We start from the raw sequence: 113,944 nt of genomic DNA on the forward strand, positions 1-113,944 counted from the left end.
TGTTGCCTCCACCCAATCAGGTTTATTGCCTGCGTTAAGCTGGCCGCCTTCGCGTACACGCTGCCAATCACCAGGACCCGTTATGCCCGAAACCCCCTCGCAGCCCGTCAAGCCCGCGCTTGGTCGGCCGCCAGTGCGCAGCCGCCAGGAGCAGATGAGCCTGCTGTTGGACGCCGCAGCGCAGATACTCGGCAATGGCAACTTCGCCAATGTCACCATGGACGCTATTGCCCGCGCCGCCGGTATCTCGAAGAAGACTTTGTACCTGCTGGTGGCGAGCAAGGAAGCCCTGCTTTCGCAGTTGGTCGCCCGTGACCTGTCCACCCTGGAGCTGCTGCTGGAAAGCGGCATCGACAACGCCGAGGACCTGCTCAGCGAACTGCGCATGTACCTGACGTTGTGGGCGCGGCTGACCTTGTCGCCGTTGGCGTTAGGGCTCTATTTGATGGCTGCCCAGGGACGCGAGACTGCGCCGGGCATCGCGAAAATCTGGTACCAGGAAGGCGCCGAACGCTGCCTGGGCCTGTTGCGTGGCTGGCTGGGCAAGGCGGCTGGCAAGGGATTGCTTGCCGGTGAAGATGTCGAACCGGCGATTGAGTTGATTGACGCACTGCTGATCTCGCAACCGCTCAAGCTGTTCACCTTGGGGGTGCAGCAGAGCTGGTCTGATGAGCAGATCGCACAGCGGGTCGAGGTGGCTCTGGACATGTGTGGTCGGTGTTTTATCCGGCGTTGAAACGTAGACCTGAGGGAGATCTATAGAAGCAACCTGTGGGAGCTGCCTGCAAATACCCATGCCTGCTCCCACATGTGTCCCCGCCAGGGCTCTACTCGCCCGCCGAACGCCGCGACAAGCGATACGACAATTGCGCCCGGGTCAGGCCGAGGCGGCGGGCCGCTTCGGAGACGTTGCCTTTCACCTCGTTCATGCAGTGATCGATCATCGTATCCTCGACTTCCTGCAGTGACAGTCGGCTCAGGTCCCTGCCGCCGAACAATTCCTGAATGGCTTCATTATTATTGCCGGTACTGGCAGGCGCAGGCGTGGCTGCTGCCTGATCGTTCGGTGCCGCCGCCAGTTGGCCGCGGGTACCGATGGAAAACATCGGCAGGGCCAGGCGCTCGCCACTGGTGAACAGGTGCGACAGATCGATCGCACCGCCGTCCGGGGCGCTGATCACACCGCGCTCCACCAGGTTCTGCAGCTCGCGGATGTTGCCCGGAAAGTCATAGGCCAGCAGGGTATCCGCCGTGCGCGGGGTGAAGCCGCTGATCTGGCGGCCATGGCGCTGGGTGAAGCGGTGCAGGAAGTGGGTCATCAGCAGCGGAATATCTTCCTTGCGTTCGCGCAGCGGCGGCAGGTGGATCGGGAAAACGTTCAGGCGAAAGAACAAGTCCTCACGGAACTCGCCACGCTGTGCGGCGGCGCGCAGGTCGACGTTGGTGGCCGCGACCACCCGCACATCGACCTTCAAGGTGCGACTGCCGCCCACCCGTTCGACTTCGCCTTCCTGCAAGGCGCGCAGCAGCTTGCCCTGGGCGACCAGGCTGAGGGTGGCGATCTCGTCGAGGAAGAGGGTGCCGCCGTCGGCGCGTTCAAAGCGCCCGGCACGCGACTGGGTGGCCCCGGTGTAGGCGCCGCGCTCGACGCCGAACAACTCCGCCTCCATCAGGTTTTCCGGGATGGCCGCGCAGTTGATGGCCACGAAGAGCTCGTCGTGGCGCGGGCTGATGCGGTGCAGCATCCGCGCGAACATCTCCTTGCCAACGCCGGACTCGCCGGTGAACAGCACCGTGGCCTGGGTCGGTGCCACCCGGCGCAACATATGGCAGGCAGCGTTGAAGGCTGAGGAGATGCCGACCATGTCAGTGTCTTGCGCCGGTGTCGGGTCCGCTTGCAGGTGAGCGGGCAGGGCGCCTTTGTCGAAACTGCCGTGTGCGGTTGCGCTGCGTCCGCCGGTGCTGACGAAAGGCTCGGCATTCAGGTCGGCCAGGTCCTCTTCGGCGTCGTCCCATTCTTCCGCCGGTTTACCCACCAGGCGGCAGATGCTCGAACCGGTGGAGCGGCATTCTACTTCGCGGTAGAGAATCAGTCGACCGACCATCGCCGAGGTGTAGCCAATCGCGTAGCCAGTCTGCATCCAGCAGGCCGGTTCGGTGCCGATGCCGTACTGGGCGATGTGCTCGTCGTCCTCGCTGGAGTGGTGCCAGAGGAACTCGCCGTAGTAGGTGCCCAGGTTCATGTCGAATTCGAAATGCACCGGCTCGACCTTCACCGCGCCTTCAAGCGCATGAATGATCGGGCCCGCCGCGAACAGCGCCAGGATGTCGGCCTCGGGGAAGCGTTCCTTGATCAGTGCCGCATCCCGGGAACCGCAATGGTAGCCGGTGCGCAGCATGATGCCGCGGGCGCGGGCCAGGCCCATGCTTTCGATCAGCTCGCGGCGCAGGGCGCCGATGCCGCTGTTGTGCATCAGCAGCATCCGTGCGCCGTTCAACCAGATGCGCCCGTCGCCAGGGCTGAACATCAGGCACTCGGTCAGGTCCTGCAAGGTCGGGGCAGCGCCAGGTGGCAACTGCTCGCTGGCACCACGCACCGGTTTCTTTTGCCCGCCGCGAGAAAGTTCGGCCAGGGAGATCAGCTTATCGACCATCGCAGTTCCCTAATTCGATTAATCATATTGCGCATAGTGCAGCACGAAATTGCTGAAATCATCACTTTTTTGAAGGGCTCACGTTCGCCCGTCTGAAGCCCGTTCCTGCTGAAATGCCTGGATGCCGCGTGCTTGAGCGTTTCGTTGCCAATTGCAGCGAGGTGGCATATGGCTTGCTACAACTAGTTACCGAGATTAACTAATTCGGCACAATAACAACTGGCCTGGCTGCCCACCGTCCTATGGGCAGCACAGGCATGAATCGGGAACCTGCTATGAAGCTGACCAACAAGACGATTGTGGTGACCGGCGTTTCCTCGGGCATCGGCGCCGAAACGGCCCGAACCCTGCGTGCCCACGGCGCCACCGTCATCGGCATGGATCGTAACGAGCCCAACCTGAGCCTGGATCAGTTCGTCCAGGCCGATCTCAGCCAACCCGATGCCATCGATTCGGCCGTGCAGCAGTTACCGGCGACGATCGACGGCCTGTGCAATATCGCCGGGGTCCCAGGCACTGCCGACCCGCAGTTGGTGGCCCGGGTCAATTATCTGGGGGTGCGGCACCTCTGCGCGGTGGCCCTGCCGCGCATCCGTGCCGGTGGCAGCATCGTTAACGTTGCGTCGATTCTCGGCGCGCAATGGCCGCAGCGGATTGAACTGCACAAGACCCTGGCCGGTATCGGCAGCTTCGCGAGGGCTCAGGCCTGGCTGGCCGAACACCCGGTGCCCCAGGAGAGTTGCTACCAGTATTTCAAAGAGGCGCTGATCGTCTGGAGCTATCAGCAGGCCCAGCCCTGGTTTTTGCAGAACTCGGTGCGCATGAACTGCGTGGCGCCGGGCCCGGTGTTCACCCCGATCCTCGGTGACTTCGTCAGCATGCTCGGTCAAGAGCGTGTGGAGGCCGACGCCCACCGTATGAAGCGACCGGCCTACGCCGATGAGGTGGCCGCCGCCATAGCCTTCCTCTGCGCCGACGAATCTCGCTGGATCAACGGCGTCAACCTGCCGGTCGATGGTGGCCTGGCGTCCACCTACATCTGAACGAGGCACTGCGCCCAACCCATTTCGTGCAAGCCGCTACCGGTCGTTCAAGCGAGCGGTCTGCGCCTGAAAACAGGCTTCCCACAACAAGAACAATGAGGAACACCATGCACAACTCTCGATGCTATCCAGGCTTCACGCGTAACACCCTGGCACTGTCGGTGTGTCTGGCCGGCTGGGTCACCCAGTCCCACGCCGCGCAAATCGACTTGGGTGACAGCGAATGGCGTCTGCGTTGGGACAATACCCTCAAGTACAGCCAGGCCTGGCGCCTGCAAGGTGCCGACGACCACCTGACCAACGCGCCGACGGCCGGGGGGCTGTACCCCTCGATCCAGAGCCAGGGCGACAAGAACTTCAGCCGTGGCCTGGTCTCCAACCGCCTCGACTTGTTCAGTGAAATGGACCTGAGCCGGGAGAACTATGGTCTGCGCGTCAGCGGGGCGGCCTGGTATGACGATGTCTATAACAAAGACACCGACGACAGCGCGAATCGGCATTTCCTCGACGATACCCGCGAATTGCACGGGCGCGATGCCGAGTTGCTCGATGCCTTCGTCTTTCTGCGCGGCGACGTCGGCGATGCGAGCCAGGGCACCTTGCGCCTGGGCCGGCATAGCCTGATCTATGGCGAAAGCCTGTTCTACGGCAGCAACGGCATCGCTGCAGCCCAGGGGCCTACCGACGTGGTCAAGCTGCTCAGCGTACCGGGGACCCAATTCAAGGAAATCCTGCGCCCGGTCAACCAGGTGTCGGGGCAGTTGCAGATCAACCCGCAGCTGTCCGTCGGTGCCTACTACCAGTTCGAATGGGAGCGCTCCAACGTGCCGGGGGCGGGCAGCTACCTGAGCGAGAACGACGGCATTGGCAAAGGCGCGGGCGATTGGACCGAGGTGTTCGGCAACACCACCGTGCATGCGTCCGATATCGAAGCCAGGAACTCGGGGCAGGGCGGCATGCAGTTGCGCTTCAAGCCGGAAGGCACCGAAGTGGAACTGGGCTTCTATGCCGCCAAGTACCACGACAAGACGCCGAGCGCGCTATATGCCTACCTGGACGGTGCCGCCGCGGCCGCCACCGGATTGCCAATCCTGAGTGCTTACCGCCAGGTCTACGCCGAAGACATCAAGACCGTCGGCGCCAGTTTCTCCACGGCCTATGGCCCGTTCAACTTCGCCGGGGAGACCTCGGTGCGTTGGGATGCACCGCTGGTCAGCAACCTGCAAGTGGTGACGCCGGGCACTGCGGCGGACAACAGCGGTGACGCGCTCTACGCCAAGGGCAAGACCGCGCACGTCAACCTCTCGACGATCTACCTGCTGTCGCCCGGTTCGCTTTGGGACGGCGGCTCGGTACTCGCCGAACTGGCCTGGAACCGCACCCTCAGCGTGACCGACAACCCTGGGGCACTGGACCCCAACACCACCCGCGATGCCACCGCACTGCGAGTGCTGGCTGAACCGGCGTACTTCCAGGTGGCGGACGGTCTGGACCTGAGTGTACCGGTGGGGTTTGGCGTCGGCCTCGACGGCCGCTCCTCGGCGGTCAGCAAAGGCGGTTTCGGCAACTCCCACGCCGGCGACTGGAGCGTAGGACTCAAGGCCACGTACTTGCAGCGTTGGGACTTCGGCATCAACTACGTGAACTTCTTCGGCAAGGCCGCGGCGGGGCTGCGCGAGGACGGCAACTTCAGCTATGCGCAATCGCTGGCCGACCGTGACTTCGTCTCCATGTACGTGAAAACCACATTCTAATAAGAGGTTTCATCCGCTATGCAAAGCAAATTTTCCTTGCGTATTCCGGCCCTGGCCATTGCCTTGTTGAGTGCGGGCGTGGTGCAAGCGGCGGTGTCCCCCGATCAGGCCGCACGGCTCAACACCGACCTTACGCCCATGGGCGCCGAGCGCGCGGGCAACAAGGACGGCAGCATTCCGGCGTGGACGGGCGGCTATACCACCGTGCCGGCGGGCTACAAGAACGGTGACAAACGCGCCGACCCATTCGCCGCCGACAAGCCATTGTTCTCAGTCACCGCAGCCAACATGGCCCAGTACGCCGACCAACTGGCCGATGGCACCAAGGCCCTGCTGCAGAAGTATCCGGGCTACCGCCTCGACGTCTACCCGACGCACCGCAGTGCCGCCGCGCCGCAGTGGGTGTATGACAACACCTTGAAGAACGCGACCCGTGCCAGTCTCGAAGTGGACTCCGAAAAAGTCAGCGGTGCCTATGGCGGGATTCCGTTCCCATTGCCGCAGAACGGTGCCGAGGTGCTGTGGAACTATCGGTTGTCCTGGCAGGGTGCCGACACTTTTTATTCGCCATTTGACACCTGGCTGATGACAGCGGGCGGCAAGAAGCTCCAGGCTACCCGCGCGCGGTTCTGGTACCAGTCCCCTTACTATTTCAAGGACGGCAGCCTCGAGACGTTCGGCGGCAAGTTCCTGATCGGCAAGCTGGCGACGGAGCTGCCATCGTCCAAGGCCGGCGAAGGCCTGATGACCCATTGGGACATGGACCCTGGCAAGCGCGCCGCCTGGCAGTACCTGGTCGGCCAGCGTCGGGTGCGGCGCGCACCGAACATCGCCTACGACACCCCCGACTTCGTGACCTCGGGTGTGGGTTTCTTCGATGAGGCGTTCATGATTTTCGGCCCGACCGACCGTCACGACCTCAAGCTGGTGGGCAAGAAAGAGTTGCTGGTGCCTTACAACAACAACCGAGCGGCCGCAGCGAAGAGCGACGACCTGGTCAAGCCGAACTTCCTCAACCCGGACCTGGTGCGCTGGGAGAAACACCGGGTCTGGGTGGTGAACGCCACGCTCAAGGACGGCAAGCGCCACGTGGTGCCCAAACGGACCTACTACGTGGATGAAGACTCCTGGCAAGTGCTGCTGGTGGACGGCTACGACGCGCAGGGCAAGCTGGGGCGCACCAACTACTCGCTGACGCTGCTGGCGCCGGAAATGCCGGCGCTGACGGCGCAGATGTCCTGGGGCAGCTACAACCTGGAAACGGGCGCCTACTTCCTGAACTCCTCGGCCAACGACCTGGATGTGCAGTACCAGAGCTACCCCCGTCCGCCGTCTTCGTTCTTCACTCCGGATGCCATGGCTAACGACAGCATGCGCTGAAGGTGTGCGCAGGGCGCCGAGCCCAGGTTTCGGTGCTCTGCGCGATGGCGGTTGACAACTTTTTTGGGCGGTTGGAGCGGACCATGATCGGTAAATTTTCACTCACGCGAACGCTGCCGGTGGCCCTGTTGCTGGCTGCGTTGCTGGTCCCGGGCCTGACGACGGCCAGTCCGCGGATTGCGTTGCTCGACCAGCCGGCGTTACAAAGCGCCAGGGCGGCGCGTGCCGTGTTGCTGGCGGTGACTCGGGCCGGCGAGCGCTTGGTGGCCGTCGGCGAACGCGGCATCGTCCTGCTTTCCGATGACTCCGGGATGAGCTGGCGCCAGGCCCGTGTGCCGGTCAGCGTCAGCCTGACCGCGGTGCAGTTCGTGGACGCCGAGCAGGGCTGGGCGGTGGGGCATATGGGCGTGATTCTGCACAGTACGGACGGTGGCGAAACCTGGGTCAAGCAACTCGATGGTATGGCGGCCGCGAAGCTGGCGCTGGTCCAGGCGCAACAGGGGGACGACCCCAAGCAATTGAAGGATGCCGAGCGGCTGGTGGCCGACGGTCCGGACAAGCCGTTTCTCGACCTGTATTTCCGTGATCGTCGCGACGGCTACGCGGTCGGGGCCTATGGGCTGATCCTGCGTACCGTCGACGGCGGCAACAGCTGGCAGCCGTGGATGGGGCAGGTGGAAAACCCCGATGACCTCAACCTGTACGGCATTCGTGCTGCCGGTAACGCGTTGTTCATCGTTGGCGAGCGGGGATTGCTGCTGCGCTCCAACGACAACGGCCGCAGTTTCCAGGCGCTCGAATCGCCCTATGACGGCAGCTTCTTTGGCCTGCTGGGCAGCTCGACGGGGGAGCTGGTGGCCTTCGGTTTGCGCGGCAACGCGTACTGGTCCGCAGACGAGGGGGCCAGTTGGCGACCCATCGAAACCGGCCTGGAGGTGGCCTTGTCGTCGGCGACCAAGTTGACGGACGGCACCTGGGTGCTCGCCAGCCAGGCCGGCGACGTGTTGCTCAGCCTCGACAAGGGCGGCCACTTCCGACACTCGCCCGGCCCGGCCGCGCCTTCAATCGCCGGCGTAGTGGCTGCGCCCGACGGCAACCTGATCGGCGTCGGCCTCAGCGGCCCGAGCCGCCTCGACCATGACCTTGGGGCGCTACGTTGAACCATTCGCCAGAGCGCTATATGTCACAACCCTATGCGGCCGAATTCGGAGTCCGACGTGAACGAGCATAATTCTGCCCTCGAACAGCAAGTGGTGATCGCCCGCCTGGAGGATTTCGATCCGCGTTCCGGCAACCTCGGCGAGCGGGCGATCTTCAATCACCGACCCTGGGTGATTCTGCTCTGCCTGCTGGTGACCCTGATGCTGGGCTACCAGGCCAGCAAGATCGGCCTTAATGCCAGTTTCGAAAAAACCATTCCGACCTCCCATCCCTATGTCGCCAACTTCCTCGAGCAGCGCAGCGAATTGAGCGGCCTTGGCAACTCGGTCCGTATCGCCGTGGCGGTCAAGGACGGCAACATCTTCGACAAGGACTACCTCGACACCCTGGCCAAGCTCAACGACGAGATCTATCTGCTGCCCGGCGTCGACAAACCCTACATGAAGTCGCTGTGGACGCCGACCACGCGCTGGACCTCGGTCACCGAGGAGGGGCTGGATGGCGGCACGGTGATCCCGGATACCTACAACGGTTCACCGGCCAGCCTCGAGCAGGTGCGCACCAACGTCGCCCGCTCCGGCGAGATCGGCCAACTGGTGGCGGGTAACTTCCAGTCCAGCGTGATCTTCGTGCCGCTGCTGGAAATCAACCCTGAAACCGGCAAGGCGCTGGATGCGGGAGCGTTCTCGCGACAGTTGGAGGCCTTGCGCGACAAGTACCAGAACGAGCGCATCCAGATCCACATCACCGGCTTCACCAAGATCATCGGGGACCTGATCGCCGGGCTGACGCAAGTCCTGCTGTTCTTCGCGGCAGCCGTGCTGGTGACCGTGGCGGTGCTCTACTGGTACACCCGTTGTGCCCGCAGCACCGCATTGGTGGTGCTGTGTTCGCTGGTGGCGGTGCTCTGGCAGATCGGTTTGCTCGCGACCCTTGGGTACGACCTGGATCCGTACTCGGCGCTGGTACCGTTCCTGGTGTTCGCGATCGGCATGAGCCATGGCGCGCAGAAGATGAACGGCATCATGCAGGACATCGGCCGTGGCACGCACCGGGTGGTCGCCGCGCGCTACACCTTCCGCCGTTTGTTCGCCGCGGGCATGACCGCGTTGCTCTGCGATGCGGTGGGCTTCGCCGTGCTGATCGTGATCAAGATCCAGGTGATCCAGGACCTGGCGATCACCGCCAGCATCGGCGTGGCGGTGCTGATCTTCACCAACCTGATCCTGCTGCCGATCCTGCTCAGCTACATCGGCGTCGGGGCCAAGGCCGCTGCCCGCAGCCTGCGGGCGGAGACTGCCGAGTTGACCGCGAACGTCAAGCACCCGCTGTGGAGTTTTCTCGATCTCTTTACCCGACGTTCCTGGGCCTTTGGCGCCTGCCTGGTCGGCTTGGCCCTGGCGGCCGGTGGCTTTGCCGTCAGCCTGCACCTGAAGATCGGCGACCTTGATCCCGGTGCCCCGGAGTTGCGCCCGGACTCGCGCTACAACCGCGACGCGGCATTCATGACCCAGAACTACGCGGCCAGCTCGGACATCTTCGTGGTCATGGTGAAAACCAAGGAAGACCAGTGCACGCACTATTCGACCCTGGCCGCCGTGGATGCCCTGGCCTGGCAACTGGAACAACTGCCCGGGGTGGAGTCAACCAACTCCATGGCCGCCCTGAGCAAGATCGCCGCCGCCGGTTATAACGAGGGCAACTTCAAGTGGTACGAGCTGATCCCCAACGACGGCGCCCTCGGTGCGGTGCAGACCCGGGCACCGCGCGAGCTGTTCAACCAGGGCTGTTCGCTGCTCTCGCTCTACGTCTACCTGGCCGACCATAAGGCCGACACGCTGGAGCGGGTGGTACAGACCAGCGAAGCCTTTATTGCCCAGCAGCAACTGCCGGAGGTGAAATTCATGCTCGCCGCGGGCAGTGCCGGGATCGAAGCAGCCACCAACATCGTGGTGAAAAAAGCCATGCGCGAGATGCTGTTCTGGGTCTATGGCGCGGTGATCCTGCTTTGCTGGGTGACCTTTCGCTCCTGGCGCGCCGTGCTTGCCGCCGTGCTGCCACTGATGCTCACGTCGATTCTTTGCGAGGCACTGATGGTCGGCCTGGGCATGGGGGTAAAGGTGGCGACTCTGCCGGTGATCGCCCTGGGGGTGGGCATTGGTGTCGACTACGCGCTTTATGTGCTGAGCGTGATCCTGACCCACATGCGCGCCGGCGCTTCGCTGTCCGAGGCTTATTACCGGGCGCTGCTGTTCACCGGCAAAGTGGTGCTGCTGACCGGCATCACCCTGGCCATCGCTGTAGCAACCTGGGCCTGGTCGCCAATCAAGTTCCAGGCCGACATGGGCATCCTGCTGGCGTTCATGTTCCTGGTGAACATGCTCGGTGCGCTGATCCTGCTACCGGCACTTGCGTACTTCCTGCTGCCGCAGAGGTCGTTCGCAAAAAAGCCTGAAGCGTTTGGTGCAGTGCGAGCGGTTGCAGAAGGGTAATACGTGCGCCATACGTGGTGTGGCCGCGCTGGGTGAGCGCCTGATTCCGGCCAATGCTTACCTTGGCGCGGACGACATCTTCAAGGCCCGGCAGGCCGATGCCGAGCCGTTGGAGCGGTCTTCAGGGCTGTCTCTTGGAATCGGTCGAGACCACGCGATCCAGGCCATCCGCGCCTGGCGCCGTGCTCGGCCCCCACGACCGCTCGCTGCGGCATTTGAACTTCACGCCTTTACGTGGCGCGATGTCCCTGGCCGTTTCCAGGCATAGTTCCTTGGTGACATAGGTCGGCTCGGGTTTTCGTACTTCCACGCACCCTTCGATGCCACTGCAGATGGTCATAACCATAACGTAGACGGTCATCATCCTGATGTTGCTCCCATCGAAGCGATGCGATTGATGCCCTTGCATTAGCCCGGAAAGGCTCAAGCGAGTAGCAATGACAGGCGGATGATGAGCCTTATTTCAAATCGCCAGCAATGGCACGGCTATGCCTTCCGTCGGAAAAACGTCACTATTTCAAATAATGCATATCAGGCCGAAATCGGCGCCATTATGTTGGCGTTTTCCCGAGAGTGAGCCGGTGAATGCTATGGAGAAACGCAGCTTGGACCGTGCCGATAATCCAGCAAACGGGGTGGGGTAGAACGACTGAAGAAACAGCCTCAGGGTGCCTCAAAGTTCTCGTAAGCCAAGGTGATCGAATCGCTCTCTGGATAGCTGACGTACACCATTTCTCCATAATTGCTGGCAACCAACACGTAGGGCCACTTGCCGTTTGCCTTTCGCAGTTGCTCATACAGGGGCAGGAAGAAGTCTTTGGTCTGACCCAGAGGGTCGTAGGGGACTTCACCCTGGAAGATTGGATAGCGCCCGCCGTTGCATAGCTGCACCCGCTCCAGCTTGATACCGTTTTTTTCCAGCACGGTGCGGGCAGGGTGCTGCCAGGTGGCGAGGTCGACATCCTGGCAGTCGGTGGTTTTCTGAGTATAGAGCTCGGTGTCCTGGAGGGCTGGATATGCCATGGCCTGGCCGGTCAAGAGCAACAAAGCCAGGGGGTAAAGACGCTGCATGATAGTGGTCCAGATAAGGGGAGCTGGATTGTAAGTATTTTTCGTCGATATCCAAGCGTTGCGAGACCGTTTCAGGCTGGCGTCACATCACTGCCTTCCACCAGCAACTCGATCCACTTATGGGATGTACGCAGCGCGGGGGCGGGCGGGAGAAACAGGGGGCGAGGGGAGCGGGGCGGCGGCGTAGATTATCAGCATGGTGGCCTTTTGATTTCAATCGAATCCCGCTAGAATTTGCGGCCCCTCTCTGTGAGCGGCCTGTAGAAACTACGCAAGGAAGTCGATATGCAATTTGGAAAAGCCCTGGGCCTCGCCCTGGCCCTGAGCCTCAGTGGATGCGCCAGTTTCACCAAAGATGAAGTGGCGCCCGTGAACCTGCCTTCAATGGCCACTTATTCGAACAAGCCGAACGTCTATGTCGACTTCGACTTCTATCAAGGCGAACCCGACAATGCCAAGGCCAGCGAAGTCCCGCAAGCTCGGGACATGCTCAAGCCAGAGCTTAAGCGCGCCTTCGATGAGTCGGGGCTCTTTGGTCGCGTGGTCTTCGACGAGTTCCAGAAGCAACCAGGCGACTACAACCTTCGCTTGAAGGTTTACAACCACCCACCAGGTGGCGGGCAAATGGTCATGGCATTCATCAGCGGCTTCACGTTCACGATCATTCCTGCGTTGGCAACCGACCAGTACACCATGAGCCTGGAGACGGTGGATGAACGCGGTCAGTCAGTCGGCAAGAGCACTAATCATGACGCGGTCAATACCTGGATCGGCATCTGGTTCCTGCCTCTGGCGGGAAACACGCCCAAGGCTGCGGTCAACGATACCTTCAATCGGCAGGTCAATGCGCTGTTGAAGAATTGGGTCGACAGCAATCGCATGAAGTATTCGGCTATCGATACCCGCACCCCACGGGGCTGACATCGATAAGAAAGAGCCGCAGTCGCGGCTCTTTTTTTGATCACTTCAATGCTTGGGCGAACTGCGGATCGCTGTACAAGCTCTTGAGCAGATCCTGCACCATCGGGTTGTAGTTGTTCGCCGCAGCCGGTATGGCAATCGCGCCCAGGAAACTGCTATTCCAGTCACGCTTCACGTCTTTGGTGGTCTCGTACAGCACGTGATCACCATTGCGCAGGGTAAAGCGTGCAGCCAGCTCGCCATGGCCGTTAGCCATGCCTGCGTCAAGCTGGCTCTTGACCAGTTGGACCTGCAGCTGACGATCAGCACGAGGATCGAGCAGGCCAGCCTGACGAAGCTCATCGTTTATCGCGGCTTGAATGTGCAGTGGGACGCTGCCGGCGGGCGAAGAAATCGGATTCATGCGCACCATCAGCGATCCCTGGCCAGGATCAGCGTTCACCTGCGCTTCGCGTACGGGTTGCAGAGGGGCGTTTTGCTTGAGCTGTTTAACATTCTGGAAGCTGGGTTCGTAACGGGTCATCGTCACACCGCAGCCTTGTATCAGCAGCGCGCAAAACGGTAGAGCGAGGTAAAGCTTCTTCACAGCAAATCCTTAGTGCTTGGTGGGGGCGCAATTATCGACAGATAGCCTTAAGCCATCAAGCGTAAAGATTGAGGGGGACGCCAACCACGCAGGCATGGGTAATCCTGAAACATCCGCGCCGGAACCCGGCAACGCCAGCCCAATATCAAGCCATGAAAATCTTGGAAATCCAGAGAGGATTTAACTGTTAAGCGTCTGCTGAAGCATGTTCGTCACGTGCGGCCTTCCACACCGATTTGGCAGCGTCTGCGTTCATGATTGCGATACCGATGCCAACGATAAGATCCGGCCAACCAGATACCCATTGAAGCGTTACCACCCCCGCGGTCATGATCGCAATATTCGCATAGGCGTCATTACGTGCAGACAGGAAAGCGGCTTTGCTTAAGCTACCGCTGTGATGGCGGAATTTGACCAGCAAGAAGGCGCAACTTACGTTGACGATTAGCGCGCCAAACCCTGTAGTACTCAGGAGCCAAGGGTCCGGAGGTGTAAGTGCATGGAATTTGCGCCATGCAGTCCAAAACAGAGCAAGCGCCGGAATCAACAGGATACCCGCCAACACCATCCCCATCCGCGCCCGATTTCTCGCTGACCACGCCAGTGCGCCGAAGATTAAGAAATTGACTGCTGCGTCTTCCAGGAAATCAACGCTGTCGGCGAACAATGAGACCGATCCTATTCGTTGCGCTACTGCGAACTCGATAAAAAAATAGGCCAGGTTTGCGAGCCCAACAATGGCTACAGCACGGCGCAAACCCGAGTTGGTACCAGGCAACGATGATGCATTCATTTTTCTGTCCCGATTTAGTAAAGAGGGTGTCTGTTACGCCATGAACAGATCTCCCTAATATTGGCTCGCAGGGTTCAGGCGTGAAGAGTGTGGCTGTCACGATGTGAAAACGGTGCAGTCATCTAATCACTCACTTCGGTTTTCACATACACAAAGCTGTCAAGGCGACGACTAACATCACTTTCATACGCAGTCTCATCGCTCGGGAAAACGACTTGATCTTCGCTCCCGCTTCATTCCATTCCTCCTCGGCCTCGGAGTCTGCGACGACTCCCGCCGCAGACTGCAATACATAGCGTCCGGCATTGTCGATTTTACGTGCTTGTCAGTTACGGGAGTGCGGCATTCCCGGTCGTAGCAAACAGCGGCAGCACAGCGAAAAAGCCTGCCCAGGGCGTCAACTGAGATAATCCTTTGGTTCGCATAATGTATATTATGTTAAACAAGATGTTTGGTCGTTTCGTTTATTGCTCAAAAGAAACCAAGCACCCACTTTTGAACCGCTGGCGCGTCATTGATGTCGCCATCGAAAACGTACTGCGGATCATAACTTTGATTATTCCCCCGCACTCGTCCTCTCCAGACCTTCAAGGGCAACCAGAACTGAGCCCCACTGGGTAAGACCTGATTGCCAATGTCGATATACAACGTGTCACCGCTCGTAGGTAAACCAAAATGCATCGCTCCAGGAACGGCTAGAACCGCATCGGCAAAATCCAGGCAGGCACTTGCACAGAATGAATCCGTCACCAGCACAAGCTGCCCGTTAAAAGTTTTTGGATTCGAATCTTTAGAGCGCTCCTGATTGATCGAAGCCGTATCTGGCTGTCGTAACCAGTCATTCCTCTCCACCAGCGCAGCGCTCATCGATTCACGCAAACCTGAAACAAACGTGTAGGCGTCGCTGCTTTTTCCGTAATCGCTTTCCATGGCGGCTACAGCGCTATCCAGTGTTGCAAGCGCTAGTGGCGAGACCCTCCACATTGCGTACGAACGCAAGGATTGATCCAGGCTTTCAACAAGCTTTCCACCCAATAAAGCGGACAGAATCCTGGCCCCAACCAAGCTGTTGCCACCCGATTGCCACGTGTATCAACCCACTCGGTAAAGCGTTTATTTTCTTGATCTATCGTGCCTGGATGAGAGGAAACGATCAGTTGGTGAATGGCAGAAAGGTCTCGCACAGTTATGTCGACTAATTCGTCCTTGGAAGACTCATCAGCTAACACAGAACAAACAACACCGACGCCGGCCAGGACAACAGTCAGAAATTTTTTAACAGCGTTAACGCCAAAACCACCAATCATTTAAAGCAGGGTTCTGCTAGACATCCAAGCGGACGTGCCCCGGCCATGCTCCGCGGATTTCCTACGATCTGATCCACGCTTCATCTCCCAGGCCGCTTCGAAGGCTTGGTGTGCCCGGCGAATGGCTTATCGTCTGCCCCTGAGGAAGCATCACTACCCTCCTCCAAGCCTGACGCTGCTATCTCTGCCTGCCGAAGCTGCTCATTCTCTTTCTGAAGCGACGCTACCAGCGCCATGGTCTCTTGCTCACGCAGATCGGCTACAGCGGCGGCCTTGTGGAGCGCCTTCACCTCTTCACGCAGGACCGAGATCTGCTCCACGAGATGCTCGGCTACTCCAGCGGACTTGGCCTCACCCTGGCGGAGCGCCTCTATTCGAGTGTGGAGAGACTGAACCAGGGCCTCCTGACTGTGCAGGGCTCTGGTTTGCTGCCTGGCTTCACCGAGCAGGCGTTCGTTATCGCGATTCAGCCGCGTCAAATCGTCCTGTTTCATGGCGATGGTCTCTCGCAGCTTGCGCTGTTCAACTTGCATCTCGTGCAGTTGGGATTCGTGCTTGCGTTGATCCTGATTGCGCTGCTCCTTCGCCGCTTCTCGATAGTGCTCGAGCGCCCCGCGAGCCTGAACGTGCTTTTCCTCCAGCGATTGGATGTGCTTGTCCTTCTCAGCAACCAGGGATTCCAGGTCGGTGCAGCGCTGGCTGATGCGAGCGTTGCGCGTCAACTCAGCCTGAAGCGAGGACAAGGTGGATGCAAGTTCAGCGCTTTGGGTCTCTATCGCGGCCTGCTGGGTGGCCAGATGACGTTGAGCGCTAGCCAGCTCCGATCTGAGCTCGACGAGCTGGTGTTCCAGCGCGCCACGCTGCTGCTCAAAAGCTGCAGTCGCCTGGGAGATGACTTCCTGGCCCTCCTCCATCAGCTGATCCAGCAGCGTTTGCACCATGCCATTGAGCGTTTCGCCCATGCGTTCACGTGAGGTCACAGGCTCTAGGTTGGAGGGCTCAAGCTCTTTCAAGTAACGAGAAATCGTTGTCTTGGAGCCCGTATTCCCGAGTTCTACACGCACGGCGTCGATGCTGGGGTTGGCTCCCCTGGCCAGGAGCGCCTGACGTGCTTTCTGCACTACAGCTTTGTTGATTCCGCCACGGGCCATGGGATCTCCTACGATTTCGTACTATGTTACATGTCATGTAGATACATAACGCGTTACAAAGATTCTACATGGTTTGATCTGGATGTTATAGGAACACATAATAGTAGTTTATGGCTTCTTGACCCCATAGCGGAGCCGGAAAACCTCCCAGCGGCGTATGCAGGCAGTAATGCTCCGATTTCGAAGGCGGCAAACGATGGAAAAGGCAGATCGGTACCTCAGCGCCGGCACCCGGGACAACACTCGAAAAAGCTACCGGGCGGCGATCGAGCACTTCGAGGTCACTTGGGGCGGATACCTGCCCACGACTGGCGCGGGCGTCGTTCGCTACCTGGCGGAGTACGCCGACAAGCTCTCCGTCAACACCCTGAAGCAGCGCCTGGCCGCCCTTGCGCAATGGCACATCACCCAGGGCTTCCCTGATCCGACCAAGACGCCTGACGTTCGCCAGATGATCAAAGGCATCAGGGTCGTGCACCCTGCACAAGTCAAACAGGCCGCCCCGCTGCTGCTGAAGCATCTGGAGCAGGCGGTTACATGGCTTGAAGGGGAAGCTGCAACTGCGCTTGAACGTGGCGATTACAAATCCCTGGTTCGACACCGTCGCGCGGTAGCGATGCTCTTGATTGGATTCTGGCGTGGCTTTCGAGGGGATGAGTTGGCCAGGCTGACGGTGGAAAACACCCAAGCCTCAAGCGGTGAAGGCATTACTTTCTTCCTGCCTTATACCAAGGGTGACCGCCAGCATGAAGGATCGACCTTCCAGACGCCGGCGCTCGCCATGCTCTGCCCCGTTGAGGCCTACATCAATTGGATAACCGTTGCCGGGATTGCGAAAGGCCCGGTGTTCCAGCGGATTGATCGCTGGGGAAATCTGTCAGGCGAAGCCATGCAGCCGCATAGCCTGATCCCGGTGCTGCGGCGCATTTTTAAAGAGGCAGGGTTGCCAGCGGACCTGTATAGCACCCACTCGATGCGGCGTGGCTTTGCGACCTGGGCGTCAGCGAACGGTTGGGATATCAAGGGACTGATGGGGTACGTGGGTTGGAAAGACATGAAGTCCGCGTTGCGCTATGTGGATGCCAGCGTGTCGTTTGGCGGAATGGCTTTGCGCCCGGCTCTCAGCCTTCGGGGCAGATAGCCATAGGCCAACCGATGCGCGCTGCACGGATGAGGCTGGCTTTGACCACCAAGCGGTGAAATGGGGCAATAACGAAGATATAGGCTCGGCCTAGACGGTTGTGGCACTGGACCACGGTTGAAAAAACGAGTTGACGACCGCCTTCTGATTCGTCCTCTTCAGAAAATAGGATCGATATCCGGAAATCGAGGTGTTTGTCGTCCTCCCCCAACACGATTTCAGTCTGGCTCTTGCTGTAGACCTTGAAGATTTGAATCCGATCAGCAAGTGATGCCAAATGCCTGGCTGTCTTGAGACCGAAACAGGCAACGACAGTGTCCCGGACTTGCATGAGCCATCCGACCCAGGATGGCTGGTGGGCAAGGATAAATCGAGCTAGCAATTCTGGATTGCTGGAGCTGCCCGCCGGGAGTCGGATCGCAAAAGCGTCGGCCAGGTTCATCGACTTATAAAGGTGGGTGATGCCGGACCGCAAGGGGACTGGTACGGATGTAATGAGCTCAAATTCTCGGGGCATCGGGGGATCTCTCCTGAGTTCTACCAATTAGAGGACATGCTATGTCGTGCTTCCAGGTGCGTTGGATTGTCGTATAACGCCCCTTGTCGGATACTGAGCCCGATCAAGGCATCAAATAGCTCTTGCTGCCCGGCTGGCAGAACAGGGAGCAACGTCGCACGGCGCTTGTCGACATCGAACCAGGATTCAACCAACCATCCGACCAGATAGAGCGCCGAAAGGCACCCCCCAGCGGTTGCAACGTTCCCCTGGCATACGAGAGGCTGGTCCACGGACTCAAGCCCCAGAGCTTGCAAGCTCGATCGTGCATCCGGATGCGTGGTTGCTTGGCCGCTGAGCAGCCCAAGCCGTTCGAGAATGAACGCTCCGGCGCATATGGAGCCGATTCGCTGGCGTCTGGAGTCAAGCTCAAACGACGGCAGGAAATCTGGGGCGGCAAGTGCAGCGGGTATCCCTTCCTTGCCACTGACGAACAATACCGCGTCGGCACTGTTGGCCTCGCAAAGTGGGCCGTGCACTGAAACAGGCAGGCCGTGCGCCGATCGGACGATAGAGCTGGCACCCACTATCCTGACGTGCCAGTCGTCAGTGTTGCGGCCTAAAATGTCCCACATCAGGAATAGGTCGATATCAGTGAATCGGTCGAAAGCAACCAGAACGATTTTCTTCAAGGCGAGCTCCATGAAAAGTGCTAGCGTGTAGAACGCAACGGCCAGCTTTGGCTGGTTTTCGCAGCGTATCAATCGGTTGCACGCCATACACAGTCTGTATGGCGCAAAATATGGAGCGAAATAACGGGTGGGAAAACTAACTCGCAACCATTGGATCGCGGCTGGTTTTGAGGCCCTCGACCAGGTAGGACATATTGGCGTTTCGGCCGAGAGTCTAGCGCGCCGATTGAATGTAACTCGCGGATCGTTCTATCACCATTTCCGTAATCGCGAAGACTTTGTCCGCACCTTGCTGGCCGCTTGGGAACAAGACTACACGGACCGTATGCTCACCTATGCGGCGCAAGGTCGCAGCGCGGGTGAAATCTTGAAACGTTACTTGAGTATTGCCACTGAGAAACAACCTGAGCGGGAAGTTTCCATCCGAGCCTGGTCGCTGCACGACCCGTTGGTAGCCGAATTTCAACAGCGTGTCGACACGAGGCGACTGGATTTCGCCATACGAACGTGCCGCCGCCTGGTCCATATGCCAGGCGAAGCAGAAGTGATTGGTCGGGTGGCCCATCTGTGCCTGATTGGTGGCCAACAGACTGGGCTGCGGCGTGATACCGCTCGCTTCAACAGTTTCCTGCATCGAGCCTTTTCACTTTTCGAAGGGGCTCTTCCACCGTGGCGGGCATAAATCATTAGCTAATTGCGAGCCGCTGCCCTCCGTTCATTCGTTCTCCGCTGGAAAGATACATCCGCCCTCGCGCAGAAGCGCTTTCACCTCTTTGCCCACTTGTGCGGGACTTGGCTCAACCGGTCAAAGAGCTTCGGGCCTGGACGCACGTAAGATTGTGAATCGTGCTTCTCACTCCGCGGCGGCTCCCTCCAAGCACCGTCTACTGCCCGACTGCCCCAACAATGCTCGGAGCAAGTTGTTCAGCCATATGCAATTTCCGCATGCGCGGATTTTCACAGGGGCGGCCCAAGGTTCGGATGCTCGCATGCCAGTTCAGGCCTTGGTTTGGTATGTCGTCCTACGCATTTACATCCTCGCGTCTTGTTGCAGCACTCAGCGCAATCAACACCGGGATCAAGCCGCTACTCGAACTGCTGGCGATTTTCCGGAGTGATGAGTTTGAAGGGAACCCAAAGCAGTTGCGAGTCCGGTTTCTCGCCACGGGCCAGGCGCAGCGCGACGTCTACTGAGCCGTTGGCCTGGCCGATGGCGTCCTGGAACACACTGACGGCCATCTTGCCGTCGGCCATCAGTTTCAAGCCGTCCGGCGTGCCGTCGATGCCGCCGACCCAGTAATCCTTCGGGTTTTTGCCAGCTTTCTCCAGGCCCATGATTGCGCCAATTGCCATTTCGTCGTTATTGGCGGCGACAATCGAAAAGTCCACGCCCTGCTTGACCCAGTCCACGAGGATGGTCGCCGCCTGGCTGCGTTCCCAGTTGGCGACCTCTTTCTTGACGATCTTCATGTTGGGGTATTTGGCGACGACCTTTTCCACGTCTTGGGTGCGCAACGCCGACGCTGCGTTGTTCGGGTCGCCGACCAGCACCGCCACGTTGCCTTTGTAGTTGGCTCGACGGGCCAGCTCTTCCATCTGCAAGGTGCCGGACTCCAGCTCGTCGGAGCCCACGTAGGCGCTCAGCGAAGGCCATTGGCCGGCTGGCGGATTTCGATTGACGAACACCAGCGGGATTTTCGCGGCATCCGCCAGTCGCATCATTTCCGGGGCACCTTTGTCACTGACCATTGCGACTATGATCGCGTCCACCTTGGAACTGATTAAGTTTCGCACCTGACGCATCTGCAACTCGGCATTGTCCTGGCCGTTCTCCATGAAGATGTCGGCTTCCAGTGCAGTGGCGTGCTTCTGTACGCCATTGCGCAGGATGGTCTGGAAGTTGTCGTCGTATTTGGCCATGGCGACGCCCAGTAGAAGCGGGTCGGCATGGATCAGGGTACTGACACAAAAACTGGCACTCAGGGCAAGCTTTAACCACTGTTTCATGTTCGGTCTCCTGAGCGTCATACGCTGAAATGATGAAGCAGCTCACGCTGTTCTTTGGCCATGACTGAGAGCCCCTGGCTGCTGCTGGCCGTCTGATCGGCACCGTCTGCGGCCTGCTGGGCCGAGTCGTTGAATCTGGGTGACCATGCGGCTGGTCTCCTGCACCGTCGAGCTCTGTTCCTCGGTGGCCGCCGCGATCTGGATGTTCATGTCGCGAATCGCGCCTACCGATTCGCCCATCGCCACCAATAACTCGTCGGCGCCCGACGCAAGCGTGACGCAGTGGTTGGATTGCACCTGGCTTTCGTTCATCACCTGCACCACCGAGTGAATCTTGCCCTGCATCTGGCCGATCATCTCCTGAATCTCGCTGGTCGACGACTGAGTGCGACTCGCCAGGGAGCGCACCTCGTCGGCTACCACCGCAAAGCCCCTGCCCTGTTCACCGGCACGGGCTGCCTCAATGGCGGCATTGAGGGCCAGCAGGTTGGTTTGCTCGGCAATCGTGCGGATTGCATCGACAATACCGTCGATCTTTTGCCCGTACTTTTGCAGTTCGTCGGTAACCGCTGCGGCTTTGTTAACCTGGTCTGCCTGCTGGCGGATGTTGCTGATCGTTTCGGCTACCCGTTGCTGCACTTTCTGGTTCAGGTCGCTGGTTTGATCCACTGCGCTGCGCGTGTCGTTCGCGCGGCGGGCGACTTCTTCCACGGTGCTCTCCATCTCGGTCATGGCCGAGGCCGCAGAATGCAGACGGTCCTTTTGTTCATCCACGGCCCTTGTGGTCTGTTCACTGACCAAGGCGTTATCGCTGGCGGACTGCGCCAAGGTGTCGGCTGAGCCGATCAGCTGGCGGAAGGTGGCCTGCAACGACTGAGTCAACTCGTTGAGGTAGCCGCCCAGCTCGCCGAACTCATCCTTGCGGCTGACATTGAAACGTACTCGCATGTCGCCACCGGTAAGCTGCTTGAGGACTTCGCGGAAGGCTGCCAACGGGCGACGCAGGCTGAAGGCGACCCAGGTGCCGATGATCACGGCGGCCAATACGGCCAGCACGCAGGCGATCAGTAGCAAACTGAGGCTGGTACTGATGGTGGCATCGGCATCGCTTTTGGCCGCGCTGGCCACTTCAAGAGACTGGCTGCCAAACTGACCGATCATGTCCAGGGTCGCCTGCAACCGGCTTTCTGCTGCCTGGCGTTGCTGGGCCACTTGTGCGGCGAGCGTTGCCTCCTGTTGGTAGGCGCGGTAAGTGCCGTCATCACCGGTCATGTCGTTGAGCAAACGATTGACCATCACGCCGACGATGCGGCCCACCCGGGGATCAACAGCCAAAAACGCCTGCATGCGCGTTTTGATGACTTCGTCCTGCAGGTTAAGCAGGCGCTGCAGGATGGCGATATCCGGCGTGGCGGCATGGGCGGCCAGTCCGTCGTAAGATTTATTGACTTCCAGAAGCAGCTTCTCCGCTGCGGCAGCATTTTCATCGACGCCGGCGCTGCGTTGGCGTGCGATGTAATCGCGAAGGTAGCCCGTCAATTGCGCCGCCTGGCTACTGCTGTACCGTTGCAATATCCTGGTTCGAGCCAGTTGTGCCACATGCTGGCGATGGGTGGCCATCAATGCCTGAGCCTGCTCGGCATAGGCCCCGCTAAGTTGGCGTTGCTGGGTCAGGTTGTCACGCAGAGCCGCACGATCACCTATATAAGCTGGCACGCTTTCGATCAATTGGTTGAAACGCGTCAGGCTGTCGGTGAAAGGCTGCTTGCCTTCATCTATCTGCTTGGGGTCATTGCTGATCAGAACCGCCAGCAGTGCCTGGTTGGCCCGCAGGATATGCACGTAGAGCTCGCTGGCGGCGCGGCTCAACGGCGCGGACTGGCCGGTGATGATCGTCAGCCGGTCGCTGATCGAATGAGTGCTCTGATAGCTGATCCCCGCCATGCCGAGCAGTAGCACCACCAACACAGCAAACCCGCCAATCACCCGCTGGAGAATGGTCATGGCTACCCTCTTTATTTTTTTTGTGGAGTCGATCGAAGGTCGCGTGCAAACCGCACAACCGGGAAATTTTTGTCTGTCTCAGAAACTATCGGCGTCTGCGGGGACAACTTTAGGCCAACCGGCGCCAGCAAGATACTGGACGAAACCGATCCTGTCGCTTTGCGTAGCCCTTGGGAAGCTTAGGTTTGAGGCGGCTGTATCTGTTCAGCAAACCACTGCATGGCTAGACTGGCGCTAGCCCAGTCGTCACGCCGATCAGCCAATGCCTCTCCTTCCACCCGATACCACCGAACAGACAACGCTGACCCTCGAAGTGGTGCTGCGTTACCACATGGCGTGGAAACACCGCGACTTGGAGGCGATTCTTGCGATTTATCACCCGCACGTGCAGTACAACGATTTTTTCCAGAACCGCAGCATGGGCCTGACCGAGTTGCGCGCTTACATCACTGGCACGTTGCCGCGTCATCCCGATGAGTATCTTGAACACAACGACCGTATCCGTGCGGATGGCTGTACCGCCTTCATCCAGTATCAGACGGCTCTGAAGGGCAGCGGCGAGCGAGTGGTGTTTCGCACCAGTGAAGCAATCACGGTATGTGATGGTCTGATCCTTCGCATAAACGAATACGCCTCACTGGTGCGCGACAACGAGCCCCGGACCGGGCGCCACGCTCCCGCCATCAGTAAACTGGGTCTCTCGGCTCGTCAATTGACGTTCATGGCGCGAGACCTGGACGACTATTTTACCCGCCAGCAGCCATTCCTCGACCCAGACCTGGACCTTGCACGGATTGCCAGCGACACCGGGTACAGTCGCAATCAGCTGTCCTACCTGCTGAACCAGGTGCTGGGACAAAGCTTCTATCGCTACGTGACCCAGGCGCGGTTGGCCTACCTGCTGGAACGTCTGGTCAATCACGATGAAAACGCGCCCATCGATGCCCTGGCCGTGAGCGCGGGATTCAATTCCACCTCGGCGTTCTACAAGGCGTTCCGTAGTCATACCGGCTGCACCCCCAAGGCGTGGTTGAAAGCCAATTGCGCGCGTGCCCGCAGATAACACAGCCCCCCTCGCAGCGCATTAATCTCCGTCGGCAATCAACCGATGGGGCATGTGATGGCTGGCTGGGGTGGAGTGAGTTTGTGGATGGAGCAACTGGGTGGGGCGCTAATGCCGCGCCCGGCGTTGCATCAGGATCTGCAAGCAGATGTTGTGATTATCGGCGCCGGTTACAGCGGCCTTTGGACGGCCTATTACCTTAAACAGCAAGCACCGCACCTGAACATCGTCATCGTTGAAGCGCACATTGCCGGCTTCGGCGCCTCGGGCCGCAATGGCGGCTGGTTGATGGGGAACCTGCTCGGCGAAGACCGGCTCCTGGGCCCCTTACCTGACGCTCAGCGCCACGGCGGCTACCAACTACTGCACGGGATCCCCGACGAGGTGGCGCGGGTATGCCAGCTCGAAGGCATCGATTGCGAACTGCGTAAAGGCGGCGTGCTGTACTGCGCGGCGCGTTATCCCGAGCAAGAACGGCGCCTGCGCGAACAACTCGATGCCGCCCGTGCGCAAGGCCTGGATGAAGACGACTACCGCTGGTTGAGCCCTCAGGCCTTGCGCGAACAATTAAATGTCGCCCAGGCATACGGCGCCCTGTATTCACCTCACTGCGCGACCATCCAACCTGCACGGTTGGTGCGCGGGCTGGCAGAAGCCGTCGAACGGATGGGTGTACGCATTTTCGAGCAAAGCGCGGTGCTCGACTGGAAGCCAGGCCAGGTTCGAACCGAGCACGGTCGGGTGAGCGCCGATTGGGTGGTGCCGGCGGTAGAGGGGTATGCCAGCACCCTGCCCCCGTTGAACAACCATCAACTGGCCGCGCAAAGCCTGATCGTCGCGACTGAGCCGCTCCCGGCCGATGTATGGGCCGAAATCGGCCTGACCCGTGGCCAGGCTTTCAGCGAGAACAGCCGACAAGTCACCTACGGTCAGCGCAGCCGAGATGATCGCCTGGTGTTTGGCGCCCGCGGTGGTTATCGCTTTGGCGGTCGCCTGCGCAGTGACTTCACCCTCACCCAGGCCGAACGAGAACTGCGGCAACACTTGTTTAGCGAACTGTTTCCGATCTTGCGCAATGTGCGCCTGACTCATGCCTGGGGCGGCAATCTGGGAATTGCTCGGCGCTTTCACCCCCATATGCTCGCCGACCGTCACCAGCGGATCGCATTGGCGGGTGGCTACGGAGGTGAAGGCGTAGGCGCCAGTAATCTGGGCGGTCGAACCCTGGCGGCGTTGATTCTTGGCCATGACAACGAGCTGATTCGCCAGCCCTGGGTATTGGATGATCGTCCCCTGGCCTCGTTGCCACGATGGGAGCCTGAGCCACTGCGCTGGCTGGGTTACAACGCCATTATCCAGAGCTTCGTCCACGAGGATCAGGTATTGGCCAACCTCCATGCGCCGCGCTGGCGCCGCCAGATGGCGGCAGGCCTGGCCGGTTGCATGGAACGTCTGATGAAGCACAAGGAACCGTTTGCATGAAGATCGATCATTTTCGCGATACCGCCCGTTTGCCGCTCGGTGAGCCGGGCGCTGTGGGTGTACCGCTGGACGAGTCGCTTTCACACGTTGCCACTGCTTGCGTCGAACGTGACGACGGTGTGGAGGCCGGCGTGTGGGAATGCACTCCCGGGCGCTGGCGACGCCAGATCCTGCAACAGGAGTTCTGCCATTTCATTCAGGGGCGTTGCACCTTCACCCCTGATGGTGGTGAGGCCCTTCATATCCAGGCCGGCGACGCGTTGATGTTCCCCGCGAACACGACGGGAATCTGGGATGTACAAGAAACCGTTCGCAAAAGCTACGTACTGATTTTCTGAACTGCCTTCATCCATAACGCCTGGAACAAAGGTTGAGGTCTCGCATGCTGAAGTCGATCTTTCCGTTACTGTTGATCGCGTCTACCGCTCAGGCGGCAGACACCGTCAGGATCTACAACTGGAGCAGTTACATCGCTCCGGATACCCTGCAAAACTTTACCACCCATACCGGTCACCCGACCCAATATGACCTGTACGACAGCAACGAAGTGCTCGACGCCAAACTGATGGCCGGCCGTTCAGGGTATGACGTGGTGTTCCCGTCCAACCATTTCATGGCCCGACAGATCACGGCTGGCGCACTCAAACCGCTGGACCGCAACAAACTCCCGAACTGGCACAACCTCAACCCGACCCTGATGAAAGTTCTTGAGGCCAATGACCCCGGCAACCGCTACGGTTTCCCCTACCTGTGGGGCAGCACCGGCATCGGCTACAACGTGGCCAAGGTCAAGGCGGTCCTGGGTGATGTACCGATAGACTCGTGGGACATCGTGTTCAAGCCGGAAAACATGAAGAAACTCGCCCGGTGCGGTGTGGCTATGCTCGACAACGGTCCCGAGATCCTTCCCATCGCCTTGAACTACCTTGGTCTGCCCCACCACAGCAAGGACAAGGCCGACTATGCGAAGGCGCAGGCCCTGCTGCTCAACGTGCGGCCTTATGTGAGTTACTTCCACAACTCCAAGTACACCAGCGACCTTGCAACGGGGGACGTGTGTCTGGTCGTGGGATTTTCCGGCGATGTGATGCAGGCCGCGGCGCGCGCTAATGAGGCCGGGAACGGCCAGCAGATTGCTTACGCCATCCCCAAGGAAGGCTCACCGATGTGGTTCGACATGGTCGCCATGCCCGCCGATGCACCGAATGAAGAGGCCGGGTACGAATTTCTCAACTACCTGCTGGACCCCAAGGTGATGGCTGGCATCAGCAATCACGTGCACTATGCCAACGGCAACAGCGCCGCCGAAGGGCTGGTCGACAAGGCCATTCTCAACGACCCGATGGTGTATCCGCCTGACAATGTGATGAAGAAACTCTTCGTTCTGGAGGCGGTGCCGTTAGAGAACGACCGGCTGCGCACGCGGGTCTGGAGCCGGGTTAAAAGCGGGCAATGAGGCCTGTCGCCGACCGGCGCTGGACGCAATACTGGCGCACAAGCTCGCACCAGCAGCTGCGACACCTACGAAACGCAATATGGCACCCTCACCTCCCTGACCTGCGTCCTGAAGTCAGCTGGCTTTACGATTTCGCCTGGAAAGTGGTGTAGAGGATTGATTCACCGGCTCGGCAGCAGATTCACTGCTGCCCGCCTTAGCGTCCGGATTCATTTCGCGGAAAAATGTACGCCGATACTCGGAAGGCGAGGTGCCGAGGTGAATGCCGAACTGTTGACGCAACGATAAGGGTGTTCCAAATCCTGCTTCGCCGGCAACACATTCGATCGGCAGGTCAGTCGTTTCCAACAGCGCTTGCGCCCTGACGACGCGCTGAGCATTCAGCCATTTCGAGACGGTACTGCCGGTCGCTTCTCTGAAGCGCCGAGTAAATGTGCGCCGGCTCATTTTCGCCCTGTCCGCCAGCACGTCGAGCGACAGATCACTGGCCAGGCTCTCCCGAGCCCACGCCAGTACATCGGACAGATGAGTCTCGCTGGAGAGTTGCGGCACGGGATGCTCGACGTATTGAGCTTGGCCGCCTTGTCTGTGTGGAGGCGTCACCAGCATCTTCGCGGTGCGGTTCGCCACGTCGGCGCCGAGCTTCTGGCGCACCAGGTGAAGGCAGCAGTCGATTGCCGCCACGGTTCCGGCCGAGGTCATGATATTGCTATCACTCACATAGAGCACTTCGGGCCTGAAGCGAACGGCGGGGAAACGTCGCGCAAACGCTTCTCGTGCTGCCCAGTGAGTGGTCGCTTCCTTGCCATTCAATAACCCGGCATCGCCGAGCACAAAGGCGCCCAGGCACAGCCCTACGATGAGCTTTCCCTGGCCACTGGCGACCTGTAGCGCTTTGATCAGCGGCAAAGATGCCGCGGTCATTTGATCGCCCCACGCCGGGATAACAATCACATCCGATGCCTCGAACAGCTCGAGGCCATGGGCGACCGCCAGGTCGAGACCTTGGTCGCTCGTCACCATGCCCGGCGTTTCTGCGCAGTAGCTGACCGTGTAGTGTGGTTCGCCGGGTGTGGACTGCGCCGCCCCCAGCACCATTCCCGGCACGGAAAGATGGAACAGGCTCACGCCGTCAAAAGCCAGAACTGCTACACGTATGGATTGCATCGGTCAGCCCTACATTCACGAATACCAAAGGTTGGGTGGCCCGATTATATCGAAATATGTCATTTCGCCCGAAGAAGTGATCTCTGGTGTCGACGCCGTCATCGTGACTCATACGCACCTCGACCACTGGGACGATGCCGCACAAAAAGCGCTGCCCAAAGACATCCCGCTGTACACGCAGCATGAGGATGATGCGAAGTTGATTCGTTCCCAGGGCTTCAAGAATGTACGCGTACTGACGGACACAGCTGAGTTCGGCGGCGTCAAAATCACCAAGACCGGTGGCCAGCACGGTACCGATGAGATGTATGCGGTACCGGCGCTCGCGAAGCCTCTGGGCGAAGCCATGGGCGTGGTTTTTCAAGCGCCTGGCTACAAGACGCTTTACCTGGCGGGTGACACGATCTGGCGTAAAGAGGTCGACCAGACCATCGAGAAGTATCATCCCGAAGTCATCGTGCTCAATGCGGGTAAAGCAAAAATGGCCGGGTTTGAAGGGTCGATCATCATGGGCGAGGAGGATGTGCTGCGGGCTTCTCAGACCGCTGCAAACGCCAGAATCGTCGCCGTGCACATGGATGCAATCAACCATATGTCCCTGAGCCGCAAGGAATTGCGCAGTTACGTCAAAGAGCACGGTATCGAGAGTCGCGTAGACATACCGGAAGACGGTGCTTCGCTGGAGTTCTGACTTAAACTTTTTGAGGTCGCAATGAAGGTAGGCGCTCTACCGCTCGACCTCGGCCTGTAACACCCCGTCCCATGCTCGGATAATCCGACCGGAGATCGCCCATGAAACGTGGCCTTGTAGTCATTGATCTGCAAAGCGAATACCTGCCCACCGGCCAATTACCGTCAATCGGCATCGAAGCGGCTGTCGCGAATGCTGTCCGGGTGATCAGCCACTCGCGACAGATCTCCAGCAGCAGTTGGAAGCCGCTGATATCCAGGAGCTCGTGGTAATAGGTGCCATAAACGAAAGCCGAAGGTGGTCAACGGGCTCAATCTGGTGGCAGGATTGACCTTCGTTGCTTCCGGACTTTCGATAGTAACCCTGAGCCAAAAATAATAGTGTGATGCTCCAGCTTGCCTATTCATTGAAGCTTGAGGGTCTTATTTCACTTTTATTAAATCCTTTGGAACCCCTTCTGTCGGCACGGCCACTCAAGTGCAAGGATGTCGCCGCTCATAGCATCCAGGTCGAGATGTGTCGGAGCGGGAAGTGACTGCTGGATAGGCCACGCAGGCCTCCAGGGTCATTGGCATTCTTCCATCTGCCAATCACTCAGAGGGTAGTGCCATGGATACGATCAATGTCAGTACAAGCCACGCCACTCATGTACCTGATGGGATGCAGCAGGAAGCCGCGCAACAGGTCTCTCATGCACCTAACCTCGGCTCTACCGGGTTAGCGATCAGCGTGCGGCTGCATAACCATTTCGAGCCTCACCTGGAAACAGACCCGGACTCCGGTCAACCCGCTGCGCCTACTTCAAGCGCCCGTAACGCGGAGCTGAACGCCATTCGCAATGACCGTGCCCAACGGCTGGAGGCGCAGGGCAATACCGTCCATGACATGGAAAAGGCGGAGAAAAACGCCTCCAGAGCCGACAGGCTGTTTGCGTCAATAAAGTCAGGGATGGGGGGGACGCCCTTTGCGGCGCTTACCGAGGCCGGCAATTTCCAGCCTTCCATCCTCCAGGTAGCGGGCGTGCATGCCAATACGGTCCGCGAAGCGGCGATAGAAAACGCCATGGCCTGCTTGTATGCCGGTATGGCGGATGCTGCGGGCAACAAGGCGATCGCTGGCTTCAAGCCTGGTTACTACCTTAAACCTGACAGCAACACACTGCACCCGGCGCTTCAAGCCTCTGTGGCGGAAAAGCTGCTGGCATTGGATAAGGGCCCATTGCGCAATGCCTTCGACGAAGCCAATAAGTGGCTGACCGGGTTTGCCGTACGCAATACCGCCATGTACGCCTCGACGCTTGCCATGACGGCTGCTGGCAAAGAGAACCTGGATGCGATCCTGCAACCGGCACTGCGACCGGTCACGGCGATCATCGTGGGCATGGCAATCGAGCATTACAACGTCAGTCGCGACCGCACCAATCACTTGGCTGACCCGGCAATGCTTTACGGTCGTCGAGATGCTGTAGCGGAGGGGCAGGCTCATAAGCCTATCGATCAAGACACTGAATGGCTGGATGACTTCAATACGTTGAAAGACCTCGATGCCACGGCGTTGGTCAAGATGGTTTCCGCGCGGCTGGGTGAAGGCGCGGCGACGGCGCTGAATGCGGTCATCAGCGGCGATGCCTTGAAAGAGATAGCTGACCCGGTCAGCGTTGTAGGGAATGGTCTGTTGATTGGCGGCTTTTCTGCAATGGGCGCGGGCACCACCGCCACGGCCAACCTGGCCCAGTCCAAGGCGCTGGGCAAAATGGCGACTACCGCAGTCAGGGAGGCTGTAAAAAACGTCTTGGGCACCCTTGCTTTCGGGTTGTGGGCAGCAGGGGCCTCGCTCGGTGGATCGTTGCCGAAAAAAGCCACCGCTGCTGTCGATGCGCATGTGCCCAAGGTCGTAGAAGGCAGCGCGGATGCAGTTGGCAGGGTCGCGGTCAAAGGCGGTGAAATTGCACTCAAGACATCGCTCACCAGCGCCAGATTTGCCAAGGAGACAGCTGTTTCAGGCGCCAACCACACCAAACATGCAGTTCAAGCCGCTGGGGGCGGGGTTGTCAGCGTCGCCAGTGCCATCGGCGACGCCTCCCAATCGGCCTGGACCAAAGGCGTTGGCGCCCTGAGGCAACGCGGCGGACGCACCGCTCAAGGCTCGGCTGTTCAAGGCCAGAACATGCCCCTGCAACCGCTCGCCGCTACGCAGACCCAAGCATCGTCTTCGGCGCCCGCGCGTCCCCTTGCTCAAGATGACGGCGATGTCGTATAGCGGTATGCATCCGGCCTTGGGTCATTAAAGCTGGCGCATCGGTGGACATGGGTTGAGCGATCCGGGGTCGGCTGCCCTTCGCTGACCATCATTGGTCTATTAAACCTCTGACCCAGAGGCTGTTTGCAACGTCGAGGCGATGAGTTCGCGTAGCCACATATGAGCGGGATCCCGGTGCAGCCGTTCGGGCCATAACAGGAGCATTTCAAAACCTGGAATGGCGAGTGGAGGCACTTGGACGTGAAGTGCCGGGTCATTTCGCACCAGCCGCTCCGGCACCACCGCAACCAGGTCGCTGTGGGCCAATGCCGAGACGAGCGAGTTGAAGTTAGGCACTGATAATACGACGCGTCGTTCCAGACCTTTGGCTGCCAGTGCCTGGTCGGTACTCCCAACGAACCCGGCGCCATTGGGTGACATAATGGCATGTTCAAGGCCGCAGAACGCTTTGAGCGAGAGCTTGCTTGCCAAGGCGGGATGGCCGCGCCGCCCTGCCAGCACGTAGCGTTCGTGAACCAAAGAGCGCTGGCGCAGTTTTGCCGACGCTTCATCGCGAGTGTGCAGCGCCAGATCGAGCTGGCCGTTTTCCAGATCATGGGCAAGGTTAACCGGATTTTTGCTCAACAGCGCCAGGCGCGTATTGGGGGCCCGGTGCCTGAGCACGGCGAGCGATGGCCAGACTAAAGCGGTTGTCGCGTAATCACTGGCAGCAACTCTCCAGGTCAAATCAGACAGTGCAGGCTCAAAGGTGACACTGGGCGTCAGTGCGCCTTCCAAAGCGACCAGCGCTTCCCGCAACGGCCCGCGCAGCTCACGAGCACGCTCGGTAGGCGACATGCCCCGGGGCCCGGGGAGCAATAATGGATCGTCCAGGATTTCTCTCAGCCGACCCAATTGCAGGCTGACGGTCGGTTGAGCGAGGTTCAGCAACCGCGCCGCCCGTGTCACGTTTTGCTCGGACAACAATGCATCCAGCGTGACCAGCAGATTGAGATCCAGACGGCGCAAGGTATTGTGCATGTAAATACCATATGTTTCGGAAATTCATTTCTATCATATCGGATCCGTCGTTACGGTGAGGCCTACATCCACTTGGAGCCCCTTATGAAACTGCTGCTGATCTACGCCCACCCCGAGCCCCGTTCGCTCAATGGTTCGCTCAAGGATTTTGCGATCGCTCACCTGACAACCGCAGGTCACGAGGTCAAGGTCTCGGACCTCTACGATATGCGTTGGAAGGCGCCTCTCGATCCAGACGACGCCCCAGGCTATGACGACGAAATCCCTTTCAATCCAGCCATGGAATCGCAGCGTGTATTGGCCGCTGGCAGCCAACCGGCAGACATCGAGCAGGAGCAGGCCAAGCTGATATGGGCAGACGCCGTGATCTTTCAATTTCCACTGTGGTGGTTCTCGATGCCAGCGATCCTCAAGGGTTGGGTCGAACGCGTTTACGCCTATGGATTTGCCTACGGTGTCGGCGAGCACAGCGAAAGCCACTGGGGCGACCGCTACGGCGAAGGTCGCATGGAGGGAAAGCGGGCAATGTTGGTGGTCACCATGGGGGGCTGGGAGTCCCATTACAGTGGTCGAGGGGTAAACGGTGCGCTCGATGACCTGCTATTCCCTATCCAGCATGGGGTACTGTTCTATCCTGGGTTCACGGTCATGCCACCCTTCCCTGTCTATAAAACCAGCAAAATGGACGCCGCTCGATTCGAACAGTTATGCGCCGCCTATGCTGCTCGGCTGGATAACCTGTTCGATGATCAGCCCTTGCCATTTCGTCGCCAGAATGCCGGTGACTATGAAATTCCGGCGTTGACGCTCAAAGCGCATCTTGTGCCCGGCCGCCACGACCTGGGCATCCATAGCCTTGAGAGTAAGACGCCTGAAGGCTAGAAATGTGCTGGCAAAGGGTGGGCATTTTCTGAAGGTTGAAGCGGGGGATCGCCGGACGAAGAGCAACCTGGATCGAGTGCGCTTGAAATTAGGCGCTCACCAAATCCTGGGGCTGCCGTCATTCTCAAAAAAACCACACACAGCTCACGGAATTTTCATCTGCTTTGGCCAATCCTGTGATGGCTGGCGAAGGGCCAGCCCCGGAAGGCGTCACGTCGCGCGCCGTCCTGACGCCACCGGAGCCAACCATGAACCTGAGATCTCTCAATATCGCGCGCAGAGCTGCACTTTGCTTTGGTGCAATCACGTTGCTTCTAATCGGGCTGGGAGGGTTCGCCTACGTTCAAATCGACCATTTGCGTACCGCAGAACAAGACATAGAATTAAATTCACTGCCTAGCATTCAAGTAATCGATGACATTCAGATTGCACTTCTGCATGCACGCCTCGAGAGCATCAGAATGCTCGCCAGCACCGACCCCTCCGTTAAAAGCGCATCGCAAGCCAAAGTACGACAAGCAATGGATACGCTGCAGTCTCGCAGCGACTTCTATCGGCATAACCTGATGGCAGGCGATCAGGACCGCGCGCTGCTCGATAATTCTCAAATCGCGATGAACACCTACCTCGATGGACTGAAGCAGGTTATTGCTATGGACACTTCTGACCATGACAAAGCCGTTGCCTTCGCCAACTCGGAGCAGGCTAACCGCGCCAGCGCTTATCAAGAAAAACTCACTGCCCTGCGCGAGCTGAATGCGAAAGATACGCAGCAGTCAGGCGCCACTGCCACGGCAGTCTATAACCACAGTGTCAACGTTCTGATGACTGTTGTACTCGTCGCGCTGACGCTTACCGTCTTCCTCGCTATCATCTTGACGCGCAGCATTGTCGAGCCAATCAATGCATCGTTGAAGCTGGCTGAAGACATTGCCGAAGGCGATCTGACGCGCCAGCTTGAGGTCACCGGCAGAGACGAAGCAGCCCGTTTGATGCAGGCGCTCAACATCATGTCCGAGAAGCTGCGGCGCACGGTTCTGGAAATCGCCGGTGCGTCTACACAATTGAGCACTGCCGCCGTCGAAATGACCTCCATCACTGAAGGCGCTGACCGAACATTGCAGCAACAGAACAGCGAAATCGAGCAAGCCGCTACAGCAGTCAACGAGATGAGCGCAGCCGTCGAAGAAGTTGCTCGCAATGCCACGTCAACCTCTCAGGCGGCCCAACAATCGAGCCTGTCGGCCGACCTGGGCAATAAACGTGTCACCGAGACCCTGGCAGCCATGCGTACGCTGACGAGCCTGGTGGAAGGCTCATCCGCACAAGTCCTGGCGCTGGCTGGCCAGGCCCAAGACATCAGCAAAGTACTGAGCGTCATCAGAGGCATTGCCGAACAGACCAACCTGCTGGCATTGAATGCCGCAATCGAAGCGGCGCGGGCAGGCGAACAAGGCCGAGGTTTTGCAGTGGTTGCAGACGAAGTGCGCGCCCTGGCGCATCGTACGCAAACGTCTACTCAGGAAATCGAACAGATGATCTCGGCGATACAGGCAGGCTCTTCTGCCACAGTAGAGTCGATGCACAAGAGCACCCAGGAAGTGCACAGCACTCGAAAAACGGCGGAGGACGCCGGGCAGTCCTTGCAACAAATCACCCAGGCCGTCCTGGAAATAAACGACCGTAACCTGCAGATCGCAACGGCGTCCGAGCAACAGGCCCATGTAGCCCGTGATGTTGATCGGAGTCTGGTCAGCATTCGCGACCTGGCAGTGCAAAGCAGCGAGGGAACGCGTCAAACGCTCATTGCCAGCAACGAGCTGTCGCAACTCGCGGTGAACTTGAACAATATGGTGCTGCGTTTCAAGACCTGACAGCCCAGCCATGACTCTGGAAGGTCCGCGCAGGACCTTCCAGAGGCTTTAGCCATGCTTGTTCCATAAATAATGGCGAGCGGCTAGTTTCCCACCGTCCTGTATTCGATCGTGAGATGAGTCACCTCATCTACCGCGGTCAACGCGGCACGCACATCATCGGCAGAAAGCGCCTGCGGCCCGTGCACACTGACGATGGCAGCACGGGCTTCTGGCCCCACACGCCACACATGCAGATCGGTTAGCCGGAACTGGCCGGCCTGATCAAGCAGCGCCCGGATCTCTTCGGCAACGTGCTCGTCCGTTTTATCAAGCAATACCGACGCGGTATCTTTCATCAGGGACCACGCCCAGCGGGCAATGACGACTGCCCCCACGATGCCCATGAGCGGATCGAGCCATACCCACCCCAGAAACCTGCCGGCCAACAATGCCACGATGGCCATGACCGAGGTGACTGCATCGGCAAGCACGTGGACATAAGCGGAGCGCAGGTTGTTGTCCTGGCCATGGGAATGACCGTGATGGTCATGGGCATGACCATGCCCACCTGCGCCCAGAAGCAAGGCACTGACGATGTTCACGATCAGTCCGATGACCGCGATCAGGGTCGCCATTGTGAATTGCACCTGGGACGGTTCGAGAAGCCGAAGGACCGATTCGACCCCGATGCCTAACGAGATCAGGCCGAGGATCAACGCTGAGGCGAACCCTCCCAGGTCACCCACCTTGCCGGTGCCGAAACTGTAGGCGGAACTTTCCGAATGCTTGCGTGCGTAAGCATACGCTGCCGCCGCGATTCCCAGTGCGCCGGCATGGGTTGCCATGTGGAAGCCATCAGCCAGCAGCGCCATCGAGCCGGTGATGTAGCCGGCGGATATTTCGCCCACCATCATCACCACCGTGAGCGCCACGACCCACAATGTGCGCTTGGCATTGGCGTCGTGGCCGGCGCCCAGGAAGTTGTGGCTATGAACGGAGTGAGTGCTCGACGTATCCCTCATTTTGAATACCGGCGGATGGCTTCGAGCAGTTCCTCCACGCCCTGCGCCCGCTCCTGATCGGTCAGGCCAGGCTTTGCGACATGCTCCCGGGCATGGTCCTCGATGATTTCGTCGAGCAGGCCGTTTATTGCCCCACGGGTCGCCGCCACCAGATGCAAGGTCTTCCCACAGTCGGCTTCGCCCTCCAGTGCGCGTTCGATTGCCTGTACCTGCCCGGCAATGCGCTTGACGCGCTTGAGCAGTTCTTCTTTTCCCGAGTGTGTATGCGCCATAGCCTACCCCCCTATCCTATATTGGTGGCAAGGATAACATGTGGGCGGGACTTCCAAATGACACGGGGTCTCTTAACGGCCTTTTTACTCAAACCGGATTGCTCCGCTGTCCTTGCTGACATGCAGCCTGGACGACCGCGAGAAGATCCAGGTTACGCATCAGAAATTTTGTCCACCTCATCCGATCGCAACGTCAGCACCGAGACACCCGGCGAAGTCACCGCAACGGTGTGCTCGAATTGCGCGCAGAGCGTCCCGTTCCGGGTAACGACCGTCCAGCCATCTGCCTCGGTCCGCACGTGGCAGGTGCCTTGGTTGAGCATGGGCTCGATGGTGAACACCATTCACCGAGCAGTTGAGTCCGAATCCATAGCCATGTTCATTGCGTCCTCTGCGGCGTCACAAAAGGCGTATCAAGGACGAAGGTTGCGCCCTGCCCTGTCCCATCGCTGTGTACGGTCAAGCGGCCGCCCATTTCCTGGGCGGCTAGCGCGCAGCTGTGCAGGCCGAATCCGTGACCGTCTTTGCGCGTGGTGAAGCCATGGGAAAAGATACGCTTCAGGTTCTCTGGCGCAATGCCCTTGCCGTTGTCCGTCACCGTAATACGGAGTATTGGCCCGTCAGCGAGGGCGGCACCTAGCGTGATGCTCGGGCTGCGATCATTCACCCCGTCCAACGCCTGCCTGGCATTACGAATCAGGTTCACCAGGATCAGCAGCACCCGGTGCCGGTCGAGCAGCAGCAGGGGCAAGTCGGTCATTTCCTTGACCACTGTCACCTCCTGGCGCCCCGGTGAACCTGCACTCATGCGCAAGGCATCCTCGACTAACTCGGGAAACGGTACTGCCTCGACGACACTGCCAGCAACGGCATAGGACTGCTGGGCCGCGACGACGGCTTTGATGTGGTCAATGCCCTTGGTCAGGCGCCCGAGTTCGTCGATGATGCGCTGCTGCTCTGCCGTCACCGCCTCCGCCAGCTTGAGCAGGTAGCCGGGGAGCAGCTTCCCCTTCTGGTCCGTGGTGAGAAAATCGCCCAAGTCATGGACGTGCTCGTTAAGCATCTGCGCCACTTTGCCCAGCCCTTGGGCTTTAGAGGCGCGCATCTGACTGTTCACCGTTTCTGCCGATACGTTGACACTGTTGAGTACGTTGCCGACATTGTGCAACACAGCTGCGGCGATTTCGGCCATGCCCGCCTGGCGGGATTTCGCGTGCAGTTCGGCTTGCACCTGGCTCATGCGCAGCGCCGCGCGAACGCGCGCCATGAGTTCCAATGGCGAGAAGGGTTTGGCGATATAGTCATCGGCGCCGCTCTCCAGCCCGGAGACGCAAGCCTCGCTGCCGCCACGGGCGGTCAACAGGATGACGGGTAAATGGGCGAAACCGGCGCTGGCCTTGATTCTGGCGGTCAGGCCAAAACCGTCGAGTTCCGGCATCATCACGTCCGAGACGACGACATCGATGGGCCGACGCTGCAGGAGTGCCCAGGCCTGCTCCCCATCAGTAGCGGTGACGACGATGTAGTCGTTTTGCAGAAGCTCGCTGAGGTAGCCAAGCATTTCCGGGCTGTCATCGACCACCAGCACCCTGGATGGCGAGGCGTGCCGCGGGTGTGGCTCGTCATCTGCGCCTGCCGCTGACGCTCGGTCGTTGCCAGCGCCATGGCGGCCGTCGTCGAACCGCAGGTGACGCTGTTCGGTTGTGCTCGGCGATGATCGCTCGCGCATATGAGGGGCTTCGGTCGGCAGGGTGTTTTGCCCGGCCCCCAGCGGGAGTCGGACAAAGAAGCAGGAGCCCTGCCCGGGTTCGCTGTTGACGCCCACCTCGCCCCCCATCAATTCGGCCAGGTTCTTGACCAGGGCCAGGCCGATGCCTGTGCCGCTGTAATGGCGCGTGGCGGAGTTGTCGATCTGGGAAAAACGCTGGAACAGCAGCGGCAGCTTGTCAGGCGCAATACCAATGCCCGAGTCCTGCACAGCGAACTCAAATCGCTCGCCATCCAGCGCAGTGACTGCGACGTGCACGGTGCCGCCAGCGGGCGTGAACTTGATGGCATTGCTCACCAGATTGAGAAGAATTTTCTCGAAGTGCCGGGGGTCGAGGAACACCGTGGCGAGCGCTGGATCGATGCTGCAAGTCAACGTGCAGCCTTTGCCCTTGGCCACCAGCGCAGCATCCTCGGCAAGCACCCCCACCGCCTCGTTCAAATCAACGGGCGCCGGACACAACTCGAACTTGCCCGCCTCGGCCTTGGAGAAATCGAGAATGTCGTTCACCCGGTTCATCAAGCGCAGCGCGTTGCGTTTGGCGCGGTCGATTTGTACATGCCAGTCCGTCGGCGCAGTGGCTGCCGCCGAGAGCTGCTCCAGAGGGGCAAGAATGAGGGTCAGGGGGGTGCGCAGTTCGTGGCTGACCGTGGCCACGAAATCGCTCTTTGCCCGATTAGCCGTCTCGGCCTGGTTGCGTGCCTGAATGAGTTCGACGGCCTGCGCCTCCAGCCTCTCGGTCTGCTGGTGCAGCGCCTCGGTCCGTTCGGCGACCATTCTTTCCAGAGAGTCCTGGACTTGCCGTCGTTCGGCCTCGGCCTCGGCCTCCAGTACCTGTATACGCAGGGCATTGTCCTGGAACACCCGTACGGCGCGGGTCATGATCCCGATCTCGTCGCCGCGTCCGGCGCTGGCGATCGCGGCGTTCAGGTCACCGGCCGCAAGCCGGCGCATGACGGAGGCCAGGGCCACGATGGGCTGTGCGACGAACCGCGACGTGCTCCAGGCGATGGCGCCGGCGAGCAAGATGGCAACGGTACCCGCAACCAGCGTCGCAAGCATACCGCGATCATTGTGGACCAGGGCGTCGGAACGCGCTTGGCCAGCGAAGTGCGCGACCAGTTGGCCGGCGCTGCGTGCCTCGTTGCGAACCTGGTCGCGCGCGCCGCTCAAGGCGTTGCTCGCTTGATGGAACCGGGCAAATGCCGCCCGATAACCGGCAATCTGATCGCTGACCGTCAGGGGTGCTGCCTGGGTTTGCAGCCCTACGGACGAAGGAAGAACGCGCGCCAGACGCGCGAGCTCGTCCAGGATGGCGCCGACAGAGCGGGCGACTTCGTCAGACGGGGCCAGGCGAAACGACAGGGTCTGTGCTTCCAGGGTGGCCACACGCTCGGCGAAACGCTTGGACAGCCCGGCTGCATTGTGCAGCAACCCGGTTGCCGCCTGAATGTCATTGGCGTCGTGGGTCACGTGCTCTCCTACTCCACCCAGCATGACCTCAAGGCGCTCGATCAGTTCCTCGGCGGCGGCGAGATGCCGCAAGGCCTCGCTCCCCCGGAGCTTGGGCGCCTCGCCGAGGTGCTGGACCGCCAGGCAGGCAGAAGCGATCGCCGGCACCAACGAATCCAGTGCATCTACCCCCTGGGGCGCCCCCATCATTTCGCGCAATTGCTCGACGACGGCCGGGAGCGCCGTGCACGCGTTGCGCGCCGCCGTGGCCGCTGTCTCATCATCGCTCACCAGCATTCTGGCCACATTGGCGATGATGACCCGTTCGCCATTGCGCAGGATGTCGAGGATGCGATGGGCACTTTCGACGTTGCTCACCCGCGTCTGGTGGTCATCGGCGCGGGCATCAAGTTCTTTCAGCCCATCGGTGATGCCCTGTTCGACGAGGATCGTCGCCTCTCGCATCCGGCCGTAGTGGGCTGTCATGTCCTCCGTTTCGCCATCCATGGTCAGGGTCGCCGCCCGCAAGGCTGCGATCGCCGCGGCGAGTCTCTCCAGGCTGCCCTTGAGCGATTGCGCCTCTGCCGCTGGAATGGCGGTGAGGCCGGCAATCGCCTTCGGCTTGACGCAGGCTTTCCTGATCACGGGTGGCGATGAAGTTTTCTACCCGCCCGGTGGCCCCGTTGACCGAGGCCAGGATCTGCGCAGAATGGCTGGCCGAATCCACCGCACGCACCATGCCCCGCAAGCATAGAGGTTCACGAGCGACACCGTCAGCATCAGGAACACCAAAGCGGCAACCGCCAGGCCAATCCTGACGGCAATGGGTGTGTCCCTCACTGATTTGAATATCGACATGGCGCCTCCCCGTTCGCCGCTACTGCTTCGTAACCTCCGGCAAAGGCGTCGGCGGTGCCGTAGGTTGGGTGGCCCCGTCGATCATCGCCGCCACGGTTGCCTGGCTGTAGAACGGATTGGCCGCGCCGCCCACCGGCATGGTGGCGAGCCAGGCGTCCAGGTCTTTCGCATCGATGCGTACCAGTGGCACCTCGACGAACTTCGGCACCTGCTTGCCCGCCAGAATCTGCTGGGCCACCCAGAACCCCACCTGGGAGACGCTCGGGGAAGCAGACACCGAGACGGTCTCATAGCCATTGGCATCGCGTTCCTGTTTCCACAGGGCGAGCTCGTCCTGGCGATTGCCCATCACGATGATCGGCAAAGGGCGTCCCGCCGCCTTGAACGCCATGGCCGCGCCATAGCCGTCGCCCCCTTGCGTGGCGACGGCATCGATGCCGGGCAGCGACGGTAGCGCCAGCGCCACCTCCTTGCGTGCGACGGACGCCGTCCAGTTTCCGTACACCGTCTTGGCGAACTTCAGGCCCGGATAGTCACCGGCCGCCTTGTGAATGCCGTCGCTGATGTTCTGGTCGGTGGCATCGCCGGCAATCCCGCGGATTTCCAGCAGCGTTCCGTTGCCCTTGAGTCGCCCGGCGATATAGTCCATCTGCACGCGGCCCATGGCCGACCAGTTGTAATCCACGGCATAGACGCAGCGCTCAGTGACCAGGCTGGCCATGACCACCACCACGATGCCAGCATTGCAAGCATCGCGGATCACCCCATTGAGGGCTGTGTCGGACGCCGCCAGAATGACGATAGCGTTGACGCCCTGGACGATCATGTCCTGGATATCGGCCGCTTGTTCCGACGCGGAGTTATTGGCACTGACCACCGGCGCCTCCCGGATCAAGCCATCCTTTTGCGCCTGGAGCGCGATCTCTTGCCAATTGCGCACCATCACCTTGCGGAAATCGCTGCCTGCATAGGAATTGCTGAAGGCAATGCTTTGGTCTGCGGTCGGGCCGCGGGCGATGTCACCGTCGGCCGCTTGGGCTGGACTGGCAACAACCATCACCAGCCCGCTCAGGCAGCCGGCGAAGCGCCACAGCATTTTTCGGATAGGTTTGGTGTTCATGCGGCTCTCCATCGCGCTTGGGTTTACCGGCAGCACTCCAGCTACCCGCCGACAGCGTAGACCGACTTCTCGCCCTGGTCGAAAATGTCGGTCGGCGGCTCGCGGATGTCCGTGAGTGTCATGGCGTAGGGCCGGCGGTGCCTGCAATAGCGATGAGCATAGTCTTAATTCAGGCTTCATCGTGTTAAAGCCCTTGCACACGCCCTGAAACTTGCCGGTACTGCTGGCGCTGTGGCGAACGTAAACAACAAAAGGACTGAAAGCGCCAGACTTCGACAAACCGGTTGATCGCCGTTGGGGCCTGATGTTTCAGAGCCTGAACTGAGAGACCTGCTTATCAAGCATTAAAGCCAGTTGCTCAATGGCGGTCGCGTTACGGGCAGCTTCCGAGATGCCATGACTGCTGCTCTGGGCCATCTGGGCGATACGCTCGACGCTGCGAGCAACGTCCTGACTGGCTGCACTTTGCTCATTCAGCGCGATTGATATTTGATCAACGACGCTGACAATCTGGCTCGCGCCTCCACGAATCTGGTTTATTGCTGTATTGGCCGAGTTCGCCAGCTCCAAGCCACTGTTGACCTGCTCAACGCCGACTTCCATCTGCTTGACTGCATCCTGAGCACTGATTTGAATTTTCTGAATCATTTCGCCGATTTCAGCCGTCGACTTGCCAGTGCGCTGTGCCAGTAGTCGTACTTCATCTGCCACGACTGCAAAACCACGCCCCTGATCGCCCGCACGCGCGGCTTCGATGGCGGCGTTCAGTGCCAGAAGGTTGGTCTGCTCGGCGATTGCACTGATGACGTTCACGATGGAGGTGATTTGATGAATATCTCGGCCCAAATCAGCGATCTGTTGAGCTGAGGCCTGCACCGTACCGGCAATGAGGTTCATGCTCTGCAGGGTGTTTTGAATAACCGCGCCGCCTTCAATCGAGTGCTTGCCGGACTCCGAGGAGATGCCATGGGCTTCGCTGGCGCTCGCCGCTACATGACTGATGCTGACGGTGAGTTCTTCAACGGTGGCAGCCATTGAAGAAGCTGACTGAGACTGATCGGATGCCGCAGACGACAAGTGACCAGAAGCATGTGATATCTCGGTGGCGGAGGCGAGCAACTTTTCAGCGCCGCCCTTTATCGCTGTAATCATGGTGCGCAGTCGAGTTTGCATTTCATTGAAAGCTTCGAGCAGTTTGCCGATTTCGTCCTGGCCGACGTTTTCAATTTTTCTGTCAAGACGTCCAGCAGCAATATTATTAGCCGCGTCTATGGCCAGATTCAGGCGCTTACGAATCGATGAGGACAAGCTTATAGCCACAGCCAGCGCCGCCAGGACTGCAAGCAGACCGCCGATGACCATGCTCAGGTTGGCAAATCGAGCCGCGTCCTCCAGCGCTTTGGTACGCCCATCGAGAAGTTTGCGTTCATCCGCTCGCAAGTCAGCAATCAGCTTGCGCATGTCATCCATCTTGGCCTTGTCCTGACGACCTTTGATGCGCTGGACGACGTCATCGATAGCTGCTTTTCCCGCGACCACCGACCTGCGTAGCGCTATCGAGCCTTCGATATCTTCGCCCAACCACTTCTGCTGTATCGTTTTGATCTGGGTCAACCGCTGCTGCTGGGTAGGGTTATCCGCTGTCAGTTTTACAAGTTCCACAAACGACTGGTCAAAGTCACTCCTGCCCGCTGTCAACGGTGCGAGAAAATCATCTTCACCCGTGAGCGCGAAGCCGCGCATCCCCGTTTCAATATTGGTAAGGCTGATGGCAAGCTTGTTACTGACGTCCAAAACTGTGTAGGTATGAATATTCCATCGAGTGGACTCCTCGATTTTACTGAAGGCATCGCGAACCAATGCAACCAGAATAAAAATAATTAGAATAATCAAGCCAAAACCCAAGCTTAATTTCTGAACAATCGTGAGTCTCGAAAACATGGTTTGGCCTGCATCATTAAATAAATGTCTATTGAGTTTATCGCCGAATTCATCGAAAGCTTGAGCCGCTTTTTTATTGATATTACGCATTCCACCCCTTCCAGCCGGCACTGGTACCCCTGCGCCGCAGTCATCAGGGCTGAGAATCAACGTACCGCTTTGCATCGCAGGGTAGCCCTGGCGGCCTGTTCCCCGCAGCCATCGTCTGGCTGCGTATATATTCCCCGGCCAGCTCGGTTTACCAAGCGCGACCATTGGCTTCGCGCAATGGTTTTTAGAACCAATGACATGGTCGCGCCACCCTTCATCGCCACCTGAAGATTCCCTGAATCGAAACAGTGTGAACACTTTGTCCGATAAGCCATTATTTCGAGTCGTCCATCAAATAAATAACGCTGGCAACTTTATTCAATAAAACAGGGCTCTTCACTGTTAGGGTTGTTTGATTTACGCGGGAATGGCCGAGAGGTAAGGCATAAAAGGAAGGGGTTTGCGCCGTATAGGCGCAAGGTAAGTCTGGAGGGACACATCCGCAGCCACACAAACCTGCGCCCTGACGAAACTGGCCTGCACCTTTTCCTGAAAGAAAAAGTCAACCCGCCGCCAGAACCCCCTCCAAAAACTCGATAAACACATTAATCCGCCTCGATCCGCGATGATTGGGCAAATACAACGCATTGATACAGGTGCTGGCATTGCCCGGGGTGGCGTCGTATTGCTCCAGCAGGCGCGTCAAGCGGCCCTGGGCGACATCGTCGCGCACCAGCCAGTCGGCCAGTAGCGTTATCCCTCCACCGGCGATGGCAGCTTCACGCAGGATGTCGGCGTTGTTGCTCTGCAGGCGTCCCTGCACGCTTAACTGGATGCTTTCATCGCCGGCCCGGAAGGTCCATTGCTGGTGGGTGGCGCCGTAGTCGAAACGCAGGCACTGGTGCTCCAGCAGGTCGTGGGGGTGACGCGGGGCGGGGTGTCGGCGCAGGTAGTCGGGGCTTGCGAGCACCCAGCGTTGGAAGTCCCCTACCCGCTTGCTGACAATGTCCTCGCTGACGACCGTGGAGCCCAGGCGCACCGACACGTCGATCTGCTCGCTCAATAAGTCGCTGACCTGATCGCTCAATGACAGGCTGATTTCCAGGCCAGGATGGCCTTCAAGCAAGCGGTTCAGGTGCGGAGCGATGATGCGCCGACCGAACTCCACCGGCACGCTGACTCGCAGTTTCCCCTGAGCCTCGTCCCCTCGGTCGGCGACGAAGGCGTCAGCTTCGTCGATGGCCTCGATGATTGCGACGGCTTTTTCAAAGTAGGCCTGCCCGGCAACGGTGACGCTGGTGTTGCGGGTCGTGCGGTTGAGCAGACTGGCGCCCAGTTCCTGCTCAAGCCCCGCAACCTGGCGAGTAACCGAAGAAGTGGAAATGCCGAGTTTGCGCGCCGCCGAGGAATAACCCCCGCAGCGCACGGTTTCGACAAACATCTTCAGGGCCAGCAACTTGTCCATAAGGGGTTTCCGATCAAGAACGAACGGTGCCGATTGTGCATCACCGTTCGCCTGCCGTCTTGCATGACGGCGTTCCATCGGACTATTCACTGTCTGCCGGAGCAACTGCAAGGACCTTGCGCACGAGAAACAACACCAGCGCCAAGGCCGGGATCACGGCCACGAACAGCGCCGACCGGCTCCAGCCGAAGTGCTCGTAGAGCGGGCTGGCGACCAGCGAGCCCAAGGCCCCGCCGACGAAGATGCTGGTCATGTACACCGCGTTGAGGCGTGCCCGGCTGTGTGGATCGAGGGCATAGACCTCGCGTTGACCGAGCACCATGCTCAGTTGCACGGCGAAATCCAACAGCACCGCACACACCACCAGCCAGACATAACCGCTGCCGGGCAACGCCGCGATCAACAAGGAAACCGGCGCCAGCACCAGCGCGACCAAGGTGCCGATGCGGCCGTGGCCGGCATCGGCCAGGCGTCCGGCAATCGGGGCGGCAATCGCACCGACTGCGCCGACCAGGGCAAAAATCGCGACTTGGGTCTGGCTGAAGCCGTGATTGCGCATCAGCTCAATGGGAGCGATGGTCCAGAACAGGCTGAAGCTGGCGAACAACAGCCCTTGGTAGAGCGAGCGTTCACGCAGCAGAGAATGGCGCCGCGCCAGCGCCCATACCGAGCCGATCAGCGCCGCATAACTGGCCCGATGAGCAGGCACTCGGCGTGGCAGGGCAACGGCGGTGATCAACGCAATCACTGCCATCAATGCCGCTGCGCTGAAAAATACCCCGCGCCAGCCGAATACCTCCACCAACAGGCTCGACAGCGGTCGCGACAACAGAATGCCCAGCAGCAGGCCGCTCATGATATTGCCCACCACACGACCACGTGTCGCCTCGGGCGCCAGATGCGCCGCCAACGGCACCAGGATCTGCACCGCCACAGAAGTCAGGCCGATCAACAACGAAAACACCAGGAACATTGACGGCGTCTGAGCCATCCCCGCGCACAGCAGGCTGACGCCGGCGGCGAGCGTGAACCCCACCACCAGGCGTCGATTTTCCAACAGGTCCGCCAGCGGCACCAGGAACAGCAACCCCAGGGCGTAGCCGAACTGCGTGAGCGAAACGATCAGGCTGGCATTGGCACTGGACAGGCCAATCTGCGGCGCGATCAGTTCGACGATGGGCTGCGCGTAGTAAAGGTTCGCGACGACCGCGCCGCAACAGAACGCCAGGAACGCGACCATCAGGCCGGAGAGTGAAGTGAGCGGTTTTACGTCGGCCGTGGCCGTTGGGTTGCCCGTGAGCATGATGACACCTCGTCAACTTGGGGAAAGTGTCAGCAAGGCTAAGGGCACCGCTGCCCTGGGAGAATCCGTGCTTCGGACAACTGAGTGATGCGCCGTGCGCAACGAACCCACTGTTGCTCGGGGCGCAACGGGCCATTGCGCGACCTGGTCATACTCTCCCGCCGACGCCTTCTCTACGCTGGGTCATCTGCATCACCCGACTGTTCAAGGAGCGTCCCATGAGTGCCCATCCACCCGCGTACCACGGCGTGACGTCAATGCCGCCCACCCTTGGCGAATCGGCATGAACGGCCGCTGGCTGAAATCCCGGCGGTTCTGGAGCGCGATGGCCGGCCTCGCCCTCCTCGGTTTGTTCGGCGCGGCGCTGTTGATGTGGCGTCCGGCACTGGCGCCCATCGAGCGCCCGCCCACATTCGACAATGCCCAACGGCAACGAGGCGCCCGGGTGGTCGAGGCTGGCGATTGTGCGGTATGCCACACCCGTCCCGGTGGCCAATACCTGGCCGGTGGGCTGCCGTTGGTGACCCCGTTCGGCACCCTCTACAGCACCAACATCACCCCCGACCCGCAAACGGGTATCGGCCAATGGTCGCTGCCGGCGTTCGAACGGGCGATGCGCGAGGGGATCGCCCGCGACGGTCACTTTCTCTATCCCGCCTTCCCTTACGTGCATTACCGGAGGATGGGCGACGACGACATTGCCGACGCCTACGCCTGGTTGATGAGTGGCCCCGCGGTGCATGCACCCGCCCGGGAAAACCGCATGAACTTCCCGATGAACATCCGGCCGCTGGTGTCGTTCTGGAACCTGCTGTTCTTGCACGGCGAGCCCTTGGCGCCGGTGGCGCAGCAGTCCGCGGCCTGGAACCGGGGACGTTACCTGGTCGAGGGGGCCGGTCACTGCGCGGGCTGCCATTCGCCGCTGAACCTGATCGGTGCCGAGAAGTCCGGCGAAAGCCTGGCCGGTGGTCTGGTGGACGGTTGGGAAGCGCCCTCCCTATTGGGTTTGGCCGGCCAAGCGGATGGCTGGAGCAGCGAGCAACTGGTGCGTTACCTGCGGGCGGAAGTGGTGGATGGCCATGGCACCGCCGCCGGCCCCATGCGCCCGGTCAGTCTCAGCCTGGCACGCTTGCCGGCCGGCGATGTGGAGGCGATTGCCGAGTATCTGCTGAGCCTGCAGAGCGAAACGTTGCCAAAGGCAATCGGCGCCGTGGCGCACACGACGGAGCCTGCCGGCGCGCTGCTCTTTGCCAGTGCCTGCGCCGGCTGCCACGGGGCCGCCGCACCGATGCGCACCGTCGACGGCCGTCCGACGCTGAATCACACCTCGGCGCTACGTGCCGCCAGCCCTCGCAACTTCCTGAAGACCGTACTTGAAGGCGTCCCGGCCGATCCCGGAGTGCCCGGTCCGGTGATGCCGCCCTTCGCTGCCAGTTTCGATAATGCCCAGCTCGTGGCATTGGCCGCTTATCTACGCCAGCAAGCCAGACCAGGCCAACCTTGGACCGATATTTCTTCCACGCTCGACGCCATACGCAAGGAGACGAAATGACCCACGTCACGCTCAACGTCAACGGATCAGCCCATGGCCTGGAGCTGGAGCCGGACATGCCGCTGCTCTACGCACTGCGCAACCACCTCGGCCTGAACGGCGCCAAGTACGGCTGTGGCTTGGGGCAATGCGGCGCCTGTACTGTCATCGTCGAGGACCAGCCGGTGTTCGCCTGCCTGACACCCTGCACCGGGTTGGAGGGTAAACAGATTCGTACGGTTGAGGGCCTTGGAACCGCCGAGCAGCCGGGCGCCTTGCAAAAAGCCTTTATCGACAAACAGGCTGCGCAGTGCGGTTACTGCATCGCCGGGATGTTGATGCGCGCCCAGGCACTGCTGGAGCGCAACCCCACCCCGGACGAGTCGACGATTCGTCAATACATGGCAGGTAACCTGTGCCGTTGCGGGACTCACCTGCGCATCATCGAAGCGATCAGCGTGGTCTCGAAGCAAAACGGGAGGGCCGCATGAACGCACGTGCAGAGGTGGATCATAGTCGTCGAGCGTTTCTGCGCGGGGGCGCCTTGCTGGTGGCTTTTACGCTGGTGCCTGCGGCACGCAAGGCCTGGGCGGATACCGAGGTCGACACGCTGGGCACCGTGGTGCTGGCGCCTGACCTTCCCGGCAGCCTGCGCACCAATCCTTACCTGGATGCCTGGATACGCGTCAGTGCCGAGGGCATCACCGTCTACACCGGCAAAGTCGAATTGGGCACCGGCGTAAGAACCGCGCTGCTGCAGATTGCCGCCGAACGCCTGGACGTCTCGCCATCGGCCATCAACCTGCTGACCGCCGACACCGCGCTGTCACCGAATGAAGGCTACACCGCTGGCAGCCACAGCATCTTCGACAGCGGTACCGCGCTGTTCAACGCGGCGGCGCAGGTGCGCCAGTTGCTGCTGGAATCGGCTGCCCGTAGCTGGAACACCACGCCCGCACTGCTGACCACCCGCGACGGGATGATCGAAGGGCCCGGCGATCGACACATGTCTTACGCCGACGCGGTGAAGAATGTCGACCTGCACCTTTATGCGAAGGCGGAGTCGCCGGTGCTTCCGCCTGCACAGTTCAAGCTGATCGGACAGTCGGTGCCACGCCTGGATATCCCGGCCAAGGTCAGTGGCGGCGCCGCTTTCGTCCAGGACATTCGTTTGCCCGGCATGCTCCATGCCCGTGTCATTCGCCCGCCACGCCCGGGTTGTCGCCTTGAGGCCTTTGATGAAGCAAAGGTGCAGTCGCTGCCGGGTGTGGTGCAGGTGATTCGTGACGGTCATTACCTGGCTGTCGTGGCACGCGATGAATGGCAAGCGATCAAGGCCATGCGCAGCGGCTACGAATCCGCGCAATGGAGTGCCGGCCAGGCAATCCCGGCCTCGAAAGACATGCACGCTCTGCTGAAAAAACTGCCGGCGCGGCGCTACCCGATCAGCGCCCAAGGCACGCCGGGCATCGCCACGGGCAAGCGCTACCAGGCGCGCGTGACCAAGCAATACCTGATGCACGGCTCCATTGGTCCGTCCTGTGCGGTGGCCTGGTTCAAGGACGGGACGCTCACCGTATGGACCCACACCCAAGGGGTCTATCCCCTGCGCGCCGGTATCGCCGAGATGCTGCACCTGCCCCTGGAACGGGTGCGCTGCATCCACGTGGAAGGCTCCGGCTGCTACGGTCACAACGGCGCGGACGACGCAGCGGCAGACGCGGCGCTGATCGCACTGCGCATGCCCGGCACGCCGATACGCGTGCAGTGGATGCGCGAGCAGGAAAATCTCTGGGAGCCCTACAGCTCGGCGATGGTGACTGAAGTCCAGGCCAACCTGGATGGGCAAAACCGTCTGCAGGACTGGGCTTATGAGCTGTGGACCACGCCGCATAACGAACGCATCGTCAACGCCGGCAGGTTGCTGCCCGCCCGCCTGCTGGCCCGGCCCTTTGTCAGCGCGCCGTCGGTGCCGATTGCGCAACCCGAAGGCGACGGTGATCGTAATGCCGTGCCGCTGTACGCGCTGGCCTCCACCCGCATCAACATGAACTTCGTCACCGAGATGCCGTTCCGCACCTCGGCGATGCGTTCGCTGGGTGCGCACATCAACATCTTCGCCATCGAGGCGTGTATCGACGAACTGGCTTCCCAGGCCGGGACCGATCCGGTTGCCATGCGTCTGGCGCACCTGACTGACCCGCGGGCCAGGGCGGTGGTGGAACGCGTCCGCGACGCCATCGGCTGGCCCCGCAAAAGCAGCGAGCCAGGCTCTGGCATTGGCTTCGCGTTTGCCCGTTATAAAAACATCATGGGCTATTGCGCCCTCGCCGTCCGCCTGCAGGTGCATCCGCAAACCGGCGAAGTGCAGATCGAACAGGTGGTCACGGCGGTGGATGTCGGGCAGATCGTCAACCCCGATGGCCTGCGCAACCAGGTCGAGGGCGGCATCCTGCAATCGACCAGTTGGACGCTGTACGAACAGGTCGCCTATGACGCCGGTGGCATCCGCAGCTATGACTGGAGCGGTTATCCGATTCTGCGCTTCTCGCAGGTGCCGAAGCAGGTCGACGTTCACCTGCTCGATCAGCCGGGCCAGCCGTTCCTCGGTGCTGCGGAAATTGTCCAGGGGCCCATGGTTGCGGCGATTGGCAATGCCGTGGCGAACGCCACCGGTCGACGCTGGTTGAACCTGCCGTTGATGCGTTCGCAACAGCCTTCCTGAAGGATCAGGTACTGACAGGCCGCTTTCGCGGGCAGGCTCGCTCTTCTCTTTGATTTGTGTCGGTTCACGAGAATTCTGTCCGCCATGTACACCTGTGGCAGCGAGCCTGCTCGCGATAGCAGAGTGTCAGTCGATGAATAAGCTGACTGATACCCCGCCTTCGCGAGCAAGCTTTGCTCCCACAGATCGAGTGGCCGTTACCGCGGCAAGGGATATGTACCCAATCAGCAAATCCCCTTCGTCTGTTGCGTCTGGCGCAACGCAGCGATGTGCCTTCTTCGGATTATCACCAAGCCCCAGGCCGATTAACTTAACGGTCAACCAAGGCAGCAACACCTGCGCGCCTACCCTGTCCGAAATTGGAGAACCCCCATGACCCAGCACTTGTTCCAGCCCATCGCCGTCGGCCCCTACATACTCCCCCACCGCGTGGCGATGGCGCCGCTGACGCGCTCTCGCGCCGGGCAACCGGGTGACGTGCCCACCGCCATGAACGCCGAGTATTACCACCAGCGCGCGAGTGCCGCGTTGTTGATCACCGAAGCGACGCAGATTTCTCGCCAAGGCCAAGGCTACGCCTGGACGCCGGGCATCTACAGCGCTGAGCAAGTGCAGGCATGGCGCCAGGTCAGCGAGCGTGTGCAAGCCGAAGGCGGCGTGATCTTCATGCAGCTGTGGCATGTGGGCCGCGTCTCGCACCCCAGCTTTCAGCCAGGCAATGCCCTGCCCGTGGCACCGAGCGCATTGCCGGTGCCTGGCAAGACGTTCATTGTCGATGAACAAGGCCAGGGTATCTGGGGTGACGTGCCAGTGCCCCGTGCACTGGAAACAGCGGAAATCACCGAGATCATCAACGACTACCGACGCGCCGCGCGCAATGCCATTCGCGCGGGGATGGACGGTGTGGAGATCCATGCGGGCAACGGCTATCTGCTCGACCAGTTCATCAACAGCAACAGCAACCACCGCGAGGACGGTTACGGTGGCAGCATGAAGAACCGTGCCCGGCTGTTACTGGAAGTGGTGGCCGCGGTCGCGGACGAGATAGGAGCCGACCGCGTGGGGGTGCGCCTGACGCCGATGGGCCGTTTCATGGGCATGGGTGACGAGAGCCCGGAAGCGACGTTTGGGCATATCGTTCGCTCGCTCAACCGCTGGAATCTGGCTTACCTGCACCTGGTGGAACCGGCGATGGTCGGCACGGTGAGGGACGAAAATTACGATCCGCGCTGGGACGCGATCATTGCTCAACTGCGCCAGCAATGGAGCGGTGTGCTCATCCTGGCCGGAGGCTACGACGCCGATACCGCCGAGCAGGCGCTGATTCAGGGCCGTGCGGACATCATCGCATTCGGCAGGCCCTTCCTGGCCAACCCTGACTTGCCGCGACGGATCCGTGAAGGGCTGCCGCTCAATACGCCAGACCCGCAAACCTTCTTTGGCGGGAACGAACGCGGGTATGTGGATTATCCCGTCCATCCGTAAGGGGTTTCAGAACACAAAGCCGTGCCCCAGTTCGCTCTCCATCCACTCCAGGAAACGCCTGACCCTCGCAAAGCCCGAGTGCGCCTTGGGAAACACCAGGTGATGCGCCGCTACAGGGGCGCTCAAGGTTTCCGGCGCCACCTCGATCAGCGCTCCAGAGGCCAGATATTTCTGCGCCAACAGTGTGCTTTCGAGGGCGAACCCCAGACCATGGCTCGCGGCTTCCAGCGTCATGTACGAGCGGTCGAAACTCAAGGCGTAAGGGTTTTGCGGGCGTGCCAGGCCGTGCTGCGCAAACCACTCCGGCCACTTGAGCAGCGTCGCCTCGGAGAGGATCAGGTCCCGTTCCAGCAAATCCGCCGCACTCGTGACGCGGTGTCGTGCGAGCAGGGCCGGGGAAGCCAGGACCGCGAAGGCCTCGTTGCGCACGGTTCGCACCTCATAGCTTGGCCAGTTCGGCAGCCCATGGCGGATGTCGACGTCGATCTTGTCCCGGCTGAAATGCAGCGACTCATACGAACATGACAGATTGATCTGGATGTCCGGATGACTCAGGCGAAAAGCTTCCAGGCGCGGCATCAACCAGAGCAAGCCGAAGCTGGGTGATGAGTGAAGTCGCAGGCAGTCGAGGCTGATGTCACTGGACGCGCGCTCTGTCGCGACTTCCAAGCTGTGCAACAGCCCCGAAATGTCTTTCAGGTACTGCTCGCCCACCGGCGTCAGCGTCACGCCACGTGCCGCGCGAACGAACAGTTGGCGGCCGATCATCGCTTCCAGTTTTGCCAATTGATGACTGATGGCCGAAGGCGTCAGGTCGAGGACTTCTGCTGCCCTGGCCAGATTGCCAAAACGAGCGGTTTGCTCGAAGGCTTGAATAGCTTTCAGCGGTGGCAGGTTCGCAGGCGTGTTTCCGTCATGGCGCATGGTAACTCCGTAGAGGTTTCTCAGGGCTTCCCGGGTTGTTGGATTCAATCACCTGCACCAGGGTTTGGCGAGTGGTGAATTTTTTTCACCTACCAGTGAAGTTTGCATTATTGCTCACGCCCTCTGCTCGGAACACTCTGAGTCATCGATCACGCATCGACCCATAAAAACAATCAGAGGAACCGCTCATGCTGCTTCAAGGCAAAATCGCAATCATCACCGGCGCTGCATCGGAACGCGGCATCGGCCGGGCCACTGCCGTGACCTTCGCCCAGAACGGTGCGCGCGTCGTGATCCTGGACCTGGATGAATCCGCTGCGCGCGATGCGGCCGCCGCCCTCGGCGAAGGCCATCTGGGCCTGGCTGCCAATGTCGCCGACGAAACCCAGGTCAAGCAGGCCGTCGCCCGGGTCATCGAACATTTCGGCCGTATTGACGTGCTGGTCAATAACGCCGGTGTCACCCAACCCATCAAGACACTGGACATCCGCCCTGGCGATTACGACAAGGTGCTCGACGTCAGCTTGCGTGGCACGCTGTTGATGTCCCAAGCCGTGATTCCCAGCATGCGCGCGCAATCGTCAGGCAGCATTGTTTGCATGTCGTCGGTGTCGGCCCAGCGCGGGGGTGGCATCTTCGGCGGCCCGCATTACAGCGCCGCCAAGGCCGGTGTGCTCGGCCTGGGCAAAGCCATGGCGCGAGAGTTTGGTCCGGACAAGATCCGGGTGAACTCCATCGCCCCGGGCCTGATCCACACCGACATCACCGGCGGCCTGATGCAGGATGAGCGACGCCACGCGATCATCGAGAGCATTCCCCTGGGTCGTCTGGGCGCCGCCCAGGATGTGGCCAACGCCGCGCTGTTCCTCGCCAGCGACCTCTCTTCCTACCTCACAGGCATTACGCTGGATGTAAACGGCGGCATGCTGATTCACTGATGACACGTGAGCGGGCCGGCGACGGCCTGTGCTGTTCTGGATCGATGATACGCCGGGCGACTGGGCCTGGCGGTCTATAAAAACAAGAGATCAGACCATCATGACCACCCTGACGCTCGACGCGGTTTCGACCGTGCGCTCCAATGCCTACCGCAAGACAGCCTGGCGGCTGATGCCCTTTCTGATGTTGTGCTATCTGTGTGCCTATCTGGACCGGGTCAATGTGGGGTTCGCCAAACTCCAGATGATGAACGATCTTGCCCTGAGTGAAACCGTCTATGGGCTGGGGGCCGGCATGTTCTTCCTCGGGTATTTCCTCTGCGAAGTGCCCAGCAACCTGATTCTCCACAAGGTCGGCGCTCGCCGCTGGATCGCCAGGATCATGATCTCCTGGGGAATCATCTCCGCCCTCTTCGCCTTCGTCGAAACCGCCTGGCAGTTCTACGCCTTGCGCTTTCTGCTGGGGATTGCCGAAGCCGGCCTGGCCCCAGGCCTGCTGCTGTACCTGACTTATTGGTTCCCGTCCTATCGGCGGGCCAGGATGACGGTCTTGTGGTTCATTGCTATCCCACTGTCCGGCATGATCGGCGGCCCACTGTCCGGCTGGATCATGAACCAGTTCGCAGGCTTTCATGGCTGGAGCGGCTGGCAGTGGATGTTCCTCATCGAAGCCGTTCCGACGGTGGTCGTAGGCCTGTTGGTACTGACCTACCTCAAGGACGGCGTGCATCAAGCCACCTGGCTGACCGATGACGAAAAGGCGCTGATCAACCAGGAGCTCGCTGAGGACAACAGTTGCAAGGTCACCCATGCCTCGCCACGGGAATTCATCCGTGATCGTCGCCTGTGGCTGCTGGCGTGCATCTACTTCTGCGTGGTCATGGGCCAGTACGCAATCACCTTCTGGCTGCCAACGCTGATTCGTAACGCGGGGGTTTCCGACCCCCTGCACATCGGTCTGCTCACCAGCCTGCCGTACATTTGTGCAATCGCCGCAATGCTCCTGATGGGCCGTAGCGGCGACAAGCACCGAGAACGCCGCTGGCACCTGGTTGCACCGATGATCGCCGGGGCGACCGGGCTGACGCTGGCGGCCCTTCTGGGCGGCAACCTGCTCTTCTCGGTGCTGAGCCTTTGCCTGGCAGCCGCCGGTGTGCTGTCCGCCTCTTCACTGTTCTGGATGTTGCCGACAACGCTGCTCGGCGGCGTGTCTGCTGCGGCGGGTATCGCCGGCATCAACAGCTTTGCCAACCTGGCCGGTTTCTGCTCGCCGTACCTGATCGGCTGGATCACTACCACAACGGGCTCAAGCGCTATCGGCATGTACCTGATCACCGGCGTGCTGTGCATCGGTGCTTGCCTGGTACTGCGGATTCCCGCTGCCTCGGTCAATCGTTAAGTCTCGGAGTCGTCATCATGACTGTTACCGCATCCACCACGCCGCCATCGGCTTTGGCAGATCGTGCCCACAACATTCGCCACCACGCATTGCGCATGGGTCAGGTCCAGGGCCAGGGCTATGTCGGCCAGGCCTTGGGCGCCGCCGATCTGCTTGCCGTATCCTATTTCCACGCACTGCGCTACCAGGCGCACGACCCGCAATGGGAGGAACGCGACCGTTTCTACCTGTCGATCGGGCACTACGCGATTGCACTGTACGCGGCACTGATCGAGGCTGGAATCATCCCCCTCGAAGAGCTGGAAACCTATGGCGCGGATGACAGCCGCCTGCCGATGTCGGGCATGGCGGCCTACACGCCGGGCATGGAAATCACCGGTGGGTCCCTCGGCCATGGCCTGGGCATCGCCGTGGGCGCCTGTCTTGGGCTCAAACGCAAAAAATCTGCCTCATTCGTCTACAACCTGCTGTCCGATGGCGAGCTGAACGAAGGCTCGACCTGGGAAGCCGCGATGTCGGCCTCGCACTGGAAGCTGGACAACTTGATCGCAGTCATCGACGTCAACAATCAGCAGGCTGACGGTCACTCTAGCGAGGTGCTGGCGTTCGAACCTATTGTCGACCGCTGGCAGGCCTTCGGCTGGTTCACCCAACGGGTGGATGGCAACGACATCGCCGCCCTGGTCGAGGCGTTCGACGCTGCGCGCAGTCATTCGGACGCACAACCTCGCGTGATCATTTGTGACACGAAGATGGGTAAAGGCGTGGACTTCCTTGAAGCACGTGAAAAGACCCACTTCATCCGCGTCGACGAAAACGAATGGGATCTGGCATTGAACAACCTGAAGGTCGGGAGAACCGTATGAGCAGTGTGAACACCCCCGCGAGCGGCAAGAAACGCCTGACAACGTCGGCCATGATCGCCTCGATTGCCGCTGAAGGCCAGGCGACCCGCTCCGCACCGTTCGGTCATGCGTTGGCCGCCCTCGCCGAGCAGCGTTCGGACATCGTCGGGCTGTCGGCCGACCTGTCCAAATACACCGACCTGCACATCTTCGCCAAGGCACACCCGGACCGCTTCTACCAGATGGGCATGGCCGAACAGCTGCTGATGAGCGCCGCCGCCGGTATGGCCCGCGAAGGTTGCGTGCCGTTTGCCACGACCTATGCGGTGTTCGCCTCACGCCGGGCCTATGACTTTATCTGCATGGCCATTGCCGAAGAAAACCTCAACGTCAAGATTGTATGCGGCTTGCCCGGGCTGACCACCGGTTACGGGCCGAGCCACCAGGCCACCGACGACCTGGCGATCTTCCGCGCCATGCCGAACCTGATGATCGTCGACCCCTGCGACGCCCTGGAAATCGAACAAGCCGTGCCGGCCATCGCGGCGCACAACGGGCCGGTCTACATGCGTCTGCTGCGCGGCAACGTGCCGTTGGTGCTCGACGAGTACGGCTATCAGTTCGAGATCGGCAAGGCCAAGACCCTGCGCACCGGCAGGGACGTGCTGATCATCGCCACCGGCCTGATGACCATGCGCTCGCTGGAAGCGGCGCAGAAACTCCAGGCCGATGGCATCGATGTCGCCGTTCTGCACGTCCCGACCATCAAACCCCTGGACGAGCAAACCATTCTCGCCGAGGCCCGCAAGTCCGGACGCCTGGTGGTTACGGCCGAAAACCACTCGATCATTGGCGGCCTGGGCGAAGCGGTCGCGACGGTACTGCTGCGCAACGGTGTCACGCCCACTTTCAGGCAGATCGCTTTGCCCGATGCCTTCCTGGATGCGGGTGCACTTCCGACGTTGCACGACCGCTACGGTATTTCGACCGAGGCTGTCTGCGCGCAAATCAAAAACTGGCTGTAAGCGCTGAAATCGCGGGGGCTGTCGGCCCCCGCTTCGCAAGGAGTGATCAATGGACGCTGAACAGCTGCTGGATCCGTCGTATCGGTTCTTTCTTGACGAACCCCCCAGTCGGTGGACGCTTACCACGCTTGCTGAAATCAGGCATCGAGTCAGCAGCGGCTATAAGCCAGCATCGTCCGCACGCTGTGAAGTCCTATGGACATCAGGCTCGCCGGCCATTTCGGGCGTTCGCGTGTGCCTGTACCGGCCCGAGGCGCCACCTGACGATCAGGCGCTGGCGACCGTTTTTTACATTCACGGAGGCGGTTTTGTCCTTGGTTGCCCGGAGATGGCTGACGATTACCTGGCCGATCTCGCCAATCAGTTGAAGGTGGCGGTTGTGGCGGTGGATTATCGGCTTGCTCCAGAGCATCCGTTCCCGACGCCTCTGGAGGACTGTTACACCGCGCTGGGCTGGATGGAGCGCAACAGCACAACTCTGGGACTGGACATGAGCCGAGTGGTCATCATGGGCCACAGCGCAGGTGGCGGCCTTGCGGCTGCGCTGGCGATCGCCGCGCGGGACAGAGGGTGGCATCCGATTGCCGGGCTCTTGCTCATTTACCCCATGCTCGATCATCGAACCGGCTCATCAACCGCCCCTGCCACTAATCCCACGACCGGGCGATTGGGTTGGGGGCCAGAGGCCAACCAGTTCTGCTGGCAGTGCATGCGAGGTTCATATGAACTCGACGACGAGCGATTGGCTCTGTTCTCTCCCGCCCTTGCACCCGACCTGAAGGGCCTGCCAACGACGTTCGTCTGCGTTGGAGCGCTGGACCTGTTCCTGGAAGAAGACGTGGACTTTGCGCTGAAGCTTTCGCGCTCCGGCGTGGCGGTGGAGCTTCATGTGTATCCCGGCGTGCCGCATATGTTCGATCAGTATCCAGGGGCGCTGACAGCGCGTTGCCGTGATGACGTTGCGGCGGCGATCAAGCGGCTCTGTTGACCGAAGGGCGACAGGACCAGCCTGAGGAACGTAACGATTAATCCGGCAGTCGGAGCAATCAGGCCCCTTCGCAAAGATATTCACGCCATGCCCCTACGATTCGCCGCCTTCATCGCACTCCTCACCCTGGCAATCCATCCAGCCAGCGCACAGGAACCGCTGCGCCTGGAAAGCCTAAAGCGTTGTGGCGACCTCCTGGAAAGCCGGCGCCAGGACTGGTGCCTGACCGTGCGTGGGCTGGGTGACGCCGTGCCAACGCTGCACCTGGGGGTAAAGACGCTACCAGCGGACGCTATCCAGCGCGAGGGGGGAAACCTGCGCTTGCGCCTGGACAGCGCCGATTACCAAAGCGGTGCGCTTTGGCTGGAGGACGGCCCGCGCGTCAGCAACGGGGCCTGGTTGACCCTGCGCAACAGTCACGTAGTGGCCGCCGGACCGGGGGAAGTGGCGACCAACATGGACGGCCTGACCACCTACGTCGATCTGGTCAGCCTGCTGATCGAAGAAGATCACGATGGTCGCCAGGAAGCCGAGCGTCTTGCCCGCAAGTATGGCGCGCAGGTGGTCGGTAGCATCGCCCCGCTGAACCTGTACCAGCTTCGCCTGCCCGCCCGGGATCTGGTCCAGCGTGACGCGTTGGTGCTACGCCTGGGCAGTGAAACCAGCGTGGACGCCGTGGTGGTCGAGGAATCTGGCGCCGAAGAAAACGAGCAGGCACCCGCCCGTCCTGAAGAACCGCAAAAACCGCCGCCGGACTCCGACGAATGGGCCGCCAACCGTTTTCTTGATGCGGTGAACTACTACCAGCGACGCATCCCCGGACGGCAGGCACCCATCCGCCCGCAACCCGTGCGCATCGGCCTGATCGAGCGCGATGTCGATTTCGACACGGCGGATTTTGCCGATTACCTGGGCGCCTGCTCGCCGCCCCGAACCTGCGTCTACGCGCGCGATGCGGGCAAGCCGGACAACCACGGCACCACCGTCGCCGGTATCCTGGCGGCGCGCTGGAACGATGGCGGCAACAGCGGTTTTCTTCGCGGCCTGGACAAAGCCAGCGGGGGTTTCGAGGTCATCGTCGAGCGGAACTCCGATGCCGGGATTACCGCCAACATCGCCGCCTCGGTCAACCTCGTGGAAGACGGCGTGCGTGTGCTCAACTGGAGCTGGGGCATCCACCGCGTTGGCGCCAAGGACGTCAAAGGCAATGACGTGGATTCGCTGTTGCGCTCGGGCATCGCCATGGGCGGCTACGAGGAACTGCTGGAGGAGTTCTTCCTCTGGTTGCGCAAGGAGCATCCGGACGTGGTGGTGGTGAACTCCGCCGGCAATGGCTCGTCGTTCTCGGGCAGCGATGAGTACCGCCTGCCCTCCTCCTTCATCACCGAGCAATTACTGGTGGTCGGCGGGCACCAGCGCAGCGAGCGCGATGGGCTTGCCGTCGACGACCCCGCCTATGCGGTCAAGCGCAGTTCCTCGAACATCGACATGCGCGTCGACATCACCGCTGCCGCTTGTGCCCACGCCTCTACAACCCAGACCGGCGAGGACGGTGCCGTGCATTGCGGCACGTCCTACGCCACGCCCATGGTTGCGGGCCTGGTGGCGGCGATGCTGTCCATCAACCCGCAACTCCAACCCGAGCAACTGCGCATGCTGCTGCGCCGCAGCGCCATGACCATTGGCGACAATCACGACTTCGAGCGCATGGACGCCGAGGACCTTACCGCGCCCATCCTGCCGTCGGAGCGCGGCTACCAGCTCAACAACCAGGACGTGGGCCGTTCGGCGCGGCTGGACATGCAAAAGGCGTTGGATCTGTCGGTGCAGAGTCGTGAGCGGGTGCGCTAATGGTGGCGCACCGGCTAATCACCAGACCGCAATATGCGAATCCGCCCGCGGCTCGGTTCCGCCACACAACACCCCACTGACCGGATCGCGCAGAATGATCTGTCCGCGACCGTAGTTCGTCAGGTCGCTGCTGACCTGCACCTGATGGCCGCGCCGCGCCAGGGCATTGACCAGGTCCGGTGAAGCGCCGTGCTCGATGCCGACCTTCATCCCGCCAAGCCATTGCCAGCGCGGCGCGTCCAGGGCCGCTTGCGGGTTGAGGCCGAAGTCCACCAGGTTCATCACCATCTGCACGTGCCCCTGGGGCTGCATGTAGCCGCCCATGACGCCGAAGGGGCCGAGGGCCTGGCCGTTCCGGGTGAGGAAACCGGGAATGATGGTGTGGAAGGTCTTCTTGCCCGGGGCCAGGCAGTTGGCGTGGGCAGGCTCCAGGCTGAATTCCTGCCCGCGATTCTGCAGGGCGATACCGCTGTCGGGCAGCACCACGCCGGAGCCGAACCCGTGGTAGTTGCTCTGGATGAACGACACCATGTTGCCTTGCGCATCGGCGGTTGCCAGGTACACGGTGCCGCTGGCGTGCGGGTCGCCAGGCGCGGGCGGCAGGGCCTGTTCGCTGATCTGCGCGCGACGACGGCTGCTGTAGGCGTCGCTGAGCAGGTCGGCCACGGCCACGCGCATGTGCAGCGGGTCGGTGATGTAGTGCAGGCCGTCGCTGTAGGCCAGCTTCATCGCTTCCAGTTGTCGATGCCAGGTCTGCTGGCTGTCACGGTGATCAAAATCGAAGCCTTCGAGCAGCTTCAACGCCATCAAGGCCACCAGGCCTTGCCCGCTCGGCGGGATTTCCCAGACATCGACACCTCGATAATTGACGTGGATCGGCTCGACCCACCGGGCGCGATAGTCCTTTAGGTCGGCGCTGCGCAAGTAACCGCCGCTGGCGCGGGAATGGGCATCCAGGCGTTCAGCCAATGCCCCGCGGTACAGACTTTCGCAGCGGGTAGCTGCGAGTTCTTCGAGGGTGCGGGCCTGGGCCGGGTTGCAGAACACCTCACCGGCTCGCGGCGCTCGGCCGTCGATCAGGAAGGTCTCGAACCATGCGTCCAACACCTGATCCCGATGGGGCGTGAATTCGTCCAGGGCGATCTGCCATTGATGGGCAATCACCGGCGACAGCGCAAACCCCTCCCGCGCAAGGCTGATCGCGGGCTGGAGCAATTCGGCAAAGGGTAATTTGCCGAAGCGCTGCGACAGCTCGGCCCAGGCCGAGGGGCAGCCCGGCACCGTCACCGGCGTCCAGCCATAGAGCGGCATCTGTTCATGGCCGGTGGCCCTGACTGCGTCGATGTTCAGTGTGGCTGGCGCCTGGCCGTTGCCATTGAGGCCGTGCAGCTGCCCCTTGCACCAGACCAAGGCAAAGGCGTCACCGCCAATGCCGCAACCCGTGGGTTCGACCACCGTCAGCGCCGCCGCCGTGGCGATGGCAGCATCGATGGCATTGCCCCCCTTGTGCAGGATCTCGATGCCTGCCTGGGCGGCCAGCGGCTGGGATGCGGCAACCATGCCCCGACGGGCAAAAACACTTTGGCGTTGCGAAGGATACGGATACTCGTGAGCGGAAAATTTCAACATGACGAGGTCTCTTCACAGACGAAATGAGTCAGAGCACGCGACTCAGGAAAGCCCGGGTACGCGGGTGATTGGGGTGGCTGAAGATCTGCTCCGGTGGGCCTTGCTCGATGAGTTCGCCCTGATCGAGGACCACTACGCGGTCAGCCACTTCACGGGCAAAGCCCATTTCGTGGGTGACCACCACCATGGTCATGCCCTCCTCCGCCAATTCCTTCATCACCTGCAACACCTCACCCACGGTTTCCGGGTCGAGGGCGCTGGTGGGTTCATCGAACAGCATCGCCTGGGGTTTCATCGCCAATGCCCGGGCAATTGCCACGCGCTGCTGCTGGCCGCCGGAAAGCATCGACGGATAATGGTCGGCCTTGTCCGCCAGCCCAACCCGCTCCAGCAAGCTGCGGGCCTGCTCCAGCGCAGCACTGCGAGACACGCCGAGCACCTGGATCGGCGCTTCGATGATGTTCTCCAGGGCCGTCATGTGCGGGAACAGGTTGAAGCGCTGGAACACCATGCCGATGTCCCGACGCTGGCGGGCAATGTTGCGTTCCGAATCCCGCACCAGGCTGCCATCGCCCCGCTCGCGGTAACCCATGGCCTGGCCGTTGACGCGGATGCGCCCGCCCTGGATGTCTTCCAGCAGGTTGATGCAACGGATGAAAGTGGTCTTGCCCGAGCCCGACGCGCCAATCAGCACCACCACCTCGCCACGGCGCACTTGCAGGGAGATGCCCTTGAGAATCTGCAGGTCGCCAAAGGACTTGTGCACGTCCAGCGCCTCGATGATCAGTTCTTCGCTTTTGTGCGCCATGGTTAACGCTCCCTCAGCATTTTCAGGGTGCTGCGACCGAACATCCGCGTAGCCGCCGGCGGCGGTGCCGAGGGCCGGTCCGACTGACCGAAACGGGTTTCCAGCCAACGTTGGAAAAAGCCCCACAGTGTCGTCAGCAACAGGAAATAGATCGCCACCACCAGGTACAGTTCGAACACCCGAAATGTCGCTGACGTTACCATTTGCGTGCTGAGCAACAACTCCTGCACACCGATCACGCTGACCAGCGTGGTGTTCTTGAGCATCACGTTGAACTCGTTGCCCAGCGGCGGAACGATGACCCGGAACGCCTGCGGCAGGATGATCCGGCGCATCAGCCTGGCGAAGGTCATGCCCAGGGAACGCCCGGCCTCGTACTGGCCCTTGTCGACCGCGCCGATGCCGGCGCGGATGATCTCGGCCATGTAGGCGCCTTCGTTGAGGCCCAGGGCAATGATCGCCGCCTGGATGTTGCCGGGGATCACCAGGCCGAACAGGTCGATGTCTTCGAAGCGGAAAATCCCGCCTGCGGCCAGTGCGGTGTAGAGAAAGACAATCTGCACCAGCAACGGTGTGCCGCGCATCAGCCACACGTAGAAGCGCACCGGCAAGTGCAGCAACGGGTTCTTCGACAGCCGCAACAACGCTGCCGCCAGCCCGAGCACGCAGCCCAGCAGCATCGCCAGCACGCTGATCACACAGGTCAGCCAGAGCCCGGTGAGGTAGACCCCGCTGGGCTGCAACAGGTATTGCCAGAACACATCCCAATTGAAATTCATCGACGCCTTACCTCAATCGAGGGTGTCACTGGCGACGTGCCAGTGATCAAGCAACTGGCGGTAGCTGCCGTCGCTGCGCATGTCACTGACCACCTGCTGCACGGCGGCGCTCAGTTGCGGGTCGTCCTTGCGAATGCCTATCCCCGTGAGAATCCGGCTGAAGGCCGGGACGCCTTCCTCGAACAGATCGGGCGCCATGGCGGCGTAGTAGCCGGCGGTTTCCACGGTGGTGCCGTAGGCATCGACCTGGCTGATGCGCAGCGCCTGGAAGGCATCGGTGTCGGTGTTGTAGACCACCAGCTTCATCGGCGGCTTGCCGAAGGTGGCGAGCTTTTCATTCTCGGCGTCGAGCAAGGTCTTGATGGTGGAACCGTTGAGCACCGCGACCTTGCGCGCGGACAGGTCGGCCAGGGTCTTGATTGCCTTCGGATTGCCCTTGGGCACCACCACCGCCTGGCTGGAGTACATGTAGTTGACGATGTCGATGACTTCGCGGCGCTCGGGTTTGTCGAACAGCTGGTCGACGATCATGTCGCACTGCTTGGCCAACAGCGCCGGGAGCAATCCGGAAAACGGAATGACCCGCCATTCCACCTTTTTGCCTCCCAGGCGCTTGGCGATCTCCAGGCCCAGGTCGACGGTCAGCCCCTTGGGCTTCTGCGCTTCATCAAAGGACACCAGCGGCGGGGAATCCATGCCCGAGCAGTAGACGAGTTTGTCGGCCTTGAGCAAGCGCTCCGGCACCACCGGGGCGGCGTGCGCCCACTGGGTACAGAATCCCAAGGTTAGTGCAGCGATCAACAGGCGAGGCTTATGCATGACCAGACACTCCAGTTCGGTGGGTAACGGGCAGTACTCAGCGTCAAAACACGGGCAGGTTCAGGCCTGCTCTGGTTATTGTTTCGATTGCAGGAAATGGATCAGTTGCGGGACGGTGCCTTCGATGTGCGTACGCACGACCGCTTCGGCCTTTTCGGCGTCGCCGGCCCGCAGCGCCTCGAGGATGACCACGTGTTCCTGACGTGCGCTCAGGGGTTTGTCGACGTGCTGCAGCCACAGGCGCATGGGCGCCTCCACCAGCGCGTAGAGCGCGCTGATCTGCTTCAACAGTCGGGGGCGGCCGCTGAGGCTGCACAGGTATTCGTGAAAGGCCCGATGTCGGCTGACCCACTCGGCGCTCTCGTCGCGGTAGTCGTCCATTTCGTCCAGCAGGCGCTCCAGGGCGGCCAATTGTCGGGCGCCGATCCGGCCTGTCGCGACACGCACCGCCAGGCCTTCGAGGGCGCTGCGCATCTCGAAGACTTCCTGCAGTTCCTCGATGTCCAGGCCACTGACGACCGCCCCGCGATTGGGTCGAAGCGTCACCAGGCCCTGGGCGTCCAGGCGGCGAAAGGCCTCGCGTACCGGCATCCGGCTCATTCCGATCTCGCTGGCGATGTCTTCGGCGATCAGCCGGTCGCCCTTGCGAAACCGTCCGCCGCAAATGGCGTCCAGCAGGAAGTTATAGGCCTCTTCCTCGGCTGTCATGGGTGGGCGTTCAGTGTAGGTCGGCGCGAATTGCATGGCAGCACCCTCTGTAGTTTTGTATCCAATTATCCATGAATTCAAAAATGCAGAAGGCGTGCCAGTTTCACCGGATAACGTGCAAGTGATTGATCTGTAGGAAAAGGTCATCGATTGTCGAAACAGTGCGTCCAGCGTTTGCCTTTCAGCGTGCTACCAAATGGCTCACCGGCCCGTCCATGTCTGTGCAGCGTGGTAGCCAGGTAACACCGCCACGGGCATCACTTGCGCGGGGTGAATGTGACCAAAGGTGCACCCATGATTCGTCCACTACACTGGGATGAATTTGCGTTGCTCACCGCTATAGGGGCGCTCCAGATGCCGTCTTTGCCAGGTTCCAACTCCACGTGGTCCCGCAGCATGCTCGATGTGTTGATTCGTGCCGGCCTGCTGGCCGTCATGCTGTTTTTCTGCTATCGGATCTTCAGTCCCTTTCTTGATCTGATGCTGTGGGCGGTGATTCTGGCGATCACCCTCTACCCGTTGCAGATCAGCCTGAAAAACAAACTGGGCTTGAGGGATGGCTACACTGCGGCGCTGCTGGTGCTCATCACCCTCGGCATCCTGACGATTCCGACCCTGCTGCTGGGCAATTCCCTGGTGACCTCGATCCAGGGCGTCATGGGCGACATCAAGGCCGACAACCTGCAAATTCCGTTGCCGCCCGATACGGTCGGTACCTGGCCATTGGTGGGCAAGCCGCTGCAACAGCTATGGATGCGTGCCGCCACCGACCTGCCCGCGCTGGTGCAGAGCTATATCCCCCAGATCAAACATTTCAGCCTGTCGATGCTGAGCAAGATCGCCGGCTTTGGCCTGGGCTTTCTCATTTTCGTCTGCTCGCTGATCGTCGCGGGCTTCTTCATGGCGTATGGCGAACGCGGGCATCTCAGTGCCATCCAGATCGTCTCGCGTATCTGCGGGGCGACCAAGGGCCCCAGGATCACCCAGTTGTGCACTTCGACCATCCGCGCCGTGGCGCTGGGCGTCATTGGTATCGCCTTCATCCAGATGTTGCTGGTGGGCCTGGGTTTCGTGTTCATGGGCGTGCCCGGCGCCGGCCTGCTGGCCCTTGCCGTACTGCTGATCGGCATCATGCAACTGCCAGCCACGCTGATTACCATCCCTGTGATCATTTTTGTATTTTCAACCGAGGGCGCGAACACCGCGACCATCGTCTTTGCCGTGTACGTGTTTGTCGCCGGCCTGGTGGATAACGTGCTCAAGCCGTTGCTGCTCGGTCGCGGGGTGAACGTGCCCATGCCGGTGATATTGATTGGCGCCCTGGGCGGCATGGTCACCGGCGGCGTCATCGGCCTGTTCGTCGGCCCGGTGGTGCTGGCCGTCGCCTATCAATTGTTCTGGCAATGGGTCGCCGCCCAGCCCCCGGACATCACCGTCGAGGATGAGCTGCCGCCCGGCGCGCAGTGACTGCGCTCATGCCGGCCTTGTTGCGTGGTGCTGTGCTGCTGGTGGGCATTCTGGTGCAGGGTGCTTGTACCCGCCTCGGACCGGATTTCCAGCCGCCCGGTCAACCCTGGGCAAAGACCTGGAACAGCCCGGCCATCGAACGCGTCAGCCAGCGCCAACTCCACCCGGACCTGCGCCAATGGTGGCAGGTGTTCAACGACCCGACGCTGGACCGCTTGATGGCCGAGTCGGACGCGCACAATGCCAGCCTGAAGATCGCCGGCTTGCGGGTGATGGAGGCCCGCGCCCAACTGGGTATCGCGCAAAGCCAACGCTATCCGCAACTGCAGCAGGCCAGCGCCGGCACGCTGTACGCCAAGCGTTATCAGTCCGGGGGCAGCAATCCCCAGGACAGCGGCTTCTGGCAATACAGTGCCGGCTACGATATCGGCTGGGAGCTGGATTTCTGGGGCCGTTTCGCCCGGGCCATCGAATCCGCGGACGCCGGTTATTTTGCAGCCCAGGCCAACTATGAGGACGCGCTGGTGCTGTTGCGCGCCCAGGTCGCCAACACCTACTTCACCTTGCGCACCACTGAGGCCCGGCTGCGGGTGGCTCGGGAAAACGCGACACAACAGCAACGCAACGTCGAGATCACCGAGAAGCTCTTCGCCAGCGGTCAGACTGCCGAACTCGACGTGCAACAGGCCAAGACCCAGTACCTGGGCACCCTGAGCAGCATCCCGAGCCTGGAAGACCAGGCCGCACGCACGCGCAACGCCTTGGCGGTGCTGATCGGCCAACCGCCCGGCGCCCTGCCCCTGCGGGTTGACAGCACCGGGTTGATTCCGCTGGTGAACCAGGCGGTGTTGCAGGACGTGCCTGCCGATCTTTTGCTGCGCCGCCCGGACGTGCGCGCCGCCGAGCTCAACGTCGCGGCGCAGTCGGCTCTGATTGGCGTGGCCGAGTCCGATCTCTACCCGTCGCTGACGCTGCTGGGCAGTATCGTCTGGTCAGCCAACTCCCTGAGCGGCACCGCCAGCAACCTGGACCTGGTCGGTGGGCCCAGCTTGCGCTGGAACCTGTTCGACCATGGGCAGATTCGCAATAACGTGCGGGTCCAGGACGCCCGCCTGCAACAGTTGATCGAAGCCTACCGCGACCAGGTCCGCCAGGCGGCGCGGGAAGCCGACGACGCCGCCACCGGCCTGACCAAGGCCCTTGAACGCGAGCGCATCCTGCGCGAGGCGTCGTTGGCGGCCGAGCGTTCGCTGGTGCTGGCCAACACTTGGTATCGAGAGGGTTACTCGGACTTCCAACGGGTACTCGATGCCCAGAGCGCCCTGTTGCAGCAGCAAGACAACTACCTGATCAGCCGCAGCGATGCGGTGAACAACCTGATCGCGTTGTACAAGGCCTTGGGCGGTGGCTGGCAGACCACCCAGCCGTTAGTGGACGGACCCACCCGCCAGCAAATGGAGCAGCGCACCGACTGGGGCGACCTGCTCCGCCACCCGGCAGCGTCGCTGCCGTTTCCTGCCGCCCCGATCAAGGTATCAAACCATGACTGACGCGCCACCCGTCAAGGCAACAGAGCCCGAGGTCGACCCGGTGAACAAGGCCATCAAATGGGTGCTGCTGGTGATCGTGCTGAGCCTGGCCTGGTACCTGTTGTCGGACCGTTTCACGCCCTATACGCAACAGGCGCGCGTTGGCGCCTTTGTCATTCCGGTGGCACCTGAAGTGGCCGGCCGAGTCATCCGGGTTCATGTGCGCAACAACCAGGACGTTCAGGCCGGCGACCTGTTGTTTGAGGTGGACCCGCTGCCCTATCGGATCGCTGTCGACCGGGCGCGCTCCGATCTGGAAACCACCCGCAGGCAGATCGGTGCCAGTACCGCCGGCATCGCCTCGGCCCAGGCGTCGTTGCGGGCGGCGCAGGCCAATGAGCTCAAGGCCCGGCAGGACAATCAACGCCTGGAAGGCCTGTACCGCGCCGACCCGGGGACCATTTCCGTGCGCGTACTGGAAATCTCCCGCGCGACCCGCGAACAGGCCATCAGTCAGGTCGCCGCCGCTCGCGCCGAAGTGCAACGGGCCCAGGAGCAGGAAGGTGGCGCCGACGAAAACAATGCCTTGCTGCGCAGCGCCGCCAGTACCTTGGAGAAGGCCCAATTGGATCTGGCCAACACTCAGGTTCGCGCACGTTCCGCCGGGCTGATCACCGACCTGCGCACCGACGTGGGGCTGTATGCGACGGCCGGGGCGGCGGTCATGACCCTGATCGCCATTCACGATGTCTGGGTGAGCGCGGACATGACCGAGAACAACCTCGCGCTGGTGACCGTCGACACACCGGTCGCCATCGTGCTCGATGCCTTGCCCGGCGAGGTGTTGCAAGGCCGCGTGCGCAGCCTCGGGTATGGTGTCGACATCGGCCAGGGCACCGCGCCCGGCACCCTGCCCACGGTGCGCAACAGCCGTGATTGGCTGCGCCCGGCCCAGCGATTCCCGGTGATCATCGAGTTCTCTGCCGAGGCCCGGGAACGGCTGCGCAACCTGGGGGTGGTGCGCGCCGGTGGGCAGGCCGAGGTGATGGCATTTCCCCGCGAAGGCAACCTGCTGAACCCGCTGGGGCGAGCCTTCCTCTGGTTCATGAGCTGGTTGTCCTATGCCTATTAGGCGTTCCGTCCAGGCCCAGCGCACGTTGCGCCTGGCGTTCGGCACTGCGCTGTGCCTGGGAATCAGTTTCGGCCTGGACTTGCCCATTCCCTTTTTGGCGCCGGTGCTCGCATTGATCCTGGCGATGACTCACCGCCCTTTGTCCGCCAAGGACTGTCTGAAGTTGGTGCTGGTGGCGATCCTGACCACGGGTGGTGGGTTGTTGTTGATTCCGGTGCTGCGTTATTACCCGGTGTGCGGCGTGCTGCTGGTCGGCCTGGGTTTGTTCGTGGCCTTCCGCTATGGCCTGCAAGGCGGGAACCCTCTCGTCATGACGTTCCTGGTGATGGGCCTGACCATGATCTCTTCCGCCGGCACGGCCGATTTCGGCGTCGCGGTGATGGTCATTGCTGCCCTGGTACAAGGACTGCTGCTGGCGGCCCTGGTGCTGTCCTTCAGTCATTGGCTCTTTCCGGAGCCGGCCGGGTTCTCGCCCCCCGCGCCGCCTCCCCGTCGCTCAGCGGTGGAGATCGGCCAGGCGGCGCTGCGGGCGACGATGATCGTGCTGCCGACCTTCCTGCTGGCCCTGATCGACCCCGCCCAATACCTGCCGATCATCCTCAAGGCCGTCAGCCTCGGCCAGCAGAGTTCCACCCCGGCCACCCGCCTGGCTGCTCGTGAATTGCTGGGCTCGACGTTATTGGGCGGCCTGCTGGCGGTGCTGTTCTGGTGCGCCTTGAGCCTGTTCGTCCACCTCTGGATGTTCTTTCTCTGGATGCTGCTGTTCGGCCTGCTCCTCGGGCGCAGGCTCTATGCAATGGCCCCCTCGCGACAGGGCCCCGGATTCTGGCTGAACACCGTGATCACGATGATCATCCTGCTCGGCCAATCGGTCCAGGACAGCGCGGCCGGCAAGGATGTCTACACTGCTTTTGCCGTGCGCATGAGCTTGTTCATCCTTGTGACGCTGTATGCCTGCCTGATTATTGTCTGGCTTGATCGGCGCCGGTTTTCGGTTGTGAATGTTCATTTGGATCGTTGACCGGCCATCGCGAGCAAGCTTGGCTCCCACAGGCGCCTGGCGTCTCAAGAAGGCGCTATTGACAGGGGAATACCCAATGCCTCATGACGGAAATCTACTCAAAGCCACGGTGATGTTCCTGCTGGCAGTGGTCCTGCTGGTACCGTTGGCCCAACGGCTCAAGCTCGGCGCGGTGCCCGGCTATCTCCTGGCTGGGGTGCTCATTGGCCCTTCCGTGCTGGGCCTGGTGAACAATGCCGAGAATGTCAGCCGGCTCTCGGAGATCGGCGTGGTGATGCTGTTGTTCATCATCGGCCTGGAGCTGTCGCCGCGGCGGCTTTGGATGATGCGCCGGGCGCTGTTCGGCGTCGGGTTGCTGCAGGTATTGCTCAGCAGCGTGGCAATCGGCGGCGCGGCCCTGCTCCTTGGTCAGGGCCGCCAGGTGTCGATGGTGATCGGGTTGGGCCTGGCACTGTCCTCTACCGCCTTTGGCTTGCAGATGCTGGCCGAACGCAAGGAACTGGGGCGCCCTCACGGTCGCTTGGCGGTCGCCATCCTGCTGTTCCAGGACATCGCCGCCATCCCACTGATCGCCTTGGTCCCCCTGCTGGGCGCCGTGGACAGCGGCGCGCCCACCGAGACAGGACTCAAGCCGGTGCTGGCGGTGGCCGCCGGCATTGGCGTGATCATCATCGGCGGCCGCTTCCTGTTGCGACCGGCCTTTGCCTGGGCGGTCGGATCGGGCCTGCGAGAAGTGTCCACCGCCACTGCCCTACTGCTGGTACTGGGCACTGCCTGGATCATGGAGCATGTCGGGGTGTCGATGGCGCTGGGGGCCTTCCTGGCGGGCATGCTGATGGCCGAGTCGCAGTACCGGCATGAAATGGAGGCCCAGATCGAGCCTTTCAAAGGCTTGTTGCTCGGCTTGTTTTTCGTCGGCGTGGGCATGTCCATGGACTTGCGTTTGTTGATGGCCGAGTCCTTGGTGGTGCTCGGGCTGACGCTGTTACTGGTGGGCCTGAAGTTGCCGATCCTGGTAGGCCTGGGCCGCTGGACCGGAGGCCTTGACCGGGCGGGCGCCCTCTGCCTGGCGGTAGTCCTGGCCTCGGGTGGCGAGTTTGCCTTCGTGGTGTTCAAGCTGGCCCTGGCGCAGCGCCTGCTCGATCAGCGCCTGCACGACCTGCTGGTGTTGGCCATTGCCTTGTCGATGGCGTTGGTGCCATTGCTGATGCTGTACCTGACACGCCGGCTGCCGACACGCACAGCGGATGATTCGTCATCGCCTGACCAGAGCGCGCCGGGGTGATGTGTGTCAAGCCGCAGATACCGTCCACGCTAGCGTAAAACCAACGTGCACCTCTGCATCAGGCTGTTGACCAATCTGCGCGAGCGAAACTGGTGCGCAACGACATCGAGAAGGTGACCCTGGAGCAAGCTGCCGGACGCATCGCCGCCACCGCCATCGTGCCCTACCCACCAGGGATTCCCCTACTGATGCCGGGCGAAATGCGGGCCCTGCGCAGGGGCCGCTACTGACCTATCTCAGGGCGCTGCAAGCCTTCGACAGATCCTTTCCGGGCTTCACCCATGACACCCACAGGTTTGGCTCCACAGTCTTGCCCGCTACGAGTTTTGCTTCTATCAAGGCAATCGAGGGAATCGCGGAAATCTTGCTGAATTCGTGAACGCCTGGGCGGTCCGAACAATAATCCTGTGCCATGATGTCCATAGGATTTTCCCCGATGACCAACCCTGGTGAGCGCATCTGTGTCAGTGATTCCCCTAGTGGTGTGTGATGACTCCAACATGGCCCGCAAGCAGGTGCTACGGGCACTGCCGGCGGATTGGCCGGTTTCGATCACCGAGGCCGTCAATGGCCGGCAGGCCATGGACGCGATTCGCCAAGGCCTGGGACAGGTGGTGCTGCTCGATCTGACCATGCCGGAAATGGACGGTTATCAGGTGCTCAGCGCCTTGCGCGCTGAAGGCTTGCAGGCGCAAGTCATCGTGATCTCCGGCGACGTCCAGGAAGAGGCTGTACGCCGCGTGCACGAGCTGGGCGCGCTGGCCTTCCTGAAAAAACCCTTCGATGAAAACGAGCTGCGCCAGACCCTCGGCAAGTTGGGCCTGCTGGGTAAACCCGGCGAGGCGTCGCCGTCGCAGCAGCAGCGCTCGATCGCCAACACGACGATCAGCTTCAACGACGCATTTCGCGAGACGGTCAACGTCGCCATCGGTCGCGCCGCCGCCTTGATTGCCAAGGTGCTCGGGGTATTTGTGCAACTGCCGGTACCCAACGTGAACATTCTCGAAGTCGGCGAATTGCACATGGCCTTGGCCGATGCCAGCAGCTCCCAGCGACTCACGGCTATCTGCCAGGGCTTTATCGGCAGCGGCATTGCCGGCGAAGCCCTGCTGATGTTCCACGACTCGGAAGTCACCGACATCGCCCAACTGATGCAGCGCGAAAGCGCCGATTATTCCGACCTGGAGATGTTGCTGGACCTCTCCAGCGTGCTCATCGGTGCCTGCCTGAGCAGCATCGCCGAACAGATCGACGTGGTGTTTTCCCAAGGCCACCCGCAAATCCTCGGCCAGCATGCAGCCATCGACGAACTGATCCAGATCAACCGCAAGCGCTGGAAAAAGACCCTGGCCGTGGAAATCAGCTACAGCCTGGAGGGCAAGGACATTCGTTTCGACTTGTTGTTGCTGTTCACCGAGGACTCGATCCCGCGCCTGACCCACAAACTCGCCTACTTGATGAATTGAGCCATGAACGATTCTATCGATCTGAACGAATTCCACTGGTTGCTGGCCATTGTTCAGAGCATCGACGTCGGGGTGGTGGTGCTCGACCGCGAGTATCGCGTGCAGGTCTGGAACACCTTCATGGAAAACCGCTCCGGCATACAGCCCAGGGACGCCCAGAACCAGCATATTTTCAGTCTGTTTCCGGAGATCGACCGGCAATGGTTCAGTCGCAAGGTGGAAAGCGTCGCCACCTTGGGTACGCCGGCGTTTACCATCTGGGAGCAGCGTCCATACCTGGTGCGGTTCATGAACTATCAGCCGATCACCGGCGAAGAAGAGTTCATGTACCAGAACACCACGCTGCTGCCACTGCATTCTCCCGACAGCAAGATCAGCCATATCTGCCTGGTCATCTACGACGTCACCGACGTCGCTACCAACCGTCATCAGTTGCAGGCGGCCAATGCGCAGCTGCAACAACTCTCCAGCATCGACCGGCTGACCGGCCTGTACAACCGCGGTCATTGGGAAGAAAGCCTGAAGACCGCCTACGCCCGCCACCTGCGCTACGGCAATGAGCTGAGCCTGGTGATGTTCGACATCGATCACTTCAAGCGTGTCAACGACACCTATGGCCACCAGGCCGGCGACAAGGTCATCGAGCAAGTCGCCCGGGTGCTGCGCGAACATGCGCGCGACTCCGATGTAGCCGGGCGGTACGGCGGCGAAGAGTTCGGCGTGGTGCTGTCCGACACCGACAAGGCGGGCGCCGAGGTGTTTGCCGAGCGCCTGCGCAAGGCCATCGAAGCGCTGGAAGTGCTGCACGGCGACCAGAGCATCCGCTTCACCATCAGCCTCGGCGTTGCCGACCTGAACCAACCGTCCAACAGCCATGCGGACCTGATCGCCTGGTCGGACCAGGCGCTGTACCGATCCAAGGAAGGCGGACGCAACCGGGTCACAGTGTACGAGTAGGCCCAACGCCGCCTGGAAGGATCGTCAGTAAAGCCGGAAATTTTGCTGGATCGCCTGGCTGAGCAGATCAACGGTCTCTTCGGTGCGCGAGCCCTGCGAGCGGATGAACACCACCTCATGTTCCGGTATCACCGGCAAGCCGGCGAGTATCTGCATCCTGGCGGTCACCCGGGCGCGGTCTATCAGGCTGATCGCCAGGCCTGCCTCGACGCAGGCCTTGACCGCCTGGTTGGACGGGCTCTCCAACACCACCCGTACCGTGCGAGCACTGCGCCGCAATGACTCGATCATGGCCTGTCGATAAGGGCATTGCGCTGCGTGCACGGCCAGTGGGAGCGGTTCTGTCGGGACAATCGTTGCGCCTGTCGCCGCCACCCAGACCGGAGCGGTAGAAACCAGCAACTGATCTTCGGCACCGCACTGACCCTTGGGCTGGGTGATGACGGCCGCCTGCAGTTTTCCACGCTGGACCAGGTCACGTAGCGCATAACTGGGCGCGGTCTTGAGTTCCAGCACCACATTGGGCCACGCGGCGATAAATATCGGCAGGATGTCGCGAATCACGTGGTCGGCATACTCATCCGGCACGCCCAGGCGGATGCGTCCGGCCAGACGGGTTCCCTGCAGATCGGCGAGGACCCGGTCATGGGTACTCAGCAGCTCGGTGGATGACGCGAGCAAGCGCTTGCCCAGCGCGGTCAGCGACACCGATTGATTGTCACGTTCGAGCAGGCGCCCGCCGGCGATGGCCTCCAACCGTTGCACATGCACGCTGACCGCTGCCGGGCTTTTGTGCAGATGATCCGCCGCCGCGCTGAATTTGCCGATGCGCGCAACGGCATGGAACGTGCGGATCAGCTCGATATCGAGAATGGCCGGCATGCTTCACCTTTTATGAACGACTACTGCAATACATTTTGATTTCTTAGATTACGCCGTTTTTGTAGCTTGGCACTATGAAAACGATCTCACGCCCGGCCTCATCCCGATTGACCTGGCAGCAGAAGTTGCCGTTGCCATTGCTCGAAGCCGCGCTGGTCCTGACCTGGAGCTCCGGCTTCGTCGGCGCGCGCTTCTCCATCGACTACGCACCGGCGTTACTGGTGGTGTTCTGGCGCTGCGTGGTAATCACGCTGTTGCTCTTCCCTTTCGTCGTCAAATCGATACGCCGCGCGTCGGCGGCGGTGCTGCTGAAAAACGCCGGCATTGGGCTTCTGTCCATGGGCGGCTATCTCGCCGGTATTACCCAGGGCATTGCCATGGGTGTTCCGACGGGGCTCGCCGCCCTGTTCGCCGACCTGCTGCCCATTGGCATGGCCCTGCTGGCCGCCGGCGCGTTGGGGCACCGATTGGGTTGGCAAGTCTGGTCAGGGCTGGGCATCGGCTTGGCGGGCGCCGCGCTGGTCACCCACGGCTCACTGGCCTGGGGCAATGCGCCCTGGTGGGCCTATGGACTGCCGTTGCTGGGCATGCTTTCGCTCGCGGTGGCGACCCTTTGGCAAAAGCATCTGGCATCGACGCAGGCGCTGGGGCTGTTGCCCAACCTCTGGCTGCAATGCGCTGTTTCCGGCGTCGCCTTCGCCATCGTCGAAGGGCTGCACGGCGGTCTGGCGCCGATACCCAGTGCGGGGTTCGCGTTGAGCGTCCTGTGGACGGTGGGGTTGTCGACGATCGGCGGCTACGGGCTCTACTGGCTGTGCCTGCGCCGCGCAACCGCCACGCGGGTCGCCAGTGTGCTTTACCTCAGCCCGCCCGTGACGATGCTGTGGGCCTGGGCCATGTTTGACGAACCGCTGTCGTGGTTGATGGCGTTGGGGATGCTGGTGTCCGGGATCGGGATCGTGTGGGTGGTGCGCGCCGAAGCCGGGCAAGCCGCAAGAGCGGGTCGCTTCGCGGCCCGGCGGGAGCAAGCTCCCTCGCCACCGGGGTCAAGCTGAGCCTGGCCCGACGCCAACCCTCGGCGCCAAATCGCGCCGACAGCAAGTCGTGCGTTGAATAAAATGGGCTCGTTGAGTTTTATTTGTTTACAGCACAATAAATATCAATATCCGAGCCGCCAACGGTCATGCCAACTTGGTTTCGTCGCCGAGGTCATTCCGCCTCGGACTTTAAAGGAACTGCCATGACCACCCTTCTTCATATTGATGCCAGCGCGCGATCCGATCGTTCCCTGAGCCGAAAATTGTCCAAGGCATTCGTCGACACCTGGCTTGGCCTCGACCCGAACACCCAAGTCATTACCCGTGATGTCGGCTGCAACCCGCCTCCCTTTGTGACACAGGACTGGATCGCGGCGGTGTTTACCTCCGAGCAAGACATGACACCGCAAAAGCGCGAACACATCCGCCTCTCGGATGAGCTGATCGATGAAGTCGACCGCGCCGATGTCATTGTCATGGGTACCCCGATGTACAACTACGGCATGCCCGCCACGCTGAAATCCTGGTTCGACAACGTGATCCGCATCGGCAAGACCTTCACCTTTGACCTGACCCGGGGTGACTATCCGCTGGAGCCGATCATGCGCGGCAAGAAGCTGATCATCTTGTCCTCCCGCGGCGAATTCGGCTTTGGTCCAGGGGGCGTCCGCGAAACCATGAACCACCTCGACACCCATATCCAGACCTGCGCGCACTACCTGGGCGTGAACGAGACCCATGTCATCGCCATCGACTACCAGGAGTTCGGCGATGCGCGTCACGAGGCCTCTATCGCCGAGGCGTTCGATGCGGTTCCAGTGCTGGTCGGGCAGATGATCGGCCAGCGAAACGGCCAGCGCTCACTCGCCTGAACACCCGGCTCAAGCCGCGGCCGCTGTCAGGCAGTTGGCAGCAGCTGATGGCCCGCCAGGTCAGCCTGGACGTTTTCCCGGAACGACCTGGCTTCGCCCAACAGCCAATCCCGGAACAGCACCAGGCTACGGCGCGCGGCACCTGGACGGTTTTCGATCAGGTGGTAGGTGAAGCCTGGCAATGTCGGGCCTGCGATCCGGCGCATCCGGCCAGAACGCAGTTCATCGTCCATCAGCACATTGCTGCACAGCAGCGGCCCCAACCCGCGCTCTAGCGCATGCAGCGCCAGGGTCTCCTCGCTGTACCAGGAGATGCGAAATTCCCGCGCCGCGTCGTGTTCGACCCTGGCCAGCCAGGCGGACCAGGAAGGTGCTTCGAGCGCCTGATTCTTCCATTTGAACGCCAGCAACGAGCGCTGGTGAAAGTCCTCGATGGTGACCGCGTGCCCGGCGGGACAGATGCCCTGATCCGCCACCGCGATATAGCGGTCCTCGAACAACACCGCTGCGCGGGCATTTGCCGCGAGCGGACCATAGCGAATCGCCAGATCGATGGTTTCGGAACGCAGGTCGACGACTTTTTCCGAGGCGTGAATGGACACCACGATGTCCGGATGGATCGCGTTGAAGGCTGCCAACCGGGGCATCAGCCAACGCTCGGCGAATGCCCGGGTGGTAGAGACCTGGATGGCGTCCCCTGCCCTTGGCGCTTCGATCAGGGCAAACGCCTCGGCAATCTGGTCAAAACCGTCGCGCAACAAGGGATAGATGGCTTTGCCGGCGGTGGTCAGCGTGAGCGTCCGGCCCCTTTCCAGGAGCTTTTGCCCGAGCCCGTCTTCCAGTTGCCGGACCTGATGGCTGACGGCGGCAACCGTGACCGAGAGTTCGTTCGCCGCCGCCGAAAAACTCTGGTGCCGTGCGACGGCTTCGAACGCTCGAACGGAGTTCAATGGAGGTATTTTGCGCATGATGTCTCCCAACACGGGTCGATGTGGCTTGCAACGTATCGAGTATCCTGCTGACCGGCCACGCCCGCCAGCAGGCTTTGCCCCTGGCTCTCCCTGATCAGGTTGATGCCCCGCCTACCGGACTCCTGACCCCAGCAAACGAACGGATGGAAAAATAACGAAACGAGCTGCGTCGCGGGTGGTCTAGAAAAACAAGCCCATCTGATTGAGAGTGTTCTTATGTTGAAATTCCTTGGCGGTACCGTTGGCATCATCTTCCTGATTGGCCTGATCGTGGTCATTGCGCTGTTCAAGTTCGTGTTCTGATTGCAATGCGGTAGCAGTCGTTACCTTGTGGCGAGGGATAATCCCTTGCCACAAGGGCTTTGCGCAGGAGTGATAATCAGGACGGGGAAGCGGCGATCGATTCGAGGATGGCCCGGGCTTCTCGCATGAAAATCTCCAGGGTCTTGGGCCCGATCCCTTCGAATGTCAGCAGCCACTGCTCAACGTCCGGAATGCCTTCGACACCGCCACGAATGGCCTCCAGCCGCGATGGCAGTTCCTGCTCCACTCGCGCGCCCAGCGTCCTCAAACGCCTCGCGGTCGATTCGTCATAACGCGCGTACCCGGCCTGCCCCAGCAACCGGACCAACTCACGATGGGCGCATTGGCTGAGCTTGCCGGGCGTATCCAGCCCATGCTGATCAACCAATACCTTGTACGCCTGCAACGCCACGCTTGCGCGGATGCGCTTGCCCAGGAGAAAACTGGCGAGCAGCCACTTGTACAGGCCATGACGCTGTTGATTGGCGATGTCGATGCCGAGGTCCGTTGCGCCGAGGGGGATCAAGGTTCGCCTCCGATCTGATGATCAAGCCAGCAGTGCTGCGATCCAGCGGGCCTGTTGGGTGATATCCCGTACCTTTTCCTCCGGCACGGCCTGCCGCGCCTGGGCGAAACTGGCCAGGGTCTTCTGCTTCTCATGCAACAGGCGCTGCCACTTGGCCAAAAACACCGGGCTGCGCGCCCGCATCTGCAGCGGGCCGAAGTACAGTTCCTCGGCGGTGTACAACACGGGGCCAGTACGCTCGGCGACGATGATTTCGTAGTCGAAGCGGTTTTCCCGCAGCAGTTCCTCGTCGAGAATCCGGTAGCCGTTGTCCATCAGCCACTGGCGCAGGGGCTGCTCGCCGCCGTGGGGTTGCAGGATCAAGCGTTCCTGCCCGCTCAGGCGCGCCTTGCCAGTTTCGAGGATGTCGCGGATCGTCTCGCCGCCCATGCCGCAAAGGCTGATTGCGCTGATTCCGTCGCTCGGTTCAATCGCCGCCAGCCCATTCGCCAAGCGCACGGTGATCTGCTGCTCCAGCCCATTTTCGCGCACGGTGCGCTCGGCCGCGTAGAACGGCGTCAGGGCCACCTCGCCCGCCACCGCTGAGGCGATCAAGCCGCGCCGCATCAACGCCACCGGCAGGTAGCCGTGATCCGAACCGATGTCGGCCAGCCGCGCGCCCTTTGGCACCTGTGCTGCCACGCGCTCCAAACGCATGGACAATGTCTGTTCGTTCAACTGCCGCCCCTTTCACCACCAGCGTCCGGCACCGTCGTCCGGATCGGGAGGCGAATTCTGGCGAGCGGCGTCGCATAATTCAAATTTATGCGACACAGCGCTTACGATCACGGGTGAGGAATACGGATGTGCCCTTGCTTCCCCGCCTCCCGGTAGCGCGCCTCCAGCACCTCGGCCAGCCGCTGCTTGGCCTGCTCCTCGCCATGGATCAGGCGGATTTCCCTGGGCCATGCCTTCATCCGGGTGACGAAACCCACCAGATCCGCCTGGTCGGCGTGGGCCGAATAGCCGCCGACACTGTCGACACCGGCACGAATGTCAATGCGGCAGCCGTCCAGCATCACAAAGCCGCCATCCGGCCCGTGGGTCATGATTTCACGGCCTGGCGTTCCCTTGCCCTGATAGCCGACGAACACGATGTTGTGCCGGGGATCACCGAGCATGGCCTTCAGGTAGTTGACGATGCGGCCGCCCGAGCACATGCCGTTTCCGGCAATCACAATCGCCGGTCGAGCGGTTTCGGTCAGGTGCTCGACGATACGCAGGTGTTCCTCGTGGCTGTCGACCGTGATCAACTGCTTGAAGGACAACGGCTTGCGACCCTCTTCCAGACGTTGGCGGGCATCCTCATCCCAGAAGCCTTGCAACTCCTTGTAGGTGCGGGTGAACTGGCCGGCGAGCGGTGAGTCGAGAATGATCGGAATCTGCGGCCAATCGATATCGGGGCCGCCAGCCTTGACGGGCATCCCGGGTTCGCGGGAGGTCTCTGGCTCGCCTTTCTCGTGCAGGATCTCTTCCAGTTCATACAGCAACTCCTGGGTGCGGCCGATGCTGAAGGAGGGGATCAACACCGTCCCCTGGTCCGCCAATGCCTGCTCGATGGCCGCCAGCAAGCGCTCGCGGCGATGGGCACGGTCTTCATGACGGCGATCGCCGTAGGTGCTTTCCAAAATCAACAGGTCCGCCCGCTCGGGCGGCACCAGGTCGGGCAGGATCGGTGAATGGGGGGCGCCCAGGTCGCCGCTGAATACAACGCGCCTGCCGGCCCCTGCGGCGTCACTCAGCTCCAGTTCGACATAGGCCGAACCCAGTACGTGCCCGGCCGGTTGCAGGCGCACTTTGCAACCGTCCCGATCGGCTTCGTGCAGAGTGAACCAGTTGCCGTAGGGCAAGGCGATGATGCGCTGCTCCACCACCTTGAGGTAACGCTCCAACTGTTCCTGATCGCGGCTGATGGACAGGCGAAACGCATCTTCCAGCACTATCGGCAACAGCCGCGCCGAAGGCTCGCTGCACAGGATCGGTCCTTCGAAACCCGCGGCCAGCAAATTCGGGATACGCCCGACATGATCAATGTGAACATGGGTGACGATCAGGGCCTTGATGCCCTCGATGGAAAAATCCAGGCCCAGCGCGTCGCTTGCGCCCGGCCCTTCGTCCTCGCCCTGGAACTGGCCGCAGTCGATCAGCAGGCTGTAGGTATCGTCCATCCAGACCTGATGGCACGAGCCGGTGACACCTTCATGCGCACCGTGGTGAATGAGCTTCGGATTGTCCATCAGGCTTCCTCGGGCAGCGACGGCTTGAACTGCTTTGGGCAACGCGCTGGGCGGGATAGTTTCCAGCCTGAAGTCAGGCTCGCTCATCGCCTTCTGCGTTCTCGATCATCGGCTGACCGCAATGGAGGCGCCCAGGTAGTACAACGCCCCACCGGCCATGACGAAGAGCCCGAGCATGTAGAAAATGGCGTGGGCCGGCTGGGTTGCCAGCACCACTCCGCACAACACCGGCCCTAGCGCACCACCCAGGTTGCTGAGGTTCTGGGCGCCGTAGTACATGCCCCGCAGATGGTTGGGGGCGATGTTGTCGATGAACATGTATTCGGCAGGGAACACGATGATTTCTCCCACCGTGAAAATCGCCATGGCGATCACCCAGGACACGGTCGTGGTCGACAAGGCGAAGCCTGCCAGCCCCACGATAAACAGGCTCAGGCCGCCCGCCAACCACAGCTTCAAATGTTCATGGGACACCCGGCGGCCGATGACGTATTGCAAGCTGATCACCGTCAACGCGTTCGTCGCCACCACGATGCTGATGATCCGGTAAGTCGCCTCGGCGGTCATCGTCACCATCAGGTACTGGGAAAGATAGGCGGTGAACTGGCCGAAGACGACTGCGCTCAGCACCCCGCCCAGGGTGAAGCAGACCAGTCGGTAATCACGCAACAGCAGCTTGCCTACGTTCAGGAACGGCGTGCGCGGCGGGGGCACAGTGGCGACCACCAGGCCTTTATCCGCCAACGTGAAGTAGACCAGCAAAAAGACCGTGGCCAACCCGGCCGAGCAGAGAAACGGCAGGCTGATGGCGAGCTTCGCCAACCCTGCCCCCAGGAACGGGCCGACGGCATAGCCGATGTTGGTCAGGGTGTACTTGATCGAAAATGCTTCGCTGCGCTCGGCGACGGGAAGCAGGCTGCCAAACGCCGATTTGGCGGCGATGTCGATAACGGCATACGCCAGGTTGACCACCACCAGGCAAACAAAGAACACGCCGATATCACGGCTTAGAAACGCCCCCAGGAAACCGACGCCGAATAGCGCGCTGAAACCCAGGATGAGCCGGTAGCTGGACAGGTTGTCCACGAGAAAACCGCCGTACAGGCTCAGCAACGACCCGATGATCAGCGTGCTGCCAATGACCAGGCCTGTCTCGGCGACGTTCAATCCGAAGCTGATCGACAGGTAGATCACCAGGTACGGCAAGGTGATCGCGCGAGCCAGGGTCAGCATCAGCGATGCGCACAGCAGCAGGTTGACCGTCCGGGGGTAGTTTTTCAGCTTGACCAGCATCCTTGCCTCTTACCGATTGTTTTCACGAGATGAACGCATCGCCAGCGTTGCTGCGTGCGAAGCCAGCTTACTGTTGAATCAGCTGATGATTTATGATGTTTTTTATTGACTGGACAGAATTTAATTCATGAATACGAGGCCGCCATGTTCTCCTCGGAACGCTTGAAAGGAATCGACGTATTAGTCTGTGTCGCGCAGCTTGGAAGCTTCAAGGCCGCGGCCGAGAAAATGAATCTGACGGCATCAGCAATCAGTAAAAGTATCGCGCGCCTGGAGAGTCGCCTTGGGGTGCGGCTGATCCATCGCACCACTCGCAGCTTTTCGCTGACCGACGCGGGCGCGGCTTTCTATCGTACTTGCACAGGCGTACTCGCCGACCTCGAAGAGGCGGAGCTTGCGCTACAGGCCGAGCACAACGAGCCACGGGGCCGGGTTCGAATCGACCTGCCAGGTGCTTTCGGCCGTGCCCAGGTGCTGCCACTGCTGCTGCGTTTCGCCCAGACGCACCCGCTGCTGGTCCCGCACATTTCTTTCTCGGACGGCCTCATTGACCCCTTCCAGGCGGGGGTCGACGTTGTCGTGCGAATCGGTAGCCCGGACGTCTGGCCCGATACCGTGGGGCATTGTGACCTGGGCAGGGAATGGCACACCTTCTGCGCCTCACCGGCGTATCTGGCCCAGCGTGGCGTCCCGTTGACCGACAGCGACCTGGAGCATCACGCCTGCATCGCCTACGGCTGGGTGGACGGTAAAACCAGCCCGTGGACGTTCGCCGTCAACCGTCCCGGCGCCACCCTGCGCCGCCAGGTGCCCGCCCAACTCGTGGTGGGCAACGGCGAAGCGTTGGTGAAGGCGGTTTCGGCGGGCTGCGGTATTGCGCAACTGCCGTCCTGGTTGATCAAGCAACAGCTCGACGACGGCACATTGATCGAAGTGCTGCCCCACCTGGCCGCCGAGGGTCATGCGATCAATCTGGCCTGGATCAAGAGCCGACAGGCACTGCCCAGGGTTCGTGCCGTGCTGGAGTGCCTGGTCGAAGGTTTGAAACCACCGGATGCCCTGAGCAAACACGGCTAGGCAGCGCCATGCCGTTATCGTCGACTCTATTGCCGACCGTACTTCCAGGAGTGTTCTTCCAGTGCCTGACCTGCCGCCCCATCACGCCTACCTGACGCGTTTCAACACCGTCCTTGCCTACATCGAGGCCAACCTCGATGGTGACTTGTCGGTGAACACGCTGAGCCGCGTGGCGAACTTTTCGGCGTTTCACTTCCACCGACAGTTCACCGCGTTCGTCGGCGTGCCCGTCTCGCGCTATGTGCAACTGATGAGATTGCGACAAGCAGCCCATCGGCTGGCTGGCGACGCAATTTGCTCGGTACTGGACGCCGCACTCGGTGCCGGCTTTGACAGTCCCGAGGCCTTCAGCCGGGCATTCAGGCGCGCGTTCGGCATGGCACCCAGCGCTTTTCGCAAGGCACCGAACTGGCAGGTCTGGAATGCGGTGTTCGCCATCCCTCATTTTTCAAGGACCATCATCATGCAAGTAAACATTGTGCAACGTGCTGAACTCAGAGTCGCCGCGCTTGAGCACTGCGGTCCACCCGGGCTGGTCGACGAGAGCGTGCGCACATTCATCGAGTGGCGCATGCAGAGCGGGCAATCGCCCGTGGCATCGAGCCGCACGTTCGGCATTCCCTACAGCAACCCTGACACGACACCGGCGCACGCATTCCGCTTCGCCATCTGCGGCGAAATTCACGAGGCCGTGGCGCCCAACGAACAGGGCGTTCGCGAGATCGTCATTGCCGGTGGCCGCTACGTCGTGGTGCGCCATTCGGGCTCGCCGGATCACATCGGTGAAACGATCTATCCGATCTACCGCGACTGGCTGCCCGCCAGCGGCGAGGAGCTGCGTGATGAACCGCTGTTCTTCGAATACCTGAGCGTCTATCCCGAAACGCCGAAGAGTCATTGGCAGACGGATGTGTATGTGCCGCTGCAATAGCGCTGAAGCGTTGACCTGGGGGAGCAAGCCTATTTGCCGCCTTACTTGATCTCGACCAGCCGCGGTGACTGGGAACCTTCCAGGGACAGGTGGATGACGCTGGCTTTGCTTGGAAAGTTCGGTGCATCGTCGTCGGTATTTTCCATCGCCGGAATGTCGATCAGGGTTTGCTCGCCCGCCGGGTCGCTGACCAGTCTGGCATTCAGTTTGTCGATCGACCGCCAGCTATCGCCGCCGATGCGCACGACGTCCAGCAGGCTGTAATGCAGCACGCCTTCTTCGTTCTCTTCGGGGGTGAAGGCAGCCAGGTATTGGCTGTAGTTGTTGCCAGCACCGAAACCTTCAACGGTAAACACTGCAAGCGTGACCTCGCTGTCCTCGCCGATATTCAGCGTCTGGGCCATTGCCGCCTCTGGGTAGCCGGTGGCATAGCTGTCTTTGAGCAGCGCCACCAGATGCCCGATCTGCTCCTCCAGGGCTTTTGGAACCGGTGAGGGTTCGGCGGCGTGGGTCAGGGAGCAGAAGAGCAACAGGCTGGCTGCAAGCAGGCGCGATTTCATGAGAAACAATCCAGGGTGGGTAAGCGATCGCAAATGTTAGCGCGTGGGAGGAAATTTACTACCTGGGTTTGAATGGGCCGATGCCATCGCGGGAACGCCTTGCTCCCACAGGATCGCAGAGGGCTTGCTCGCAAAAAATGACGGATCAGCGGGGCTGGGCGTCCTGCAGGTAGTAGCGGCAACGGCGGCGCTGCCGCGACAACGCGCCCAACCTTTCAATCCAGTTGTAAGAACTGCGTCACAGGACGGGGCTTGAACTTTCCACGCACCAGGTCCGGCGCGACGACCCACTCTACAGGTTCGTCTTTTTCTCCTGGCTCTTTGCTTTATCATGGCCCCCATCTCACTCCTGACTGATGGAACGACCATGACTTTCGATTTCGACACGCTGTTCGAGCGCCACGGTACCGGTAGCACCAAGTGGAGCCGCTACCCGGCCGATGTGCTGCCGATGTGGGTGGCGGACATGGACTTCCCTGCCCCGCCGGTGGTGATCGATGCGCTGCACAAGCGCCTCGAACACCCGATGCTGGGCTACAGCGTGGCCCAGGACAGCCTTCGCGCGGCGGTCGTGGCCGACCTGTGGGACAAGTACGCATGGCGTGTCGAGCCCCAGCAGATTGTCTTCCTGCCGGGCGTTGAGCCGGGCTTCAACATGGCCCTGCACGCGCTGGTGGCGCCCGGGCAGAATGTCGTGGTGCAGGTGCCCAACTACCCGCCGCTGCGCAACGCGCCGGCTCACTGGCAACTGAACAAGGTAGAGCTGGCGTTCAACGCGTTGAACGGCGAATTCCATACGCCCCTGGGCGCGCTGCGTGAAGCCCTGCAGGGCGGCGGTGCGCTGTTGCTGAGCAATCCTCACAACCCGTTGGGCAAGGTCTTTGGCCGGGAAGAACTGCAGGCCGTGGCGCAGATTTGCCTGGAGCAGGACGCCTGGATCATCTCCGACGAGATCCATGCCGACCTGTGCTTCGACGGCCGCGTGCACATTCCGACGGCCTCCCTCAGCCCGGCGATTGCCGCGCGCACCATCACCCTGATGTCCGCCAGCAAGGCCTACAACATCGCCGGCTTGAAGACCTCGTTCGCCATCATCCAGGACGCCACGTTGCGCGAGCGGGTCAACGGCGCCCGGTCCGGGATGGTCGACAGCGTCAACGCCCTGGGCCTGGAAGCGACTCGCGCGGCCTACAGCGAAGCAGGACCGTGGCTCGAAGCCTTGAAGGCGTACCTGCAAGCCAATCGCGATTACCTGGTCGATGCGGTCAACACCCGCCTGCCGGGCATCACCATGACCGTCCCCCAGGGCACCTACCTGGCCTGGCTGGATTGTTCGGCGCTGGGGTTGGATGACCCTCAAGGATTTTTCCTCAAGGAAGCCAAGGTCGGCCTGAGCGCCGGGCTGGATTTTGGCGACGACGCCGGCCAGTTCGTGCGCCTGAACTTCGGCTGCCCACGAGCGTTGCTGGAGGAAGGGATTTCGCGGATGGAGCGTAGTCTCAAGGCCCTGGGCTGATCATTCCATGGCGAGGGAGTAAGCTCCTTCGCCATGGCAGCGGTGCCATGGAAGCGGTCAGGCTTTGCGAGTCGCGTCGCACGCTCATCGACCATCCGGCCAATCCAACCGAACTCTGCCCGAAGGCCTGAAGTCCACCCTCCATCGCAACCCCACTTGCATGGAGAACCATCATGGTCGACTACCCTACCCCGCCTTTCCCGAAACAAAGCCAGCCCGTACCCGGCTCCCAGAAAAAAATGGACCCTTACCCGGATTGTGGCGAGCAGAGTTACCAAGGTTCTGGCCGTCTGGCCAACAAGATCGCCCTGATCACCGGCGCCGACAGCGGCATCGGTCGCGCCGTGGCGATTGCCTTCGCCCGTGAGGGCGCTGACGTGGCGATTTCGTACCTGGATGAGCATGAAGATGCCCGGGAAACCGCGCGCTGGGTCGAGCAGGCGGGTCGTCAATGCCTGTTGCTGCCGGGTGACCTGGCAGACAAGGCCCAATGCTACAAAGTGGTCAATGAAACCGTCGCACGCTTCGGGCAGATCGACGTCCTCGTCAACAATGCCGCCTTCCAGATGACCCACGAAACCCTCGAAGAGATTCCCGACGAGGAATGGGTGCGCACCTTCGATATCAACATCACCTCGATGTTCAGGATCTGCCAGGCCGCCGTTCCGCACATGAAGGCCGGGGGCTCGATCATCAACACCAGTTCGGTCAACTCCGACATGCCCAAGCCGACGCTGCTGGCCTACGCCACCACCAAGGGCGCCATCGCCAATTTCACCGGTGGCCTGGCGCAGATGCTCGGGCCCAAGGGCATCCGGGTGAACAGCGTGGCGCCGGGGCCGATCTGGACGCCATTGATCGTGGCGACGATGCCCGAGGAAGAGGTGCAGAACTTCGGCTCCCAGACCCCGCTGGGCCGGCCCGGGCAGCCGGTGGAAGTGGCGCCGATCTATGTGCTGCTGGCCTCGGATGAGTCCAGCTACATCTCCGGTTCGCGGTATGGGATCACGGGCGGCAAACCGATCCTATAAACCAGAGGCCTACCCGTGGCGAGGGAGCTTACTCCCTCGCCACAAAAGCGCTTGATTATTTTGAATTACCCTCACTCCTTGGCAATCACCGAAATTTTGCCGTTGCGCTCGATGATCGCAAACTTGATCTGGTCCAGGGTCTCGATGCCCTGGCTCGAGCGCGCCGCTTCCATGATGTCTTCCTCCACCAACCGTGCATGGCGCATCCGGCCGCGAAGGATGCGGCCGTCCTCGACAATGATGGTCGGCCCGCCGTCAATCAGTTGCGACACTCGCCTGGAGCGCAGCTTGAGCAGCGACAGGCCGACGTCGATGGCAATCAGCGTGACGATCACCATCAGCGAATTGGTCAGGGAGAAATCATCCCCCAGCAGCGCCTGCTGGGTCGCCTCGCCGATGATCATCAGCAGCACGAAATCGAAGGTGGTGATTTCCGCCAGCGAACGGCGCCCGGCGATTTTGAACAGCACCAGCAACGCCAGGTAGATCGCGGCGGCCCGCAGCACGGAATCCATAGGTCACCTAAGGGAAAATGAATTGATCGAAACTGACTGCGGCGCCACCGGGCATGGCGATGCGGCTGTGGTAAGTTCCCAGCCCCGTGCCGAGTACGGACAGATAAAGATTGGCCTGCCCCTGGGCATCCGCCTGGACCCAGAATTTCATGCCCTTGCCCGCACCGGCCGAGCGTAACGGCTGGGGCTGCAACGCCTCGACATTGAAACCTTCGAGCCAATCACCGCCCAGCTCGACTTCGAGCACGGCGTTCGGGGGACCCTCGAGGTGAATGATCATCGGGTTGTCAGAGCCGTTACGGTGGAACATTTCGTACTCGACGCCCAACGTTCCATCACGGCTCTGTACGTCACGGGAGCTCAAGGGACCACGGGAAAACAGCCCGAGCAAGGTCAGGATCACCAATAAGACCAGCACGTACCAACCCACCCGCTCGAAGCGCCAGACCTTGAGCTGATAGGCCATGTCTTCACGCACCGGAAATTCACGGCTGTGAAAATCCTCTGGTTCGCTGTGCCGGGTCATGGCATCCCCCTACCTGCACTCACCCGCCAGGGCGCGTTGATGGAAGTACCGCAATTGCCGCAGCGCGTGCTCGGTGGCGAGCAATTGCACCTGGTTGCGACTGCCGAAGAAACGCTCCATGCGGCTGAACAACGCCCGTTTGCCCGCCATCTGGAAAGCCCAGGCAAAGCAGACGGTGCCGGCGGGAATGCCATCCATGTCGTCCGGCCCGAGGATGCCGGTGGTGGCCACCGCCACGCTGGCGTTGGCATCGTGCAGCGCGCCCAGGGCCATTTCCTCGGCCACTTCGCGACTGGTGAGGTTGAACGTATCGATGGTCCGGGAGCGGACGCCCAGCAGCCGCTGCTTGGCCTCGGGGGAGTACACCACGTAGCCGCTTTCGATCAGCGACCCGCTGCCGGGTATTTCCGCCAGCAACGTGACGATCTTGCCGGCGGTGCAGGATTCGGCAGTGGTCAGCCGCAGGTCGTGTTCACGCAGATAATCAACGGTAGTCTGGGCAACAGTCATGGCAAACAGTCCTTCAGGGATGCTGATGGGTTGACCCCTGGCGGATTGATTCATTCCTTCGGATTGCGCTGCGGCACGTCGGCCTCAAATAAATGAAACCTCGGGTCGATGACGTACCTCAAATTTTCAGGGCCTCACGCTGAGGCTGTCTCGATCAGGAGGTCGTCATGTCGGCACTTTTCGTCAAACTGTTCACCCACCCTGAATTCGCCTGGAAGGAAATACGCGAAGAGGAGCAAGCTCATCCACGTCACTACCTGGCCCACCTGCTGTTGCTGGCCCTGATTCCTGCGGTGTGCCTGTTCATCGGGATTACCTGGACCGGCTGGAGCCTGGCGGAAAACGAAACCGTGCGCCTCACCCAGGCCAGTGCCTTGCAGCTGTGCGTATTGCTGTACCTGACCATCGTCGCTGGCGTGGTGCTGATGGGGGTGTTCATTCGCTGGATGTCCCGCACCTTTGACGCCCGTCCGAGCCTCAACCAGTGCATCGGCTTCGCCGCCTACACCGCCACGCCGTACTTCCTCGCCGGACTTTCCGGGCTGTACCCGAGTCGCTGGCTGGCGATCATCGTGCTGCTGGCCGCCTCGGCGTATTCGACGTTCCTGCTGTTCGTCGGCCTGCCCCGGTTCATGAGCCTCAAGAAGGAACAAGGCCTGCTCTATTCGGCCTGCGTCTGGGGCGTCGGTCTGCTGGTGTTGGTGACGATTCTGGTGGAGATGATCTTGCTCTGGTTCAACGTCTTGCAGCCTGAGTATCTGCGGGTTCCGGTGGGTTGATCGGCGCATACGCGGGTGGCCAGGCGCACAGAGAGGTTCCTGGCCCAAGCCATACACCGGTGCACTATGGACACCTGTGGGAGCAAAGCTTGCTCGCGATGGCGGCGGCCCAGCCAACATCATCGTCGACTGGCACCGTCTGATCGCAAGCAAGCTTTGCTCCCACAGGTCTTGACTGCCGCAGGTTTGTTGCCATTTGAGCTTCGGTTGACCGGCCTGAGGCTATTTGGCCGTTTTCTTCATACCGACTCTACGCCGCATGTCCGCGGTGATGCTCTGACGGGTTTTCTTCAAGTCCGCCCAGGGCTCATGCCCCACGTCCGCCAGCCGCTCGTGAACATTGTGCACATTCCACAGGTTGGCACCCTTGAGCTCGGCCATTTCCTCCCGATAGATCGGCACCGACACCGGCAGCCCTTCCCGGGTGCGCGCAGCGTAGGCGCAGATCGTGGTGGCGCCCAGGCCGTTACGCAGGTAATCGATGAAGATCCGCCCGACCCGATTCTTCGGCCCCGACACCGCTGAAAAGCGATCCGGCAACAGCTTGGCAATGTGGCTGACGATGGCGTGGCTGAAATCCTTGACCTCGTCCCAACCCAACTTGCGGGTCAGCGGGACGACAATGTGGATGCCCTTGCCGCCACTGGTCTTGAGAAACGCCTTGAGCCCCAATTCATCGAGCACCGACAGGGTCAGTTGCGTCGCTTCCACCATGCTTTTCCACGGCAGCGCCGGGTCCGGGTCGAGGTCGAGGACAAAGCGGTCAGGCTTGTCCAGGTCCACCGTCGTCGCGTTCCAGGTGTGCAGTTCCACGGTGCTCATCTGCACCGCACCGATCAACGCTTCGGGATTGTTGATGAGCATCACCGGATGCCCGGTGACCTCCTTGCCCAGGCTGGTGATGCCGGGAATCGCCAGACGCTCGGCGTTTTTCTGGAAGAACAGTTCGCCGGCGATGCCATCCGGCGCCCGCACCAGCGCAACCGGGCGATCAGCCAGTTCCGGCAGGATGAATTCGGCGACACTGGCGTAGTACTCGGCCAGTTGCAGCTTGGTGGTTCCGCTGCTGGCGTCGATGACCCGCTCCGGATGGGTGATGCGCACCTTGCCCTCCAGGGCCGGTGTATTGCTGGCCTTGGTCTTGGCTTTCGCCTTGGGTTTGGCCGGTGCTGGCTTGGCCTCAGCGTTTGCCTTGGCGGGAGTTTTCTCGGTGGTTGCAGCATTTTTTTTCACAGGTTTCGCCACCTCCTGGGTGATGGCCTTGGCCGGTTTATCGTTGCGCAAGCCCTGGAACACGGCGTGGCGCACCGAGCCTTCCTTGGTCATCTCGGCGAACGCGACTTCAGCCAGCAGCGTTGGCTCAAGCCAGTGCACGCCCTTGGCTTCATAGCCGGTGGGCGGATTGACCACGGCAGCTTTCTTTCGCTCCAGCGGCAATAACTGCTGGTGGATGCTCTTGAGGGTCGTTTCGTTGAAGCCGGTGCCGACCTTGCCGGCATAGCGCAACTCGCCGCTGTCGGCGTCGTGCAGCCCCAGCAGCAAGGCGCCAAAGGCATTGCGGGCGCCCTTGGGTTCGCTGAAGCCGACCACCACGAATTCCTGGCGATTCTTGCACTTGAGCTTGATCCAATCACTGCTGCGCCGGGACGTATAGGCGCTGCCCATGCGCTTGCCGATCAGGCCCTCCATCTGCATCTGGCAGGCGCTGTTGAGCAGCGCTTCGGGGGTTTCTTCAAAGGCGTCGGAAAACCGCAACAAGGCGCTGTCGTTGCCCTTCAGTACGGCCGCGAGCGCGGTGCGCCGCTCTTCCACCGGCACTTTGCGCAAGTCCATGCCGTTGAGGTACGGCAGGTCGAACAGGTAATAGGCGATCTGGCCGCTGCTGCCGGCGTCGAAGGCATTCTGCAAGGCCTGGAAATCCGGCACGCCCTGTTCATTGGCGACCACCATTTCGCCGTCGAGCCAGGCCGATTCCAGTCCCAGCGCCGCCAGGGCCTCGGCTTGCCGGGGCAGTTTGTGAGTCCAGTCATGACCGTTGCGGGTGATCAGGCGGACATCGCCGCCTTCGATCCGCGCCATGACCCGGTAGCCGTCAAACTTGATTTCGTAGAGCCAGTCGCCGTCCGGCGCGCTCTCCACCAGCGTCGCCAGTTCCGGCTTGAGGGTTTCCGGGATCGGCCCGGCCACCGCGCCATTGAGGGTGGTTTTAGCACTCTTTTTCGCTGGTTTGGGCTTGGCCGCTTTCTCGGGCTTTTTTACAGCCTTCGCCGCAGCGGTTTTGCCCCGTTGCCGGGGTACCAGGGTGCGGTCGCTCAATACGCTGTCCGGCTCGGCTTTTACCACGTCGTATTCACTTTCTGGGCGGGCCGCCTCGTCCTGATGCTTGATCAGGAACCACTGCTCCTGCTTGCCGGGCATATGGGTGCGCACCAGGTTCCACAAGCCGGCGAGCTTTTCGCCTTGCAGCTCGAACTTGAGCCGGCCTTTTCCATACGCCTCATGGGGATCGCCCTGGGGAATCCACACGCCGCGATCCCAGACAATCACATCGCCGGCACCGTAGTGGCCTTCGGGGATGTTGCCTTCGAACGTGGCGTAGTCCAGCGGATGGTCTTCGACGTGCACGGCCAGGCGCTTGGACTTGGGGTCCAGCGACGGCCCCTTGGGCACCGCCCAGCTCTTGAGCGCACCGTCCAGCTCCAGGCGAAAGTCGTAATGCAACCGCGAGGCATCGTGCTTCTGGATGCAGAACTGCAAGGCGTGGCTGGCTTTAGTCGACTTGCGCGAGCGCTTCGCCGCCGGTTCCGAGGTGGCGTTGAAATCGCGCATGCGGTTGTAGTCATCAAGGGTCTTGCTGGTCATTGTCCACCTGCGACGTGTTGCAGCGTCGGGTCGGCCACCGGCAGCCCGGCGCTCTCCGACACCAGTTGATCGACCACCCGGCTCAAGGCCTGCTCGGTGGAGTCGCCCAACAACAGCCCTTGTTCATAGAGCACGACCTGGCGGTCGGCGCTGGTGCCTTCCTGGACAATGCGCCGGGCCGGCTTGAACACCTCCAGGCAACCCAAAGCAGCGGCGGTCTCACCGAAGGTCTGCTCGGCCAGGGTCAGCCACTCACCAATGAGCATCGGCTGTTCCTGCCCCTCGACGATGAACTCGGCGAGAATGCCGTGGCGCTTGGCCCGCCAGCGGTTTTCCTTGAGGATCCAGTGCGAGGCCAGGCTGTAGGCGGCGCCCGGTTGAGGCTGGTCGATGGCATGGGCCACCATCAAGCGAAACAGCGAGACCAGGCACAAGACATCCTCAACCCGCGGACAGGCATCGCAAATGCGCAGCTCCAGCGTCGGATAGCGCGAGGACGGGCGCAGCACCCACCAGCAATCGCTGGGCTGACGGATCGACCCGGTGCGCGTGAGCAGGCTGACGTAGCCGGCGAATGCCGATTCGTCCTCGAAAAACTCCGGTATGCCCATGCGCGGCCATTCATCACACGCGACCTGGCGATAGCTGTTGAAGCCCGTGTAGGCGCCATTCCAGAACGGCGACGAAGCACTCAGTGCCAGCAGCATCGGCAACCAGGGCAAGACCTCGTTCATTACTCGCACCCGGTCGCGATCGACCGGCACCTCGACATGCACGTGCAGGCCCGACAACACGCTGCGCCGTGCCACCCGCTGGTAATCATCGAACAGCTGCTGGAAATGCAGTTCATCGGTGGGCTGCAACCCCGGGGTGGCCATCGGATGGGAGCCGGCGCTGAGCAGGCCCAGGCCAAACGGCGCCAGGCGCCGGGTCAGCCCGCTACGCACCTGGCTCAGGTAGTCTGCGGCCTCGGGCAGGCTGCGCAAGATCGGCGAGGCCATCTCGACCTGGCTCTGGAACATTTCGTGGGCAAAATGCTCGCCCAGTTCAGCCCTGCAGGCCGCCACTGCCTCGACAGGCGGCTGGGTGGGCATGCACCGGGTTTGCAGGTCGGTGACGAAGTATTCCTCTTCAATGCCGAACTTCAGACGCCTGTTCATCGACAATCCCTCCGATACCCGCGCCGATGCGGGTTACGACCAACGCCACCACGGCGATCCTTTCCACGTCCTGGTAACCCAGCGTCAGCAGCTCCTCGCCGAACACGTCCGGGTCCAGTTCCTTGTAGGTCCAGCCAAACTCCGCCGAGTCGAGCCACGGCGCCAGGGCTTCCAGGAACGGGTCACGACCCTCGATCATCGCCACACCGGTATAGAGCACCAGCGAGCCGCCCGGGGTGAGCCGCGGCAAGGCCTGCTCGACAATCCGCAACGACAGGCCGGCGCCCAGCGCCCCGCCGCCGTGGCGATAGGCACGCTCCGACGGGTCGGCCATGTACGGCGGGTTAGCGACGATCAGGTCGAAGTCACCCTCGACATCCTGGAGTACGTCGCTGCGGGCAATCTCGACATTGGCCACTTCGCCAAGCGCGGCATTCACCGCCGTCAGGCGCAAGGCCAGCGGATTGATGTCCAGCGCCAGCACCTGGGCCTCGCGTCGGGCCCGGGCAATCACGATTGCGCCGACGCCGGCACCGCAGCCGATGTCCACCGCACGGTGCACGGCGGTGAAGCTCTGTTGCAGATGGGTATGGATCAGTTGGGCGAACCGGTAGCTGTCCGGTCCAAAGAACACCGCGTCGCTGGCCTCGGTGGGGAACTGCGAATGAGCAAACAACAAACCGTCCAGGCTCGACCAACGGACCCGGCTGCGCAGCAGGCCATCGTGCAGCTCCAGCACTTCGGCTGCTTGCAACTGGCGCTGCTCATCGGCCGAAATCAGTCCCGGTGCAAACGGCCGTGACCAGCCGAACACATCGCGCAGGGTCTTGGCACGTTCATTACCGGGTCGCTGGTTGATCCGTTCATGGGTCAGCGGCGTCGGGGTGATGAAGCGATAGCCGTCGGCTTGCAAGCGGCGGCCCAGCTGCAACAGCGCCAGGTCGGATTCGGACAGGCGTTCTTCCTGATTCATGCAGCGCTCCCTAGCGAACAGCGGATTTGAGTTCGATGAACCGACGCGTCGCCAGCAGCCCGGCCGGATGGCTGTGGCAACGGGCCGAGAGCCACGGCATCAACGTCTGCAACTGCTCGTCGGGCGACTGGCTGCGCAGCGTCCGTTGCAGGTTCTGCACATCGGGGTCTTCAACCGGTGTCTGCGGCTCGCTGGTCGCGCCCTGGCTACGGCGCGGGCTGCTGCGTGCGCTGTCCTTCAACCAGTCGCCGGCGATCCAGTCGTGCAGCAGTTGCTTCTCGTACGGGCTGAACACGCCGAACATCGCCGCACCGGCGCCTTCGATCAGGGTCCAGAAACGACTGTCCTGTGGATCCTGGTGACGCTTGATCCAGCCCTTGTTCTGCATCGCTTCCAGAAAGCCTTCCAGTTGCCCCGGCGCCGACAGCCACTGGTTGACGGTCTTGCCTTCGAACTTGCAGTAGTCGGAATGCATGTGCTGGCCGAACGGACGCTTGCGTTCGAGCATCTCCAGCACTTCACGGTAGAGGTCGAATGATTCGATGATTGCCCGGCTGCCCTGTCCAAGGTCATTGAGACGATAACCCAGGCTGACCCGCTGCCAGAACGACTCGCGGTCGGCTTCCATCGGCATCAGTTGCATCAGCGCTTGCACGGCCTTTTGGGCGTGGCCGGTGCTGGCGTTGTCGATGGTCACGTGGAGGGTGAAATAGTACGGATCGATGTCCAGTTCGGTCAGCTCGTAGGCGCTGATCAACAGGTGCAGCGGCAGCTGCTCGTAACCCAGGTTGTAGCCGATGACTTCGGGCAGGTACTCGTCGCCCGCGTAACCCAGCGCCAGTTGCACCGCGCCTTGCAGGTAGCGTTCATCGTCGATGTCGGGCGCATCCACCAGGCCGTGTTCGGCGAGCAGCTTGCGGTAGATCACCACGTGGTTCTGCGCGGGATGACCGTCGCCCAACTCCTCCAGATAAGTGCACACCAAACCGTCGAAACGGTGGTCGTGCCAGTGCTTGAGCACGCCGTACAGCCAGGCGCCGTCAACCAGTTTGGTCGGGGCCACGGCCTGCAGGAAGTACAGGGCGTGGGCCTTGCTGCCGAAGAATTCCCGTGGGCCGCCACTTTTGCGCCGTTCCAGGTAATCGGCGTATTGCCGGGCCACCCCGGCGCTGTGGGCTTCGACCCAGGCTTGCAGGGCCTGGGGATCGTCGGGCGTTTCCTGGGGCAATGCCTTGGCCTGGCCGATGCATTGTTGGAGAAAGGCGTGGGCGACGGCTTGTTTGTCGTCATTGTCAGGGCCATGAAGCAGCCGTTCATAGCATTGGCGCACCTGCCCCGTATCCATGACGGGATGGGCAGTGGCGGGCCGGGATTGGAGGAGTGTCAGCGCAGTCATAAGGGCCTCTTCGGTTCTTGGCAGGACGCTGAATCAGAACGTCTCTTCTGTTGCAGAGCACCGAGAAGCACGAAAAATTCCCTTGGCTTGACCGGCAGCCGGATAAACGGGGTCGTGGCGTTTTGGTGGGAACCCTCGCTTCGCTTCGCCCCTCGAATGCTGGGAGTCATCCTTCGGATAAAGCTCCCTCGCCACGCAGCGTTGCGCTGATCAGCACAAGCGTGTGCACCCGCCAATACAGGACACTACCCAAGGAGCAAACATGATTTTCACGATATGGGTAGCGGTGCTCGGTGCCGTGTTGTTGACCCTGGCCCTCACCTCGTCCTACCTGCGCTGGATGCCGGTGACCACGTCGGCGATGTGCCTGGTGCTGGGCGTTGCGATTGGCCCGGCGGGGTTGGGCTTGCTGAAGCTGGACATCACCGAATCCTCGGTGTGGATGGAGCACCTCACGGAAATCGCCGTGGTGTTCTCGTTGTTCGTCAGCGGCCTCAAGCTGCGCCTGCGCTTCAAGAACCGGGCCTGGCGCGTCGCCTATGGGCTGGCCGGTCCGGTGATGATGCTGTCCATCGCTGGCCTGTGCCTGGCCTTGCATTACCTGTTTGGCCTCGGTTGGGGCGTGTCGATGTTGATTGCCGCGATCCTGGCGCCCACCGACCCGGTGCTGGCGGCGCTGGTTCAGGTCAACGATGCGCGGGATGACGACCGGGTCCGTTTCGGCCTGTCGGGTGAAGCCGGCTTGAACGACGGCTCGGCCTTTCCCTTCGTGATCCTCGGGCTGTTGATGCTGCGCGAAGACGGCATCGGCTTTCTCGGCGAATGGACGCTGCGTCATGTCTTGTGGGCCGTGCCGGCGGGCTTGCTGATTGGTTACTGGATGGGACGGGGGATTGGCAAGCTGACCCTGTCGATGCGCATCAGGAACGCCGACAGCACCCTGTCACCCAATGATTACCTGGCCCTGGCGCTGATCGCCCTGGCCTACGCCGCGGCGGTATCCGTGCAGGCCTATGGCTTTCTCTCGGTGTTTGCCGCCGGCTTGGGGTTGCGTCAGGCCGAGGTGCAATCGACCGATGAAGATGCTCTGCCGGCAGAGCACCTGGTGCAACCAGTGGTCGGCCACGAAGCCGTCGATCCTCGCGACGCGGTCCTGGGCGATACCCAATCCCTGGACGATGGCCAGGTGGCCGCCGGGGTGATGATGAGCGACATGCTCGCGTTCGGCGGCCTGGTGGAGCGCGCGATGGAGGTGTTCCTGGTCACCCTGCTGGGGGTGGTGCTTGCCACCCATTGGGACTGGCGAGCCTTGGCGATCGGCGCCCTGCTGTTCGCTGTCATCCGGCCGTTGAGTGTATTGGCAATGCCGTGGGGCCGCTTGCTGGACCGACCGCAACGCCTGATCATCGGCTGGTTCGGCATCCGCGGCATCGGCAGCCTGTTCTATCTGTTCTTCACCCTCAACCAGGATCTGCAGCCGGAGGTGGCGCAACTGTGCATCAATCTCACGCTCTCAGTGGTGGCCTTGAGCATCCTGGTTCACGGGGTCAGCACCCAACCTATCCTGTCCTGGTATGAGCGGCAGAAAAAAGCGGACTGACTCTCAGCCCAGCGGGTCCGTCACTTGGATAAGCACCGCATACGCCCCCAACAGCACCCAGAACGTGGCGAAGATCCATGGCGTACGCAGCGAAAACAACAACGACTTGCGATAGCCCTTGTGGGTCGACTCCCGCTCGCTGAACAGCGGCGACTCGTCGTAGACCAGCCCCATCACCGGCTCGGCGCGCAGCAATTCGCTCTGTTTGAAATGCCAGTGGTCGATGATCTCGTAGGCCGCGTGAATACCCGGCCAGGCATTGAGTGAACTCAAGAACCCCAGCAAGGCCAGGAATGGCGGCACGATCAAGGTGAACAGCTTGCCCCACTCCGGGTTCAGGTTCGCCATGCACGAGGCAAACGCGATCACCAGGAACGACTGGGCGGCCAGGTAGGCATCGGTTCGGTTGGCGAGGATACTGGTTTCGTACTGGATCTCGCGGCGATAGAAATCCAGCCGCTCCTTGGGGGAGCCGAACAGCTTTGCGTTGTGTTCGGTCAGTTCTTCTTCCGGCGTCTGGCCGGTCAATATTCTGGGCATCGGGTGGACTATCGCCAGGTAACAAATCGGGCTCATTAGAAGCTGCTGCGGCCGAACAAGTTCAAGGCGATGGACCAGAGGTGCGGAGGCCCATGGTTTATTTCATCGTCTGCCCGATGATTTGTACCAGATCAATCTGTTTGAACGGCTTGGTCAGGCGTGGCAGTTGGCTGGCAAAGCCCTCCAGGCGTTCGGCGTAACCGGTGGCGAGGATGATGGGCAGGTTCGGATGCCGAGCACGCAGCAGTTTCGCCAACTGCGCGCCGTCCATCTGTGGCATGGCCATGTCGGTGATCACCAGGTCGATGTCCGGGTTGCGCTCATACAGTTCCAGCGCCTGATGGCCGGACGGTGCGCAGAGAACACGGTGCCCCAGGTCCTCGATCAGCAGGCGGGTGCTGGTCAGCACCAGGCTGTCGTCGTCGACTACCAACACCAGCAACTCATCAACGGCCTGCGCCGTGACTGCCTGGGTCGGCGCCCTGCCGGGTGCCGACGTATCAGCCACCGGCAACCACAATTGCGCGCAGGTGCCCACGCCCTTCTCGCTCTTGAGCATCAGCCGGCCACCCAGCTGCTCGGCCAGGCCGTGCACCATGGACAACCCCAGGCCGGTGCCCTTGCCGACGCCCTTGGTGGTAAAAAATGGATCCACGGCCGAGGCCAGCGTCGCCTCGTCCATGCCCTCGCCTTCATCGGTGATCGACAGGCAGACGTATCGTCCGGGTATCATCGACGGATCCGCGTCGGCCTCGGTGACAAGTCGCTCCTCGGCGGCGATCAGGATACGGCCGCCGTGGGGCATGGCGTCCCGGGCATTGGTCGCCAGGTTGAGGATGGCCAACTCCAGTTGGTTGACGTCCGCCAGCACCGGCGCCAGTGCCTCGGCGAAGCGGGTCTGGATGTGGATCGAGGGGCCCAGCGAGCTTTGCAGCAAACCACTGATGCCCTGCACCAGGGCCGACAATTCGACCGATTCGGAGGTCAGTTTCTGCCGCCGGGCAAACGCCAGCATTCTTTGAGTCAGCGAGACACCGCGCAATGCGCCCTGGGTCGCATTGTCGAGAAGCTGGGTGAGTTTTGGCTCGCCGGGCAGACGCTTGCGCACGATCTCCAGGTTGCCCAGGATCACCGTCAGCAGGTTATTGAAGTCGTGGGCGACGCCGCCGGTGAGCTGCCCGATGGCTTGCAGTTTCTGCGACTGGAACAGTGCCTCGCGGGCCTGTTCAAGGGCCTGTTGCGCCTGTGTAGCATCGGTGATGTCGCGGGTGATCTTGGCAAACCCCAGTAGGGCTCCAGTCTCGCTGCGAATGGCGTCGATGACCACGTGGGCGATGAACCGCGTGCCATCCTTGCGCACGCGCCAACCCTTTTTTTCGAAACGCCCCACGCTGGCGGCGATGCTCAGCGCTCGCTGCGGCTCACCGGCGGCGCGATCCTCGGGGGTATAGAACATCGAGAAGTTCTGGCCAATGGCTTCGGCCGGCAAATAGCCCTTGATGCGCTGCGCGCCCTGGTTCCAGTTGGTGACCTGGCCGTCAGGACCGAGCATGTAGATGGCGTAGTCGGTGACGCTTTGCACCAGCAGGCGGAACTGCTGCTCGCTTTGCTTGAGGGTTTCCTCAGCCATCTTGCGGTCGGTCAGGTCGCGGGTGATCTTGGCGAACCCGAGCAGCTGTCCACTCTGGCTGTCGATGATCGGGTCGATGACCACATGGGACCAGAACAGCGTGCCGTCCTTGCGCACCCGCCAGCCCTCGCCTTCGAAACGGCCTTCACGCATAGCGGTGTCCAGCGCCCGCTGCGGCAGGCCCGCGGCGCGGTCCTGGTCGGTGTAGAAGCGCGAGAAGTGCTCGCCGAGGATTTCCGCTTCCTCATAACCCTTGAAACGCCGGGCGCCGGAGTTCCAACTGGTAATGATGCCCGAGGGGTCGGTCATGTAGATCGCGTAGTCGACCACCGCGTCGATAAGCAGGCGGAAACGCTGGTCTTCGTTAATGCGCGGCGTCTGGGGATCATTCTCAAGCATATTGGGCCGAGGCATCCGTGTGGATTTGTTCAAAGTATGGGGCAAGTCGTGCGTCAGGAAAAATTATTACACATTCGGCCTGCTCCTTATCCCCCTTGTGGGAGCGAGCCTGCTCGCGATGGCGGTGGCTCGGTTGGCACGTGGGTGACTGACACGCCGCCATCGCGAGCAGGCTCGCTCCCACAGGGGTTGGCTTGGTGTTCTGGGTTGACCTGCCACCAGCGCGGCAGCAACTGCTGCACCCTCGCCTCGGCGAACCGGTCGTCGATGAGCAGCACCACCCCGCGATCCTGTTGGGTGCGGATGACGCGACCGGCGGCCTGCACGACTTTTTGCAGGCCGGGGTACAGGTAGGTGTAGTCATAGCCGTCGCCGAAAATCACCGCCATGCGCTGCTTGATCTGTTCGTTGACCGGGTTGAGCTGCGCCAGCCCCAGGGTGGCGATGAACGCGCCAATCAGCCGGGAACCGGGCAGGTCGATGCCCTCGCCGAACGCCCCGCCCAGCACGGCGAAGCCAATGCCTTGGCTGTGTTCCATGAACCGTTCGAGAAAGGCTTGGCGGGGCGCTTCGCCCATGCCGCGCGATTGCGTCCACGTGACAATCTCCGGGTGCCGTTCGGCAAACAACCCGGCGACCTGCTGGAGGTAGTCGAAGCTGCTGAAGAACGCCAGATAGTTGCCGGGACGCTCGCTGAACTGACGGGCCATCAACGCAACAATCGGCGCCAGGGAAGCCTGGCGATGGGTAAACCGCGTGGAAATCCGGCTGACCACCTGAACGTCCAGTTGGTCGGCCTGAAACGGCGACTCCACATCGATCCACACCGTATTGGCCGGCGTGCCCAACAGGTCGGCGTAATAATGCCGGGGGCTCAAGGTTGCGGAAAACAACACGCTGCTGCGGGCCGCCATCAGCCTTGGGCGCAGGAAACCGGCCGGCACCACGTTGCGCAGGCACAGGGTCGAGCCACTGCGCTGGCGGCCGAATTCGCGCTTGTGAATGTCGAACAGGAACTGCTCGTCGAACGATTCAGCCACCCGGCCGAACTGCAAGGCGTCGAAGTAGAACGCCTGCAATCCGCTGTCCAGCCCCTGCGGATGATCATTCAGATAATCGCCGATGGCCGTGGTACAGGTTGCCAGTGTTTGCAGGAATTTTTCTGGCGGCTTGTCATACGCCTGATAGGCAGCGATTTGCGGCGCGTGCAAGGCGCTCCACTGGCGATTGAGCCGCTCCAAAGGCTTCTTCAGCGGTTCCGGGGCGGTTTTTCTTACCGTTGCCAAGGTCGACTGGTCCAGGGTCGCGCTGTACATCTGCCGGCCCCGTTCCACCAGGTTGTGCGTTTCGTCCACCAGGGTCGCGACCGCCCAGCCATTGGCCTGGGCCAGGCCGAACAGCAAGGCGCTGAAGTCGAAATAATAGTTGTAGTCGGCTACCACCACATCGGCCCAGCGGGCCATTTCCTGGCTCAGGTAATACGGGCAGACCTCATGGGCCAAGGCGACATCGCGCAACGCTGCCTGGTCGAGCAAGGTGACTTGGCTCGCGGCCGCCCGGGCAGCGGGCAAGCGGTCGTAGAAGCCACGGGCCAGCGGACAGGATTCGCCATGACAGGCCTTGTCCGGATGCTCGCAGGCCTTGTCCCGGGCAATCATTTCCAGCACCCGCATGGGCATCGACGGCGCGCTCCGGGTGATCACCCCGGCGGCGTCCAGGGCGAGCTTGCGCCCCGGGGTCTTCGCCGTGAGGAAGAACACCTTGTCCAGTTGCTGCGGCGCCAGCGCCTTGAGCATTGGAAACAGCGTGCCGACGGTTTTGCCAATGCCCGTGGGCGCCTGGGCCATCAGGCAGCGTCCGGTGCTCACGGCCTTGAACACCGACTCGGCCAGGTGTCGTTGCCCCGGCCGGAAACCGGCGTGGGGAAATGCCAGGGTTTGCGCGCCCCGATTGCGCGCGTGCCGATGAGCCATTTCCTGCTCGGCCCAGGCCAGGAACCGCGCACAGTGTTCCTCGAAGAACGTCAGCAGTTGCGACGCTTCAAAGCTTTGCGTCAGGCAGGTTTCTTTCTCGCTGACGATGTCGAAATACACCAGCGCCACATCGATACGCGGCAGTTGCAGCTTATGGCACATCAGCCAGCCGTAGATTTTCGCCTGGGCCCAGTGCAACTGACGGTGATTGGGGGGTTGTTTACCCAGGTCACCGCGGTAGGTCTTCACTTCTTCCAGGCAGTTACGGAGCGGATCGTAGCCGTCGGCGCGGCCCTTGACGTTCAGCGTCTGGTAGTCGCCCTCAAGGCTCACCTCGGCTTGATAGGTTTCGCTGCGGCGGGACGCCACGGTGCGGTGGCCGACAATGCCCTCCAGGGCCGTGGGCGATGGGGTAAAACGCAGGTCGAGATCACCGACCTTGGCGGTGAACTCACACAATGCCCGCACGGCAATGCTGTAGCCCGGCGCCGACGTCATGCGCGCTGCTCCACATCCGGCTGCCACTGCACATAACAGACCGCCACCGGCATCCGGTGCTCATGGCAGAACTCCAGCCAGCGCAGCTGATTGTCTTGCAACCGATCCCCCGGGCCCTTCACCTCGATCATGCGGTAGGTCTTGTGCTGCGGCCAGAACTGGATCAGGTCCGGCATGCCGGCGCGGTTGGCCTTGATGTCCAGCAGTAACCGGCCGAACCATTGCTTGAGGTGCTCGGCCGGCAAGCAGTCGAGGGCCTGGTTCAACAGTTCTTCAGACAGCGCGCCCCAAAACACGAACGGTGACTGCACGCCCCATTTCGCCGCGAAACGACGAATGATCGTGTCTCGGTAACGGCCATCGTCCAACTCGGCGAAGCAGGCCGCGAACAGCTCGGCGCGACGGTCATGGAAATCCTCATTGAGCAGGTCGACCGGCCCACGCTGGAACGGGTGGAAAAACGCCCCCGGCAACGGCGCGAAAATCGCCGGCCAGCACAACAGGCCGAACAGCGAATTGATCAGGCTGTTCTCGACGTAATGCACCGGGGCGGCCTCGTCGTGCAGATGAGCCTGGACGTGATATTCCACCGACAGCGCCGGGTCAACCCTGGGCAGGTGCAGGTCCAGGCGCTCCACTTCCCGGGCCAGGGCGCGCGGCACGGGTGGCCCGCCGAGCTTGCGCCGCAGCCGTGGTACGATCCTGAGCAAGGCCTGGGTCTCGGCGGCATTTTGCGGCGCCTGCGCCGCCGCTTCGCCCAGTTCCAGGGCCAGAGCGTACTCGCCGATGCGCTCCAGCACGCGGATCATCCGCAGTCGTGCGCTGGGATAGGTGCAGTCGCGATAGATACCCAGCGCCAAGGCAAAATCACCGATGCGCTCGCCGTGCTGGCCGATCTGGTACAGCAACTTGCCGCGCCGCCGCTCCAGCCAGGGATTGTCCAGGGCCAGCGTGTTGATGTGGGCGGCAACCTCCTCCAGGTGCTCGCCGGCTTCAAAACGCTGCTGGCACTCGTGGAGGAACAGGCAGGTATCGACGTCCTGGCGGCTGCGCATCCCGCGCGATTCGGCGCTGAACTCAACGCGTTCATAGGTAAAGATGCCCAGGTCAGCCAGCACGAATTCCGACCAATCCTGATAGAGATTGCCGAAGAACATCAGCCGCAGCCGATCGCAGAGCGGCATGATCGTCAGGCTGTACAGTCGATCTTCAAGTTGCGGGCACCAGGCGTGAAAGGCTTGCGCTTGCGTGACCTGCTCGGCAAGTGCCTGGAGCCATTCGGCCTTTTTCGCCTTGGGTTGTTCGATCAGGTGGCCCAGGCACTGGAGGATTTCGGCCTTGAGTAGCACCTCGCACAGTTCGACGACGCTCAGTTGGGCCTGGTCCTGGACCCAACCCAAGGCGAGCAACGGTTGCACGGCGACGCCGATGTCACCGATTTCCAGGTAATTGAGCTTGCTGTGGCGGAACCGCAACCCCTTGCGCATGACCATTCGCACCAGCAAGCCCTGGGAGGCGCGGGGCAGTGCTGTGAAAGCGTCGATAAAGCGCTGTTCCTCGGCGCTGAGTACATCGGCATAACGCTGACTCAACCAGGCCAGCACTTGCTGAAAGTTGTTCAGGTAGTAGAAGGGATCGTCGAGAGAACTGGCTGTCACGGGAGGAAGCGCCACGAATGCTGGAACACTGGTTATGCATACAGATAACAGCTGCGAACAGCCCTCGCAACTGTAAAAGATGAACGGTCTCTTCTATTTAGAGATGAAATCCCCAGTTGGCGATGAACTTTCCTACGGAGAGCGGGACCAATGGCGGTTAGCTAAGTGATGGCGCGGTCGAATCAGTCAGGCCGCGTCCCTTTGATTGAGAGGTTTGGATATGAACATCAGGTTTCTGAGCCTGCCCCTGGCCGCCGTGGCTTTCCTGATACTGGCCGGCTGTGCATCACCGACCGTAGTGACTTTGCAGAACGGTACCCAGTACCTGACCAAGGACACCCCCAATACCCGCACCTCCGACGGTTTCTACGAATTCGAAGACATTGCCGGCAAGAAAGTCCGCGTCCGCGCCGATGACGTGGCGACGATTCGCAAGGAAGATTGAGACCACCGTTCGAAGGTGATCACCTGTGGCGAGGGAGCTTGCTCCCTCGCCACAAGGTTATTGCCAGGCTTCAGGCGAACACGATCCCGTCGCCCGTCACCTGCCCAACCCCGACAGCCAGGGCCGGGGCAAGTTTCCAGGCCGCCATCAGCAGCGGGAAGTTCCACGGGATGATCTGCCCGACCACGCCCAGCGGCTCATGAAAATGATAGGCCGTGGTCAGTTCGTTGATCTCGGCGGCGCCGCCCTCCTGCGCCCGGATGCAGCCGGCGAAATAACGGAAATGGTCGGCTGACAGCGGTACGTCGGCATTGAGGGTTTCGCGCACGGCCTTGCCGTTGTCCCAGGTCTCGCTGACCGCGAGCAGTTCCAGGTGCTGCTCGATACGGTCGGCGATTTTCAACAGCACCAGGGACCGCTCCTGCACCGAGGTCTTGCCCCAGGCATTGGCGGCGGCATGGGCGGCATCCAGGGCCTTGTCGATGTCGGCGGCGTTGGAGCGCGGGAATTCGGCGATGACCTCGCCGTTGACCGGTGAGGTGTTGGTGAAGTACTCGCCGTGGACCGGCGCGACGAATTCGCCGCCGATGAAATTGCCGTAGCGCGGCTTGAAGGAAACGACGGCGCCTGGGGTTCCGGGTTGTGCGTAGATCATGATGGGCCTCTGCCTGGTCGATGCCTGTCACGGGACAGGCGATAGGCCGATGGTAGAGAGCCCCGCCCGGCGGACGAATGCGTCGTTGGCAGGGGGGCTCTCGTTATTTGGTCGTAGGTTTGTGGGAGCGAGCTAGCTCGCGATGGCGGTGGATCAGTCAACCTTGATGTTGAATGTCATGGCCCCATCGCGAGCAGGCTCGCTCCCACAGGTTTTGCAGTGCCGTAGATGCAGGGGTCAACTCAACGCTTGGCCACCAGGTCCTTCGGCAACTTGAAGGTCCAGAGCATCCCGCCCTGGTTGAAGTCCTTCACGCGCTTGGCGACTTCGCCGCCCCACAGCGGCACCGCGCCGCCCCAGCCCGAAACCACCGAGACATACTGCTCGCCGTCCATTTCCCAGGTGATCGGCGAGCCCAGCACGCCGGAGCCGGTCTGGAATTCCCAGACTTTCTCGCCGGTCTTGGCATTGAACGCCTGGAGGAAACCTTCCGGCGTGCCGGTGAACACCAGGTTGCCCTTGGTGGTCAGCACCCCACCCCACAGCGGCGCGTAGTTCTTGTGGCGCCAGACTTCCCTGCCGGTCTTCGGATCGATGGCGCGCAACACGCCGATGTAGTCCTCGTTCAGCGGCTTGATGGTGAAACCGGCCCCGAGGAACGCCGCGCCCTTCTTGTAGGCGATGCCTTCGTTCCAGATGTCCATGCCCCACTCGTTGGAGGGCACGTAGAACAGCCCGGTGTCCTGGTTGTAGGCCATCGGCATCCAGTTTTTGGCGCCGAGGAATGCCGGCGCCACGAACACCGAACTGCCCTTGGCTTCACTGCCGGGGGCGCCCGGGCGGCTGGCCTCGTTGTAGATCGGCCGCCCATCCTTGTCCAGGCCGGTGGCCCAGGTGATCTTGTCGACAAACGGGAAGCCGCGGATGAACTTGCCGTTGGTGCGATCGAGCACGTAGAAGAAACCGTTGCGGTCAGCGGTGGCGGCCGCCTTGATGTCCTTGCCACCGTCCTTGTAGTTGAACGAGATCAGCTCGTTGACGCCGTCATAGTCCCAACCGTCGTGAGGCGTGCTCTGGAAGTGCCATTTGATGGTGCCGTCGTCCGGGTTCAGGGCCAGGCGCGACGAGGAGTAGAGGTTGTCGCCAGGGCGCAGGTGAGAGTTCCAAGGTGCCGGGTTGCCGGTGCCGAACAGCAGCAGATTGGTTTCCGGATCGTAGTAGCCACCCAGCCAGGGCGCGGCTCCACCGGTTTTCCAGAGATCACCCGGCCAGGTCTTGCCAGCCTCGCCGCCGGAGATACCGTTTTCGATGGCCTTGCCGTCCTTGTAGACGTAGCCCATGTGGCCTTCCACGGTCGGACGGGTCCACAGCAGTTCGCCGTTTTTCGGATCAAAGGCGCTGATCTGACCGACCACGCCGAACTCGCCGCCGGCCACGCCGGTGATCAGCTTGCCGTTGACGATCAGCGGCGCGGCGCTGATGGAGTAACCTTCCTTGTGGTCGGCGACCTTCTTGCTCCACACCACTTTGCCGGTGTCCTTGTTCAGGGCCACCAACTTGGCGTCGAGGGTGCCGAAGAACACCAGGTCGCCGTACAGCGCCACGCCACGGTTGATCACGTCGCAGCACGGACGGATGTCATCGGGCAGCCGTGCGTCGTACTGCCAGAGTTTCTTGCCGGTGCGTGCATCCACCGCGAACACCCGTGAATAGGAACCGGTGAGGTACATCACGCCGTCCTTGATCATCGGCTGCGCCTGCTGGCCGCGCTGCTTTTCACCGCCGAAGGAGAACGCCCAGACCGGCCGCAGGTCCTTGACGTTGTCGGTGTTGAGGGTGTCGAGCGGGCTGTAGCGCTGGCCTTGGACGCCCAGGCCGTTGGTCACGATCTGCTGCGGGTTTTTCGGGTCCTGGAGAATTTCCTGATCGGTCACGGCGGCCAGTGCCGAACCGGACAGCAGCATGGCGCTGAGCAGCAGGCTCACGGCGAAGGGTTGGCGACGTGCGGGATGAGTCATGGCGGCTACCTCTGCGATTATTGTTATACCCGGAAAATTTCCCCGGTCTGACGCAGATTCTTGGGCCCGCGGACCCTGCCAACAATTGCCCGCTGTGCTGAGTTTTCTAGTTCCTTGGTACACATGAAGATGCTGCACCATCACGCTTTGCTCCCACGAAGCGGAGCAAGCTCCCTCGCCACTGGATTATGGGTGCTTGCTATCCACCCGCCTCATCCCCGCCCGCTCATACCGCGGATACAGGTGGCTGACACTGCGAATCAGCTCATACCGACTCAGACTGATCCCGGCAAAGCGTTCGGGGATGGGGCTGCGTGTCATCTCGGCCATGTCGTCGCCCCGCCCCGCGCCGTCGCGCATCAGTTGATCGAGCCAGCCAAGGTAGTCGCGCATCTGCACGAAGGGCTGGCTGTCGCTCGCGACCGGGCCGTGGCCGGGCACGATCAGCTTCCAAGGCAGCGCCTGCAAGGTGTCCAGGTCCTTGAGCCACACCTCCAGCCCCGGACTGTTTGGCGTGGTCAGCGCGCGCTCGTAGAACACCAGGTCGCCGGCGAACAGCACGCCCGTGGTTTCGTCGAGGATCGCCAGGTCTGCACCGGTGTGCCCGGCCAGTTGCAGCAGCCGTAGCGAATGATTGCCCACCTTTAGCGTGCCGGGCACCAGCGCCTGGGTTGGCAGTACCACCTCGGTGCCGCGCATCCAGTCACCCACCAGCCGGTACATGTTTTCCGCCAGGGCATCGCCCTGTTGCCGCAGCAGCTGCGTGGTGCCGGGGAGCGCGCCGATGGACACGTCACTGAAGGCCTGGTTGCCGAGCACATGGTCCGGATGGTGGTGGGTCAGCAGCACTTGGACAACCGGTTTATCCGTGGTCGCCGCGATGGCGTGGCGCAGGGCTTCCCCGTAGCGTTTCGACGGCCCCGTGTCGATCACCACCACGCCGGCGTCAGTGACGACGAACGCCGTATTGACGATGTTGCCGCCGTTGGCCTTGGCAAAGTTCTCGGTGCTGCCTTCCAGCAACCAGGTGCCCTCGGCGATCTGCCGGGGCTTGAGGGCATAATCGGTGGCGGACCACGCCGGTAGGCACAGGCCAAGACAGATCAGTAACAGCCAGCGCATGGTGCGCTCCTTCTGGTCAGGGGATGGCCGCCTCGAACGCGTTGCCGCTGTTGTCGCGCAGCATCAGGCGGGTCTGTCCCGAGCCTTGGATATCGAAGCCCAGGTTGGGGTTTTCACTGACCGCCGGGAACAGCTCCAGGCTAGCCAACACCTGGCCGTCGGCGTCCAGCAGTTGCGCCTGGTTGAGGAAAAACTCCGGAATACCGCTCACCAGGCCATTGTCCATAGGGTGGGCGACTTGCAGGCGCAAGCGACTCGAATCCCCCCGCGGGTAACGACCGCCCAGCACCTCGCCCAGATGCTCCTCCCAACCCGGCTGGGTGCGTACCACACTGGGCGCGGTGCAGCCGCCACCGGCCGCATCGATCAGGGTCGAGCCGACGTGCCACAGCCCATCGCGGGTCTGCACGGCGGCGCGCAACGGGGTGGCCTGCTCGATACGAATACGGACCGACAGCCAGGGCAACACCCGCGCCGCCGGTTGAAAATCAACGATCTTCGGCAACGGATTGAGTTCGGCCCAGGCCAACACCCGGACCACCTCGCCGGTAAAAGCCCGGGCTTCGATTTCCAGCGGCACCTGGCGCGCATCTTCGGCAAAGGGCGGCGCCAACAACCGCACCCGGTCGTCGAATACGAACGGCGCGTCCCCCAGCAGTTGCTTGTGATAGAAGGCCCACATCACCGATGGCACCGGATCCTTTCCGGGCTCGACCGCCATCGCCAGCCACGGCAGGCACCCCAACAGCAGGCCACACGCTCGCCAGTTCATCCCTGCGCTCCTATTGGTACATTTCGGGTACTTCGTAGCGCAGGCCATAGCGGGCATACACCGCCTTGAGGCTGCCGTCGCGGATCAAACCTTCCAGCGCCTCTTCCACCGCGTAAGCCAACTGACGGTTGCTCTCATGCACCGCCATGCCGATTTCCCAGCGCTGCTTGCCCATGTTCGGGTAGGCGTTTTCCGCCAGCGCCAGTTCTGGGTCCGCCGCCTCGTGCAGCTGCCAATCGACTTCCCCGCGCATGGCCATGACCGCGTCGACCTCGGCGGCCTGCATGGCCTTGAACGCTTGGCTGACGCCGGGGTAATGGTGGGTCCTGGCACTGAGCAGGCCGTTGAACACCGAGGTCAGGTAGAACGACGGCACACTGTCGACTTCAACCCCGATGGGGTGCTGCTGGAACACCGCGACGCTCGCCACCGAGTCCAGCCGCCGACGGTCATACGCCACCTGCCAGCATTCCTGCTGATACGGCCCGAACATCACCACCTGGGCGTTTTGCAACTCACCGACGTCGTTGCGTTTTTGCACATAGTCATGATCGTACGGCACCCGCATCATCAAGTCGGCAAGTTGGCGGTCATGCAACGGGCTGCTGCGCCAGATGTAGTCGCGCAGGTCGTCGTCGAGTTTCTCGCCGGGCGGCGCCCAGATCAGTTGCAGGCGCACACCCAATGCCTTGGCCAGGGCCTGCGCCAGCTCGACATCGACGCCCCGGGGCTGGCCATGGTCTTCGAAACTGTAGGGGGCGAAGTCCTTGTAGACCGCCACCTTCAACTCACCGGCGGCGATCATCTGGTCGTAGCTGCGCACCTGCGCCTGTACCGCCTGGCCCCACAGCAGCACGCTGCACATCACCCACGCGAACAGGCGCATGACGGTCACTCCTCGACGTGTACGCTGTCGAGATAGGTGCGCACCGCCCACAAGGCCTCCTGGCTCAAGTAGTCGGCCATTTTCGGCATGTAGACCCGGCCATCGCGCACCGCGCCGTGGCGCACCCGTTCAACGAACCACTCGTCCCCCGCTTCGGCAGCGTCGAGCATGCGCAGGTCCGGTGCAATCCCCCCGGACTTGGCTTCCAGGCCATGGCAGGCAGCGCAGTTCTGGTTGTAGGCCGACGAACCGATTTCCACCGCCCGGTCATGCTCGGGTGAAGTGCGGTAAGGGTTGACGGAAGCCCAGCCGTCGCCGTCCACCGCGACGCCGGTGTCCTTGATCGGGGTCAGTCCCTTGGTTTCCACTGCCTGGGGCACTACGTTGCCGTGGGCCCATACCGAGCCTGCACCGAGCAGCCCCATCAGCAATGCGGTAGCGATGATGGCGTTGCGTTTTGTTGTCATTGTTATGCCCTCTGGGTTGCACGCAAGACCTCTCTGCAGAGGCCGTGCCGTCATCTTATGAAGCACCTGCCGCCAGCCGAATGCTGCTTTGGTGGCCGGGGCCTAGTTCCTTGGTAGCAGGCCGTCGGACGCAGGTACGCCGCTGCCCCCCTGTGGGAGCGGGCTTGCTCGCGAAAGCGGTGGCCCGGTCAATAGCTGTGCAAGCTGACCTACCGCCATCGCGAGCAAGCCCGCTCCCACAAGGGATGGGGACGGCTCCACCATGAATTACGACCTTGGTACTGCCCCGGCGGTACTTTCTGCATATTTCCCCAGGGTCACAGGCTTCCTATGCTGACGCCACCTGCAATGGAGGTGGTATGCGCCGGTTCGTCAGTTACGCCCTGATCCCCCTGCTGGCTGCGGCCAGTGGCTGGCTGCCGGCCCTCGCCCAGGCGGGCGAGACCGCGCCGTTGCAGGTGCGCATCGGCTACCTCGGTTATCGTCCCGATCCAGGACCGCTGCTGTCCAATGTGATTGGCGAACCCACCGATGCCGGGCTGCGGGGCGCGGAGCTGGCGATCATCGACAGCAACAGCACCGGACGTTTTCTCAAGCAGGACTACCGCTTGGACAGCGCCCAGGTCGACAGCCCGCAAGCCTTGCTCCAGGCCGCCCGGGCCCTGCATGAACAGGGCCTGCGGCTGTTCGTGGTCAATGCACCGGCGGCGAGCCTGCGCCAGCTCAGTGCGGCCCTGCCCGACAGCCTGCTCTTCAACGCCGGCAGCCCCGACGACAGCTTGCGCAGCACTGACTGCCTGGGCAACGTGCTGCACAGCCTGCCCGACCGGGCCATGCTCGCCGATGCCCTGGTGCAGTTCAGCGTCGTGCGCAAATGGCAACGGGCCTTGCTGATCGTCGGCCAGACCGCCGAGGACCAGACCTACGCCGCCGCCCTGCGCCGGGCAATGAAACGCTTCGGCATGACCATCGTCGCCGAAAAGGCCTGGCAGTTCGACAACGACCAACGCCGCAGCGCCCAGGCCGACATGCCGCTGTTCACCCAGGCCGCTGAATACGACGTCGTGCTGGTGGCCGATGAGCGCGGTGATTTTGGCGAGTACCTGCCGTATCAGACCTGGTACCCGCGGCCGGTGGCCGGCACCCAAGGGCTGACGCCCACCGGCTGGCACAAGACCGTGGAAACCTACGGCGCCGCGCAATTGCAAAAACGCTTCGAAGCCTTGGCCGGACGCTGGATGAACGACCGTGATTTCGCGGCCTGGATCGCCGTGCGCAGCGTTGCCAGCGCGGTGAGCAAGCTGCGCCAGGACGACCCCTTCGCCATCCGCCAACTGGCCCTCAGCGATCAGTTGCCGCTGGACGGTTTCAAGGGCCGCAAGCTCAGCTACCGGCCATGGAACGGCCAACTGCGCCAGCCGATTGAGCTGGTTCAACCCCGCGCGCTGGTGAGCACCTCGCCCCAGGACGGCTTCCTGCACCCCACCAATGAAATGGACAGCCTCGGCTACGACCAGCCTGAAGTGAGCTGTCGCTACCCCTGATCGAACACAACAAGAAGGAAAACCGCCATGCGCCGCCCGCTGTTCCAACCGGCCTTGCTCTGCCGGGCTCTCGCCCTCGGCGCTGTGTTGCTCGCCGCCGGTCCTGCCGTCGCCAGCATCGCCTGGGTCTCCAACGAAAAAGACAACAGCCTGAGCCTGATCGACATGCAAAGCCTGGACGTCATCGAGACCCTGCCGGTGGGCCAGCGTCCGCGCGGCTTGCTGCTGTCCCACGACAATCGCCTGCTGTACATCTGTGCCAGCGATTCGGACCGGGTCCAGGTGATGGACGTCGCTACCCGCAAGATCATCAAGGAGCTGCCCTCCGGCAAAGACCCCGAGCAATTCGCCCTGCACCCCAATGATCGCTGGCTGTACGTGTCCAACGAAGACGACGCCCTGGTCACGGTCATCGATACCCAGACCTCCCAGGTGCTGGGCCAGATCCGCGTCGGCGTCGAACCAGAAGGCATGGCCGTCAGCCCCGACGGCAAGTGGGCGGTCAACACCAGCGAAACCACCAACATGCTGCACTGGATCGACACCAGTACCCAGACCCTGGCCGACAGCACCCTGGTGGATCAGCGCCCGCGGTTCGTCGAGTTCAGTCGCGACGGGACGCAGCTCTGGGCGTCGGCGGAAATTGGCGGCACCTTGACCGTGCTTGATGTCGCCACGCGCCAGGTGCTCAAGACCCTGACATTCCAGATCAAGGGCGTACACCCGGACAAGGTGCAGCCGGTGGGCATCAAGCTCAGCGCCGACGGCCGGTTCGCCTTCGTCGCCCTGGGCCCGGCCAACCATGTGGCGGTGATCGACGCGAAGACCTTCGAGGTGCTGGATTACCTGCTGGTGGGCCGCCGGGTCTGGCAACTGGCGTTTACCCCGGATCAGCGCCAACTGCTGGCGACCAATGGGGTCAGCGGCGATGTCTCGGTGATCGACGTCGCCAGCCGCAAAGTCCTCAAGTCAGTCAAGGTCGGGCGTTACCCCTGGGGCGTGGTGGTGACGCCATGAACGCGCTCCAGGTCAGCGACCTGAGCTTCGCCTACGGCGCCCGCGAAGCCCTCAAACAGGTGAATTTCAGCCTGTCTGCCGGGCGTTTCGCCGCGCTGTTGGGACCCAACGGCGCCGGCAAGTCGACGTTGATCGCCCTGCTGACGCGCCTGTACGACGTGCAGCGCGGCGACATCCGCGTCGGCGGTCATTCCCTGCAGAAGACACCGCGCCCGGCGCTGCGCCAATTGGGCGTGGTATTCCAGCAAAGCACCCTCGACCTCGACCTGAGTGTCGAACAGAATCTGCGGTATCACCTGGCGTTGCATGGCTTGTCGGCGCGTCAGGGCGCTGCGCGCATCGACGCCGAACTGGCGCGTCAGCACCTGACAGAGCGCCGCTGCGAACGGGTGCGCGACCTCAACGGTGGGCATCGGCGCCGCGTGGAAATCGCCCGGGCACTGTTGCATGAACCGCGCTTGTTGTTGCTCGACGAGCCCAGCGTCGGCCTCGATCCGGCCAGCCGCCTGGCCTTGGGCGAACACGTCCGGCAATTGTGCCGTGAGCAGGCCATCAGCGTGCTCTGGACCACGCATCTGCTGGACGAAGTGCAGCCTAGCGACGACTTGTTGATCCTGCATCAGGGCCGCCTGGTCGCCAGCGGCCGCGCCGGCACCGTCAGCCAGGACCACGGCGGCGACCTCGGCCTGGCCTTTACTCGATTGACCGCAGCGGGAACACATCCATGAACGCCTATTGGCACTGCTTCAGCGGCATCGTCCTGCGCGAATGGCTGCGCTTCGTGCTGCAACGCACCCGACTGCTCAGTGCCCTGGTCAGGCCGCTGCTGTGGCTACTGGTGTTCGCCGCCGGTTTCCGCGCCGCACTGGGTATCGCCATTATCGCGCCGTACGACACCTACATCCCCTACGAGGTCTACATCGTCCCCGGGCTGGCCTGCATGATCCTGCTGTTCAACGGCATGCAGGGTTCGCTGTCGATGGTCTACGACCGGGAAATGGGCAGCATGCGTGTGTTGCTGACCAGCCCGCTGCCGCGGGCGTTCCTGCTGGCGAGCAAGTTGCTGGCGACTTCGCTGATTTCGCTGCTGCAGGTCTATGCCTTTCTCGTCATCGCTTGGTTGTACGGCATCCAGCCGCCGATCATGGGCTTGTTGCTGGCCTTGCCGGCGCTGTTGCTGGTGGCCCTGATGCTCAGTGCCCTGGGCCTGTTGCTGTCCAATGCGATCCGGCAACTGGAGAATTTTGCCGGCGTGATGAATTTCGTGATCTTCCCGATGTTCTTCCTGTCTTCGGCGTTGTACCCGTTGTGGAAGATGCTCGAGGCCAGTCCCTGGCTGTACTGGCTGTGTGCGGTGAACCCGTTCACCCATGGGGTGGAGCTGGTGCGTTTCGCCCTGTACGAGCGATTCAACCCGCTGGCAATGGCGGTGTGCGCCGGGTTGACCCTGGTGTTTGCGCTGCTGGCGGTGTGGACCTTCAATCCGCAGCACGCGGCCTTGCGCAAGGCGGGTTAGAGGCCCTCCCACTCCCTGTAAAGCACCACACCTGTGGGAGCGAGCCTGCTAGCGATGGCGGTGTATCAGTCAACTTCTTTGCCAACTGACCCACCGCCATCGCGAGCAGGCTCGCTCCCACATGAGTGCCCTGCGTC

Annotated in this window: 97 protein-coding genes and 10 pseudogenes; 49 read left to right on the forward strand and 58 right to left on the reverse strand. The window is 61.6% G+C overall.

The window, feature by feature from the left end:
* Nucleotides 1-82 precede the first annotated feature (82 nt).
* Nucleotides 83-736, forward strand: coding sequence for a TetR/AcrR family transcriptional regulator (locus J7E36_RS11725; protein ID WP_215002991.1), 654 nt, complete (start codon nt 83-85; stop codon nt 734-736).
* A 91-nt stretch (nt 737-827) separates the two neighbouring features.
* Here J7E36_RS11725 and J7E36_RS11730 read toward each other — a convergent pair whose 3' ends face one another.
* A complete protein-coding gene (locus J7E36_RS11730) occupies nt 828-2,654 on the reverse strand; it encodes a sigma-54-dependent Fis family transcriptional regulator (RefSeq protein WP_215002992.1) in 1,827 nt (608 codons plus the stop codon).
* A 275-nt stretch (nt 2,655-2,929) separates the two neighbouring features.
* Between J7E36_RS11730 and J7E36_RS11735 the strand changes: the two genes are divergently transcribed.
* From J7E36_RS11735 to J7E36_RS11755, 5 genes are all read left to right on the forward strand, one after another.
* On the forward strand, nt 2,930-3,697 hold the full coding sequence (locus tag J7E36_RS11735; protein WP_215002994.1) for a coniferyl-alcohol dehydrogenase: 768 nt from the start codon (nt 2,930-2,932) through the stop codon (nt 3,695-3,697).
* Nucleotides 3,698-3,804: 107 nt separating this feature from the next.
* Nucleotides 3,805-5,451, forward strand: a complete 1,647-nt coding sequence (locus J7E36_RS11740; RefSeq protein ID WP_215002996.1) for a DUF1302 domain-containing protein — start codon at nt 3,805-3,807, stop codon at nt 5,449-5,451.
* Nucleotides 5,452-5,469: 18 nt separating this feature from the next.
* Nucleotides 5,470-6,831 (forward strand): DUF1329 domain-containing protein, encoded by a 1,362-nt coding sequence (locus J7E36_RS11745; protein ID WP_215002998.1) that lies wholly within the window; start codon nt 5,470-5,472, stop codon nt 6,829-6,831.
* Nucleotides 6,832-6,914: 83 nt separating this feature from the next.
* Entirely contained in the window at nt 6,915-7,991 is a 1,077-nt protein-coding gene (locus tag J7E36_RS11750; protein ID WP_215003001.1) for a WD40/YVTN/BNR-like repeat-containing protein, read from the forward strand.
* 33 nt (nt 7,992-8,024) lie between these two features.
* A complete protein-coding gene (locus tag J7E36_RS11755) occupies nt 8,025-10,484 on the forward strand; it encodes an MMPL family transporter (RefSeq protein WP_215003003.1) in 2,460 nt (819 codons plus the stop codon).
* Between the two features lie 121 nt (nt 10,485-10,605).
* On the opposite strand, the gene J7E36_RS11760 is transcribed toward J7E36_RS11755, so the two are convergent.
* Both J7E36_RS11760 and J7E36_RS11765 read right to left on the reverse strand, forming a co-directional pair.
* On the reverse strand, nt 10,606-10,824 hold the full coding sequence (locus J7E36_RS11760; RefSeq protein WP_215003005.1) for a hypothetical protein: 219 nt from the start codon (nt 10,822-10,824) through the stop codon (nt 10,606-10,608).
* Nucleotides 10,825-11,147: 323 nt separating this feature from the next.
* On the reverse strand, nt 11,148-11,555 hold the full coding sequence (locus J7E36_RS11765) for a hypothetical protein (protein WP_215003007.1): 408 nt from the start codon (nt 11,553-11,555) through the stop codon (nt 11,148-11,150).
* 285 nt (nt 11,556-11,840) lie between these two features.
* Between J7E36_RS11765 and J7E36_RS11770 the strand changes: the two genes are divergently transcribed.
* Entirely contained in the window at nt 11,841-12,476 is a 636-nt protein-coding gene (locus J7E36_RS11770; RefSeq protein WP_215003008.1) for a hypothetical protein, read from the forward strand.
* A gap of 40 nt (nt 12,477-12,516) precedes the next feature.
* Here J7E36_RS11770 and J7E36_RS11775 read toward each other — a convergent pair whose 3' ends face one another.
* The 5 genes from J7E36_RS11775 to J7E36_RS11795 form a co-directional block, all read right to left on the reverse strand.
* On the reverse strand, nt 12,517-13,062 hold the full coding sequence (locus tag J7E36_RS11775) for a hypothetical protein (RefSeq protein WP_215003011.1): 546 nt from the start codon (nt 13,060-13,062) through the stop codon (nt 12,517-12,519).
* A gap of 187 nt (nt 13,063-13,249) precedes the next feature.
* Nucleotides 13,250-13,855 carry a cation transporter gene (locus J7E36_RS11780; RefSeq protein WP_215003013.1) on the reverse strand — a complete coding sequence of 202 codons (606 nt, stop codon included), beginning with the start codon at nt 13,853-13,855 and terminating at the stop codon, nt 13,250-13,252.
* A gap of 471 nt (nt 13,856-14,326) precedes the next feature.
* Complete coding sequence (locus tag J7E36_RS11785; RefSeq protein WP_215003015.1) at nt 14,327-14,785, reverse strand: hypothetical protein; 459 nt, start codon at nt 14,783-14,785, stop codon at nt 14,327-14,329.
* A 32-nt stretch (nt 14,786-14,817) separates the two neighbouring features.
* Nucleotides 14,818-15,162 carry a hypothetical protein gene (locus tag J7E36_RS11790; RefSeq protein ID WP_215003017.1) on the reverse strand — a complete coding sequence of 115 codons (345 nt, stop codon included), beginning with the start codon at nt 15,160-15,162 and terminating at the stop codon, nt 14,818-14,820.
* 80 nt (nt 15,163-15,242) lie between these two features.
* Nucleotides 15,243-16,313 carry a DNA-binding protein gene (locus J7E36_RS11795; RefSeq protein ID WP_215003019.1) on the reverse strand — a complete coding sequence of 357 codons (1,071 nt, stop codon included), beginning with the start codon at nt 16,311-16,313 and terminating at the stop codon, nt 15,243-15,245.
* A 196-nt stretch (nt 16,314-16,509) separates the two neighbouring features.
* Between J7E36_RS11795 and J7E36_RS11800 the strand changes: the two genes are divergently transcribed.
* Nucleotides 16,510-17,454, forward strand: a complete 945-nt coding sequence (locus tag J7E36_RS11800; protein ID WP_215003021.1) for a tyrosine-type recombinase/integrase — start codon at nt 16,510-16,512, stop codon at nt 17,452-17,454.
* Here J7E36_RS11800 and J7E36_RS11805 read toward each other — a convergent pair.
* Together J7E36_RS11805 and J7E36_RS11810 are read right to left on the reverse strand one after the other, a co-directional pair.
* Complete coding sequence (locus tag J7E36_RS11805; protein ID WP_215003023.1) at nt 17,435-17,971, reverse strand: DUF2867 domain-containing protein; 537 nt, start codon at nt 17,969-17,971, stop codon at nt 17,435-17,437. The genes J7E36_RS11800 and J7E36_RS11805 overlap by 20 nt on opposite strands.
* 20 nt (nt 17,972-17,991) lie before the next feature.
* Complete coding sequence (locus J7E36_RS11810; protein ID WP_215003025.1) at nt 17,992-18,642, reverse strand: DJ-1/PfpI family protein; 651 nt, start codon at nt 18,640-18,642, stop codon at nt 17,992-17,994.
* A gap of 127 nt (nt 18,643-18,769) precedes the next feature.
* Here J7E36_RS11810 and J7E36_RS25405 point away from each other — a divergent pair.
* Nucleotides 18,770-18,868: pseudogene (locus J7E36_RS25405) on the forward strand (TetR/AcrR family transcriptional regulator); the annotation flags it as partial.
* On the opposite strand, the gene J7E36_RS25410 reads toward J7E36_RS25405, so the two are convergent.
* From J7E36_RS25410 to J7E36_RS25545, 4 genes and pseudogenes are all read right to left on the reverse strand, one after another.
* Nucleotides 18,857-19,276: a hypothetical protein gene (locus tag J7E36_RS25410; protein ID WP_231286423.1), complete on the reverse strand. Its 420-nt coding sequence runs from the start codon at nt 19,274-19,276 to the stop codon at nt 18,857-18,859. The pseudogene J7E36_RS25405 and the gene J7E36_RS25410 overlap by 12 nt on opposite strands.
* Before the next feature lie 452 nt (nt 19,277-19,728).
* Nucleotides 19,729-20,649, reverse strand: coding sequence for a substrate-binding domain-containing protein (locus tag J7E36_RS11820; protein ID WP_215003029.1), 921 nt, complete (start codon nt 20,647-20,649; stop codon nt 19,729-19,731).
* 42 nt (nt 20,650-20,691) lie between these two features.
* On the reverse strand, nt 20,692-21,597 hold the full coding sequence (locus J7E36_RS25540) for a methyl-accepting chemotaxis protein (protein ID WP_435304171.1): 906 nt from the start codon (nt 21,595-21,597) through the stop codon (nt 20,692-20,694).
* Nucleotides 21,571-22,653, reverse strand: a pseudogene (locus tag J7E36_RS25545) (methyl-accepting chemotaxis protein); the annotation flags it as partial. The pseudogene J7E36_RS25545 and the gene J7E36_RS25540, both read right to left, overlap by 27 nt.
* Nucleotides 22,654-22,915: 262 nt before the next feature.
* Here J7E36_RS25545 and J7E36_RS11830 point away from each other — a divergent pair.
* Genes J7E36_RS11830 through J7E36_RS11845 form a run of 4 tightly spaced genes read left to right on the forward strand, consistent with a single transcriptional unit; the run spans nt 22,916 to nt 26,654 of the window.
* A complete protein-coding gene (locus J7E36_RS11830; protein ID WP_215003031.1) occupies nt 22,916-23,716 on the forward strand; it encodes a helix-turn-helix domain-containing protein in 801 nt (266 codons plus the stop codon).
* 57 nt (nt 23,717-23,773) lie between these two features.
* A complete protein-coding gene (locus J7E36_RS11835; RefSeq protein ID WP_215003033.1) occupies nt 23,774-25,198 on the forward strand; it encodes an NAD(P)/FAD-dependent oxidoreductase in 1,425 nt (474 codons plus the stop codon).
* Nucleotides 25,195-25,536, forward strand: a complete 342-nt coding sequence (locus J7E36_RS11840; protein ID WP_215003034.1) for a cupin domain-containing protein — start codon at nt 25,195-25,197, stop codon at nt 25,534-25,536. Before J7E36_RS11835 ends, J7E36_RS11840 begins: the two co-directional genes overlap by 4 nt.
* Before the next feature lie 44 nt (nt 25,537-25,580).
* Nucleotides 25,581-26,654 carry a polyamine ABC transporter substrate-binding protein gene (locus J7E36_RS11845; RefSeq protein WP_215003036.1) on the forward strand — a complete coding sequence of 358 codons (1,074 nt, stop codon included), beginning with the start codon at nt 25,581-25,583 and terminating at the stop codon, nt 26,652-26,654.
* Nucleotides 26,655-26,768: 114 nt separating this feature from the next.
* Here the strand turns inward: J7E36_RS11845 and J7E36_RS11850 are convergent, their stop codons facing one another.
* Nucleotides 26,769-27,821 carry a GlxA family transcriptional regulator gene (locus tag J7E36_RS11850; protein WP_215003038.1) on the reverse strand — a complete coding sequence of 351 codons (1,053 nt, stop codon included), beginning with the start codon at nt 27,819-27,821 and terminating at the stop codon, nt 26,769-26,771.
* On the opposite strand from J7E36_RS11850, the gene J7E36_RS11855 reads away from it, so the two are divergent.
* The 3 genes and pseudogenes from J7E36_RS11855 to J7E36_RS11865 all read left to right on the forward strand — a co-directional run bounded on the left by J7E36_RS11855 (nt 27,811) and on the right by J7E36_RS11865 (nt 30,771).
* Nucleotides 27,811-28,512 carry an MBL fold metallo-hydrolase gene (locus J7E36_RS11855; RefSeq protein WP_231286424.1) on the forward strand — a complete coding sequence of 234 codons (702 nt, stop codon included), beginning with the start codon at nt 27,811-27,813 and terminating at the stop codon, nt 28,510-28,512. The genes J7E36_RS11850 and J7E36_RS11855 overlap by 11 nt on opposite strands.
* A 101-nt stretch (nt 28,513-28,613) precedes the next feature.
* Nucleotides 28,614-28,733, forward strand: a pseudogene (locus J7E36_RS11860) (cysteine hydrolase); the annotation flags it as partial.
* A 388-nt stretch (nt 28,734-29,121) separates the two neighbouring features.
* Nucleotides 29,122-30,771 carry a RopAA-2 gene (locus tag J7E36_RS11865; protein WP_215003040.1) on the forward strand — a complete coding sequence of 550 codons (1,650 nt, stop codon included), beginning with the start codon at nt 29,122-29,124 and terminating at the stop codon, nt 30,769-30,771.
* A 99-nt stretch (nt 30,772-30,870) separates the two neighbouring features.
* Here J7E36_RS11865 and J7E36_RS11870 read toward each other — a convergent pair whose 3' ends face one another.
* Nucleotides 30,871-31,791: a LysR family transcriptional regulator gene (locus J7E36_RS11870; RefSeq protein ID WP_215003042.1), complete on the reverse strand. Its 921-nt coding sequence runs from the start codon at nt 31,789-31,791 to the stop codon at nt 30,871-30,873.
* Nucleotides 31,792-31,875: 84 nt separating this feature from the next.
* Here J7E36_RS11870 and J7E36_RS11875 point away from each other — a divergent pair, with 84 nt between their 5' ends.
* Both J7E36_RS11875 and J7E36_RS11880 read left to right on the forward strand, forming a co-directional pair.
* Complete coding sequence (locus tag J7E36_RS11875; protein ID WP_215003044.1) at nt 31,876-32,673, forward strand: NAD(P)H-dependent oxidoreductase; 798 nt, start codon at nt 31,876-31,878, stop codon at nt 32,671-32,673.
* 248 nt (nt 32,674-32,921) lie between these two features.
* Nucleotides 32,922-34,547 (forward strand): methyl-accepting chemotaxis protein, encoded by a 1,626-nt coding sequence (locus J7E36_RS11880; RefSeq protein WP_215003046.1) that lies wholly within the window; start codon nt 32,922-32,924, stop codon nt 34,545-34,547.
* A gap of 83 nt (nt 34,548-34,630) precedes the next feature.
* Here the strand turns inward: J7E36_RS11880 and dmeF are convergent, their stop codons facing one another.
* The 11 genes and pseudogenes from dmeF to J7E36_RS11915 all read right to left on the reverse strand — a co-directional run bounded on the left by dmeF (nt 34,631) and on the right by J7E36_RS11915 (nt 45,760).
* A complete protein-coding gene (gene dmeF, locus J7E36_RS11885) occupies nt 34,631-35,551 on the reverse strand; it encodes a CDF family Co(II)/Ni(II) efflux transporter DmeF (RefSeq protein ID WP_215003048.1) in 921 nt (306 codons plus the stop codon).
* Nucleotides 35,548-35,823: a metal/formaldehyde-sensitive transcriptional repressor gene (locus J7E36_RS11890; RefSeq protein ID WP_215003050.1), complete on the reverse strand. Its 276-nt coding sequence runs from the start codon at nt 35,821-35,823 to the stop codon at nt 35,548-35,550. The genes dmeF and J7E36_RS11890 overlap by 4 nt, the downstream gene beginning before the upstream one ends.
* A 152-nt stretch (nt 35,824-35,975) precedes the next feature.
* Nucleotides 35,976-36,167 (reverse strand): annotated as a pseudogene (locus J7E36_RS25280) (type I methionyl aminopeptidase); the annotation flags it as partial.
* A gap of 35 nt (nt 36,168-36,202) precedes the next feature.
* Entirely contained in the window at nt 36,203-37,090 is an 888-nt protein-coding gene (locus J7E36_RS25550) for a sensor histidine kinase (protein WP_435304172.1), read from the reverse strand.
* Nucleotides 37,064-37,552, reverse strand: a pseudogene (locus tag J7E36_RS25555) (response regulator transcription factor); the annotation flags it as partial. The pseudogene J7E36_RS25555 and the gene J7E36_RS25550, both read right to left, overlap by 27 nt.
* Before the next feature lie 51 nt (nt 37,553-37,603).
* Nucleotides 37,604-39,550 (reverse strand): annotated as a pseudogene (locus J7E36_RS25560) (ATP-binding protein); the annotation flags it as partial.
* A gap of 370 nt (nt 39,551-39,920) precedes the next feature.
* Nucleotides 39,921-41,021: an ABC transporter substrate-binding protein gene (locus J7E36_RS11900; protein WP_215003052.1), complete on the reverse strand. Its 1,101-nt coding sequence runs from the start codon at nt 41,019-41,021 to the stop codon at nt 39,921-39,923.
* Nucleotides 41,022-41,330: 309 nt separating this feature from the next.
* Nucleotides 41,331-42,194: a methyl-accepting chemotaxis protein gene (locus J7E36_RS25565; RefSeq protein ID WP_435304173.1), complete on the reverse strand. Its 864-nt coding sequence runs from the start codon at nt 42,192-42,194 to the stop codon at nt 41,331-41,333.
* Nucleotides 42,186-43,217 (reverse strand): annotated as a pseudogene (locus tag J7E36_RS25570) (CHASE3 domain-containing protein); the annotation flags it as partial. The pseudogene J7E36_RS25570 and the gene J7E36_RS25565, both read right to left, overlap by 9 nt.
* Nucleotides 43,218-43,554: 337 nt before the next feature.
* The gene (locus J7E36_RS11910) at nt 43,555-44,457 is read right to left on the reverse strand and encodes a LysR family transcriptional regulator (RefSeq protein ID WP_215003054.1); all 903 of its coding nucleotides are present in this window, start codon (nt 44,455-44,457) and stop codon (nt 43,555-43,557) included.
* Between the two features lie 82 nt (nt 44,458-44,539).
* Nucleotides 44,540-45,760, reverse strand: coding sequence for an MFS transporter (locus J7E36_RS11915; protein ID WP_215003056.1), 1,221 nt, complete (start codon nt 45,758-45,760; stop codon nt 44,540-44,542).
* 283 nt (nt 45,761-46,043) lie between these two features.
* Here J7E36_RS11915 and J7E36_RS11920 point away from each other — a divergent pair, with 283 nt between their 5' ends.
* The 4 genes from J7E36_RS11920 (at nt 46,044) to J7E36_RS11935 (ending at nt 51,501) form a co-directional block, all read left to right on the forward strand.
* On the forward strand, nt 46,044-47,312 hold the full coding sequence (locus tag J7E36_RS11920) for a c-type cytochrome (RefSeq protein ID WP_215003057.1): 1,269 nt from the start codon (nt 46,044-46,046) through the stop codon (nt 47,310-47,312).
* Nucleotides 47,309-47,782 (forward strand): (2Fe-2S)-binding protein, encoded by a 474-nt coding sequence (locus J7E36_RS11925; protein WP_215003059.1) that lies wholly within the window; start codon nt 47,309-47,311, stop codon nt 47,780-47,782. Before J7E36_RS11920 ends, J7E36_RS11925 begins: the two co-directional genes overlap by 4 nt.
* On the forward strand, nt 47,779-50,016 hold the full coding sequence (locus tag J7E36_RS11930; protein ID WP_215003061.1) for a xanthine dehydrogenase family protein molybdopterin-binding subunit: 2,238 nt from the start codon (nt 47,779-47,781) through the stop codon (nt 50,014-50,016). The genes J7E36_RS11925 and J7E36_RS11930 overlap by 4 nt, the downstream gene beginning before the upstream one ends.
* 372 nt (nt 50,017-50,388) lie before the next feature.
* Complete coding sequence (locus J7E36_RS11935; RefSeq protein WP_215003063.1) at nt 50,389-51,501, forward strand: alkene reductase; 1,113 nt, start codon at nt 50,389-50,391, stop codon at nt 51,499-51,501.
* Nucleotides 51,502-51,507: 6 nt separating this feature from the next.
* Here the strand turns inward: J7E36_RS11935 and J7E36_RS11940 are convergent, their stop codons facing one another.
* A complete protein-coding gene (locus J7E36_RS11940; RefSeq protein WP_215003065.1) occupies nt 51,508-52,425 on the reverse strand; it encodes a LysR substrate-binding domain-containing protein in 918 nt (305 codons plus the stop codon).
* A gap of 188 nt (nt 52,426-52,613) precedes the next feature.
* Between J7E36_RS11940 and J7E36_RS11945 the strand changes: the two genes are divergently transcribed.
* The 6 genes from J7E36_RS11945 to J7E36_RS11970 all read left to right on the forward strand — a co-directional run bounded on the left by J7E36_RS11945 (nt 52,614) and on the right by J7E36_RS11970 (nt 59,471).
* Entirely contained in the window at nt 52,614-53,363 is a 750-nt protein-coding gene (locus J7E36_RS11945; RefSeq protein WP_215003068.1) for an SDR family NAD(P)-dependent oxidoreductase, read from the forward strand.
* Between the two features lie 100 nt (nt 53,364-53,463).
* A complete protein-coding gene (locus J7E36_RS11950) occupies nt 53,464-54,762 on the forward strand; it encodes an MFS transporter (protein ID WP_215003070.1) in 1,299 nt (432 codons plus the stop codon).
* Nucleotides 54,763-54,779: 17 nt separating this feature from the next.
* Complete coding sequence (locus J7E36_RS11955) at nt 54,780-55,628, forward strand: transketolase (protein WP_215003072.1); 849 nt, start codon at nt 54,780-54,782, stop codon at nt 55,626-55,628.
* A complete protein-coding gene (locus tag J7E36_RS11960) occupies nt 55,625-56,632 on the forward strand; it encodes a transketolase family protein (protein ID WP_215003074.1) in 1,008 nt (335 codons plus the stop codon). The genes J7E36_RS11955 and J7E36_RS11960 overlap by 4 nt, the downstream gene beginning before the upstream one ends.
* Before the next feature lie 49 nt (nt 56,633-56,681).
* The gene (locus J7E36_RS11965; protein WP_215003076.1) at nt 56,682-57,620 is read left to right on the forward strand and encodes an alpha/beta hydrolase; all 939 of its coding nucleotides are present in this window, start codon (nt 56,682-56,684) and stop codon (nt 57,618-57,620) included.
* Nucleotides 57,621-57,707: 87 nt separating this feature from the next.
* Entirely contained in the window at nt 57,708-59,471 is a 1,764-nt protein-coding gene (locus J7E36_RS11970) for a S8/S53 family peptidase (RefSeq protein ID WP_215003078.1), read from the forward strand.
* A gap of 18 nt (nt 59,472-59,489) precedes the next feature.
* On the opposite strand, the gene J7E36_RS11975 is transcribed toward J7E36_RS11970, so the two are convergent.
* The 5 genes from J7E36_RS11975 to J7E36_RS11995 form a co-directional block, all read right to left on the reverse strand.
* Entirely contained in the window at nt 59,490-61,100 is a 1,611-nt protein-coding gene (locus J7E36_RS11975) for a gamma-glutamyltransferase family protein (RefSeq protein WP_215003080.1), read from the reverse strand.
* Nucleotides 61,101-61,128: 28 nt separating this feature from the next.
* Nucleotides 61,129-61,908: an amino acid ABC transporter ATP-binding protein gene (locus tag J7E36_RS11980; RefSeq protein WP_215003082.1), complete on the reverse strand. Its 780-nt coding sequence runs from the start codon at nt 61,906-61,908 to the stop codon at nt 61,129-61,131.
* A 2-nt stretch (nt 61,909-61,910) separates the two neighbouring features.
* Nucleotides 61,911-62,687 carry an amino acid ABC transporter permease gene (locus J7E36_RS11985; RefSeq protein ID WP_215003084.1) on the reverse strand — a complete coding sequence of 259 codons (777 nt, stop codon included), beginning with the start codon at nt 62,685-62,687 and terminating at the stop codon, nt 61,911-61,913.
* Between the two features lie 12 nt (nt 62,688-62,699).
* On the reverse strand, nt 62,700-63,506 hold the full coding sequence (locus J7E36_RS11990; RefSeq protein WP_215003086.1) for an ABC transporter substrate-binding protein: 807 nt from the start codon (nt 63,504-63,506) through the stop codon (nt 62,700-62,702).
* A 75-nt stretch (nt 63,507-63,581) separates the two neighbouring features.
* A complete protein-coding gene (locus tag J7E36_RS11995) occupies nt 63,582-64,250 on the reverse strand; it encodes a GntR family transcriptional regulator (RefSeq protein WP_215003088.1) in 669 nt (222 codons plus the stop codon).
* A 318-nt stretch (nt 64,251-64,568) separates the two neighbouring features.
* Between J7E36_RS11995 and J7E36_RS12000 the strand changes: the two genes are divergently transcribed.
* From J7E36_RS12000 to J7E36_RS25415, 4 genes and pseudogenes are all read left to right on the forward strand, one after another.
* Nucleotides 64,569-65,681 carry an AI-2E family transporter gene (locus J7E36_RS12000; RefSeq protein WP_215003232.1) on the forward strand — a complete coding sequence of 371 codons (1,113 nt, stop codon included), beginning with the start codon at nt 64,569-64,571 and terminating at the stop codon, nt 65,679-65,681.
* Between the two features lie 8 nt (nt 65,682-65,689).
* Nucleotides 65,690-67,231 carry an efflux transporter outer membrane subunit gene (locus tag J7E36_RS12005; RefSeq protein WP_215003090.1) on the forward strand — a complete coding sequence of 514 codons (1,542 nt, stop codon included), beginning with the start codon at nt 65,690-65,692 and terminating at the stop codon, nt 67,229-67,231.
* A complete protein-coding gene (locus tag J7E36_RS12010) occupies nt 67,224-68,342 on the forward strand; it encodes an HlyD family secretion protein (RefSeq protein ID WP_215003092.1) in 1,119 nt (372 codons plus the stop codon). Before J7E36_RS12005 ends, J7E36_RS12010 begins: the two co-directional genes overlap by 8 nt.
* Nucleotides 68,332-68,763: pseudogene (locus J7E36_RS25415) on the forward strand (DUF2955 domain-containing protein); the annotation flags it as partial. The gene J7E36_RS12010 and the pseudogene J7E36_RS25415, both read left to right, overlap by 11 nt.
* Nucleotides 68,764-69,018: 255 nt before the next feature.
* Here J7E36_RS25415 and J7E36_RS25420 read toward each other — a convergent pair.
* A complete protein-coding gene (locus J7E36_RS25420; protein ID WP_353048953.1) occupies nt 69,019-69,351 on the reverse strand; it encodes a luciferase family protein in 333 nt (110 codons plus the stop codon).
* 88 nt (nt 69,352-69,439) lie between these two features.
* Here J7E36_RS25420 and J7E36_RS12020 point away from each other — a divergent pair, with 88 nt between their 5' ends.
* From J7E36_RS12020 to J7E36_RS12040, 4 genes and pseudogenes are all read left to right on the forward strand, one after another.
* Complete coding sequence (locus J7E36_RS12020) at nt 69,440-70,648, forward strand: monovalent cation:proton antiporter-2 (CPA2) family protein (protein ID WP_215003097.1); 1,209 nt, start codon at nt 69,440-69,442, stop codon at nt 70,646-70,648.
* A gap of 53 nt (nt 70,649-70,701) precedes the next feature.
* Nucleotides 70,702-71,027, forward strand: a pseudogene (locus tag J7E36_RS12030) (hypothetical protein); the annotation flags it as partial.
* A gap of 82 nt (nt 71,028-71,109) precedes the next feature.
* Nucleotides 71,110-72,114 (forward strand): response regulator, encoded by a 1,005-nt coding sequence (locus tag J7E36_RS12035; protein ID WP_215003236.1) that lies wholly within the window; start codon nt 71,110-71,112, stop codon nt 72,112-72,114.
* A 3-nt stretch (nt 72,115-72,117) separates the two neighbouring features.
* Complete coding sequence (locus J7E36_RS12040) at nt 72,118-73,071, forward strand: sensor domain-containing diguanylate cyclase (protein WP_215003099.1); 954 nt, start codon at nt 72,118-72,120, stop codon at nt 73,069-73,071.
* Between the two features lie 24 nt (nt 73,072-73,095).
* Here J7E36_RS12040 and J7E36_RS12045 read toward each other — a convergent pair whose 3' ends face one another.
* Nucleotides 73,096-73,953 (reverse strand): LysR family transcriptional regulator, encoded by an 858-nt coding sequence (locus tag J7E36_RS12045; RefSeq protein ID WP_215003101.1) that lies wholly within the window; start codon nt 73,951-73,953, stop codon nt 73,096-73,098.
* A gap of 74 nt (nt 73,954-74,027) precedes the next feature.
* Between J7E36_RS12045 and J7E36_RS12050 the strand changes: the two genes are divergently transcribed.
* Entirely contained in the window at nt 74,028-75,008 is a 981-nt protein-coding gene (locus J7E36_RS12050) for a DMT family transporter (protein WP_215003103.1), read from the forward strand.
* Between the two features lie 185 nt (nt 75,009-75,193).
* Nucleotides 75,194-75,862: an FMN-dependent NADH-azoreductase gene (locus J7E36_RS12055; protein WP_215003105.1), complete on the forward strand. Its 669-nt coding sequence runs from the start codon at nt 75,194-75,196 to the stop codon at nt 75,860-75,862.
* A 26-nt stretch (nt 75,863-75,888) separates the two neighbouring features.
* Here the strand turns inward: J7E36_RS12055 and J7E36_RS12060 are convergent, their stop codons facing one another.
* The 5 genes from J7E36_RS12060 to J7E36_RS12080 form a co-directional block, all read right to left on the reverse strand.
* Nucleotides 75,889-76,830 (reverse strand): LysR substrate-binding domain-containing protein, encoded by a 942-nt coding sequence (locus tag J7E36_RS12060; protein WP_215003107.1) that lies wholly within the window; start codon nt 76,828-76,830, stop codon nt 75,889-75,891.
* A 382-nt stretch (nt 76,831-77,212) separates the two neighbouring features.
* The gene (locus J7E36_RS12065) at nt 77,213-77,662 is read right to left on the reverse strand and encodes a DNA methylase (protein ID WP_215003110.1); all 450 of its coding nucleotides are present in this window, start codon (nt 77,660-77,662) and stop codon (nt 77,213-77,215) included.
* 21 nt (nt 77,663-77,683) lie between these two features.
* The gene (locus tag J7E36_RS12070; RefSeq protein WP_251030608.1) at nt 77,684-78,379 is read right to left on the reverse strand and encodes a tRNA (adenine(22)-N(1))-methyltransferase; all 696 of its coding nucleotides are present in this window, start codon (nt 78,377-78,379) and stop codon (nt 77,684-77,686) included.
* Nucleotides 78,380-78,486: 107 nt separating this feature from the next.
* A complete protein-coding gene (locus J7E36_RS12075) occupies nt 78,487-79,938 on the reverse strand; it encodes an MBL fold metallo-hydrolase RNA specificity domain-containing protein (RefSeq protein WP_215003112.1) in 1,452 nt (483 codons plus the stop codon).
* Between the two features lie 105 nt (nt 79,939-80,043).
* Nucleotides 80,044-81,231, reverse strand: coding sequence for an MFS transporter (locus J7E36_RS12080; protein ID WP_215003114.1), 1,188 nt, complete (start codon nt 81,229-81,231; stop codon nt 80,044-80,046).
* A 144-nt stretch (nt 81,232-81,375) separates the two neighbouring features.
* On the opposite strand from J7E36_RS12080, the gene J7E36_RS12085 reads away from it, so the two are divergent.
* Both J7E36_RS12085 and J7E36_RS12090 read left to right on the forward strand, forming a co-directional pair.
* Nucleotides 81,376-82,308, forward strand: coding sequence for a LysR family transcriptional regulator (locus J7E36_RS12085; protein WP_215003116.1), 933 nt, complete (start codon nt 81,376-81,378; stop codon nt 82,306-82,308).
* Between the two features lie 61 nt (nt 82,309-82,369).
* Nucleotides 82,370-83,239 (forward strand): AraC family transcriptional regulator, encoded by an 870-nt coding sequence (locus J7E36_RS12090; protein WP_215003118.1) that lies wholly within the window; start codon nt 82,370-82,372, stop codon nt 83,237-83,239.
* 41 nt (nt 83,240-83,280) lie between these two features.
* On the opposite strand, the gene J7E36_RS12095 is transcribed toward J7E36_RS12090, so the two are convergent.
* On the reverse strand, nt 83,281-83,799 hold the full coding sequence (locus tag J7E36_RS12095) for a hypothetical protein (RefSeq protein WP_215003120.1): 519 nt from the start codon (nt 83,797-83,799) through the stop codon (nt 83,281-83,283).
* Between the two features lie 367 nt (nt 83,800-84,166).
* Between J7E36_RS12095 and J7E36_RS12100 the strand changes: the two genes are divergently transcribed.
* Both J7E36_RS12100 and J7E36_RS12105 read left to right on the forward strand, forming a co-directional pair.
* Nucleotides 84,167-85,315 carry a MalY/PatB family protein gene (locus J7E36_RS12100; RefSeq protein ID WP_215003122.1) on the forward strand — a complete coding sequence of 383 codons (1,149 nt, stop codon included), beginning with the start codon at nt 84,167-84,169 and terminating at the stop codon, nt 85,313-85,315.
* Between the two features lie 173 nt (nt 85,316-85,488).
* On the forward strand, nt 85,489-86,346 hold the full coding sequence (locus J7E36_RS12105; RefSeq protein WP_215003124.1) for an SDR family oxidoreductase: 858 nt from the start codon (nt 85,489-85,491) through the stop codon (nt 86,344-86,346).
* A gap of 71 nt (nt 86,347-86,417) precedes the next feature.
* Here the strand turns inward: J7E36_RS12105 and J7E36_RS12110 are convergent, their stop codons facing one another.
* From J7E36_RS12110 to J7E36_RS12120, 3 genes are read right to left on the reverse strand one after another with little or no spacing between them, the layout of a single operon-like run.
* A complete protein-coding gene (locus J7E36_RS12110) occupies nt 86,418-86,861 on the reverse strand; it encodes a DUF421 domain-containing protein (protein WP_215003126.1) in 444 nt (147 codons plus the stop codon).
* A gap of 7 nt (nt 86,862-86,868) precedes the next feature.
* Nucleotides 86,869-87,387 carry a hypothetical protein gene (locus J7E36_RS12115; protein WP_215003128.1) on the reverse strand — a complete coding sequence of 173 codons (519 nt, stop codon included), beginning with the start codon at nt 87,385-87,387 and terminating at the stop codon, nt 86,869-86,871.
* A gap of 9 nt (nt 87,388-87,396) precedes the next feature.
* Complete coding sequence (locus J7E36_RS12120; protein ID WP_215003130.1) at nt 87,397-87,897, reverse strand: CinA family protein; 501 nt, start codon at nt 87,895-87,897, stop codon at nt 87,397-87,399.
* 167 nt (nt 87,898-88,064) lie between these two features.
* On the opposite strand from J7E36_RS12120, the gene J7E36_RS12125 reads away from it, so the two are divergent.
* Nucleotides 88,065-88,676 carry a Yip1 family protein gene (locus J7E36_RS12125; protein ID WP_215003132.1) on the forward strand — a complete coding sequence of 204 codons (612 nt, stop codon included), beginning with the start codon at nt 88,065-88,067 and terminating at the stop codon, nt 88,674-88,676.
* Between the two features lie 222 nt (nt 88,677-88,898).
* Here J7E36_RS12125 and ligD read toward each other — a convergent pair whose 3' ends face one another.
* Genes ligD through J7E36_RS12145 form a run of 4 tightly spaced genes read right to left on the reverse strand, consistent with a single transcriptional unit; the run spans nt 88,899 to nt 95,067 of the window.
* The gene (gene ligD / locus J7E36_RS12130) at nt 88,899-91,538 is read right to left on the reverse strand and encodes a DNA ligase D (protein WP_215003134.1); all 2,640 of its coding nucleotides are present in this window, start codon (nt 91,536-91,538) and stop codon (nt 88,899-88,901) included.
* On the reverse strand, nt 91,535-92,698 hold the full coding sequence (locus J7E36_RS12135; RefSeq protein ID WP_215003136.1) for a carboxylate-amine ligase: 1,164 nt from the start codon (nt 92,696-92,698) through the stop codon (nt 91,535-91,537). Before J7E36_RS12135 ends, ligD begins: the two co-directional genes overlap by 4 nt.
* Nucleotides 92,670-93,671, reverse strand: a complete 1,002-nt coding sequence (locus J7E36_RS12140; protein WP_215003138.1) for a methyltransferase — start codon at nt 93,669-93,671, stop codon at nt 92,670-92,672. Before J7E36_RS12140 ends, J7E36_RS12135 begins: the two co-directional genes overlap by 29 nt.
* 10 nt (nt 93,672-93,681) lie before the next feature.
* Nucleotides 93,682-95,067, reverse strand: coding sequence for an iron-containing redox enzyme family protein (locus tag J7E36_RS12145; protein ID WP_215003140.1), 1,386 nt, complete (start codon nt 95,065-95,067; stop codon nt 93,682-93,684).
* A 262-nt stretch (nt 95,068-95,329) separates the two neighbouring features.
* On the opposite strand from J7E36_RS12145, the gene J7E36_RS12150 reads away from it, so the two are divergent.
* On the forward strand, nt 95,330-96,667 hold the full coding sequence (locus J7E36_RS12150) for a cation:proton antiporter (protein ID WP_215003141.1): 1,338 nt from the start codon (nt 95,330-95,332) through the stop codon (nt 96,665-96,667).
* Between the two features lie 3 nt (nt 96,668-96,670).
* Here J7E36_RS12150 and J7E36_RS12155 read toward each other — a convergent pair whose 3' ends face one another.
* The 4 genes from J7E36_RS12155 to J7E36_RS12170 all read right to left on the reverse strand — a co-directional run bounded on the left by J7E36_RS12155 (nt 96,671) and on the right by J7E36_RS12170 (nt 103,365).
* The gene (locus J7E36_RS12155) at nt 96,671-97,207 is read right to left on the reverse strand and encodes a hypothetical protein (RefSeq protein WP_215003143.1); all 537 of its coding nucleotides are present in this window, start codon (nt 97,205-97,207) and stop codon (nt 96,671-96,673) included.
* Nucleotides 97,208-97,304: 97 nt separating this feature from the next.
* Nucleotides 97,305-99,236 (reverse strand): hybrid sensor histidine kinase/response regulator, encoded by a 1,932-nt coding sequence (locus J7E36_RS12160; RefSeq protein ID WP_215003145.1) that lies wholly within the window; start codon nt 99,234-99,236, stop codon nt 97,305-97,307.
* Nucleotides 99,237-99,322: 86 nt separating this feature from the next.
* A complete protein-coding gene (locus tag J7E36_RS12165) occupies nt 99,323-101,707 on the reverse strand; it encodes an ATP-dependent DNA helicase (protein WP_215003147.1) in 2,385 nt (794 codons plus the stop codon).
* The gene (locus J7E36_RS12170) at nt 101,704-103,365 is read right to left on the reverse strand and encodes a VRR-NUC domain-containing protein (RefSeq protein WP_215003149.1); all 1,662 of its coding nucleotides are present in this window, start codon (nt 103,363-103,365) and stop codon (nt 101,704-101,706) included. The genes J7E36_RS12165 and J7E36_RS12170 overlap by 4 nt, the downstream gene beginning before the upstream one ends.
* Before the next feature lie 220 nt (nt 103,366-103,585).
* Between J7E36_RS12170 and J7E36_RS12175 the strand changes: the two genes are divergently transcribed.
* Nucleotides 103,586-103,810: a YgdI/YgdR family lipoprotein gene (locus J7E36_RS12175; RefSeq protein WP_215003151.1), complete on the forward strand. Its 225-nt coding sequence runs from the start codon at nt 103,586-103,588 to the stop codon at nt 103,808-103,810.
* A 109-nt stretch (nt 103,811-103,919) separates the two neighbouring features.
* Here the strand turns inward: J7E36_RS12175 and J7E36_RS12180 are convergent.
* From J7E36_RS12180 to pedF, 6 genes and pseudogenes are all read right to left on the reverse strand, one after another.
* Nucleotides 103,920-104,465, reverse strand: a pseudogene (locus J7E36_RS12180) (aldehyde dehydrogenase family protein); the annotation flags it as partial.
* A 242-nt stretch (nt 104,466-104,707) separates the two neighbouring features.
* A complete protein-coding gene (locus J7E36_RS12185; RefSeq protein ID WP_215003153.1) occupies nt 104,708-106,483 on the reverse strand; it encodes a PQQ-dependent methanol/ethanol family dehydrogenase in 1,776 nt (591 codons plus the stop codon).
* Between the two features lie 186 nt (nt 106,484-106,669).
* Complete coding sequence (locus J7E36_RS12190; RefSeq protein WP_215003155.1) at nt 106,670-107,605, reverse strand: quinoprotein relay system zinc metallohydrolase 1; 936 nt, start codon at nt 107,603-107,605, stop codon at nt 106,670-106,672.
* Nucleotides 107,606-107,621: 16 nt separating this feature from the next.
* Complete coding sequence (locus J7E36_RS12195) at nt 107,622-108,377, reverse strand: quinoprotein dehydrogenase-associated SoxYZ-like carrier (RefSeq protein WP_215003157.1); 756 nt, start codon at nt 108,375-108,377, stop codon at nt 107,622-107,624.
* A 10-nt stretch (nt 108,378-108,387) separates the two neighbouring features.
* The gene (locus J7E36_RS12200) at nt 108,388-109,263 is read right to left on the reverse strand and encodes a substrate-binding periplasmic protein (protein ID WP_215003159.1); all 876 of its coding nucleotides are present in this window, start codon (nt 109,261-109,263) and stop codon (nt 108,388-108,390) included.
* A gap of 5 nt (nt 109,264-109,268) precedes the next feature.
* Nucleotides 109,269-109,730, reverse strand: a complete 462-nt coding sequence (gene pedF, locus J7E36_RS12205; protein WP_215003161.1) for a cytochrome c-550 PedF — start codon at nt 109,728-109,730, stop codon at nt 109,269-109,271.
* Nucleotides 109,731-110,089: 359 nt separating this feature from the next.
* Between pedF and J7E36_RS12210 the strand changes: the two genes are divergently transcribed.
* Genes J7E36_RS12210 through J7E36_RS12225 form a run of 4 tightly spaced genes read left to right on the forward strand, consistent with a single transcriptional unit; the run spans nt 110,090 to nt 113,807 of the window.
* Nucleotides 110,090-111,274, forward strand: coding sequence for an ABC transporter substrate-binding protein (locus tag J7E36_RS12210; protein WP_215003163.1), 1,185 nt, complete (start codon nt 110,090-110,092; stop codon nt 111,272-111,274).
* Between the two features lie 27 nt (nt 111,275-111,301).
* Nucleotides 111,302-112,291 carry a YVTN family beta-propeller repeat protein gene (locus J7E36_RS12215; RefSeq protein ID WP_215003165.1) on the forward strand — a complete coding sequence of 330 codons (990 nt, stop codon included), beginning with the start codon at nt 111,302-111,304 and terminating at the stop codon, nt 112,289-112,291.
* A complete protein-coding gene (locus J7E36_RS12220; protein ID WP_215003167.1) occupies nt 112,288-113,019 on the forward strand; it encodes an ABC transporter ATP-binding protein in 732 nt (243 codons plus the stop codon). Before J7E36_RS12215 ends, J7E36_RS12220 begins: the two co-directional genes overlap by 4 nt.
* Complete coding sequence (locus J7E36_RS12225; protein WP_215003169.1) at nt 113,016-113,807, forward strand: ABC transporter permease; 792 nt, start codon at nt 113,016-113,018, stop codon at nt 113,805-113,807. The genes J7E36_RS12220 and J7E36_RS12225 overlap by 4 nt, the downstream gene beginning before the upstream one ends.
* Nucleotides 113,808-113,944 lie beyond the last annotated feature (137 nt).

It is taken from the genome of Pseudomonas fluorescens, assembly GCF_018614775.1.
Lineage (GTDB): Bacteria > Pseudomonadota > Gammaproteobacteria > Pseudomonadales > Pseudomonadaceae > Aquipseudomonas > Aquipseudomonas fluorescens_BY.

What these genes read in the sequence shown, in the direction of transcription:
- J7E36_RS11725 (WP_215002991.1), top strand. Translation starts at nt 83, where the DNA reads ATGCCCGAAACCCCCTCGCAGCCCGTCAAGCCCGCGCTTGGTCGGCCG.
- J7E36_RS11730 (WP_215002992.1), bottom strand. Translation starts at nt 2,654, where the DNA reads ATGGTCGATAAGCTGATCTCCCTGGCCGAACTTTCTCGCGGCGGGCAA.
- J7E36_RS11735 (WP_215002994.1), top strand. Translation starts at nt 2,930, where the DNA reads ATGAAGCTGACCAACAAGACGATTGTGGTGACCGGCGTTTCCTCGGGC.
- J7E36_RS11740 (WP_215002996.1), top strand. Translation starts at nt 3,805, where the DNA reads ATGCACAACTCTCGATGCTATCCAGGCTTCACGCGTAACACCCTGGCA.
- J7E36_RS11745 (WP_215002998.1), top strand. Translation starts at nt 5,470, where the DNA reads ATGCAAAGCAAATTTTCCTTGCGTATTCCGGCCCTGGCCATTGCCTTG.
- J7E36_RS11750 (WP_215003001.1), top strand. Translation starts at nt 6,915, where the DNA reads ATGATCGGTAAATTTTCACTCACGCGAACGCTGCCGGTGGCCCTGTTG.
- J7E36_RS11755 (WP_215003003.1), top strand. Translation starts at nt 8,025, where the DNA reads ATGCGGCCGAATTCGGAGTCCGACGTGAACGAGCATAATTCTGCCCTC.
- J7E36_RS11760 (WP_215003005.1), bottom strand. Translation starts at nt 10,824, where the DNA reads ATGACCATCTGCAGTGGCATCGAAGGGTGCGTGGAAGTACGAAAACCC.
- J7E36_RS11765 (WP_215003007.1), bottom strand. Translation starts at nt 11,555, where the DNA reads ATGCAGCGTCTTTACCCCCTGGCTTTGTTGCTCTTGACCGGCCAGGCC.
- J7E36_RS11770 (WP_215003008.1), top strand. Translation starts at nt 11,841, where the DNA reads ATGCAATTTGGAAAAGCCCTGGGCCTCGCCCTGGCCCTGAGCCTCAGT.
- J7E36_RS11780 (WP_215003013.1), bottom strand. Translation starts at nt 13,855, where the DNA reads ATGAATGCATCATCGTTGCCTGGTACCAACTCGGGTTTGCGCCGTGCT.
- J7E36_RS11785 (WP_215003015.1), bottom strand. Translation starts at nt 14,785, where the DNA reads ATGGAAAGCGATTACGGAAAAAGCAGCGACGCCTACACGTTTGTTTCA.
- J7E36_RS11790 (WP_215003017.1), bottom strand. Translation starts at nt 15,162, where the DNA reads ATGATTGGTGGTTTTGGCGTTAACGCTGTTAAAAAATTTCTGACTGTT.
- J7E36_RS11795 (WP_215003019.1), bottom strand. Translation starts at nt 16,313, where the DNA reads ATGGCCCGTGGCGGAATCAACAAAGCTGTAGTGCAGAAAGCACGTCAG.
- J7E36_RS11800 (WP_215003021.1), top strand. Translation starts at nt 16,510, where the DNA reads ATGGAAAAGGCAGATCGGTACCTCAGCGCCGGCACCCGGGACAACACT.
- J7E36_RS11805 (WP_215003023.1), bottom strand. Translation starts at nt 17,971, where the DNA reads ATGCCCCGAGAATTTGAGCTCATTACATCCGTACCAGTCCCCTTGCGG.
- J7E36_RS25410 (WP_231286423.1), bottom strand. Translation starts at nt 19,276, where the DNA reads ATGCAGGAAACTGTTGAAGCGAGCGGTATCACGCCGCAGCCCAGTCTG.
- J7E36_RS11820 (WP_215003029.1), bottom strand. Translation starts at nt 20,649, where the DNA reads ATGAAACAGTGGTTAAAGCTTGCCCTGAGTGCCAGTTTTTGTGTCAGT.
- J7E36_RS25540 (WP_435304171.1), bottom strand. Translation starts at nt 21,597, where the DNA reads ATGCGAGTACGTTTCAATGTCAGCCGCAAGGATGAGTTCGGCGAGCTG.
- J7E36_RS11830 (WP_215003031.1), top strand. Translation starts at nt 22,916, where the DNA reads ATGCCTCTCCTTCCACCCGATACCACCGAACAGACAACGCTGACCCTC.
- J7E36_RS11835 (WP_215003033.1), top strand. Translation starts at nt 23,774, where the DNA reads ATGGCTGGCTGGGGTGGAGTGAGTTTGTGGATGGAGCAACTGGGTGGG.
- J7E36_RS11840 (WP_215003034.1), top strand. Translation starts at nt 25,195, where the DNA reads ATGAAGATCGATCATTTTCGCGATACCGCCCGTTTGCCGCTCGGTGAG.
- J7E36_RS11845 (WP_215003036.1), top strand. Translation starts at nt 25,581, where the DNA reads ATGCTGAAGTCGATCTTTCCGTTACTGTTGATCGCGTCTACCGCTCAG.
- J7E36_RS11855 (WP_231286424.1), top strand. Translation starts at nt 27,811, where the DNA reads ATGGATTGCATCGGTCAGCCCTACATTCACGAATACCAAAGGTTGGGT.
- J7E36_RS11850 (WP_215003038.1), bottom strand. Translation starts at nt 27,821, where the DNA reads ATGCAATCCATACGTGTAGCAGTTCTGGCTTTTGACGGCGTGAGCCTG.
- J7E36_RS11865 (WP_215003040.1), top strand. Translation starts at nt 29,122, where the DNA reads ATGGATACGATCAATGTCAGTACAAGCCACGCCACTCATGTACCTGAT.
- J7E36_RS11870 (WP_215003042.1), bottom strand. Translation starts at nt 31,791, where the DNA reads ATGCACAATACCTTGCGCCGTCTGGATCTCAATCTGCTGGTCACGCTG.
- J7E36_RS11875 (WP_215003044.1), top strand. Translation starts at nt 31,876, where the DNA reads ATGAAACTGCTGCTGATCTACGCCCACCCCGAGCCCCGTTCGCTCAAT.
- J7E36_RS11880 (WP_215003046.1), top strand. Translation starts at nt 32,922, where the DNA reads ATGAACCTGAGATCTCTCAATATCGCGCGCAGAGCTGCACTTTGCTTT.
- dmeF (WP_215003048.1), bottom strand. Translation starts at nt 35,551, where the DNA reads ATGAGGGATACGTCGAGCACTCACTCCGTTCATAGCCACAACTTCCTG.
- J7E36_RS11890 (WP_215003050.1), bottom strand. Translation starts at nt 35,823, where the DNA reads ATGGCGCATACACACTCGGGAAAAGAAGAACTGCTCAAGCGCGTCAAG.
- J7E36_RS25550 (WP_435304172.1), bottom strand. Translation starts at nt 37,090, where the DNA reads ATGGCGCGCGTTCGCGCGGCGCTGCGCATGAGCCAGGTGCAAGCCGAA.
- J7E36_RS11900 (WP_215003052.1), bottom strand. Translation starts at nt 41,021, where the DNA reads ATGAACACCAAACCTATCCGAAAAATGCTGTGGCGCTTCGCCGGCTGC.
- J7E36_RS25565 (WP_435304173.1), bottom strand. Translation starts at nt 42,194, where the DNA reads ATGCAAACTCGACTGCGCACCATGATTACAGCGATAAAGGGCGGCGCT.
- J7E36_RS11910 (WP_215003054.1), bottom strand. Translation starts at nt 44,457, where the DNA reads ATGGACAAGTTGCTGGCCCTGAAGATGTTTGTCGAAACCGTGCGCTGC.
- J7E36_RS11915 (WP_215003056.1), bottom strand. Translation starts at nt 45,760, where the DNA reads ATGCTCACGGGCAACCCAACGGCCACGGCCGACGTAAAACCGCTCACT.
- J7E36_RS11920 (WP_215003057.1), top strand. Translation starts at nt 46,044, where the DNA reads ATGAACGGCCGCTGGCTGAAATCCCGGCGGTTCTGGAGCGCGATGGCC.
- J7E36_RS11925 (WP_215003059.1), top strand. Translation starts at nt 47,309, where the DNA reads ATGACCCACGTCACGCTCAACGTCAACGGATCAGCCCATGGCCTGGAG.
- J7E36_RS11930 (WP_215003061.1), top strand. Translation starts at nt 47,779, where the DNA reads ATGAACGCACGTGCAGAGGTGGATCATAGTCGTCGAGCGTTTCTGCGC.
- J7E36_RS11935 (WP_215003063.1), top strand. Translation starts at nt 50,389, where the DNA reads ATGACCCAGCACTTGTTCCAGCCCATCGCCGTCGGCCCCTACATACTC.
- J7E36_RS11940 (WP_215003065.1), bottom strand. Translation starts at nt 52,425, where the DNA reads ATGCGCCATGACGGAAACACGCCTGCGAACCTGCCACCGCTGAAAGCT.
- J7E36_RS11945 (WP_215003068.1), top strand. Translation starts at nt 52,614, where the DNA reads ATGCTGCTTCAAGGCAAAATCGCAATCATCACCGGCGCTGCATCGGAA.
- J7E36_RS11950 (WP_215003070.1), top strand. Translation starts at nt 53,464, where the DNA reads ATGACCACCCTGACGCTCGACGCGGTTTCGACCGTGCGCTCCAATGCC.
- J7E36_RS11955 (WP_215003072.1), top strand. Translation starts at nt 54,780, where the DNA reads ATGACTGTTACCGCATCCACCACGCCGCCATCGGCTTTGGCAGATCGT.
- J7E36_RS11960 (WP_215003074.1), top strand. Translation starts at nt 55,625, where the DNA reads ATGAGCAGTGTGAACACCCCCGCGAGCGGCAAGAAACGCCTGACAACG.
- J7E36_RS11965 (WP_215003076.1), top strand. Translation starts at nt 56,682, where the DNA reads ATGGACGCTGAACAGCTGCTGGATCCGTCGTATCGGTTCTTTCTTGAC.
- J7E36_RS11970 (WP_215003078.1), top strand. Translation starts at nt 57,708, where the DNA reads ATGCCCCTACGATTCGCCGCCTTCATCGCACTCCTCACCCTGGCAATC.
- J7E36_RS11975 (WP_215003080.1), bottom strand. Translation starts at nt 61,100, where the DNA reads ATGTTGAAATTTTCCGCTCACGAGTATCCGTATCCTTCGCAACGCCAA.
- J7E36_RS11980 (WP_215003082.1), bottom strand. Translation starts at nt 61,908, where the DNA reads ATGGCGCACAAAAGCGAAGAACTGATCATCGAGGCGCTGGACGTGCAC.
- J7E36_RS11985 (WP_215003084.1), bottom strand. Translation starts at nt 62,687, where the DNA reads ATGAATTTCAATTGGGATGTGTTCTGGCAATACCTGTTGCAGCCCAGC.
- J7E36_RS11990 (WP_215003086.1), bottom strand. Translation starts at nt 63,506, where the DNA reads ATGCATAAGCCTCGCCTGTTGATCGCTGCACTAACCTTGGGATTCTGT.
- J7E36_RS11995 (WP_215003088.1), bottom strand. Translation starts at nt 64,250, where the DNA reads ATGCAATTCGCGCCGACCTACACTGAACGCCCACCCATGACAGCCGAG.
- J7E36_RS12000 (WP_215003232.1), top strand. Translation starts at nt 64,569, where the DNA reads ATGCCGTCTTTGCCAGGTTCCAACTCCACGTGGTCCCGCAGCATGCTC.
- J7E36_RS12005 (WP_215003090.1), top strand. Translation starts at nt 65,690, where the DNA reads ATGCCGGCCTTGTTGCGTGGTGCTGTGCTGCTGGTGGGCATTCTGGTG.
- J7E36_RS12010 (WP_215003092.1), top strand. Translation starts at nt 67,224, where the DNA reads ATGACTGACGCGCCACCCGTCAAGGCAACAGAGCCCGAGGTCGACCCG.
- J7E36_RS25420 (WP_353048953.1), bottom strand. Translation starts at nt 69,351, where the DNA reads ATGAACATTCACAACCGAAAACCGGCGCCGATCAAGCCAGACAATAAT.
- J7E36_RS12020 (WP_215003097.1), top strand. Translation starts at nt 69,440, where the DNA reads ATGCCTCATGACGGAAATCTACTCAAAGCCACGGTGATGTTCCTGCTG.
- J7E36_RS12040 (WP_215003099.1), top strand. Translation starts at nt 72,118, where the DNA reads ATGAACGATTCTATCGATCTGAACGAATTCCACTGGTTGCTGGCCATT.
- J7E36_RS12045 (WP_215003101.1), bottom strand. Translation starts at nt 73,953, where the DNA reads ATGCCGGCCATTCTCGATATCGAGCTGATCCGCACGTTCCATGCCGTT.
- J7E36_RS12050 (WP_215003103.1), top strand. Translation starts at nt 74,028, where the DNA reads ATGAAAACGATCTCACGCCCGGCCTCATCCCGATTGACCTGGCAGCAG.
- J7E36_RS12055 (WP_215003105.1), top strand. Translation starts at nt 75,194, where the DNA reads ATGACCACCCTTCTTCATATTGATGCCAGCGCGCGATCCGATCGTTCC.
- J7E36_RS12060 (WP_215003107.1), bottom strand. Translation starts at nt 76,830, where the DNA reads ATGCGCAAAATACCTCCATTGAACTCCGTTCGAGCGTTCGAAGCCGTC.
- J7E36_RS12075 (WP_215003112.1), bottom strand. Translation starts at nt 79,938, where the DNA reads ATGGACAATCCGAAGCTCATTCACCACGGTGCGCATGAAGGTGTCACC.
- J7E36_RS12080 (WP_215003114.1), bottom strand. Translation starts at nt 81,231, where the DNA reads ATGCTGGTCAAGCTGAAAAACTACCCCCGGACGGTCAACCTGCTGCTG.
- J7E36_RS12085 (WP_215003116.1), top strand. Translation starts at nt 81,376, where the DNA reads ATGTTCTCCTCGGAACGCTTGAAAGGAATCGACGTATTAGTCTGTGTC.
- J7E36_RS12095 (WP_215003120.1), bottom strand. Translation starts at nt 83,799, where the DNA reads ATGAAATCGCGCCTGCTTGCAGCCAGCCTGTTGCTCTTCTGCTCCCTG.
- J7E36_RS12100 (WP_215003122.1), top strand. Translation starts at nt 84,167, where the DNA reads ATGACTTTCGATTTCGACACGCTGTTCGAGCGCCACGGTACCGGTAGC.
- J7E36_RS12105 (WP_215003124.1), top strand. Translation starts at nt 85,489, where the DNA reads ATGGTCGACTACCCTACCCCGCCTTTCCCGAAACAAAGCCAGCCCGTA.
- J7E36_RS12110 (WP_215003126.1), bottom strand. Translation starts at nt 86,861, where the DNA reads ATGGATTCCGTGCTGCGGGCCGCCGCGATCTACCTGGCGTTGCTGGTG.
- J7E36_RS12115 (WP_215003128.1), bottom strand. Translation starts at nt 87,387, where the DNA reads ATGACCCGGCACAGCGAACCAGAGGATTTTCACAGCCGTGAATTTCCG.
- J7E36_RS12120 (WP_215003130.1), bottom strand. Translation starts at nt 87,897, where the DNA reads ATGACTGTTGCCCAGACTACCGTTGATTATCTGCGTGAACACGACCTG.
- J7E36_RS12125 (WP_215003132.1), top strand. Translation starts at nt 88,065, where the DNA reads ATGTCGGCACTTTTCGTCAAACTGTTCACCCACCCTGAATTCGCCTGG.
- ligD (WP_215003134.1), bottom strand. Translation starts at nt 91,538, where the DNA reads ATGACCAGCAAGACCCTTGATGACTACAACCGCATGCGCGATTTCAAC.
- J7E36_RS12135 (WP_215003136.1), bottom strand. Translation starts at nt 92,698, where the DNA reads ATGAACAGGCGTCTGAAGTTCGGCATTGAAGAGGAATACTTCGTCACC.
- J7E36_RS12140 (WP_215003138.1), bottom strand. Translation starts at nt 93,671, where the DNA reads ATGAATCAGGAAGAACGCCTGTCCGAATCCGACCTGGCGCTGTTGCAG.
- J7E36_RS12145 (WP_215003140.1), bottom strand. Translation starts at nt 95,067, where the DNA reads ATGACTGCGCTGACACTCCTCCAATCCCGGCCCGCCACTGCCCATCCC.
- J7E36_RS12150 (WP_215003141.1), top strand. Translation starts at nt 95,330, where the DNA reads ATGATTTTCACGATATGGGTAGCGGTGCTCGGTGCCGTGTTGTTGACC.
- J7E36_RS12155 (WP_215003143.1), bottom strand. Translation starts at nt 97,207, where the DNA reads ATGCCCAGAATATTGACCGGCCAGACGCCGGAAGAAGAACTGACCGAA.
- J7E36_RS12160 (WP_215003145.1), bottom strand. Translation starts at nt 99,236, where the DNA reads ATGCTTGAGAATGATCCCCAGACGCCGCGCATTAACGAAGACCAGCGT.
- J7E36_RS12165 (WP_215003147.1), bottom strand. Translation starts at nt 101,707, where the DNA reads ATGACGTCGGCGCCGGGCTACAGCATTGCCGTGCGGGCATTGTGTGAG.
- J7E36_RS12175 (WP_215003151.1), top strand. Translation starts at nt 103,586, where the DNA reads ATGAACATCAGGTTTCTGAGCCTGCCCCTGGCCGCCGTGGCTTTCCTG.
- J7E36_RS12185 (WP_215003153.1), bottom strand. Translation starts at nt 106,483, where the DNA reads ATGACTCATCCCGCACGTCGCCAACCCTTCGCCGTGAGCCTGCTGCTC.
- J7E36_RS12190 (WP_215003155.1), bottom strand. Translation starts at nt 107,605, where the DNA reads ATGCGCTGGCTGTTACTGATCTGTCTTGGCCTGTGCCTACCGGCGTGG.
- J7E36_RS12195 (WP_215003157.1), bottom strand. Translation starts at nt 108,377, where the DNA reads ATGAACTGGCGAGCGTGTGGCCTGCTGTTGGGGTGCCTGCCGTGGCTG.
- J7E36_RS12200 (WP_215003159.1), bottom strand. Translation starts at nt 109,263, where the DNA reads ATGCGCCTGTTCGCGTGGGTGATGTGCAGCGTGCTGCTGTGGGGCCAG.
- pedF (WP_215003161.1), bottom strand. Translation starts at nt 109,730, where the DNA reads ATGACAACAAAACGCAACGCCATCATCGCTACCGCATTGCTGATGGGG.
- J7E36_RS12210 (WP_215003163.1), top strand. Translation starts at nt 110,090, where the DNA reads ATGCGCCGGTTCGTCAGTTACGCCCTGATCCCCCTGCTGGCTGCGGCC.
- J7E36_RS12215 (WP_215003165.1), top strand. Translation starts at nt 111,302, where the DNA reads ATGCGCCGCCCGCTGTTCCAACCGGCCTTGCTCTGCCGGGCTCTCGCC.
- J7E36_RS12220 (WP_215003167.1), top strand. Translation starts at nt 112,288, where the DNA reads ATGAACGCGCTCCAGGTCAGCGACCTGAGCTTCGCCTACGGCGCCCGC.
- J7E36_RS12225 (WP_215003169.1), top strand. Translation starts at nt 113,016, where the DNA reads ATGAACGCCTATTGGCACTGCTTCAGCGGCATCGTCCTGCGCGAATGG.